The 113,910-nt window shown below is 69.2% G+C and carries 103 protein-coding genes (2 of these 103 only partly in view); 55 read left to right on the plus strand and 48 right to left on the minus strand.

Annotated elements, in window-relative coordinates; translation table 11 throughout:
* A protein-coding gene (locus IEY88_RS23010) for a PIG-L deacetylase family protein (RefSeq protein ID WP_189156876.1) crosses the window boundary here: on the plus strand, positions 1 to 615 show its 3' portion. The gene continues 114 nt to the left of window position 1, outside the view; 615 of the gene's 729 nt are visible here — the last part of the coding sequence; its start codon lies beyond the left edge, outside the window; the stop codon is at positions 613 to 615.
* Between the two features lie 54 nt (positions 616 to 669).
* Here the strand turns inward: IEY88_RS23010 and IEY88_RS23015 are convergent, their stop codons facing one another.
* Complete coding sequence (locus IEY88_RS23015; protein WP_189156877.1) at positions 670 to 1,962, minus strand: UDP-glucose dehydrogenase family protein; 1,293 nt, start codon at positions 1,960 to 1,962, stop codon at positions 670 to 672.
* Positions 1,962 to 3,293 (minus strand): glycosyltransferase family 4 protein, encoded by a 1,332-nt coding sequence (locus IEY88_RS23020; protein WP_189156878.1) that lies wholly within the window; start codon positions 3,291 to 3,293, stop codon positions 1,962 to 1,964. Before IEY88_RS23020 ends, IEY88_RS23015 begins: the two co-directional genes overlap by 1 nt.
* A gap of 111 nt (positions 3,294 to 3,404) precedes the next feature.
* Between IEY88_RS23020 and IEY88_RS23025 the strand changes: the two genes are divergently transcribed.
* Genes IEY88_RS23025 through IEY88_RS23035 form a run of 3 tightly spaced genes read left to right on the plus strand, consistent with a single transcriptional unit; the run spans position 3,405 to position 8,505 of the window.
* Positions 3,405 to 5,405: a glycosyltransferase gene (locus IEY88_RS23025; protein ID WP_189156879.1), complete on the plus strand. Its 2,001-nt coding sequence runs from the start codon at positions 3,405 to 3,407 to the stop codon at positions 5,403 to 5,405.
* 1 nt (position 5,406) lies between these two features.
* On the plus strand, positions 5,407 to 7,230 hold the full coding sequence (asnB, locus tag IEY88_RS23030) for an asparagine synthase (glutamine-hydrolyzing) (protein ID WP_189156880.1): 1,824 nt from the start codon (positions 5,407 to 5,409) through the stop codon (positions 7,228 to 7,230).
* A 48-nt stretch (positions 7,231 to 7,278) separates the two neighbouring features.
* The gene (locus tag IEY88_RS23035) at positions 7,279 to 8,505 is read left to right on the plus strand and encodes an MFS transporter (RefSeq protein ID WP_189156881.1); all 1,227 of its coding nucleotides are present in this window, start codon (positions 7,279 to 7,281) and stop codon (positions 8,503 to 8,505) included.
* Here IEY88_RS23035 and IEY88_RS23040 read toward each other — a convergent pair.
* Positions 8,477 to 9,322 (minus strand): glycosyltransferase, encoded by an 846-nt coding sequence (locus tag IEY88_RS23040; RefSeq protein ID WP_189156882.1) that lies wholly within the window; start codon positions 9,320 to 9,322, stop codon positions 8,477 to 8,479. The two genes, IEY88_RS23035 and IEY88_RS23040, sit on opposite strands and share 29 nt — an antisense overlap.
* A 108-nt stretch (positions 9,323 to 9,430) precedes the next feature.
* Here IEY88_RS23040 and IEY88_RS23045 point away from each other — a divergent pair, with 108 nt between their 5' ends.
* The 3 genes from IEY88_RS23045 to IEY88_RS23055 are packed head-to-tail and all read left to right on the plus strand — an operon-like array spanning position 9,431 to position 13,091.
* Positions 9,431 to 10,456 (plus strand): glycosyltransferase, encoded by a 1,026-nt coding sequence (locus IEY88_RS23045; protein ID WP_229693653.1) that lies wholly within the window; start codon positions 9,431 to 9,433, stop codon positions 10,454 to 10,456.
* Entirely contained in the window at positions 10,453 to 11,901 is a 1,449-nt protein-coding gene (locus IEY88_RS23050; RefSeq protein ID WP_189156884.1) for a lipopolysaccharide biosynthesis protein, read from the plus strand. The genes IEY88_RS23045 and IEY88_RS23050 overlap by 4 nt, the downstream gene beginning before the upstream one ends.
* Positions 11,898 to 13,091 carry a rhamnosyltransferase WsaF family glycosyltransferase gene (locus IEY88_RS23055; RefSeq protein WP_189156885.1) on the plus strand — a complete coding sequence of 398 codons (1,194 nt, stop codon included), beginning with the start codon at positions 11,898 to 11,900 and terminating at the stop codon, positions 13,089 to 13,091. Before IEY88_RS23050 ends, IEY88_RS23055 begins: the two co-directional genes overlap by 4 nt.
* Positions 13,092 to 13,107: 16 nt before the next feature.
* On the opposite strand, the gene IEY88_RS23060 is transcribed toward IEY88_RS23055, so the two are convergent.
* Positions 13,108 to 14,073 carry a TolB-like translocation protein gene (locus tag IEY88_RS23060; RefSeq protein ID WP_189156886.1) on the minus strand — a complete coding sequence of 322 codons (966 nt, stop codon included), beginning with the start codon at positions 14,071 to 14,073 and terminating at the stop codon, positions 13,108 to 13,110.
* 137 nt (positions 14,074 to 14,210) lie between these two features.
* Here IEY88_RS23060 and IEY88_RS23065 point away from each other — a divergent pair, with 137 nt between their 5' ends.
* Entirely contained in the window at positions 14,211 to 15,059 is an 849-nt protein-coding gene (locus IEY88_RS23065; protein WP_189156887.1) for a YveK family protein, read from the plus strand.
* Positions 15,038 to 16,366, plus strand: coding sequence for an O-antigen ligase family protein (locus IEY88_RS23070; RefSeq protein WP_189156888.1), 1,329 nt, complete (start codon positions 15,038 to 15,040; stop codon positions 16,364 to 16,366). The genes IEY88_RS23065 and IEY88_RS23070 overlap by 22 nt, the downstream gene beginning before the upstream one ends.
* Here IEY88_RS23070 and IEY88_RS23075 read toward each other — a convergent pair.
* Together IEY88_RS23075 and IEY88_RS23080 are read right to left on the minus strand one after the other, a co-directional pair.
* Positions 16,350 to 16,526: a DUF397 domain-containing protein gene (locus tag IEY88_RS23075; protein ID WP_189156889.1), complete on the minus strand. Its 177-nt coding sequence runs from the start codon at positions 16,524 to 16,526 to the stop codon at positions 16,350 to 16,352. The genes IEY88_RS23070 and IEY88_RS23075 overlap by 17 nt on opposite strands.
* Positions 16,501 to 17,352 (minus strand): helix-turn-helix domain-containing protein, encoded by an 852-nt coding sequence (locus IEY88_RS23080; protein WP_189156890.1) that lies wholly within the window; start codon positions 17,350 to 17,352, stop codon positions 16,501 to 16,503. Before IEY88_RS23080 ends, IEY88_RS23075 begins: the two co-directional genes overlap by 26 nt.
* Positions 17,353 to 17,530: 178 nt before the next feature.
* On the opposite strand from IEY88_RS23080, the gene IEY88_RS23085 reads away from it, so the two are divergent.
* Together IEY88_RS23085 and IEY88_RS23090 are read left to right on the plus strand one after the other, a co-directional pair.
* Positions 17,531 to 18,712 carry an HNH endonuclease signature motif containing protein gene (locus IEY88_RS23085; protein WP_189156891.1) on the plus strand — a complete coding sequence of 394 codons (1,182 nt, stop codon included), beginning with the start codon at positions 17,531 to 17,533 and terminating at the stop codon, positions 18,710 to 18,712.
* 77 nt (positions 18,713 to 18,789) lie between these two features.
* Entirely contained in the window at positions 18,790 to 19,536 is a 747-nt protein-coding gene (locus tag IEY88_RS23090; RefSeq protein ID WP_189156892.1) for a maleylpyruvate isomerase N-terminal domain-containing protein, read from the plus strand.
* Positions 19,537 to 19,617: 81 nt separating this feature from the next.
* Here IEY88_RS23090 and IEY88_RS23095 read toward each other — a convergent pair whose 3' ends face one another.
* From IEY88_RS23095 to IEY88_RS23140, 10 genes are all read right to left on the minus strand, one after another.
* Entirely contained in the window at positions 19,618 to 21,243 is a 1,626-nt protein-coding gene (locus IEY88_RS23095) for a hypothetical protein (protein ID WP_189156893.1), read from the minus strand.
* A 99-nt stretch (positions 21,244 to 21,342) separates the two neighbouring features.
* Positions 21,343 to 21,903, minus strand: a complete 561-nt coding sequence (locus tag IEY88_RS23100; protein WP_189156894.1) for an acyltransferase — start codon at positions 21,901 to 21,903, stop codon at positions 21,343 to 21,345.
* Positions 21,903 to 22,982 (minus strand): DegT/DnrJ/EryC1/StrS family aminotransferase, encoded by a 1,080-nt coding sequence (locus IEY88_RS23105; protein ID WP_189156895.1) that lies wholly within the window; start codon positions 22,980 to 22,982, stop codon positions 21,903 to 21,905. The genes IEY88_RS23100 and IEY88_RS23105 overlap by 1 nt, the downstream gene beginning before the upstream one ends.
* On the minus strand, positions 22,979 to 23,626 hold the full coding sequence (locus IEY88_RS23110; protein ID WP_189156896.1) for an acetyltransferase: 648 nt from the start codon (positions 23,624 to 23,626) through the stop codon (positions 22,979 to 22,981). The genes IEY88_RS23105 and IEY88_RS23110 overlap by 4 nt, the downstream gene beginning before the upstream one ends.
* A 7-nt stretch (positions 23,627 to 23,633) precedes the next feature.
* Complete coding sequence (locus IEY88_RS23115; RefSeq protein ID WP_189156897.1) at positions 23,634 to 28,409, minus strand: DUF4082 domain-containing protein; 4,776 nt, start codon at positions 28,407 to 28,409, stop codon at positions 23,634 to 23,636.
* A 148-nt stretch (positions 28,410 to 28,557) separates the two neighbouring features.
* Positions 28,558 to 29,697 carry a DegT/DnrJ/EryC1/StrS family aminotransferase gene (locus IEY88_RS23120; protein ID WP_229693654.1) on the minus strand — a complete coding sequence of 380 codons (1,140 nt, stop codon included), beginning with the start codon at positions 29,695 to 29,697 and terminating at the stop codon, positions 28,558 to 28,560.
* Positions 29,698 to 29,779: 82 nt separating this feature from the next.
* Complete coding sequence (locus IEY88_RS23125) at positions 29,780 to 30,793, minus strand: NAD-dependent epimerase/dehydratase family protein (RefSeq protein ID WP_189156898.1); 1,014 nt, start codon at positions 30,791 to 30,793, stop codon at positions 29,780 to 29,782.
* Complete coding sequence (locus tag IEY88_RS23130) at positions 30,790 to 31,815, minus strand: Gfo/Idh/MocA family protein (RefSeq protein ID WP_229693655.1); 1,026 nt, start codon at positions 31,813 to 31,815, stop codon at positions 30,790 to 30,792. The genes IEY88_RS23125 and IEY88_RS23130 overlap by 4 nt, the downstream gene beginning before the upstream one ends.
* A gap of 14 nt (positions 31,816 to 31,829) precedes the next feature.
* Entirely contained in the window at positions 31,830 to 33,323 is a 1,494-nt protein-coding gene (locus tag IEY88_RS23135; RefSeq protein ID WP_189156900.1) for a sugar transferase, read from the minus strand.
* Between the two features lie 375 nt (positions 33,324 to 33,698).
* On the minus strand, positions 33,699 to 33,914 hold the full coding sequence (locus tag IEY88_RS23140; protein ID WP_189156901.1) for an RNA-binding S4 domain-containing protein: 216 nt from the start codon (positions 33,912 to 33,914) through the stop codon (positions 33,699 to 33,701).
* A gap of 91 nt (positions 33,915 to 34,005) precedes the next feature.
* Here IEY88_RS23140 and IEY88_RS23145 point away from each other — a divergent pair, with 91 nt between their 5' ends.
* The gene (locus IEY88_RS23145) at positions 34,006 to 34,689 is read left to right on the plus strand and encodes a DUF2306 domain-containing protein (protein WP_189156902.1); all 684 of its coding nucleotides are present in this window, start codon (positions 34,006 to 34,008) and stop codon (positions 34,687 to 34,689) included.
* Positions 34,690 to 34,968: 279 nt separating this feature from the next.
* Here the strand turns inward: IEY88_RS23145 and IEY88_RS23150 are convergent, their stop codons facing one another.
* Genes IEY88_RS23150 through IEY88_RS23160 form a run of 3 tightly spaced genes read right to left on the minus strand, consistent with a single transcriptional unit; the run spans position 34,969 to position 37,334 of the window.
* Positions 34,969 to 35,385: an SLATT domain-containing protein gene (locus IEY88_RS23150; protein WP_189156903.1), complete on the minus strand. Its 417-nt coding sequence runs from the start codon at positions 35,383 to 35,385 to the stop codon at positions 34,969 to 34,971.
* Positions 35,382 to 36,584, minus strand: a complete 1,203-nt coding sequence (locus IEY88_RS23155; protein WP_189156904.1) for a DUF4231 domain-containing protein — start codon at positions 36,582 to 36,584, stop codon at positions 35,382 to 35,384. The genes IEY88_RS23150 and IEY88_RS23155 overlap by 4 nt, the downstream gene beginning before the upstream one ends.
* A gap of 54 nt (positions 36,585 to 36,638) precedes the next feature.
* A complete protein-coding gene (locus IEY88_RS23160; protein ID WP_189156905.1) occupies positions 36,639 to 37,334 on the minus strand; it encodes an HAD family hydrolase in 696 nt (231 codons plus the stop codon).
* 35 nt (positions 37,335 to 37,369) lie between these two features.
* On the opposite strand from IEY88_RS23160, the gene IEY88_RS23165 reads away from it, so the two are divergent.
* From IEY88_RS23165 to IEY88_RS23185, 5 genes are all read left to right on the plus strand, one after another.
* On the plus strand, positions 37,370 to 38,755 hold the full coding sequence (locus IEY88_RS23165) for an SDR family oxidoreductase (RefSeq protein WP_189156906.1): 1,386 nt from the start codon (positions 37,370 to 37,372) through the stop codon (positions 38,753 to 38,755).
* Positions 38,756 to 38,873: 118 nt separating this feature from the next.
* Positions 38,874 to 39,536 (plus strand): non-homologous end joining protein Ku, encoded by a 663-nt coding sequence (ku, locus tag IEY88_RS23170; protein WP_189156907.1) that lies wholly within the window; start codon positions 38,874 to 38,876, stop codon positions 39,534 to 39,536.
* Between the two features lie 151 nt (positions 39,537 to 39,687).
* Positions 39,688 to 40,116, plus strand: coding sequence for a hypothetical protein (locus IEY88_RS23175; RefSeq protein ID WP_189156908.1), 429 nt, complete (start codon positions 39,688 to 39,690; stop codon positions 40,114 to 40,116).
* A gap of 35 nt (positions 40,117 to 40,151) precedes the next feature.
* Positions 40,152 to 43,022, plus strand: coding sequence for a bifunctional RecB family nuclease/DEAD/DEAH box helicase (locus IEY88_RS23180; RefSeq protein ID WP_189156909.1), 2,871 nt, complete (start codon positions 40,152 to 40,154; stop codon positions 43,020 to 43,022).
* 133 nt (positions 43,023 to 43,155) lie between these two features.
* Entirely contained in the window at positions 43,156 to 43,782 is a 627-nt protein-coding gene (locus IEY88_RS23185) for an LPXTG cell wall anchor domain-containing protein (RefSeq protein ID WP_229693656.1), read from the plus strand.
* A 54-nt stretch (positions 43,783 to 43,836) separates the two neighbouring features.
* Here the strand turns inward: IEY88_RS23185 and IEY88_RS23190 are convergent, their stop codons facing one another.
* Positions 43,837 to 44,586 carry a PIG-L family deacetylase gene (locus IEY88_RS23190; RefSeq protein WP_189156911.1) on the minus strand — a complete coding sequence of 250 codons (750 nt, stop codon included), beginning with the start codon at positions 44,584 to 44,586 and terminating at the stop codon, positions 43,837 to 43,839.
* Between the two features lie 86 nt (positions 44,587 to 44,672).
* Complete coding sequence (locus IEY88_RS23195; protein ID WP_229693657.1) at positions 44,673 to 46,469, minus strand: S8 family peptidase; 1,797 nt, start codon at positions 46,467 to 46,469, stop codon at positions 44,673 to 44,675.
* Positions 46,470 to 46,651: 182 nt separating this feature from the next.
* Between IEY88_RS23195 and IEY88_RS23200 the strand changes: the two genes are divergently transcribed.
* Positions 46,652 to 47,578, plus strand: coding sequence for a LuxR C-terminal-related transcriptional regulator (locus IEY88_RS23200; RefSeq protein WP_189156912.1), 927 nt, complete (start codon positions 46,652 to 46,654; stop codon positions 47,576 to 47,578).
* Between the two features lie 73 nt (positions 47,579 to 47,651).
* Positions 47,652 to 48,236: a hypothetical protein gene (locus IEY88_RS23205; RefSeq protein WP_189156913.1), complete on the plus strand. Its 585-nt coding sequence runs from the start codon at positions 47,652 to 47,654 to the stop codon at positions 48,234 to 48,236.
* Positions 48,237 to 48,291: 55 nt separating this feature from the next.
* Here the strand turns inward: IEY88_RS23205 and IEY88_RS23210 are convergent, their stop codons facing one another.
* On the minus strand, positions 48,292 to 50,169 hold the full coding sequence (locus IEY88_RS23210) for a S41 family peptidase (protein WP_189156914.1): 1,878 nt from the start codon (positions 50,167 to 50,169) through the stop codon (positions 48,292 to 48,294).
* Positions 50,170 to 50,288: 119 nt separating this feature from the next.
* Between IEY88_RS23210 and IEY88_RS23215 the strand changes: the two genes are divergently transcribed.
* Positions 50,289 to 52,673, plus strand: coding sequence for a hypothetical protein (locus tag IEY88_RS23215; RefSeq protein WP_189156915.1), 2,385 nt, complete (start codon positions 50,289 to 50,291; stop codon positions 52,671 to 52,673).
* Between the two features lie 13 nt (positions 52,674 to 52,686).
* Complete coding sequence (locus IEY88_RS23220) at positions 52,687 to 53,247, plus strand: superoxide dismutase family protein (RefSeq protein WP_189156916.1); 561 nt, start codon at positions 52,687 to 52,689, stop codon at positions 53,245 to 53,247.
* Here the strand turns inward: IEY88_RS23220 and IEY88_RS44385 are convergent.
* Entirely contained in the window at positions 53,244 to 54,584 is a 1,341-nt protein-coding gene (locus IEY88_RS44385) for a helix-turn-helix domain-containing protein (RefSeq protein ID WP_229693658.1), read from the minus strand. The two genes, IEY88_RS23220 and IEY88_RS44385, sit on opposite strands and share 4 nt — an antisense overlap.
* A 142-nt stretch (positions 54,585 to 54,726) precedes the next feature.
* On the opposite strand from IEY88_RS44385, the gene IEY88_RS23230 reads away from it, so the two are divergent.
* The 3 genes from IEY88_RS23230 (at position 54,727) to IEY88_RS23240 (ending at position 60,467) form a co-directional block, all read left to right on the plus strand.
* Positions 54,727 to 57,336 (plus strand): type 2 lanthipeptide synthetase LanM family protein, encoded by a 2,610-nt coding sequence (locus tag IEY88_RS23230; protein ID WP_189156917.1) that lies wholly within the window; start codon positions 54,727 to 54,729, stop codon positions 57,334 to 57,336.
* Positions 57,333 to 57,521: a hypothetical protein gene (locus IEY88_RS23235; RefSeq protein ID WP_189156918.1), complete on the plus strand. Its 189-nt coding sequence runs from the start codon at positions 57,333 to 57,335 to the stop codon at positions 57,519 to 57,521. Before IEY88_RS23230 ends, IEY88_RS23235 begins: the two co-directional genes overlap by 4 nt.
* 69 nt (positions 57,522 to 57,590) lie before the next feature.
* Complete coding sequence (locus IEY88_RS23240) at positions 57,591 to 60,467, plus strand: ATP-binding protein (protein ID WP_189156919.1); 2,877 nt, start codon at positions 57,591 to 57,593, stop codon at positions 60,465 to 60,467.
* Positions 60,468 to 60,515: 48 nt separating this feature from the next.
* Here the strand turns inward: IEY88_RS23240 and IEY88_RS23245 are convergent, their stop codons facing one another.
* Complete coding sequence (locus tag IEY88_RS23245; protein ID WP_229693659.1) at positions 60,516 to 60,701, minus strand: CDGSH iron-sulfur domain-containing protein; 186 nt, start codon at positions 60,699 to 60,701, stop codon at positions 60,516 to 60,518.
* Positions 60,685 to 61,362, minus strand: coding sequence for a HemK2/MTQ2 family protein methyltransferase (locus IEY88_RS23250; RefSeq protein WP_189156921.1), 678 nt, complete (start codon positions 61,360 to 61,362; stop codon positions 60,685 to 60,687). The genes IEY88_RS23245 and IEY88_RS23250 overlap by 17 nt, the downstream gene beginning before the upstream one ends.
* Positions 61,363 to 61,434: 72 nt before the next feature.
* Here IEY88_RS23250 and IEY88_RS23255 point away from each other — a divergent pair, with 72 nt between their 5' ends.
* The gene (locus IEY88_RS23255; protein WP_189156922.1) at positions 61,435 to 62,022 is read left to right on the plus strand and encodes a catalase family protein; all 588 of its coding nucleotides are present in this window, start codon (positions 61,435 to 61,437) and stop codon (positions 62,020 to 62,022) included.
* On the opposite strand, the gene IEY88_RS23260 is transcribed toward IEY88_RS23255, so the two are convergent.
* Complete coding sequence (locus tag IEY88_RS23260) at positions 62,017 to 62,493, minus strand: DUF1360 domain-containing protein (RefSeq protein WP_229693660.1); 477 nt, start codon at positions 62,491 to 62,493, stop codon at positions 62,017 to 62,019. The genes IEY88_RS23255 and IEY88_RS23260 overlap by 6 nt on opposite strands.
* A 35-nt stretch (positions 62,494 to 62,528) precedes the next feature.
* Entirely contained in the window at positions 62,529 to 63,323 is a 795-nt protein-coding gene (locus IEY88_RS23265) for an SDR family NAD(P)-dependent oxidoreductase (protein WP_189156924.1), read from the minus strand.
* 139 nt (positions 63,324 to 63,462) lie between these two features.
* On the opposite strand from IEY88_RS23265, the gene IEY88_RS23270 reads away from it, so the two are divergent.
* The 3 genes from IEY88_RS23270 to IEY88_RS23280 are packed head-to-tail and all read left to right on the plus strand — an operon-like array spanning position 63,463 to position 66,493.
* A complete protein-coding gene (locus tag IEY88_RS23270; RefSeq protein ID WP_189156925.1) occupies positions 63,463 to 64,455 on the plus strand; it encodes an efflux RND transporter periplasmic adaptor subunit in 993 nt (330 codons plus the stop codon).
* Positions 64,455 to 65,165, plus strand: coding sequence for an ABC transporter ATP-binding protein (locus IEY88_RS23275; protein ID WP_189156926.1), 711 nt, complete (start codon positions 64,455 to 64,457; stop codon positions 65,163 to 65,165). The genes IEY88_RS23270 and IEY88_RS23275 overlap by 1 nt, the downstream gene beginning before the upstream one ends.
* Positions 65,165 to 66,493 (plus strand): ABC transporter permease, encoded by a 1,329-nt coding sequence (locus IEY88_RS23280; protein ID WP_189156927.1) that lies wholly within the window; start codon positions 65,165 to 65,167, stop codon positions 66,491 to 66,493. The genes IEY88_RS23275 and IEY88_RS23280 overlap by 1 nt, the downstream gene beginning before the upstream one ends.
* A 209-nt stretch (positions 66,494 to 66,702) precedes the next feature.
* Here the strand turns inward: IEY88_RS23280 and IEY88_RS23285 are convergent, their stop codons facing one another.
* Together IEY88_RS23285 and IEY88_RS23290 are read right to left on the minus strand one after the other, a co-directional pair.
* Positions 66,703 to 67,488, minus strand: coding sequence for an aldo/keto reductase (locus IEY88_RS23285; protein ID WP_189157211.1), 786 nt, complete (start codon positions 67,486 to 67,488; stop codon positions 66,703 to 66,705).
* A 51-nt stretch (positions 67,489 to 67,539) separates the two neighbouring features.
* The gene (locus IEY88_RS23290) at positions 67,540 to 68,304 is read right to left on the minus strand and encodes an SDR family NAD(P)-dependent oxidoreductase (RefSeq protein ID WP_189156928.1); all 765 of its coding nucleotides are present in this window, start codon (positions 68,302 to 68,304) and stop codon (positions 67,540 to 67,542) included.
* Between the two features lie 83 nt (positions 68,305 to 68,387).
* Here IEY88_RS23290 and IEY88_RS23295 point away from each other — a divergent pair, with 83 nt between their 5' ends.
* From IEY88_RS23295 to IEY88_RS23310, 4 genes are all read left to right on the plus strand, one after another.
* A complete protein-coding gene (locus tag IEY88_RS23295; RefSeq protein ID WP_189156929.1) occupies positions 68,388 to 68,825 on the plus strand; it encodes a MarR family winged helix-turn-helix transcriptional regulator in 438 nt (145 codons plus the stop codon).
* 22 nt (positions 68,826 to 68,847) lie between these two features.
* Complete coding sequence (locus IEY88_RS23300) at positions 68,848 to 69,939, plus strand: acyl-CoA dehydrogenase family protein (RefSeq protein WP_189156930.1); 1,092 nt, start codon at positions 68,848 to 68,850, stop codon at positions 69,937 to 69,939.
* Between the two features lie 63 nt (positions 69,940 to 70,002).
* The gene (locus IEY88_RS23305) at positions 70,003 to 70,800 is read left to right on the plus strand and encodes a thymidylate synthase (RefSeq protein WP_189156931.1); all 798 of its coding nucleotides are present in this window, start codon (positions 70,003 to 70,005) and stop codon (positions 70,798 to 70,800) included.
* On the plus strand, positions 70,797 to 71,252 hold the full coding sequence (locus tag IEY88_RS23310; protein ID WP_189156932.1) for a dihydrofolate reductase: 456 nt from the start codon (positions 70,797 to 70,799) through the stop codon (positions 71,250 to 71,252). Before IEY88_RS23305 ends, IEY88_RS23310 begins: the two co-directional genes overlap by 4 nt.
* On the opposite strand, the gene IEY88_RS23315 is transcribed toward IEY88_RS23310, so the two are convergent.
* Genes IEY88_RS23315 through IEY88_RS23325 form a run of 3 tightly spaced genes read right to left on the minus strand, consistent with a single transcriptional unit; the run spans position 71,249 to position 73,035 of the window.
* Positions 71,249 to 71,788 carry a YciI family protein gene (locus IEY88_RS23315; RefSeq protein ID WP_268241258.1) on the minus strand — a complete coding sequence of 180 codons (540 nt, stop codon included), beginning with the start codon at positions 71,786 to 71,788 and terminating at the stop codon, positions 71,249 to 71,251. The genes IEY88_RS23310 and IEY88_RS23315 overlap by 4 nt on opposite strands.
* Complete coding sequence (locus IEY88_RS23320) at positions 71,761 to 72,120, minus strand: MmcQ/YjbR family DNA-binding protein (protein WP_189156933.1); 360 nt, start codon at positions 72,118 to 72,120, stop codon at positions 71,761 to 71,763. The genes IEY88_RS23315 and IEY88_RS23320 overlap by 28 nt, the downstream gene beginning before the upstream one ends.
* Before the next feature lie 9 nt (positions 72,121 to 72,129).
* Positions 72,130 to 73,035, minus strand: coding sequence for a proteasome assembly chaperone family protein (locus tag IEY88_RS23325; protein ID WP_229693661.1), 906 nt, complete (start codon positions 73,033 to 73,035; stop codon positions 72,130 to 72,132).
* A 129-nt stretch (positions 73,036 to 73,164) separates the two neighbouring features.
* On the opposite strand from IEY88_RS23325, the gene IEY88_RS23330 reads away from it, so the two are divergent.
* The 3 genes from IEY88_RS23330 to IEY88_RS23340 all read left to right on the plus strand — a co-directional run bounded on the left by IEY88_RS23330 (position 73,165) and on the right by IEY88_RS23340 (position 76,008).
* Entirely contained in the window at positions 73,165 to 73,758 is a 594-nt protein-coding gene (locus IEY88_RS23330) for a DUF4230 domain-containing protein (RefSeq protein ID WP_189156934.1), read from the plus strand.
* A 70-nt stretch (positions 73,759 to 73,828) separates the two neighbouring features.
* Positions 73,829 to 75,433 (plus strand): serine/threonine-protein kinase, encoded by a 1,605-nt coding sequence (locus IEY88_RS23335; RefSeq protein ID WP_189156935.1) that lies wholly within the window; start codon positions 73,829 to 73,831, stop codon positions 75,431 to 75,433.
* Positions 75,434 to 75,552: 119 nt separating this feature from the next.
* Entirely contained in the window at positions 75,553 to 76,008 is a 456-nt protein-coding gene (locus tag IEY88_RS23340) for a hypothetical protein (protein ID WP_189156936.1), read from the plus strand.
* A 4-nt stretch (positions 76,009 to 76,012) separates the two neighbouring features.
* Here the strand turns inward: IEY88_RS23340 and IEY88_RS23345 are convergent, their stop codons facing one another.
* The 5 genes from IEY88_RS23345 to IEY88_RS23360 all read right to left on the minus strand — a co-directional run bounded on the left by IEY88_RS23345 (position 76,013) and on the right by IEY88_RS23360 (position 82,812).
* Positions 76,013 to 78,025 carry a transglutaminase TgpA family protein gene (locus IEY88_RS23345; protein ID WP_189156937.1) on the minus strand — a complete coding sequence of 671 codons (2,013 nt, stop codon included), beginning with the start codon at positions 78,023 to 78,025 and terminating at the stop codon, positions 76,013 to 76,015.
* The gene (locus tag IEY88_RS45135) at positions 78,022 to 78,153 is read right to left on the minus strand and encodes a hypothetical protein (RefSeq protein ID WP_268241259.1); all 132 of its coding nucleotides are present in this window, start codon (positions 78,151 to 78,153) and stop codon (positions 78,022 to 78,024) included. Before IEY88_RS45135 ends, IEY88_RS23345 begins: the two co-directional genes overlap by 4 nt.
* A 443-nt stretch (positions 78,154 to 78,596) precedes the next feature.
* Entirely contained in the window at positions 78,597 to 79,703 is a 1,107-nt protein-coding gene (locus IEY88_RS23350; protein ID WP_229693662.1) for a DUF58 domain-containing protein, read from the minus strand.
* The gene (locus IEY88_RS23355; RefSeq protein ID WP_189156938.1) at positions 79,700 to 80,665 is read right to left on the minus strand and encodes an AAA family ATPase; all 966 of its coding nucleotides are present in this window, start codon (positions 80,663 to 80,665) and stop codon (positions 79,700 to 79,702) included. Before IEY88_RS23355 ends, IEY88_RS23350 begins: the two co-directional genes overlap by 4 nt.
* Entirely contained in the window at positions 80,662 to 82,812 is a 2,151-nt protein-coding gene (locus IEY88_RS23360) for an NHL repeat-containing protein (protein WP_189156939.1), read from the minus strand. Before IEY88_RS23360 ends, IEY88_RS23355 begins: the two co-directional genes overlap by 4 nt.
* Positions 82,813 to 82,999: 187 nt before the next feature.
* On the opposite strand from IEY88_RS23360, the gene IEY88_RS23365 reads away from it, so the two are divergent.
* Positions 83,000 to 83,644, plus strand: a complete 645-nt coding sequence (locus tag IEY88_RS23365) for a hypothetical protein (protein ID WP_229693663.1) — start codon at positions 83,000 to 83,002, stop codon at positions 83,642 to 83,644.
* Positions 83,645 to 83,822: 178 nt separating this feature from the next.
* On the opposite strand, the gene IEY88_RS23370 is transcribed toward IEY88_RS23365, so the two are convergent.
* Positions 83,823 to 84,473, minus strand: coding sequence for a fibronectin type III domain-containing protein (locus IEY88_RS23370; RefSeq protein WP_229693664.1), 651 nt, complete (start codon positions 84,471 to 84,473; stop codon positions 83,823 to 83,825).
* 17 nt (positions 84,474 to 84,490) lie between these two features.
* Positions 84,491 to 85,093: a hypothetical protein gene (locus tag IEY88_RS23375; protein WP_189156940.1), complete on the minus strand. Its 603-nt coding sequence runs from the start codon at positions 85,091 to 85,093 to the stop codon at positions 84,491 to 84,493.
* Between the two features lie 80 nt (positions 85,094 to 85,173).
* On the opposite strand from IEY88_RS23375, the gene IEY88_RS23380 reads away from it, so the two are divergent.
* Positions 85,174 to 86,061, plus strand: a complete 888-nt coding sequence (locus tag IEY88_RS23380; protein ID WP_189156941.1) for a LysR family transcriptional regulator — start codon at positions 85,174 to 85,176, stop codon at positions 86,059 to 86,061.
* Here the strand turns inward: IEY88_RS23380 and IEY88_RS23385 are convergent.
* A complete protein-coding gene (locus IEY88_RS23385; RefSeq protein WP_189156942.1) occupies positions 85,964 to 86,827 on the minus strand; it encodes an EamA family transporter in 864 nt (287 codons plus the stop codon). The genes IEY88_RS23380 and IEY88_RS23385 overlap by 98 nt on opposite strands.
* 93 nt (positions 86,828 to 86,920) lie before the next feature.
* Between IEY88_RS23385 and IEY88_RS23390 the strand changes: the two genes are divergently transcribed.
* Positions 86,921 to 87,829 carry an RluA family pseudouridine synthase gene (locus IEY88_RS23390; protein ID WP_189156943.1) on the plus strand — a complete coding sequence of 303 codons (909 nt, stop codon included), beginning with the start codon at positions 86,921 to 86,923 and terminating at the stop codon, positions 87,827 to 87,829.
* On the opposite strand, the gene IEY88_RS23395 is transcribed toward IEY88_RS23390, so the two are convergent.
* Positions 87,824 to 88,717: a phosphotransferase gene (locus IEY88_RS23395; RefSeq protein WP_189156944.1), complete on the minus strand. Its 894-nt coding sequence runs from the start codon at positions 88,715 to 88,717 to the stop codon at positions 87,824 to 87,826. The two genes, IEY88_RS23390 and IEY88_RS23395, sit on opposite strands and share 6 nt — an antisense overlap.
* On the opposite strand from IEY88_RS23395, the gene IEY88_RS23400 reads away from it, so the two are divergent.
* Positions 88,656 to 89,852, plus strand: coding sequence for an acyltransferase family protein (locus tag IEY88_RS23400; protein WP_189156945.1), 1,197 nt, complete (start codon positions 88,656 to 88,658; stop codon positions 89,850 to 89,852). The genes IEY88_RS23395 and IEY88_RS23400 overlap by 62 nt on opposite strands.
* Here the strand turns inward: IEY88_RS23400 and IEY88_RS23405 are convergent.
* Positions 89,800 to 92,994 (minus strand): GH92 family glycosyl hydrolase, encoded by a 3,195-nt coding sequence (locus tag IEY88_RS23405; RefSeq protein ID WP_189156946.1) that lies wholly within the window; start codon positions 92,992 to 92,994, stop codon positions 89,800 to 89,802. The genes IEY88_RS23400 and IEY88_RS23405 overlap by 53 nt on opposite strands.
* 104 nt (positions 92,995 to 93,098) lie before the next feature.
* Between IEY88_RS23405 and IEY88_RS23410 the strand changes: the two genes are divergently transcribed.
* The 5 genes from IEY88_RS23410 to IEY88_RS23430 all read left to right on the plus strand — a co-directional run bounded on the left by IEY88_RS23410 (position 93,099) and on the right by IEY88_RS23430 (position 97,271).
* A complete protein-coding gene (locus tag IEY88_RS23410; RefSeq protein ID WP_189156947.1) occupies positions 93,099 to 94,310 on the plus strand; it encodes a BNR-4 repeat-containing protein in 1,212 nt (403 codons plus the stop codon).
* 40 nt (positions 94,311 to 94,350) lie between these two features.
* A complete protein-coding gene (locus IEY88_RS23415; protein WP_189156948.1) occupies positions 94,351 to 94,734 on the plus strand; it encodes a VOC family protein in 384 nt (127 codons plus the stop codon).
* 118 nt (positions 94,735 to 94,852) lie between these two features.
* Positions 94,853 to 95,542 carry a chitinase gene (locus IEY88_RS23420; RefSeq protein WP_189156949.1) on the plus strand — a complete coding sequence of 230 codons (690 nt, stop codon included), beginning with the start codon at positions 94,853 to 94,855 and terminating at the stop codon, positions 95,540 to 95,542.
* Positions 95,543 to 95,664: 122 nt separating this feature from the next.
* Positions 95,665 to 96,729, plus strand: coding sequence for a glycoside hydrolase family 19 protein (locus IEY88_RS23425; RefSeq protein ID WP_229693722.1), 1,065 nt, complete (start codon positions 95,665 to 95,667; stop codon positions 96,727 to 96,729).
* A 53-nt stretch (positions 96,730 to 96,782) separates the two neighbouring features.
* Positions 96,783 to 97,271, plus strand: a complete 489-nt coding sequence (locus tag IEY88_RS23430; protein ID WP_189156950.1) for a DinB family protein — start codon at positions 96,783 to 96,785, stop codon at positions 97,269 to 97,271.
* Positions 97,272 to 97,296: 25 nt separating this feature from the next.
* On the opposite strand, the gene IEY88_RS23435 is transcribed toward IEY88_RS23430, so the two are convergent.
* Positions 97,297 to 97,590, minus strand: a complete 294-nt coding sequence (locus tag IEY88_RS23435) for a mycoredoxin (RefSeq protein WP_308426009.1) — start codon at positions 97,588 to 97,590, stop codon at positions 97,297 to 97,299.
* 249 nt (positions 97,591 to 97,839) lie between these two features.
* Here IEY88_RS23435 and IEY88_RS23440 point away from each other — a divergent pair, with 249 nt between their 5' ends.
* Both IEY88_RS23440 and IEY88_RS23445 read left to right on the plus strand, forming a co-directional pair.
* A complete protein-coding gene (locus tag IEY88_RS23440; protein WP_189156951.1) occupies positions 97,840 to 98,463 on the plus strand; it encodes a DUF4360 domain-containing protein in 624 nt (207 codons plus the stop codon).
* 62 nt (positions 98,464 to 98,525) lie between these two features.
* The gene (locus tag IEY88_RS23445) at positions 98,526 to 99,170 is read left to right on the plus strand and encodes a DUF4360 domain-containing protein (RefSeq protein WP_189156952.1); all 645 of its coding nucleotides are present in this window, start codon (positions 98,526 to 98,528) and stop codon (positions 99,168 to 99,170) included.
* Between the two features lie 77 nt (positions 99,171 to 99,247).
* Here IEY88_RS23445 and ilvA read toward each other — a convergent pair whose 3' ends face one another.
* A complete protein-coding gene (gene ilvA / locus IEY88_RS23450; protein ID WP_189156953.1) occupies positions 99,248 to 100,483 on the minus strand; it encodes a threonine ammonia-lyase IlvA in 1,236 nt (411 codons plus the stop codon).
* Positions 100,484 to 100,584: 101 nt separating this feature from the next.
* Between ilvA and IEY88_RS23455 the strand changes: the two genes are divergently transcribed.
* On the plus strand, positions 100,585 to 101,412 hold the full coding sequence (locus IEY88_RS23455) for a lytic polysaccharide monooxygenase auxiliary activity family 9 protein (RefSeq protein ID WP_189156954.1): 828 nt from the start codon (positions 100,585 to 100,587) through the stop codon (positions 101,410 to 101,412).
* Between the two features lie 83 nt (positions 101,413 to 101,495).
* Positions 101,496 to 102,737 (plus strand): ThuA domain-containing protein, encoded by a 1,242-nt coding sequence (locus IEY88_RS23460; RefSeq protein WP_229693665.1) that lies wholly within the window; start codon positions 101,496 to 101,498, stop codon positions 102,735 to 102,737.
* Here IEY88_RS23460 and IEY88_RS23465 read toward each other — a convergent pair.
* A complete protein-coding gene (locus IEY88_RS23465) occupies positions 102,724 to 103,125 on the minus strand; it encodes a hypothetical protein (RefSeq protein WP_189156955.1) in 402 nt (133 codons plus the stop codon). The genes IEY88_RS23460 and IEY88_RS23465 overlap by 14 nt on opposite strands.
* A 142-nt stretch (positions 103,126 to 103,267) precedes the next feature.
* Here IEY88_RS23465 and IEY88_RS23470 point away from each other — a divergent pair, with 142 nt between their 5' ends.
* From IEY88_RS23470 to IEY88_RS23490, 5 genes are all read left to right on the plus strand, one after another.
* Positions 103,268 to 103,705 (plus strand): helix-turn-helix domain-containing protein, encoded by a 438-nt coding sequence (locus IEY88_RS23470; protein WP_189156956.1) that lies wholly within the window; start codon positions 103,268 to 103,270, stop codon positions 103,703 to 103,705.
* A gap of 3 nt (positions 103,706 to 103,708) precedes the next feature.
* Positions 103,709 to 104,218, plus strand: coding sequence for an ImmA/IrrE family metallo-endopeptidase (locus tag IEY88_RS23475; RefSeq protein ID WP_189156957.1), 510 nt, complete (start codon positions 103,709 to 103,711; stop codon positions 104,216 to 104,218).
* Positions 104,219 to 105,328: an MAB_1171c family putative transporter gene (locus tag IEY88_RS23480; protein WP_189156958.1), complete on the plus strand. Its 1,110-nt coding sequence runs from the start codon at positions 104,219 to 104,221 to the stop codon at positions 105,326 to 105,328. It abuts the gene before it with no gap.
* A gap of 82 nt (positions 105,329 to 105,410) precedes the next feature.
* Positions 105,411 to 106,475 (plus strand): ATP-dependent DNA ligase, encoded by a 1,065-nt coding sequence (locus IEY88_RS23485; protein ID WP_189156959.1) that lies wholly within the window; start codon positions 105,411 to 105,413, stop codon positions 106,473 to 106,475.
* Positions 106,472 to 107,071, plus strand: coding sequence for a YigZ family protein (locus IEY88_RS23490; RefSeq protein WP_189156960.1), 600 nt, complete (start codon positions 106,472 to 106,474; stop codon positions 107,069 to 107,071). Before IEY88_RS23485 ends, IEY88_RS23490 begins: the two co-directional genes overlap by 4 nt.
* Here IEY88_RS23490 and IEY88_RS23495 read toward each other — a convergent pair.
* Positions 107,068 to 107,847 carry an alpha/beta hydrolase gene (locus tag IEY88_RS23495; RefSeq protein ID WP_189156961.1) on the minus strand — a complete coding sequence of 260 codons (780 nt, stop codon included), beginning with the start codon at positions 107,845 to 107,847 and terminating at the stop codon, positions 107,068 to 107,070. The genes IEY88_RS23490 and IEY88_RS23495 overlap by 4 nt on opposite strands.
* Before the next feature lie 91 nt (positions 107,848 to 107,938).
* Here IEY88_RS23495 and IEY88_RS23500 point away from each other — a divergent pair, with 91 nt between their 5' ends.
* Positions 107,939 to 108,496, plus strand: coding sequence for a TetR/AcrR family transcriptional regulator (locus tag IEY88_RS23500; protein WP_229693666.1), 558 nt, complete (start codon positions 107,939 to 107,941; stop codon positions 108,494 to 108,496).
* 25 nt (positions 108,497 to 108,521) lie between these two features.
* Here IEY88_RS23500 and IEY88_RS23505 read toward each other — a convergent pair whose 3' ends face one another.
* Together IEY88_RS23505 and IEY88_RS23510 are read right to left on the minus strand one after the other, a co-directional pair.
* Positions 108,522 to 111,134: a glycoside hydrolase family 3 protein gene (locus IEY88_RS23505; RefSeq protein ID WP_189156963.1), complete on the minus strand. Its 2,613-nt coding sequence runs from the start codon at positions 111,132 to 111,134 to the stop codon at positions 108,522 to 108,524.
* A 379-nt stretch (positions 111,135 to 111,513) separates the two neighbouring features.
* The gene (locus IEY88_RS23510; RefSeq protein WP_189156964.1) at positions 111,514 to 113,160 is read right to left on the minus strand and encodes a glutamate--tRNA ligase; all 1,647 of its coding nucleotides are present in this window, start codon (positions 113,158 to 113,160) and stop codon (positions 111,514 to 111,516) included.
* Positions 113,161 to 113,424: 264 nt separating this feature from the next.
* Here IEY88_RS23510 and IEY88_RS23515 point away from each other — a divergent pair, with 264 nt between their 5' ends.
* Positions 113,425 to 113,910, plus strand: partial view of an L-threonylcarbamoyladenylate synthase gene (locus IEY88_RS23515; protein ID WP_189156965.1) — the 5' portion only. 135 nt of this gene lie beyond the right edge of the window; the window shows 486 of its 621 coding nt (coding positions 1-486); the start codon lies at positions 113,425 to 113,427; its stop codon lies off the right edge, out of view.

A 113,910-nucleotide genomic window follows, 5' to 3' on the forward strand; every position in this document is an offset into this window, starting at 1 on the left:
CTCGTCACGTGTACCGGTGGCGAGATGGGCGACATGCCCGGTGGCGTCAAGCCCGGCGAGCTCAACCACCACCCGCAGGCCGTGGCGGCGCGGCGCAGGGCGCAGCTCAACGCGGCGTGTGACGTGCTCGGGATCACGGACCTGGAACTGTTGGGATATCACGACTCCGGCGAGACCGGTGAGGTGCCGCCCGGCGCGTTCTGCTCCATCCCCGTCGAGACGGCGGCCGGTCGGCTGGCCGCCCTCATCGAGCACTTCCGGCCCCAGGTCGTCGTCACGCACGACCACCACAACCCGCACCAGCACCGCGATCACGTGCACGCGGCCCGCGTCGCCCACCACGCGGTCAAGGAGACCGGGATTCCGGCGAAGCTGTACCTGGAGGCGCACGACACGCTCGCCACGACGACGGTGGACACCTCGGCTGTCGCCGACGTGAAGCGCAAAGCGTTGTACTGCTACGAGAGTCAGTCGTTGATCGGGAAGCTGACGGCGCAGCAGCGGTTCGCGGCCGAGTCGTACATCCGCGCGTTCGACACCACCGACGCGCCGCTGCCCGAGACCGATCTGTTCGCCGGCATCACGCATCACGGGCCGGATCTGCCGCGCTGGTGAGCAAGGGGCGTTCGCCATGAACGGCGAACGCCCCCGAAGACAGTCTCAAAAGGACTATCGACCCAGCGACGTGCAAGTCAGGCCCGCACGGCGGATGACGTCCGGGTCCAGCAGGTTGCGCGTGTCGACGACGACGGGCTGCCGCACGGTCTCCGCCAGGCGTGCCCAGTCGAGCGAGCGGAACTCCGGCCACTCGGTCAGCACGACGAGGGCGTCGACGTCCTTCGCGGCCTGGTACGGATCGTCCACAACGGACACCGGACCGAGGTCGGTGCCGCCGGTCAGCGCCGGGTCGTACCCGACGAGCTCCGCGCCCGCCTGCTTGAGCAACGCCGCCACGGCCAGGGCCGGCGAGTCGCGCAGGTCGTCGGTGCCCGCCTTGAACGTCAGGCCCAGCAAGCCCAGGCGCACGTGCGACAGCGAGCCGCCACGCTTGCCGGTGACGGCCAGGCGGACCTTCTCGACCATCCGCTGGCGCTGGCGCTCGTTGGTGTCGATCGTGGCACGCAGCAGGCGAAACTCGAAGTCGGCGGCGTCGGCGACCTGGAGCATCGCGTGCGTGTCCTTGGGCAGGCACGAACCACCCCAGCCGGGGCCGGGGTTCAGGAACGCCTGGCCGATGCGCTTGTCGTAGCCCATGCCCTCGGTGACGTCGGTGATGTTCGCACCGAGGCGCTCGCACAACTCAGCCACGGCGTTCACATAAGACAGCTTCATCGCCAGGAAGCAGTTCGCCGCGTACTTGACCATCTCGGCGGAGGCCGCGTCGGTCAGCACCGTGGGCGCACCCAACCGAGCATAGAGCGCCGCGACGCGTTCGGCGGCGTCCTGCTGGTCACAGCCGACGACGATGCGGTCCGGGTTCAGGAAGTCGTGCACGGCCGAGCCCTCGCGCAGGAACTCGGGGTTCGAGACGACGGCGACGTCGTCGCGGCGCAGCAGTTCGGCGGTGCGGATCGAGGTCCCGACCGGCACGGTCGACTTGTTCACGATCACGGTGCCGGACGGCAGCAGGTCGCGCGTCTCGTCCACAACGGACTCGACGGCGGCGAGGTCCGCGATGCCGCCGACGCCCATCGGCGTGGGCACGCACAGGAACACGACCTCGGCGTCGGCCACCGCGGCCGACGCGCCCAGCACGAACGACAGGCGACCGGAGGCCAAACCCTCGGCGACCAGTTCGGCCAGGCGCGGTTCGAGGATGTCGACCTCACCGCGCGAAAGCCGCTCGATCTTCGAGGCGTCGACGTCCGCGCACACCACGCGGTGGCCCAGCGAGGCGAGGCAGGCACCGGTGGTCAGACCGACGTAGCCGGTGCCGACGACAGCGATCCTTCTGACGAACATCATTCTCCCGTTCGGGTCACGGCGAACGCGCGGAGCACGGCGTCGTCGCTCACGTCGATCATCTTGTTGCCCCACTGGTCGGTCCCGGCGCCGAGCTCTGGCCGGCCGTCGGGGAACGGGCCGCGCGAGGCGAAGCCGGTCAGCCCGTCGAACACCGCCACGTAGTTCTCGGCCTGCGGGCGCCAGTCGAGCACCGCCTCGCAGCGGCGGCGGCCCTCGAAGCCGAGGCGCGCACGGCGTTCCGCGTCGTCGAGCAGGTCGAGCAACGACGTGGCGAACGCCTCGACGTCACCCGGCTCGACGAGCACGGCGCACTCGCCGGCGGACACCACGGTCTCCTGCAACCGGTAGGTGACGACCGGCAGCGCGTAGGCCATGTACTCCATGGTCTTGTTCATAGTGGACACGTCGTTCAAAGGCGACAACGGATCCGGGCCCAGTCCGACCGACGAGGTCGACAGGTAACGGGTGATCTGTTCGGGCCCAACCCGTCCGGTGAACTCCACGTACGGATCGAGTCCCCAGGCCGTGGCCTGCTTCTTCAGGTCCTCGAGGCAGTCGCCGAACCCCAGCAGCGCGAACCGGACGTCGGTGCGGCCGCGGTCGAAAACAACTCTCCGAGCCACTTCGAGGACCCCGTCGACGCCGTCCTGCGGTCCCATGATTCCGAGATAGGCCACCAGGTGTTTGCCGCCGCGTCGGAGTTCGTCCACGCCCTCGACAGGCCGCATCACGGTGGTGTCCGGGCCGGAGCGCACGACGGTGGTGTGCTCGGGCGGCACGTTTCCGCGCGTCCACGCGATCTTCTGGTACGAGGTGTTGGTCGACGTCACCCGGTCGGCCGTGCGGAACGTCCTGCGCTCCAGCCACTTCAGGATCCGGTACTGCAGCTTGCCCGCGACGCCCTTCGGCTCGCCGAAACGGGACAGGAAGACCTCGGGGTTCAGGTCGTGGTGGTCGAAGACGAACTTCACGCCGCCCAGACGCCACAGCAGAGCCAACGCCCAGTACGTGTCCGGCGGGTTGCACGCCTGCATGACGTCGAACCGCCTGCGGGCCCGCACCTTCACGCTCAGCAACGCCGTGCGCACCCAGCAGTACAGGAACTCCCACGCGTAGCCCAGCGCGCCCTCGGCCTGGGGCGGCGGAGCGTACTTGTAGATATGCACTCCGTCGAGGAGCTGGTAGGCGGGATCACCCGGACCCTTGGGGCAGATCACCGAAACCTCGTACCCGGCGTTGGTCAGGGCGCGGCACTCAAGCCACACCCGGCGGTCCAGCGGCACGGGGAGGTTCTGCACGATGATCAACACGTGAGGCGATGACGTCACGCTCTGGTTCTCGTTTCAGAGGGCAAAACGGTTACACCTGAGCTCGATCTCGTAACGGAGGTTGCAAAGCGCTCGATGTAGGCGCAGAGGCCCGAAAAGCGAGGAGCGGTTGTGGAGCGGTCACCTGTCGCGGTGGTCATCGTCACTTACCAGAGCGAACAGGTCATCGCCGGATGCCTGGACTCGTTGCCGGACGACGTGAAAGTGGTCGTCGTCGACAACGCCTCGACGGACGGCACTGTGGCGGCCGCCACTCGACCCGGCGTGGAAATTCTGCGCAGCCCGGTCAACGGCGGATACGCCGCCGGTGTGAATTCGGGCATCAAAGCGGCGGAAGGACACGACGTCCTGATCCTGAACGCCGACATCCGGTTGCACCCAGGAGCCGTGGAATCACTCCGCGCCGCGAACAAGCCGATCGTCGTTCCCAAGCTCGTGGACGAATCCGGCGCGCTCTCCTTCTCGCTGCGCCGCACACCGACGGCGGTCAAAGCCCTTGCCGAAGCCCTCATCGGTGGCGGCCGCGCCGGGACCATCGGCCTCGGCGAGACCGTCACGGACGCGAAGGCCTACCAGGGAGCGCACGCCGCCGACTGGGCGACGGGCTGCGCGTGGCTGGTCCAGCGCGAGGTCATCGAGAAGCACGGCCTTTTGGACGAACGGTACTTCCTCTATTCGGAGGAGACCGAGTACATGCTCAAAGCAGGCGGCGTCTGGTTCGAGCCGCGCGCCGTCGTCACGCACATCGGCGGCGAGGTCTCCACGAACGCGCGCCTCTGGTCGATGCTCACCTCGAACAAGGTCCGCCTGCACCGCGAGCTGCACGGACGGTTCGCCGCCGTGCTCATGTGGCTCGCCATGGTCGTGAACGAAGGGCTTCGCGCGCGCTCGCCGAAGCACCGCACCGCGTTGAAGGGGCTTTTCCGCATGCGCCGCTGGCCGGAGGAAGTGGCGTCGGAGGGACCGAGCTACCTGTGCTTCTCCGCGCAGGACTGGTGGTACCACAACCGCGCCCACTCGGACTTCCAGCTGCTGCGCCGCGTCGCGAAGCACCGCAAGGTGTTGCTGGTCAACAGCATCGGTCTGCGAATGCCGTCGCCCGGCAAGAGCACGCAGTTCCTGCGCCGCATCTTCCGCAAGGCGATGAGCGTCGCGAAGCTGGTGCGCCAGCCGATCGAGGACACGCCGAACTTCTACGTGATGACGCCCGCTCCCCTGCCGTTCTACGGCAAGCCGTGGCTGCGCAAGCTGAACTCGGTCCTCGTCAGGACCCAGGTCCGCGCGGTCTGCTTCTTCCTGCGGATGGGCACGCCCGTCGTCGTCGCGACGATCCCCACCGCGTGGGACGTCGTGGAGCCCATGAAGACCAAGGGCCTGATCTTCAACCGCTCCGACCGGCACTCGGCGTTCCCCGAGGCCGACCAGGGCGTCATCGCGGGCCTGGAGAACCAGCTGCTGTCCAATTCGGACACCGTGCTCTACGTCTCCAGGGCTCTCCAGGAGGAGGAGTCCGCGCTCACCGGTGACCGGGCGCACTTCCTCGACCACGGCGTCGACGTCGACCACTTCACCCGCCGCACCGAACTGCCGGCGGACATCGCGAGCATCCCGGGCCCGCGCATCGGGTTCTTCGGCAGTCTCGACGACTACCTCGTGAACTTCGACCTGATCGAGAAGGTCGCGCAGGAGTTCCCCGAGGCGAGCGTCGTGCTGATCGGTGACGCCACCTGCTCGATGGAGCGCTACGACTCCTACCCCAACGTGCACTGGCTCGACTTCCGCTCCTACGACCAGATCCCCGGCTACGGCAGCGGCTTCGACGTCGCGCTGATGCCGTGGCTGGACAACGACTGGATCAAGCACGCGAACCCGATCAAGATGAAGGAGTACCTGGCCCTGGGTCTGGCCGTCGTCTCGACGGACTTCCCCGAGGTCGAGCGGTACGGCGACGTCATCCGGATCGCGAAGGGCGAGGCCGACTTCATCGACCAGATCCGGCTCACCCTCAAGGACGGCGGCCTGAAGACCCCGGCCGAACGCCGCAACGCCGTGCTGGCCTCCTCCTGGGACTCCCGCGCCCGTGAGCTCATGCAGATCGCGGAGGACCGCTGACATGTGCGGCATCGCAGGCATCAGGCGGTTCGACGGCGCCCCCGTCTCGCGCGAGCTGCTCGCCGAGATGGCGAAGCGGCTGCACCACCGCGGCCCCGACGACAGCGGGTTCTGGACCGGCGGCTCGATCGGCTTCGCGCACACCCGGCTGTCGATCATCGACCTCGCCGGGTCGCCGCAGCCGATGGCGGGCGCGTCCGGCACGACCACGATCGCGTTCAACGGCGAGATCCTGAACTACCGGCAGCTGCGCACCGACCTCGCGTACCCGTTCCGCACGAACGGCGACACCGAGGTCCTGCTGGCGCTCTACGAACAGCACGGGCCGAAGGCCGTCGAGAAGCTGCGCGGCCAGTTCGCGTACGCCCTCCACGACGAGCACACCGGCGAGACGCACCTGTTCCGCGACCGCCTGGGCATCCTGCCGCTCTACTACTACGTGGACGCCACCCAGTTCGCGTTCGCGTCCGAGATCAAGGCGTTGCTGCCGGCGATCGGCGCGGCCGAGGTCGACCAGGAGTCGCTGCACGACTACCTCGCGCACCGATCCGTTCCGGCGCCGTACACGCTGGTCAGAGGCGTCCGCAAGGTGCCGCAGGGCCACCACCTGGTCGTGACGGCCAAGGGTGAGGTGCGGACCGAGGCGTACTGGGAGCTGCCGCGCGAGTCGGAGATCCGCCAGGTCACGCCCGAGGAGGCGGTGCGGCTCGTGGACGAGGCCCTCACGGCCTCTGTGCGCGACGCTCTGGTCGCGGACGTGCCGGTCGGCGCCTACCTGTCCGGCGGCGTGGACTCGTCGCTGATCACGGCTCTGGTGGCGCGGGAACGCGGTGACGCCGAGCTGCACACGTTCTCCGCGGGCTTCGGCGACCCGCGCGTGGATGAGATCCACCACGCCGAGAAGGTCGCGAAGCTGGTCGGCAGCCGCCACCACAACGTGATCGTCACGGCCGACGACTTCCGCGACAGCTGGGCCAAGCTCTCCTGGCACCGCGACGCGCCGCTGTCCGAACCCGCCGACGTGGCCGTGTTCCGCCTCGCCGAACTGGCCCGCAGGGACGTGAAGGTCGTGCTGTCCGGCGAGGGCAGCGACGAGCTCTTCGGCGGCTACCCCAAGTACCGCTTCGCGCAGGCCACCCGCCTCGCCGGGTTCGCGCCCTCCGCCGCGCTGAAGCGGCTGGAGAAGGCGCTGCCGGCGTCCAAGGCACGCCTGGGTGTCGCTCTGCGCGCCATCTCCGAGCCCTCCTACGCCGAACGCATGCGCGGCTGGTTCGCGCCGTTCACGGTGTCCGAACGGGCAACGCTGCTCGGCGGCCCGGCGAGCAGGTCCGTCCTGGCCCCGTACGAGAACGGCCGCGGGGACGCGTTGAGGCGCATGCTCTACGCCGACTCGCACACCTGGCTCGCCGACAACCTCCTCGAACGCGGCGACCGCATGTCGATGGCCGCGTCGCTGGAGCTGCGGCCGCCGTTCCTCGACCACCGCGTGGCCGAGCTGGCGTTCTCGTTGCCCAGCAACGTGAAGGTGCGCGGCGGCACGACCAAGTGGGTCGTGAAGGAGGTCGCGCGCCAGCACCTGCCGGCCGACATCGTCGACCGGCCGAAGTCCGGCTTCAAGGTGCCGCTCGACGCCTGGTTCCGCGACGGCCTGCGGGACATGGCGTACGACCTGCTGACCGGGCCCACGTCGTTCGTGGGCAAGACCTTCGACCGGGCCGCGGTGCGCTCGTTGCTCGACGACCACGACTCCGGTGACCGCAACGAGCAGCCGCGCATCTGGACGCTGCTGTCCCTAGAGGTGTGGCACCAAACGCTCAGCTGGTAGGACGGTCCATGAACAGGGATTTCATCGCCGGGGCGGGTGGGTGAGCCGATGTACGTCGCCTCCTCCCGTCCGCCCAAGACCGACTTCCGCAAACGGTTGCCGGGCACCGTGTTCGCGCTCGGCACGGTCAGCCTGCTGACCGACGTCTCCGCCGAGATGATCACCGCGTTCCTCCCGGTGTACCTGCTGTTCACGCTGAACCTGGGCTACGCGCAGTTCGGCCTGCTCGACGGCATCTACACCGGTGCCACGGCGGTGCTGCGGCTGGTCGGTGGAGGTGTGTCGGACAAGTTCCGCAAGCCCAAGGCCGTCGCGGCCGCCGGCTACGGGCTCTCGGCCGCCACCAAGGTCTTCTTCCCGCTGGTCGGCGCGTCCCCGTTCGGCATCGGCGCGCTGATGGCGGCGGACCGTGCGGGCAAGGGCATCCGGACCGCTCCCCGTGACGCGATGATCTCCCTGGCCACGCCGGAGGACCGCCTCGGCGCGGCGTTCGGCGTGCACCGCAGCATGGACACGGTCGGCGCGCTGCTGGGCCCGCTCATCACGTTCCTGCTGCTCGTCCAGATCGGGACGGTGCCGGGGCCGATCTTCGCGGTGTCGGCGGCGTTCGCGGTCATCGGGTTGATCGTGCTCATCGGATTCGTGCGGGAGCCGAAGACCGACGAGAAGCCGAAGGGACCGCGGCCGTCGTTCCGGGCCGGGCTGAACCTGCTCACGGACAAGCACTTCCGCCGGACCACCCTCTCCGCGGGCATGCTGGGCCTCGCGACCGTGTCGGACGCGTTCGTCTACGTGCTGGTGCAGAAGGCCACGAACATCTCGCCCGGCTACCTGCCGCTGCTGCCGCTGGGCACGGCGATCGTGTTCCTCGCCGCCGCCGCGCCGCTCGGCAAGCTGTCGGACAAGGTCGGCCGCTGGCGGATGTTCCTCACCGGCCACGGGTTGTTGCTGGGCGTGTACGCGCTGCTGTTCATCCCCGAGGGCGGGATGGGCGTGGCGATCGCGGCGCTCCTGCTGCACGGCCTGTTCTACGCGGCCACGGACGGCGTGCTGTCGGCCAAGGTGAGCGAGACGGCGCCCGAGTCGTTGCGGGCCAGCGGCTTGTCGGTCGTGCAGACTGGTCAGGCGCTCGGGCGTCTCGTTTCGTCGGTCGCCTTTGGACTGTTGCTGCAGTTCTCGAGCTTCGGAACGAGCATCACGGTGGCGCTGGCAGCACTCACCGTGACCCTCATCATCGCTTACGGACTCAACCGCGAGCAGCCAGTTTCTGCTTGATCTTCTCGAAGCCGCCCTTGCCGAGGACCTTCATGGCCGCGTTCTTCGCGGCCACCCGGCCGGAGTCGCGCAGGAACCGGACCGGCTGGTCCACGAGCCGGTCCTGGGCCACTGCGAGGGACCTGGGCGCCGCCACGTCGTCCAGCGAGTCGCCGAACGCCGCCCGGTAGGCCTCGGGCGACACGAGACGGCCGCGTGTGCGGTTCGACACGTTGCCGCCGTGCACGACCTGCAGCCAGCCCGGCGCGCCGCCCAGTTCCACGACCGGGAAGTGCAGGTGCATGTGGTTGTGCCAGTGCGCCCAGCACGTCACCGGCTCGTCCCAGCTCTCGCGGACCGAGACGAACGCGTTGTGCCGGTCGACCCGGTGGTAGAGCCCGCCCGGCGACTTGATCAGGCCGTTGACCAGGTAGTACGCCGCCGTGGTGGTGGGGCGGGGAGCCGCGCAGAGGCGTTCTACGAAATCGACCGCGAGGCCGTCGTCGTTGTCGAGGTTCGTGGTGATGAGCTCGGAACCGGTCTCGGTGAAAAGCGACCGGATGTCCGATCTCAGTTCTTCGCGCGAGACTTCCGGACGGTAAACGGGCGTGTACGCGTCACCGTGTGAGGCGATTTTGTCCTTGAGCCATTGCGGTGATTCGGGGTCGAAATAGATGAGCCAACGCGTCCGTTTGTCCGTTTGGGCCACGACCGATGGCAGGCAGTAGCGTTCGAACAGCGCAACGCGTTCGGTCAGCCATCCTTCCTTTGCCCGGACGTAACTCTCCGCGCCCTTCGAAGGCAGGTTGAAGCGCGTCAGGATGACGTGGTCGGCCATGACTCCCCTTACTCCGGTCATCGCGTACATCGCCGGATGGGACCAAAACGTTGCGGCTAACGAATGCCTGCGGAGACCGATAGTGAGGTTGTGCCAACGCTTCCCACAGTGGACGTCGTGATCCCCTGTTACAACTACGCCCACTTCCTGCCGGCCTGCGTCCGCAGCGTCCTCGACCAGCCGGGCGTGGACGTGCGGGTGCTTGTGATCGACGACACGTCGTCGGACAACACGCCTGAGGTGATGGCCGAGCTGATGGCCGCCGACAAGCGCGTCGAGGGCTACCGGCACGAGGTGAACAAGGGGCACATCGCCACCTACAACGAGGGCCTGCTGGACTGGGCGACCGCCGACTACACGGTGTTGCTGTCCGCGGACGACCTGCTGGCGCCGGGAGCGTTGCGACGCGCGGCCGAGGTCTTCGAGCGGAACCCCGAAGTGGGCATGGTCTACGGACGTGTCGTGTACTACAGCGACCACAACGCGTTGCCGAAGGTCACCCAGCTGCCGACGAGCTCGAAGGTCTGGCGCGGCGAGGAGTGGATCGAGAACCGCTTCCGCAGCAGCCGCAACGTGATCTCCTCGCCGGAGGTCGTGGTGCGCACGAAGGTCCAGCAGAAGGTCGGCGGCTACCGCTCGGACCTCCCCCACGCGGGTGACCTGGAGATGTGGCTGCGCATCGCCGCGGTGTCGGACATCGGCTACGTCAGCGGCAAGCCCGGCGCGTACTACCGGGTGCACGAGAACTCGATGATGCGCACGACGTTCAAGTCGGTGTTCGCCGACCTGGAGCAGCGCCGGGACGTGTTCGACCTCGTGCTGGAGCAGAACCCAGGCCTGCCCGCGCGGCTGAAGACGCTGGCGCACAAGGCGATCGCGGCGGACGCGCTCTGGCGGGCCGTGCGGCTGCACGACCGGGACCAGCTCGACGGCACCGAGAAGGAGTTGCTCGACTTCGCCCGCGAGACCTATCCGAACGTCGAAGAGCTACCGGAGCATCGCGCTCTGTTGCGACGCCAGAAGTTCAGCCCGTCTTTCCTCAGCCGCACGCAACTTTTCCTTGCGCCGCACGCCTGCAAGAGGGCGAAGTTGTGGATCGGGACGCAGCGGTGGAAGTGGCGGGGCGAGTGGTGACGACGCAGGAGGACACGGGTCAGCTGGAGGGCAAGGTCTCCTCGGCGATCCGCTGGAGCGCGATCAACTCGCTGCTCCAACGACTCTCCGCGGTCGGCATCAGCATCCTGCTCGCCCGTCTGATCGCGCCCGAGCAGTTCGGTGTGTTCGCGGTCGCCCTGGTCGTGCTCAACATCGTGCTGAGCGTGTCCGAACTCGGCGTGAGCGCCGCCCTGGTCCGCCACAACGGCCCGATCGACGAGATGGCGCCGACCGTCACGACGCTGTCCCTCGCGTCCGGCAGTCTGCTGGCGTTGATCTGCGTGCTCGGCGCACCCTGGTTCTCCAACGCCATGGACGCCCCGGAAGCCGCCGGCATCATCCAGCTCATGTCGATCGCCCTCGTCATCGCGGGCGCGACAGCGGTGCCCGGCGCGCTGATGCAGCGCAACTTCCGGCAGGACCACAAGTTCTACGCCGACACCGCCGCGTTCGTCGCGGGCACGGCCGTCGCGGTCGTGCTGGCGCTCATGGGCTTCGGCGCGTGGAGTCTCGCGTGGCAGCGGATCGCGCAGAACCTCTCGGCCGCGGTCATCATGTTCTGGCTCACCAAGGAGAGGTTCCGTCCCGGCTGGAATCGGCTGCAGGCCAAGGAACTGCTCTCGTTCGGCCTGCCGCTGGCCGGGTCCAGTCTGCTGATCCTCGGCGTGATGAACGTCGACTACATCGTCGTCGGCGCGATGCTCGGCACCATCCCGCTGGGCTTCTACCTGCTGGCGTTCAACCTCGCGAGCTGGCCGGTGGGGGCGTTCAGCGCCCCGGTCCGCAGCGTGTCGCTGGCCGCGTTCTCGAAGGTCCGCGAGGATCCCGAGCTGTTCCAGAGGTCGTTCGGACGTGCACTGGGGCTCTTGGCGCTGGTCACCGTGCCCGCGTGCGTGCTGCTGGCCGCGCTGGCCGAGCCGTTGATCCGCGTCGTCTACGGCGAGCGCTGGGCCCCTGCGGCGGCCGCGTTGGCGTTGCTGGTGCTGCTCGGCGCGGTCAGGGTCGCGCTCGAACTGGGCTACGACTTCCTCGCCTCGGCCGGCCGGTCGCGGGCGATCCTCGTGATCCACGTGGTGTGGCTCGGCGCGCTGGTGCCGTTGCTGGCGCTCGGCGCGCACCTCGACGGCATCCGCGGCGTCGCGGCGGCCCACGTGATCGTCGCGGTGCTGGTCATCACGCCGGCGTACCTGGTCACGTTCAAGCCCTACGGCATCCGTGCGGGGGCACTCGGCGTGCGCCTGCTCCGGCCGTTCCTCGGCGGTGTGCTGATGATCGCGGTCGTGCTGGCGGTCCGGCAGACGATCGACAGCGAGCTGCTGCAGATCCTCGTCGGCGGCGCGCTGTCCTGTCTCGCCTACGCGCTCGTGGTGTTCCCGATGCGACACGAAATCATTGCGGTGCTGAAGAAGAGGGCCAACGCGTGAGACGACTGAGGCAGGTCACGAAGATCGTCCGCGAGCAGGGTGCCAAGAAGCTCGGCGTCCGGCTCCTGACGGCCGCGACCCGCAGGCTCGGCGCCGAGGGCGAGGACCTGCCGGTGCGCCTCGAGGACGTCCGCAAGGCCGACGTCGAGACGCGCAAGCCAGTGGTGATCCCGCCGATCCCCCACGACGGCAAGCTGACGATCAACTGGGTCACCACTCCCCCGTCCCAGGGGTCCGGCGGCCACACCACCATGTTCCGGCTCATCCGGCACCTGGAGTCGATCGGCCACGACTGCCGGCTCTACCTCTACGACACGTTCGGCAACACGGTCACCGACCTCGAACCCGGGATCAGGGAAGCGTTCCCGTTCTTCAAGGGCTCGATCCACGACGTGACCGACGGCATGGCGGACGCGCACGCGGTGTTCGCGACGGCGTGGATCACGGCGTACCCGGCGTTCAACGACCCGTGCGCGGGCAAGAGGTTCTACCTCGTGCAGGACTACGAACCGTGGTTCTACCCGTCCGGCGGCCTCTACGCGCTGGCGGAGAACACGTACCGGATGGGCATGCACGGCTTCACGGCCGGCAGGTTCCTCGCCGACAAGGTCCGCGACGAGCACGGCATGCCGGCCGACCACTTCGACTTCGGCTGCGACGCCGACCGGTACAGGCTCGGCGACCAGAAGCGCGACGGCATCGTCTTCTACGCCCGGCGCAAGGCACCGCGCAGGGCGTTCGAGCTCGGCGTGCTCGCGCTGGAGGTCTTCGCCGAGAAGCACCCCGACCTCAAGATCCACGTGTACGGCGAGAAGATCGGCGATCTCGGGCCGCAGTTCGTCGACCACGGCCTGGTCACGCCGGACGACCTGAACGCCATCTACAACCGCTGCTTCGCCGGGTTGTCGCTGTCGATGACCAACGTCTCCCTGGTGCCGCACGAGATGCTGGCGGCCGGATGTGTGCCCGTGGTGAACGACGCGCACTTCAACCGCGTAGTCCTGGACAACGACCACGTCCGGTACGCGACGCCCACCCCGCACTCACTGGCGCGTGCGTTGTCCGAAGTCGTCACATCGCCGGACTTCGACGCGGTCGCCCGTGCGGCCGCGTCCAGTGTGGAGGGACGTTCCTGGGATGCGGCAGGCCATGAGCTCGAGAAGGTGCTCCGCCGCGAACTCGCCACATGACTCGCGAGGGCGTTCTTCACATCACTGGAGACGGGGACGTGGCGTCCTGGATCAGCACGCGCGCATCGGCCGAGCCGTCGACGGGCACGACGTGAACCGCGGGCAGCTTGGCGTCCTTGGGCACCGCGGCGAACGCGAGCTCCTCGGGCGTGAGCCACGTGGCCTGGTCGTCGACACCGGCCGTACCGGGCAGCCGCTTCTCCGTGTCGGTCGCGAGGTCGAGCACCGCGAGGTCCCACGGACCGAGACGGCCGATGCGCTTCTTGTACGCGACCTTCGTGCCGTCCGGGGAGAGAGACGGACATTCCGCGTCACGTCGCAACGTCGTCACCGACTTGGCCACCAGGTCGCCCTTCACCAGCCAGGTGAAACCGCCGCTGGCGAGCGTCGCGTAGAACGTCCTGTCGTCGGAAGCCACAGTCAGGCCCCAGTAGTTGACGTCACTCGCCGTGTGCGGAACACCCTCCACAGTGGCGGCGAAGTGTTCGAGCGACTCAGCCGTCTCTCCGGTGCGCAGGTCGTGGAAACCGGTCCGGGTCGAGAAGCCGCCAGGCACCGAGTAGGAGTCGCCGGTGACGAAACTGGTCCACGACACCACGTTCCCGGACTGCGAGACCTTCGCGCGGCTCGGGATGCCCGGCAGCGGAATGGTCTTCACGGGCTTGCCGCCGCGGCTCACCTCGGCGGAGTACGTCGGGCCGGGACCGGAGAGCTTGAGGCAGACGCTCGTGCCGCCGGCGGCGTAAAACCGCTGGCAGACCAGCTCCAACGGGGTGCGGGAACCGGTGCCGGCCAGCTTCTCGACCCGGTTCTGGCCCCCCGCGAGGTCGACGAACAGCAGATCGCCGGTCTTCGCCTGGTTGACCTTCTCGACGCCGGCCGGGTTCTTCGCCTCGTCCGCCGCCGTGACGACGTAAGCCGTTGTCCCACCGATGACCACGAGAATGGCCGCGATGGTCACGGTCAGCCGTCCTGCGCGCATGCTGCCTCCTGGATTCCCTACCTTCATCGCTCGTCAGCTACGGCCTGTAACAGTTGGCAGCTCACCCCGATTTTCAAAGCAGGCGATACCCTACGAACATTGCGTTCGCAAGACCGAGCCGCGGATCGGGGATTTTGATGGACTTCTGGGGAACCGTACGAGTGCTGCGGCGGCGGTGGTACATCGCCCTGCCCGCAGTGCTGCTCACGGGCATCCTCGCGTTGTACGTCTACGCCACGGTGCCCACGCGGTACGAGTCGAGTGGCGTGCTCGTCCTCACCTCCCCCGCGGCCGGCGGCCGGTACACGGCGAACACCAAGCCCGAGGACGTCGTCCGGGTCAACCCGCTGCTGCAGTTCGACGGCAGCCTCACGACGACGGCGCAGATCCTCACGCAGATCCTCGGCGACCCCAAGACCGCCGAAGAGCTGGCGGGCAAGGGCTCGACGTCCGTCTACACCGCGAACACCGGCCCCGTCGGCGGCCCGCTGCTCTTCATCACGACGGAGTCGGACTCGGCCGAGTCCGCCGAGGGTCTCGTCGGCAAGGTGCTCGAGAAGACCGTCGCGGAGCTCGCGGCGCAGCAGAAGGCGTTGAGCGCGCCCGAACAGACGTTCATCACCGCGCAGGTCCTGGTGAAGCCGACGACGGCCTCGGCCAAGATCGGTGGCAAGGTCCGGTACGTCGGCGCGGCCACCGTCGTGCTGCTGCTGCTGACGCTCGCCTCGACGTTCGCCGCCGACTCGATCCTGCTGAAGGCCAAGCGCCGCAAGGATCCCAAGGACGGCAAGGACCCGAAGGACCCGGCACCGTCCGAGAAGGACACCACGCCGGGCCCGCTGCCCCCGGTCCGGCCGAACCCGCAGTCCAACGGCAACGGCGCTCCCCCGCGTCCGGTGCCCCAGGGCGTGCCGAACGCGCACCAGAAGACCGTCATCATCGCCGCTCCCAAACCTGACCCGGCATGGCCGACGAAAGACGACTGACCGCCCAGCGAGCCGACGGCGCCACCCTTCTCATCTTCTACATGGTGGCGCTGCTCGTCGTCCCGGCCCGGTTCACGATCGCGTTCGTCCCGATCACGCTGCCACCGGCGTTGTTCATGGCGATGTGCCTCATGATCGTGTGGTTCGCCGCGCACCTCGTCGACCACCTCGGCATCGCCAAGGGCCGCAACGCCGTCCGCACGATCCTCGCGATCTACGTGATCCTGCACCTGATGACGTACGCGCTGGCGACCCGGCGCTACCTGCCGATCGACGAGCTGTCGGTGTCGGACTCGGCGCTGATCAGGATCGTGTCGATGGCGGCCCTCGCGGTGTTCATCGCCGACGGCGTCCGCACCGGCGACAGGCTCAGCCGCGCGCTGCGGGTGATGGTGGCCTGCCTGACGGTCAGCGCGTTCGTCGGCCTGTTCCAGTTCGGCCTGGGCCTCGACCTCGCCTCGTACATCTCGCTGCCGGGCCTGCGCGTGCAGGACAACGGCTACTCGGCGCTCGAGTCCCGTTCGATCTTCTTCCGCCCGGCCGGCACCGTGAACCACCCGATCGAGTTCGGTCTGGTGTGCGTGCTGGGCGTGCCGTTCGCCGCGCACTTCGTGTTCCAGGCGAAGGACCGCGGCGAACCCGTCGGCCGCTGGTGGACCGCCCTGTCGCTGCTCGCGCTGATGGCGATCCTGTCGCTCTCGCGCACGGCGATCATCGGCCTCGTCGTGACGGGCATCGTGATGGCGATCCTGCTCCCCCGCGAACGGGGCCTGCCACTGCTCGGCGTCGGCGCGGTGTTCCTCGGCGGCGCCTCGATCGTCGTGCCGGGCCTGTTCGGCACGGTGACGTCGATGTTCTCGAACATCGAGGACGACCCGTCGTTCCAGGGCCGCACCAAGGACTACGACGGCGCGTGGCTGGAGATCGCCAAACATCCCTGGCTGGGCAGGGGCTTCGGCACGTTCCTGCCCTCGAAGTACACGATCCTCGACAACCAGTACCTGCTGACGATGATCGAGAACGGCTACCTGGGCCTGATCGCGTTCGCCCTGCTGTTCATCGGCGCCATCTTCGCGGCGCTGCGGGCCCGCGCGCTGTCCCGCGACGAGAACGTGCGCGGCATCGCGATGTGCCTGGTGGCCGCGATGCTGACGTCCGCACTGGGCGCCGCCACGTTCGACGAGCTCGCGTTCAGCGTCGCGACCGGCATGACGTTCATGCTGATCGGCGTGTCCGGGGCGTTGCTGCGCATAGCCAGACAGGAGGCTGACCTGCGGAAGGCGGCCGAGGTCAGCCCAGCCAGCTGAGCAGACTGCGCCAGGCAGGGGCGGAGAACGCGAGGACGTCACCACTCGCGTTCTTCGAGTCCCGCACCAACGCGTCGGACGACAGCGAGACCTCCACACAGTCGCTGTCGGTGGTGCCACCGCTGTAGGAGCTCTTACGCCAAGTCCGTTCGCCGGTCATGAGGGTCCTCTCGGAGTCCGCTGACGTACTCCGCCAGCTTGCTCCGAGATTGTTCCTCATCCAGCGCGACCGCATCCAACCGCTCGAAAAGCTTCCTGCCCCACGTGACCGCCAGGGCGTCCTGCGCGAACACCTTGGCCAGATCGGTCTCCGTGTAGGCCAAGGGCGATGCCTTGCCGAACTCGAACATCGTGCACTTCGAGTGGAACGCCACGCCCCTGATGTTCGCCGGCACGACACGGAGGATGTGCGCGTTGAAGAGCAAGCGCAGGTACTGGTCCTCCATGACTTTGGCGTCGCCGACGCACATCTGAAGCGCCAGTTCGTGCACGTAGAACACGCAGTCCGGCCGATAGGGCCGCTGCCAGATGCTCTGCCGCGCCATTCGACGCTCGACACCCTTGTCGATGGCTTCCTTCGACTCGCAGCCCGTCTCCTCGAACAACGCGCGTGCGTACGCCTCCGTCTGCAGTAGACCCGGGATCGACAAAATCTCGTAGGCGAAGATCTTCGTGGCCATCGCCTCGACCATGGCGAGCGTGCGCAGGTTGTCCGGTACCTGCGCGAAGTACAGGTCGAAGGCGTACCGGTACCGGTTGACGAAGTCCTGCAAGTACTCGAGGTCCTTGCCGCACGTCGCGAAGTACTGGGCGAGGTCGACCTCGGTCGCGCGGGCCTTGCCGGTCTCGATGTTCGACACCTTGCTCGGGTCCCACCCCAACTGGTGGGCCATCGCGCGGCCGCCGAAACTGGTGCAGTTCTCCCGCAGTCTGCGCAGCTCATCGCCTAGATCACGGCTGTACGCGGTGGATGTGATGACGGTCATGCTCTTGGACCGTATGCGTTGAAGTCGCTCCAATGAACGGCTCGTTCGGGTGAAAACGGAGCAGATGCGTCACGTATCCGGAGGGATACGGCACACAAATAGCACCATAGGTTCTGACCTGCCCTTTCACCTCATCGTGGAATGGAATTCGAACACATGTTCATGCCACGATGAACGCATGCAGCCACTCGCCCTCTCCTCCCCGCTCGAGCTCCTCGACGAGCTCAAGCGGAAGGTCCGTGCGCTGCACCGGCTCCAGTTCCAGGTGCTGGAGATCGTCGGCACGCTCGATCAGCAGGGCGCCGCCGCGACCTTGGGCTACAAGGACCTGGTCGAGGTCTTCAAACACGCGCTGCACTGGGATCCGAAAGTGTCGCGCCGCAAGCTCACCCAGGCGAAAGCCCTGTGCACCACGGTGACCCCGAGCGGCGCGACGGTGGAGCCGATGCTCCCGTTCGCAGCGGCGGCCATGGCGGCGGGAGAGCTGTCCGAGGATCACGTGGACGTACTGGCAGAGGCGATGGCGGGCCTGCCCGCGGCAGTCGAGGCCAACCTGGTCGACTACGCGCAGCAGCACGAACCTCGGTCGGCCAAGGCGTTCTGCAAGGAGCTTGCCTACCGCCTGGACCAGGACGGTCCGGAACCCCGGGACTTCGAACCCGCGGCGCCCCGCAACGTGGTGCGCCGCCAGTGGAAAGCCGGGCGCTACCACCTCTTCGCGGACGTCGACGCCGAGACCGGCGCGAAGCTCGACGCGCTGATCGACCCGCTGGCCAAGCCAGAGCCCGCCGACCTCCGCCACGCACCAGAGCGCGACGGCGACGCGTTCTGCGAGTTGATCGACCTGGCTCTGCGCGCCGACCAGCACCGCATCAGCGGCGGTGAACGCGTCCAGCTCACCGTCACGCTCGACTACGACAAGCTGCGCACGGCCATCGGCACCGCCCGCCTGGACAACGGCGAGCACATCCCGATGAACCAGGTCCGCAAGATCGCCTGCGACGCAGGCGTAGTCCCGATGCTGCTGGGCAGCCGCTCCCAGGTCCACGACGTGGGCCGCAAGACCCGCACGATCAACGTGGGCCTGCGCCGCGTCCTGGTGGCCAGGGACAGGGGCTGCACCTTCCCGGGGTGCACCCGCCCACCCAGCCACTGCGAGGCCCACCACCTCCGCCACTGGTCCAACGGCGGCAGTACCGACCTGGCCAACCTCGCTCTCCTCTGCCGCCGCCACCACGACCTCGTGCACCAGTCCGACTGGCAGATCCAGATGGACGGTGGCGTGCCCGTCTTCCGCCCGCCCGCGTTCATCGACCCGCACCGAAGACCGCGCCAGAACCAGATCCACGCCGTCGCCTGAGCCCCCGCGGCGGGTGCTCAGCACGCCAGCCACAAAATCACTGTGCTGCCACGGCAGCACAGTGATAGACAGCGGCCGTGCACAACACTTTGCCGTTTCCCGACCTGCTGCGACTGATCGAGGAACGGACCGCCGCCTTCTGCGCCGCCATCGGCTCAGCCCCAGATCTCGGCGCGCCGGTGCCGAGCTGCCCGGGCTGGACGCTCTACGACCTGGTCCAGCACCTGGGCGACGGCCGCCGCAAGTGGGCGGAGATCGTCGCGGCGGGCCCAGCCGACGCTCCCCCGGTCCGCACACCGGTCACAGCGCCACGCGAGGACCTGGTGGCATGGATGACGGAGTCGTCACGACTGCTGGTCGAGGCGCTGGAGGAGTCGGGCCCGGACCGCGGCTGCTGGGCGTGGTGGAGCGACTTCCAGTCGCCCAGGACCACCGGCACCGCCGCCCGCCACCAGCTACAAGAGATCGCCGTCCACACCTACGACGCGCAACTCACCATCGGCGCTCCGCAGCCGCTGCCGAGCGAGGTGGCGCTCGACGGCGTCCACGAGTTCCAGACGACCTGCGTCGCCACGACGTCCCCTTGGCCGCACAAGCCCGCGATCGTCGACTACCACACCACCGAGGGCCACTCCTGGCGCGTAGCGCTGGACGCCGAAGGCGCGCGGGTGATCGAGGACGGCGAAGGCGCGGCCGACGCGTCCCTCACCGGCACGGCGAGCGACCTGGTCCTGTCCTTCTACTGCCGCAAGCCGACGAGCGCACTGCAGCCGAAGGGCGACGAGCAGGTGTTCGCCGGGCTCATCGCCTGGGAGCCGGCCTAGTCACGCCAAGCGGGCCGACCGGTGAAGGCACGCCCCGCGCAGCTCGTCAGCGCGCTGCACGGGGCCTGCCGGTCCTTCTGATCAGCAGAAGCCGACCGTCGTCGGACGGTGGACGAGGCCCAGTCGCGCGGCCATGGCCGCGCTGTCGCGACCTACCATCCCGACCGTCTCCTTCGGGTCTGAGGCGCACAACATCGCGATGACGTCGTCCGCGACCGCCTCCGGATCGCGGCCGGCGGCGTTGATGCCGAGCCGGAACGTCACCGACGGTTCGTCCCACGACGCGTCTGCGGGGTGGGTGAAGTCCAGGACGGCGGCGTCGTGGACGTCTCGCGCGCTGTGGCAGTGGCCGGGGCCGCAGTCCCAGCGCCCCAGGACCGTCGGATCCGCTCGCAGCCGCCGCTCGACCAGCCGCGCCACCGTCCGCGCCGGCCATTCCCAGCCGCGGTCGAACTCCGCCCGCTCCACCTCGTGGTCGTACTCGGCGGCGTCGAAGCGGAACTCGCCCGGCAGCCGGTCAGGTCGCATGTCCCAGCGCCAGTCCTTCCACACGACTTCCGCGCCCTCACGCACGATCGTGACGTACAGGTTCGTACCGTCGTAGTCGTCGAGCAGGATCTCCCTCGGCTGGTTCTCGGCCCGGAGCCTGCCGCCGTCGACCACCCGTTCCGACGGCCCGGAGAACCCACCCTGGAACAGCGCCGCGTACAGCGGTGTGCCGTCGATGAAGACCCTGGCTTCTACGCCACCCGTGGGTTCCGGCGCGTGCGACACGATCCGCACCGCGAACCTGTTCAACGGCGTGCGCAGTCCGGCCAGTTCGCGAAGCACCCAGGCCGCGCGACCGTCGCGTGCCGCTTCACGTTCCAGCAGGTCCCTCCAGCCTTCGAGCACGTTCCCGATCTCGGCCACCAGGCCGTCACGCAGGCCGCGCACCGCGACGGCCGCGTGACCGGACACGAGTTCCTCCGCCAGAGAGCAGAGCTGCACGGCACGGTCCACTGTGGCCGGTCGTCGAGCGGCGAGCGACACCCAGCGCCGCAGGGCGGTCGTGTCGTGCGGGTAGTAGCCGAACTCGGAGGACAGGTAGTAGTGGCACATGCGGAACAGGCGTTGCCCGATGTGGTCCCACAGCGCGTCGTCCACGTGCGTTCGATCGAGCAACGCACGGAGTTCGTGCTTGCCCGCACGCTGACGCACGTGCGTCATGTAACCCGAGGAGTTCCTGCACGCCCAGCCGCGGACGTCCGGGTCCGGGTGCCCTCTCAAGGCGTCGCCCACCTCACCGCGGACACCGGGTGACCGGTCAGCGACCCACACGGCGTCGGTCTCGGCGCCGGGAATCGCCAGCAGCACGCGACAGGCCTGTGACGAGGCGAAGTTCAGCAGTCCGAGCGTCCTGACCATGGGCACGTCGTCCGGGCGGGCATGACCGGTCAGCAACCCGAGCCCGAGGAGAACCGCGCGCTGGTCCGTGCTGGTGATCAACTGTCTGGCCGTGGCCGTCAGCCGCGGCGACGGCAGGGGGCTGAGGTCACGCAGCACGGCTCTCACGTCGTAGTCGTAGAACGCGAGTCGCGTGCACCTGTCGTGCAGAGTTCCGGCTGACAGAGCCGGGTCGGTGAAGAAGTCCCGCAGCAATGCGGTCAGCGCCTGTCGACGTTCTTCGGACCCCACGTCGAGGAGGTCCGGCCACACGCCGCTCACCGGGCGGAGAAGAACTCGATTCGCTTGATCATGCTCCGACCATAGCCGACGCGACAGCCCGACGCCCCAGTTGAGGCATCGGGCCCGCCAGAAGGCCTGTCAGGCGGCTTTCAGGCCGTCCGGCGTCTCCTCGTGCCGAATCCCGCACTCGGGACACGAGAGATCATCTGAGAGCCGCGCACCGCAGGCGCAGACCCAGCCCTTCACGACCGCCGGGTTCCCAGCCACGAACGCATGCGCGGGCACCGAGCGAGTCACCACCGCACCGGCCGCCGCGAACGCGTGCTCGCCGATCACCGTGCCGCACACCACGACCGCACCAGCACCCAAAGTCGCCCCACGGCGCACCAAGGTGGTCTCCAGCGCGTCACCGACCTTCTTGACGTGCGCACGGGGCCGCAGGTCGTTGGTGAACAACACGTTCGGCCCGAGGAACACGTCGTCCTCGCACGTGACCCCGTCGAAGACGAGAGTCCCGTTCTTGACCGTCACGTTGTTGCCCAGCACCGCGCGCGACTCGACGAACGCGCCGTCGCAGATGTTGCAGTCACGGCCGATGCGCGCCCCTGGCAGCACGTGTGCGAACGCCCACACGCGCGTGCCGTCGCCGACGTCGTCTGACTCGCACAGGCCGTGCGGGTGCACGCGGACGCCGGTCATCAGAGCGCTGCCTTCAGCGCCTCGACGACGCGGGCCTGCTGCGCCTCGGTGATCTCCGGGAACAGCGGCAGCGACAGGATCTCCGCGGCCGAGGTCTCCGCCACCGGGAACGAGCCCGGCAAACCAGCGAACGCGCCGGTCTTGTGCAGCGGCGTCGGGTAGTGGATGCCCGCACCGATGCCGGACTCGTGCAACGCCTTCAGAACGCGGTCGCGCTCGGCCACGCGCACGACGTACAGGTGCCAGACGGGCAGGTTGCCGTCCAGGACCACTGGAGTGCGAACGCCTCCAACGTCCGCGAGCATCTCGGTGTAGCGAGAGGCGGCGGCGCGGCGGGCCTGGTTCCAGCCCTCCAGCCGGCGCAGCTTCGCGGACAGCACCACGGCCTGCAGCGTGTCGAGGCGGCTGTTGAAGCCGAGCACCGGGTGCTCGTACTTGCGCGGCGAACCGTGCTCGCGCAGCAACCGGACCGACTCCGCCACGGCGTCCGACGTCGTCAGCACCGCGCCGCCGTCGCCGTACGCGCCGAGGTTCTTGCCGGGGTAGAACGAGGTCGCGGCGGCGACACCGAGGCCGCCGATGGCGACGCCGTTGCGGCGCGCGCCCTGGGCCTGGGCGGCGTCCTCGACGACCGGCACGCCCAGCGGCAGCAGTTCGACGGGCGCGGCCTGGCCGTACAGGTGGACCGGCACGATGGCCTTGGTGCGCGAAGTGACCACAGAGGACACCTGCGAGGTGTCGATCAGGAGCGTGTCGTCCACGCAGTCCACGAGCACGGGGGTCGCGCCGGCGCGGGCGACGGCCTCGGCCGTGGCGATGAAGGTGTTGGCGGGCAGCACGACCTCGTCGCCGTGGCCGACGCCCAGCGCCCGCAACGCCAGTTCGATGGCGTCGGTGCCGTTGGCGACACCGATGGCGTGCGGAACTTCCTGGTAGGCAGCGAATTCCGACTCGAACCGGGCGACCTGGGGGCCGCCGATGAAAGCCGTCGTCTTGAGCACCTGGGCCCAGCCGTCGGCCACCTCGTCGGCCACCTGCTCGTGCTGGGCACGCAGGTCCACCAGCGGAATCTCGATCACGCGCTCTCCCCACGCAACGGGCGGGCCGGCACGCCGGCCCACGTCTCTCCTGCCGGAACGTCCTGCAGGACAACGGCTCCCATGCCGATCACGGCACCGGCGCCGATCTTCAACCCCTCGCGCACCATGGCTCCCTGCCCCAGGTACGCGGCCTCCCCGACGTGCACGGAACCCGCGAGCGAGGCGCGGCCGGCGAACGTGACGCCGTCCGACACCTCGTCGTCGTGGGTGATCAGCACGTGGGGCATGGCCACCACGTGCTTGCCGATCGACAGCGGGGTCGTGATGACGACACCCGCAAGCAGAACCGTTCCGGCGCCAAGGGAAGCGCCGGAGGTGACGGCCGCCGGGTGGACGATGGTCGCCCACCGCTCGTCCGGCAGGTCGAGCCTCCTGGCCACGCTCAGCCGGACCAGCGACCGCCGCGCGCTCGCGATGCAGAGCACGACGGCCGCGTCCGGGTGATCGGCCAGGGAGTCGAGCCCGCCCAGCACGGGCACCCCGTCGACCAGGGTGCCGTGCAGGGCGGTGGAGTCGTCGAGAGCCCCGATCGGGTCCCACGCCTCCGGGAGGAGGCGGACCGCCGCGAGGGTCTCGCGGGTCAGTCCGCCTGCCCCGATGAACAGCAGTGGCCGTGCGGTCACCCGTGCATCACCCGAACACCACGTCCACCCAGTAGTTGCCACCGTTGTAGGTCGAGGTCGGGAAGCCCGACCCGGCCGTGAACACACCGGCGGACGGCGAGGCGGTCAGCGGCGGTGAGGTCACCGTGCCGAAGTAGCCCGCGTTGACCGCGTAGTGGCCCGTGGTGGTCGTGTACGAGGCCGTGTACTCGGTGTTCGCCGTGATCGACACCGGCGAGCTGAACGTCAGCGTCTGCCAGCCCGACTCGGTCTCACCCGAGAACGTGCCGGTGGCGAGGCGCTGGCCGTCCGCGGACCAGAGCGATCCGGTGTGCGTACCCGTGTTGCCCGCTCCCTTGTAGAACTTCACGCCGGTGATCTGCCCGTTCGTGGCCGACGTGAACTTCACGCCGAGCTCGTACGCGCCGTTGTCGTCAGCAGACGTTACCGAGGGAACCGTCGCCGCGCTGAACAACGAGCACGGGCAGGTCTGCGTCGTCGCCGTCGTGAACGACCACTGGACCGGGTTGGCCATCATGTTGCCGAACGTGTCCGCGGCCTTGGCGCTCACCGAGTACACAGTGGACGCCGCGAACCTGGCTGCGGGCGTGAACGTGATCATCCTGCTGTCCGGCGAGAGCGACCTCGTGCCGGCGATCTTCGCGCCACCGGGGTCGGTGACGTCGAACTGCGCCGAGTTGAGGTCCACCGGCTCGTCGAACGACACGGTGACCGTGGAGTTCAGCGCGACGGCCTGCGCACCCGCCAGCGGGGTGTGCGACTGCGCCACCGGGGCGACGTTGTCCGCGTTGGGCTGGTACATCACGTCGACCCAGTAGTTGCCGGAGCCGTACGTCATGGTCGGGAACCCGTTGCCCGGCATGAAGACACCGTTGGTCTCCTGCGGTGCCGTCAGCGGACCGGAGGTGACCGGGCCCGTCCCGAAGTACCCGGCGTTCACCGCGTAGTGCCCGGTGGTCGTCGTGTACGAGGCGGTGTAGGTCTGGCCGGAGCTGACGATCACCGGCTGGGCGAACGTGAGCGTCTGCCAGCCCGTCGCGGTCTCACCCGTGAAGGTGCCCGTGGCGAGGCGCTGACCGCTCGCGTTCCAGAGGCTGCCGGTGTGCGTGCCGGTGTTGCCGGATCCCTTGTAGAAGCGGACACCGGTGATCTGGCCCGACTGGGTCGGGGTGATCCTCACACCGAGCTCGTACGCGCCCGAGTCGTCCGCGGACGTCTCGTCCGGCACCGTCGCCGTGCTGAACAGCGAGCACGGGCAGGTCGGCGTCGTGGTGGTCGTGAAGTTCCACTCCGCGGCCGCCGTCATCGCGATGCCGTTGACGTCCGCGATGCCCACGTGCGCCTGGTACTGCGTGCCGGACACGAGCTTGGCGGACGGCGTCCAGGTGACCGTCTTCTGGTCGCCGGACAGCGACACCGAGCCGGACAGCTTGCCGCCCTTCGGGTCCTTCAGCCAGATCTGCGCCGACGCGGGGTCGACCGGCTCGCTGAACGTCGCCGACAGCGCGCTCTGCAGGCCCACGTTCGTCGCGTTCACGGCCGGCGTGCGGTTCGTGATCGTCGGCGGCGTGGTGTCACCGTTGAGCCCGTTGCGGTAGATGACGTCGACCCAGTAGTTCGTGGCGTTGTAGGAGTTGTTCGGGAACCCGGCGCCGTACTTGTAGACGCCGTTGCCACCGTCCGCGCCGTTCTGCAGCGCGTGCAGCGACTGGTAGCTCGCCTCCTGGCCGTTGAAGTAGCCGGAGGTGACCGAGTAACGGCCGTTCGGCGCGGTGTAGGAAACGACGTACGTCGTGTTCGCCTGCACCTGCACCGGGGAGTTGAACATCAGCTTCTGCCAGCCGGACGTGGTCTCACCGGTGAACGTGCCGGTCGCGAGCAGCAGACCCGTGGAGGTCCACAGCGAGCCGGTGTGCGAGCCGGTGTTGCCGGTGCCCTTGTAGAAGCGGACGCCGAGCACCTCGCCCTTGCCGTCGAAGCGGACCTTCGTGCCGAGCTCGACCGCGCTGGTGTCACCGGAGTCGATCACGGCCGGTGCCGCGAAGTCGTCCCAGACGGTGCACGGGCAGGTCGCCGGGCGCGGCGAGCCTGTCGTGAACGTCCAGTTCGCCTGCGAGGACAGGTTTCCCGCCGCGTCCGCCGCCCTCATCGTGACGGTGTAGGCCGTGGCCGCCGCCAGTGGTGCCGAGGGCGTGAACGTGATCGTGCGGGCGTCGTTCGAGATCGACTTGGTGCCCGTGACGGCACCGCTCGGACCCGTCACCGTGACCTGGGCCGAGGCGAGCGTCACGTTCTCGTCGAACGTGCCGGACACCGTGGTGTTCAGCGCGACGGAACCGGCGTTGGCGACCGGGGACATCGTGCTCTGCAGCGGCGCGCGGGTGTCGGGACCGGGGTCCGTCGCCCACACCACGTCGACCCAGTAGTTGGTGTGGTCGAACGTCTGGTTCGGGAAGCCGGCGCCGAAGCGGAAGACACCGTTCGGTCCGTCCACACCGGACTGCAGGCCGGTGATCGGCTGCATGTACGCCTGCTGCTGGTAGAACCCGCCGGTGTCGTAGGCGAAGTGACCCGTCGGCGTGTAGTAGCTGACGACGTAGGTGGTGTTCGCGTTCACCGCGACCGGTTGCGGGAAGAGCAGCGTCTGCCACCCTGTCGGGCTCTCGTTGGTGAACGTGCCGGTGGCCAGCAGGTCACCGTTGCTCGACCACAGGCTGCCGGTGTGCGTACCGGTGTTGCCGGTGCCCTTGTAGAACTTCACGCCGCGGACGTAGCCGTTGCTCGCGGCGCGCCACTTCACGCCGAGCTCGAGCTGCGAGGCGTCGTTGGCGGCGGCGACCTTCGGGACCTCCGTGCCGGAGAACATGCCGCACGGGCAGGTCTTGGCGTTGACGTTCGGCGTCGCGGACACGGGCGTGGACAGGTTCAGCGAGTCGTCGACCGCGCGGACCCTGATCTGTGCCGTGCCGGACTGGTTCGGCGTGTAGGTGTAGCTCCACGACGTCTGGCCGGCTTGCCAATTGGCGTAGTGCCAGCGGCTTCCGCCGTCGGTCGAGACCTCGACGCCCGCGACCTTGCCGGCGGCGTCGATGACGGTGCCGCTGAAGGTGTAGGCCTGGCCGACCGTCGACTGCGCGGGCAGGGTCGTGATCTGCACGCCCGGTGCCGTGTTGTCGTTGATGGCGCCGGAGATCGTCAGCTGGTCCGCTCCCCACAGCTGGTAGGGCTGCACGCCCATGTCAGCGAGGAAGTTGACGGTCGCCTGCTTGATCCGCTTGTCCGACGTCGGGGTGTTGGTCGGGAACGCGTGCTCGTCGTCGACGCCCCACGCCCACTGGACCGTGCCCGCGCCGAACACCAGTGCGCCGGAGGGCGCGCGGTAGTACGTGATCGCGTGCGTCTCGGTGCTCGAGCCGTATTCGTCGCCGTAGTTCTTCAGCGCGTAGTAGCCGTCGAGGTTCACCGTCGTGCGGGACATCTGCGCGACGCCTGCGGGCTGGAAGCCGTTGTCGTAGACGGTGTTCCACTCGTAGCCCAGCGTGCCGGGCTCGAAGGTGTACGTGGTGCCCGCGGCCATGTTGGCCAGGTCGGTGTTGCGCCAGAGTCGCATCTTGCCGTACGCGGCCGGGACCTGCAGCGCGTCGTCACGCCGGCCGTTGACCGTGAACATGTTGCCGAGCAACGCGTTCTCGGGTCTGCCGCCGTCCTGCGGCGGGCTGTAGCGCGGGTCGCGCCACGTACCGGTCCAGGTGTTCTCGCCGTCGTTCTGCGCGCCCTTCGTCTCCTTGAAGCAGACGATGGTGCGCCAGTCCGTCTGGGAGGAGTCGATGCTCTTCTCCCACTTGGTCTTCCAGAAGATCTCGTTGCCGGTCAGGAACGCCATGTGCACGCCGGCGTCGCGGGCGGCCATCACGTTGTTCCACTGCTCGTTCGACCAGTACTCGTCGTGGCCGACCGCCATGAAGACCTTGTGGTTCTTGATCAGGTTGCCGCGGCGGGCGGAGTCGACGTCGGTCGTGTAGCTCATGTCGTACCCGTTGCGCTCCAGGAACCTGAGCATCGGGTACTCGGCGTTGAAGATGAAGTTCTCGTCGCCGTCGCCGCCGGTGTACGGGCGGTTGTAGCTGACCTTGTACGAGGAACCGCCCTGGCCGGGGCCGTCACCGAAGTAGAGGCTGTTGCCGCCGTAGCGGTTGTAGGCGACCCAGGTGGCGTCGGAGGTCTGGAAGAAGATCTTCGACTGCGAGCTGTCGTCGCGGACGACGAACGCCATCTCGTTCTCGGCACCGGTGTCGTTGCGCGTCATGCGCACGTAGTAGATGCCGGAGACCGCGGTGGACGGGATGTTCCAGGTGAGCGACACGGCCCAGTTGCCGCAGTCGACGAGCGCGGTCGGTCCGTCACGCAGACATGGTGGCTGGTTCTGCGGGGTGTTCCGGTTGACCGTGCCCATGTACCGGGCGCCCTTGCCGCCGTACCAGCCCATCCGGTAGATGTCGAGCTTGTACGAGGAGGCCGACGTCAGCATCTTGAAGCTGACGGTCTGGCCGATGTTGTAGCTGATGTCCGTCGTGTACCCGAGGATCGTGTCGTCCCGGTACTGGGCCTGCCAGTTGTCCGCTCCGGTCTGCGTGTTCTCACACGCGACCTTGTTGGTGACGGGGAAGTCACACGGGGCGGCGTTGGCCTTCGGAGGGTTGAAGACGCCGAGCACGAACATCGTCGATGCGATTAATGCCGTGATCACAAGCACCCGCACGAGACGCGACTTCTGAGCCACCATTGGGTTTCACCTCTCGGACGGAGTTACCGTGTGTGATCCGCGCACTACGCTGGACAGCACAGGGCTGCTACTCCGAACGTCGGCGATCTCGATAAAACTGTTACGTGTCAACACAAAAATGTTCCAGTGAAGGTTGAATCTTTACTTTTCAACCACGCACGGTCAGCCGGGATGCGTGGAGAGTTTCCGACAACGCTGACACGACGGTGTCCTGTTCGGACTCGGTCATGTCGTGGAACAGCGGCAGGATCAGCGTCCGGGCCGTGAAGGCCTCGGTCGCGGGTAGCTCGGTGCTCGGGTGACCGCAGTAGGCGGGTTCGAGGTGTGACGCCATGATTCCGCGCCGTGCGCTCACGCCGCGTTCGGCAAGGCCCGCAAGGACTTCCTGGCGGTCGGCGCCTTCCGGCAGCCAGACCCAGAACGACTGGTAGTTCGTCGTCCCGTACTCAGGGTCACGGACCGTCGTGATGTCCAGGTCCGCCAGCAACTCGTGGTAGCGCGCGGCCAACTCACGGCGACGGGCGATGATCGCGTCCAGTTTGGACAACTGCACCAGGCCGACGGCGGCCTGGATGTCGGTCATCCGGTAGTTGAACGCGGTCTCCAGGTACTGCTCGATGACGGCGCTGCCGCCGTGGTGGCGATCGGCCGCCGACACGCTCATGCCGTGCTCGCGCAGGCGCTTGAGCCGGACGGCCCACTCGGGGTCGTCGGTGGTGACCATGCCGCCCTCGCCGGTGGTGAGGAGCTTGCGGGGGTGGAACGACCAGGCGGCCAGCAGCGCGTTCGTGCCGACCGGCGCGCCCTTGTAGGTGGAACCCGCCGCGCAGGCCGCGTCCTCGATGACCGCGATGCCGCGCGGTTCGCACAACGCCTTGATCGCGTCGACGTCCGCGGGCACGCCGGCCTGGTGCACGACCATGACCGCGCGGGTGCGTTCGGTGAGCACCGGCTCCACTGTGGACGCGCTGAGGTTGCCCGTCTCCGCCTCGATGTCGGCGAAGACCGGGGTCGCGCCGGTGTAGCGCACGGAGTTCGCGGTGGCGATGAACGACAGCGACGGCACGACGACCTCGTCGCCGGGGCCGATGCCGAGCACGTGCACGGCGAGGTGCAGGCCGGTCGTGCACGACGACACGGCGACACCGTGGCCCGCGCCGACCGACGCGGCGAACGCCTCTTCGAACTCGCCGACCCGCGGGCCCTGCGCCACCCAGCCGGACCGGACGGCCTCGGCGGCGGCGAGCGCCTCTTCCTCACCGAGCAACGGCCGCATAACCGGAATCACTGGTACTGCCCTTCGCTGGCGGACGAACGTTCGTCGTGGAGATGGGGTGCGGCCACGGGCTTCAGAACCGCGGCCGGAACTGTCAGGCGTTCTCGGCCGCGGCCTTCTCTGCTGCGGCCTTCTCGGCACGCCACCACGCGACGAGGTCGCGCAGACCGCCGTCCATCCCGATCTCGGGCTTCCACCCGAGCTCGGTGGCCGCGAGGCTGATGTCGGCGAGCCGGCGCGTCACGCCGTTCACCTTGCGCTCGGGGCCGTGCTCCAGCGGCAGGTCGGAGTCCATCGCGGCAAGCAACGCGAGGGCGAGCTCCTTGAGCGAGGTCTCCTGGGAGGACGCGATGTTGTACACCGTGTCCGTGACCGGCGCCTTGGCCGCGAGGATGTTGGCACGGGCGATGTCGTGCACGTGCACGAAGTCCATCGTCTGGGCGCCGTCGCCGAAGATGAGCGGCGACTTGCCGTCGACGATGCGCTCCATCCAGCGGATGAGCACCTCGGTGTACAGGCCGTGGACGTCCATCCGCGGGCCGTACACGTTGAAGTAGCGCAGCGCCACGTAGTCGAGGTCGTACATGGCCTTGAAGCTGCGCAGCATGCCCTCGTTGAACGCCTTCGCGGCGCCGTAGAAGGTGTCGTTGTTGTACGGGTGGTGCCGTTCGTTGGTGGGGAAAGACTCCGCGAGGCCGTAGATCGAGGCCGACGACGACGCGATGACCTTCTTCACCCCGGCGGCCGCGGCGGCCTCCAGGATCGTGAACGTGCCGTCGACCAGGCACTCCAGCGCGAGCCGCGGTTCCTCGGCGCACTGGGTGATGCGGATGGCGGCGAGGTGGAAGACGAGGTCCATGCCCTCGGTCAGCTCACGCACCAGCGCCTTGTCGTTGATGTCGCCCTCGACGACCCGGACGACACCGGACTCCAGGGCGGACGCCAGGTTCTCGCGGCGGCCGCGCACGAAGTTGTCCAGCACGACGACCTCGGCCGCGCCGGCCTCGACGAGCTGGTCCACCACCGAGGAGCCGATCGTGCCCGCACCACCGGTGACGAGGGCACGCTGCCCGGTGATCGGCTGGCCCAATTCGTTCTGGGCGGTCATGAAGAAACCCTGCCTTCGACTTGTTGAACGGGAACGAAGACCCCGCCGGAGCGCAGCGACTCCGACGCCGCCTCCAGCACCGCCAGCACGCGCAGACCCGCGCGGCCGTCGGTCAGCGGTGCGCGCTTCTCGGTGATGGACGCGGCGAACTCCGCCATCATCGTGCGCAACGCCTCGCGTTCCACCAACGCCGGCGCGACCATGTCGCCGGTGCGGTAGGAGATCTTCTGCTGCTCCGGGGAGAGGTCGACACCCCGGTCGTAAATGGACAGTCGCTGGGCGGGATTGTTGTCGTCCCACACGACCGTGCGCTGCGAACCGCCGATGACCATCGTGCGAATCTTCGTCGGCGACAGCCAGTTCACGTGCACGTGCGTGATTGCCCCGTTGGACAGCCGCACCGTGAGGTGGCCGACGCACGCGACGCCCGCGCCGATCGGGTCGGAGCCGTGCGCCGAGACCTCGACCGGGGTGACGTCGTCGGGCAGGATCGCCTCGAAGATCGACAGGTCGTGCGGGGCGAGGTCCCACAGCACGTCGACGTCCGGCTGCACCAGACCGAGGTTGATGCGCACCGAGTCGATGTACTGGATGTCACCCAGTTCGCCACCGCGAATGATCTTGCGCAGGTGCTGCACCGACGACGTGTACGCGAAGGTGTGGTCCAGCATCAGCGTGAGGCCGCGCTGTTCGGCGGTCTCGACGAGCTTGAGGCCGTCCTCGAAGTTGGCCGCGAGGGGCTTCTCCACGAGGACGTGCTTGCCGGCCTCCAGCGCCGCCAGTGCGACGGGCAGGTGGGTGGCGGCGGGGGTGGCGATGGCGACCGCGTGAACGTCGGGGTCGGCGAGGACCTCGTCCAGCGACGCGGTGGCGCGGACCGTCGAGTACTGGCCCAGCACGCGCTGGGCCTTCTCGGCGTCGAGGTCGCAGAGGTAGCGCAGATGCAGCGCCGGGGTGGCCTGGGCGTTGCGAACGAGGTTCGGCCCCCAGTACCCGGCTCCGATGACGGCAAGGCCAATCACGTCTTGGTTCCCCATCAGTAAGCCCCCTGGCCGCCGAAGACGGCGCGGAAGGTCTTCCACATGATCACGAGGTCGAGTGCGAGCGACCAGTCCTCGACGTAGCGCAGGTCGAGGCGGATCGACTCCTCCCACGAGAGATCGCTCCGGCCGCTCACCTGCCACAGACCGGTCAGGCCGGGCTTCACCAGCAGGCGGCGCCGCACGTCCGAGGAGTACTTCGCGGTCTCCTCCGGCAGCGGCGGGCGCGGGCCGACGAGCGACATGCTGCCCGCGAGGACGTTGAACAGCTGTGGAAGCTCGTCGATCGAGTAGCGGCGCAGGAACGTGCCGACCTTGGTGATGCGCGGGTCCTTCTTCATCTTGAACAGCACGCCGTTGCCTTCGTCGACGCTGGCGAGCCTGGCGCGCAACGCGTCGGCGTTGGTCACCATGGTGCGGAACTTGATGATCGTGAACGGGACACCGGTCTTGCCGACCCGCTTCTGGCGGTAGAACACGGGTCCACGGCTGTCGATCATCACGAACGCCGCGACCGCGAACATGAGCGGTGCCAGCAGGACCAGGAGGACGAACGCTCCGACGCGATCGACGACTTCCTTGACCAGACGGCGGAATCCGCTCAGTGCCGGTTCACTCACGCGCAGCAGCGGCATGCCGAGCACGGCGCTCATGTGCAGTCGCGGGCCGGCGACCTCCATGAGTCCGGGCGACACGACCATTTCGGCACCAGAGCCCTCGAGTGCCCACGCGAGCTGCTGGAGACGGCGAGGTGTCCAATAGGCGTCGGGTGTGACGGCGACGATGCGGTACCCACCGCGGCGGACGTGCTCGGCGAGCTCGCGCAGCTGGCCGACGACGGGCACGCCGTCGACGTCCGTGCCGGAGCGGCCGCGGCCGTCGATCGTGCAGATCGCGTCCACGCGCCAGCCCAGGTGGGCGACGCGCTTGGTGCGGAGGATGAGGTCCTCGACGGTGTCCAGGTTGCCGGCGGCGAGGACCGAGAGCAGGAAACGTCCTTCACTGCGGCCGCGGTGCAGCGGGCGGCGCAGGAGGTAGCGCATGGGGAACGCGACCAGAGCGATCGCGGGGACCACGACGAAGATCCACAGGCGGGCGCCGGGGATGTCGACGGCGAGCGCTCCGAGGCCGAGCGCCACAACGGCACCGAACAAACCCCGGCCGAGTCTTCGGAACTCCTCGGCTCCCTGCCCCAGAACGGTAGGGGTCCACACGCGGTTGATCGCGAGCGAACCGACGACGAGGACTACTGTGAGTATGTCCAGCAATGCAAGGGAAAGCGGGCCGAAGGCCGTGTGACGCATGCTCATGACGGCACCGACGGCGATGACGACCAGGGCAACGGTCAGCACATCGGCGGTGATCACGGCATAGCGGTAGCGACTTTCCCAGCGCGCTACGGGCGGATGGGTCTGTCTGCGTTCCGACAGCGTGTTGAGCGTGGAGCGCAACCCGTCGACGTCACGGGCAGCGCGGACCTGCTCACTCATCGTTCTGATCTCCCCGGCTCAGCGGCGATTCCGGACGTGCACGTGCACAGGTCACCCCGAGGACCTTGATTCTGCGGACTCCGCGGTCTTCGACAACGCCGTGAAACTGGATCGGCGACCGAAGCTCGCTACCGGTGATTCGCACGTCGAGGGATCGGCGTTACAGACCGTGGAAAAAAGTTTCCCGAAGTCCGAATACCGGACGTGACGCGCGTCTCACCACCTGGAAACCGTGGCGACGTAACACGTTTCCAGATGTCCACAAGGGACATAAGGAGTACGTATGTCGCGAGGTAATCGTTCAGAAGAGGCCTTCAGGCCCTAGTCTGATCGACTGCGATTGTGCATGTACTTACCGCTGAACGGAGTAACAACCTACGGCCGAACGGAAATGCGCACTTCATCACCCTGGACAACCACCACGTCGCCGTGCCTCAGCTGCGCACCGCGCCGCACCTCCACAGCGCCGTTGACGTGGACTTCTCCGTCCTCGATGAGCACCTTGGCATGCCCGCCGTCCTCGACCAGCTGAGCCAGCTTGAGGAACTGTCCTAGCCTGATCGGCTCTTCGGAGATCTCGACCGTCCGCATGAGTCACATCATCCCAGTAGGGCGCACCCCACTGCTTGGTCGGGGGCACACACCAGCGCGTTCGAGTGAAACCGTTGACACCCTTACGAGCATGAAAACTTCGAGGGGGTATGCCGCCTGGTTGGCGGTGTCGGGATTCGTCTGCGTCGCGATAACGATCTTCGCGGCGAGCGCGTACGTCACCCTGGACGTGGAGCAGTCGCGGCCTCCGTTGCACGGGGCCGTTCATTACGGGCTCCTGGTCGCGCACATCTTCACCGGAACGGTCGCCGTCCTGGCGGGTGTCTCGCAGTTCTGGCCGGGCCTGAGAGCCCGCCATCCGCGCGTGCACCGGGTGATGGGCCGCGTCTACTTCGCGGCGGTGCTGCCGTCGTCCCTGCTCGGCGTGGTGTGCGCGCAGCTGTCACTGGCCGGCCTGGCGTCGTCCGCGCCCCTGACGGTGCTCTCGGTGCTTTGGTTCGTCAGCGCGGTCTACGGGCTTAAGACGGCACGGCGGCGCCAGTTCGGCGAACACCGCATCTGGATGATCCGCGGTTTCGCTCTCACCGGCGCCGCCGTGACGGGTCGCCTCTGGGGCCTTGCTCTCGGCGCACTGCTGCCCGACGGGGACGGGCTGCTGGTCTTCGCCACCGCGAACTGGCTGTCGTTCGTGGTGAACCTGCTGGTGGCCGAGTGGTGGATCCAGTCGCGGGGTTACACCCGGACCTTGCCCTCCGTGGCGCTCAAGCCAAGCATTTCCAGCAGGTCAGCGCAGTCGAGCGCGTCCGTGGCGTGACAGGCCACGGTGCGTGCCGCCTTGCTGTTCTGAATCGTGCTGTGCTCCTTTTCCAGAGCCTTGGCCTCGGCGAAGGTGCCGGTTTCGGGCTCGGCGATCGCGGGACGCGCCCAAGTCATGTCGTGCCTGCTTCCGCATCGGGGGATGTGGTCATCATGACAACTGCATGACGGAAACACCAGAACTTGTGCTTACCGTAATCGATCACCCACGCAGCGTGTAAACCGAGGAAGCGTTTTCCTGGAACACACTGCTGATCATTGTTGTCAGGATACTGCTTTACCGTCCGTACCTCAGCACCGACTCCACTTCGGTCACGAATGCGACCAGCCGCTCGTCGTCCACGTCGTCCGGCGTGGGACCGTCCACCGCGAGCCGTTGCAGCGCAACGGAAGTGGTGGCGCTCTCCCGCGCCAGGCGGCGGAACCCGAACGTCGCCTCGTACAGCGACATCGCGGTGCCCAGAGCGGCCAAAGTCGTTGCCACGAAAGACCACATGGCCCTGCGCGGCCCGTCCGCCATGCCGATCGCGGCGGCCGCGGCGGCGGCGATGAAGAAGGCCGCGGCGAGCGCGACCGTCCACGTGCGAGCGCGGGAGTAGCGCTTGCGGGCGCGTTCGAAGTGGTCGAGCCGGTCCTGGAAGCGGTGGCGCAGATAGGCTTCCACGAACTGGGCCTGGCGCTGCTCGTCGCTCATGTCCGGACCACCTCGTGCTTGCGGTTGCTGACCGCGGCTTCCAGATCGGCCACCTTGTCCTGACGTTCCTCTTCCGTGGCGGGTGCGACGGAGGCGAGGTGCGCGAAGTACAGCGCCCGCAGGCGTTCCGCGCGCGACCGGGCGGTGAGGTACTTGTCGAGCGACTCGCGCTTGCGCGCCACGATCGTGATGGCCGCGGCGAACGCGCCACCCGCCACGACGAGCACCCCTGGCCACGGGGTGTCCTTCAGCCACGTCTGCAGGCCGGCGAACACCGTGGTCGTCAGGCCGCCCACGATCGCGAGCACGGACATCAGCCGGTAGCGGTTCTGCTCGACGTCCGCCTCGGCGTCGAGTTCCTGGAACGCGGGCGCGACGACCTGGTTGGCGTCGTGGATGGCGTCCGCGAGCGCCGGGTACGCGACGACGAAGCCGGGGTCGACGAGCGGCCGCGCCTCCGGTGCCCGGTACCGGACCTTGGGCAGGATCCTCGGCGGCTTGACGGGCTTCTCCTTGCCCAGCAAGCGCTCCAGCGCGGTGACGGCCTTGCCGGCGCCCTCGTCGACGTGGACGATGAAGATCTTGCCGCTGCGCACGAGCACCGCCAGGTCGCCCTTGAGGTCCCCCGTCGCGATGCGGTCCGCGAGGCCGCCCGTGCCGGCGAGCACCAGCAACGGGTTGTCGCCGCCGAGGTGGTCGACGACCTCCTGCTCGCTCTCGCCTCCGACGACGAGGGCGACGACGGGCTTCTTGTGGCGCACGGCGTCGATAGTGCGGAACAGCACCGGCGTCGCGTCCGTCCACTCCGAACCGGGGACGATGACGGCGACGCTGTGGTTGGGTTCCAGCGCGACCTGACCGTTGGTGGAGGCCTCGGTGAGGTCGTGCACCTTGCTGCTCGGCGCGACGCCAATCACGACGGGCCAACGCTGCTCGCACGCCTGCAAAGCCATGCCCAGCAAGTGGACAACGCCTCGGTCGGTGCCTTCGGTGACGAACACGGCGCCGTTGCGCGCCGCGGTCACGACGACGGATCTGAGCACCGGCAACAACTTCGCGGCGAGATCCGTCTCGATGTCTTCTGTGGAGCCGAAGACCGAGATCACCGTGCGGCCTCGGGGCAGTCCGAGGGCCTTGGGTTTAATGTCGGCGTCCGGCTGGGACAGCCGTTTGACTGTCGGGCCGCCTGCTGTGGGCATGCCGCGCACCATAACGCCGTGATCGAGGTGTGGCCAGGGCCGTTCAGACCCGTGTCACGCCCCCCACACGCTGCTGGCCAGCAGTTCCAGGTCGCTCAGGTCGTCGATCACGATCTGGGCTCCAGCTTGATGGAGATCCTGTCTCGAACTGCGGCCGGTCGCCACGGCCACGAGCCGCACACCGGCCTTCGTCGCGGCGTACACGTCGTGCGGGGTGTCGCCGATGAGCACGACCTCGTCGTGGGCGAACGGCCGGATGTGCTGCGCGCGTTCACGGGCGAACGTGACCAGCTCGGCCCGGTCGGCGTGCTCGTCACCGAACGCGCTGACGTCCCAGTCCACGAGGTGCGCGAGCCCGAACTCCTCCAGCTTGATCAGCGCGACGCTGCGGAGGTTCGCGGTCAGCACGCCCTGGTGCACGCGCGGGTCGCCGGCGAAGTGTTGGAGGGCCTCCAAGGCCCCCGGCAGGACCTCGCCGTGGCCGGGCAGCTCGGCGCGGCGGGTCTCGAACGAGCTCGCCAGCGCGTCGCTGAGGAGCTGCGCGGCCTCCTCCGTGTGGTCGATGTCGTGCAGGCGCAGCGTCTCCTCGATGATGTCCACCTCGGTGCGGCCGCCGAGGTCCACGGGGCCTGTCAGCTCCCTGCCGAACGCCGTCCGGAACGCCTCGCGGTACATCAGCCCGCCGAACCCGCGTGCCGAGATCAGCGTGTTGTCGATGTCCCACAGCACCAGCAGCTCGGGCCCGGTCACCGGACCACCCCCCACTCCCCGTAAAATGCCTGCTCATGACCTCGATCGACCCCGCAGAGCTGGAAGTCTGCCTGCGCGTGCTTGCCCAGGTCGAGGACCTGCCGGCGGAACACGACGACGCCGTGCGCGTCCGCCGGGCCACCGCGAAGATCTTCAAGGCCGCGAAGAAGTTCCGCAAAACCGAGCGCAAGGCCGCCATCACGGCCAACGACCGCGCCGTGACGGCGTTGACGGCCACCGGGTCGCCGGACCGCATCGACGACGAGACGCAGGGCCTCCCCCTCGTGTCGAACGCGGCCGGTGCCACCGCCGGCACGTTGCTGCGCGCGCGGTCCTGCTACACGTGCCGCAAGAGGTTTGTCGAGGTAGACGCCTTCTACCACAACCTCTGCCCCGAGTGCGCCGCCTTCAACCACGGCAAGCGCGACGCCCGTACGGACCTGACGGGCCGCAACGCGCTGCTGACCGGCGGCCGCGCGAAGATCGGCATGTACATCGCGCTGCGGCTGCTGCGTGACGGCGCGCACACCACGATCACCACCCGGTTCCCCAAGGACGCGGCGCGGCGGTTCGCCACGATGCCCGACGCCGAGGACTGGATCGACCGGCTCAAGATCGTCGGCATCGACCTGCGCGACCCGGCGCAGGTGCTCGCCCTGGCCGACGAGGTGGCGTCCCGCGGCCCGCTGGACGTCCTGATCAACAACGCCGCGCAGACCGTGCGCCGCTCCGCCGGTGCCTACGCCCCGCTGGCCCACGCCGAGCACGAGGCCCTGACCGGCGACGCCGCCCGTCCGGAGCTGATCTCGTTCGGCGGCCACGGCCAGCTCGCGCTGCCCGGCACGGCCGTGCCCGAGGCGCACTCGGTGACGACGCTGGCGTTGATGGCGGGCTCCAAGGACATCGACGCGGGCGGCCTGGTGCCGGACACCGCGGCGACGAACTCGTGGATCCAGAACGTCGACGAGGTCGACCCGGTGGAGCTGCTGGAAGTGCAGCTGTGCAACTCGACGGCGCCGTTCCTGCTGATCTCCCGGCTGCGCGCGTCGATGGCGAAGTCGTCGTACCGCCGCAAGTACGTGGTGAACGTGTCGGCGATGGAGGGGCAGTTCTCCCGCGCCTACAAGGGTTCCGGGCACCCGCACACCAACATGGCCAAGGCCGCTTTGAACATGTTGACGCGGACCAGTGCCGAGGAGATGCTGCAGGCCGACGGCATCCTGATGACCGCCGTCGACACGGGCTGGATCACCGACGAGCGCCCGCACCCTCTCAAGCTGCGGCTCGCCGACGAGGGCTTCCACGCCCCGTTGGACCTGGTCGACGGCGCGGCCAGGGTGTACGACCCGATCGTGCGCGGCGAGGCCGGTGAGGACCTGTACGGGTGTTTCCTGAAGGACTACGCACCTTCTCCCTGGTGAGCCGTCAGGGTGACTTTCGTCGGAAACACGCGTCCGAGGTACCTGTCGGACGCGTCCGAACGAGGCCTTCCACCAGCCCTTATGCGTAGTTGAACACCTGTTCGAGTACTCATTTGTCATGAGAACTGTGTGGCGGGGAGCACTCCGGTTCGGGATGACGACCATGACGGTGCGGCTGGTGTCGGCGGCCACCGAACATCGCAGCAAGGTGCACCTCGTGCACCGCGAGGACAGCGGCCGCGTGCGACACCAGCAGGTGTGCGGCGAGTGCTCGTTGCGGCTCACGCCGGAGGACATCGGGCGCGGCTACGAGCTCGACGACGGCCGGATCGTGCAGATCGACCCAGGCGATCTGCCGGCACCCGAAGACGGTCTGATCGACGTGCAGCAGTTCGCGCCGCAGGTCGACGTGGACCCGGTCGCGTTGCACCGCAGCTACTACCTCGAACCGGACGACCTGGCCGTGCGCTCGTACGTGCTGCTGCGCGAGACGCTGGAGCGGACGAAGGCGGCGGCGATCGTGAAGTTCGCGTTGCGGGGCAAGGAGACCCTGGCCGCGATCAGGCCGCAGCAGGGGGTGCTGGTGCTGCACACGCTGTTGTGGCCCGACGAGGTGCGGGAGCCGCACTTCGCGTTCCTGCACCGGGACACCGAGGTGCGCACGGGCGAACTGGCGGCCGCGGCGGCGTTGGTGCGGGCGCAGACCCGTCCGTTCCGGCCGCACGACTACCCGAACACGCACCACGAGGCCCTGCTGCACCTGGTGGAGGCGAACGTCTGACCGCCTCCTGGTGGTGCGGGCGCGGGGGGNCGCGCCCGTTCTGCCAGGGCCGCGGTCCCCTGCCGGGCCCGGAGAGGCGGTGCTGATCTTGCAGCACAATCGTGGTGGCGGGGCACGTCCCGCCACCGCGACCCGTTCGAAGTGGAGAACCGTGAAGAACCCGCTCGCCACCGCGTTCCTCTGGCTGGCCCTGGCCGCCATGCTCGTGCAGACGGTGGCCTCGTGGGTGAGCGAGCCGGCCGCCGAGATGAACCAGGGCCACTTCGTGCTCCTGGCGCTGGCGGCGGTGGGGGCGCTCGTCGTCAACGCCGGTACCGCAGGTCTGCTGGTGGGGCAGCTCTCGACGAAGCGAGGCGCGAACCTCGTGACCGCGCTGGCCGTCCTGCCTTCCCTGCTGTGGCACGGCTTCGCGCTGCTCACGGTGACCGGTGTCGCCAGCCGGGAAAACCTGTTCTGGGTGAACGTCGTGCCGGAGACCAGGTTCAACGTCGGCTACCACGCGGTGCTGAGTGCCGTGTTCGCCGTCGTTCTCGTCGTGTCGATCCAGCCTCGGCGAGCCGGGGTACCGCAGCGGGCCTGAGGCCCTGTCGGACCGGCGCATTACCATCGGTCCCCATGCTCGCCAGCCCCGCCGATCTCGTCGACCTGCTCGAGTGCGAGCACCGCAGCTACCTCGCGCGGGACGAGCGGCGAGGCGACCCCGCCGAACCGGCACAGGCCGCCGAACGCACCGCCGCGGAGATGCGATCCGGTGCGGACCTGGTCGAGAACGCCGTGTTCTTCGACGGCACGTTCCACTGCACGGCCCAGACCCTCGTGCGCACGGCTGAGGGCTACGAGCCGTGCGGCGAGGTGTCCGAACCCACTCCCTTGGCGGTGTTGTCGCTGGTCGCGGCCGCGCAGGCGCTGGGTGCCGAGCGGGCGCACCTGATCGTGGACGGGCGGCGCACGTCGTTCCGGATCGCCGACTTCACTCCTCTGCTGGGGCGTTTGCAGGCACGGCTCGCGGCGCCCTCACCTGCGCCCGAGCGTTCCTGGGGTGATGTGCGGGCGGCGTGCGTGGGGTGCCGGTTCGCCCGCCACTGCGCTTCCGGCCGTGAGGAGGCACGGGACCTGTCGCTGGTGGCCGGGTTGCGGGCGGACCAGCGGAGGAAGTTGGTTTCGGTCGGCATTGACACGATCGACGCGCTTGCGGCCACCGAGGAACGGCCCGCCACCCTGTCGCCCGCCTCGTTCACGGCGCTGACTGCTCAAGCGCGGCTTCAGGTGGAGCAGGAACGCACGGGCGTCATCCGGTACGAGGTCGTCGCTCCGGAGGCGTTGGCGAACCTGCCGGAACCGGCCGAGGACGACGTGTTCCTGGAGGTCGACGGCGACACGTTCCGGACTCCGGGGTGGTCCGGCACCTTCGCGGAGTTCGTCTCCCGCACCCCGTCCGGCACGGTCTACCACTTCACGCCGCACGACCTGGCCGGACGAGCCGCGCGGACGGCCACCCTGGAGTCCGAAGTGGACGAACTGGTGCGGCGGTGCGTCGACCTGAACGCGCTGACGCGGCGGGTGTTGCGAGTGTCCACACGGGAGTACACGCTGCCTGCGTTGAAGCCGTTGCTGGAAGACGAGGTTCCCACTCGTGGTCTGCGGGATCTGTTGCACCGCATCAAGGTCGAGCGCGAGATCGAGACCGTGGCACCGCAGGAACGCGACGAGGCAGCGCTGGAGAAGGCCGCCGAACGGGCGCGGCGGATGGCTGCACTGACGGAGCCGCTGATGGCGGAGGGGCACGACCTGTTCGCGGCGACCGTCGGCTACCACCGGCGGGAGGCGAGCCCGGCGTGGGGCGACTTCTTCCGGCAGGCCCTCGCGCCCATCTCCGACCTGGAGACGGACTCCAACTGCGCGGTGCCGATCACGCTGCGCGCCGAGGACTGGGTGCCGCCCGCCGGCCGCGTTCGGACGCACAAGCGGCAGGTGCACGCGCGGATCGACCCGGAGCGCCCGCACCCGTTCGGCGCGAACGAGCAGGTCAGGCTGCTCTACCCCAGCAACGTGACGCGCAACGCCGTGGTGTCCGACGACAACCCGTACGAGCTGGTGCTGACCGAGAGCAACGCGGTCGAGCACGGCGAGATGCCGATCGCGGTGCTGCCGGGCAGTCCGGTGCCCGCCTCCCCCAAGGACGAGGCCGTCGCGGAACTGGCCGAGCAGGCCGTGGGACTGCTGCCGCTGCTCCCCCGCAACCCCGGCATCGACCTGTTGCTGCGCACGCCACCCGCACAACCGTTGCCGCAGCACGACGACGTGGTGCAGGCCGTGATCAAGGCCGTCGACCAGCTCGACGGCGGCACGCTGGCGGTGCAGGGCCCGCCCGGCGCCGGCAAGACGTACCTCGCGACCAAGCTCGTGCGGCACCTGATCGACCAGGGCAAGACCGTCGCCGTGACGTCCACGTCGCACAAGGCGGTCGAGAACGTGCTGTCGAGCGTGGACCCCGACATCCCGATGGCCAAGCGCCCCAAGGAGAAGAAGCCCGAGGAGGGCCTGCCGTGGGACCAGCCGAAGAACAACGCGGCGCTCGCGCAGTGGCGTGAGGAGCACTCGCGGGGTCATCTGGTCGGCGGTACGGCGTGGACCTTCTCCAACGCCATCATCAAGGCGCAGCCGTTCGACGTGATGATCATCGACGAGGCCGGCCAGTTCGCGCTGGCAGACGCGGTGGCGGTGGGGACCGCGGCCCGCAACCTCGTGCTGCTGGGCGATCCGCAGCAACTGCCGCAGGTCGTGCAGGGCGTGCACCCACCCGGTTCGGACGCTTCGGCGTTGGGCCATCTGCTCGGCGACGCGGACGTGATTCCTCCCCATCTGGGCTACTTCCTGGCCGAGACGCGGCGGATGCACCCGGCGGTGTGTGGTCCGGTGTCCGAGCTCTCCTATGCCGGACTGCTCCATTCGCACGAAACGGCCGCACACCGGTCCATCTCCGGCATCGAGCCGGGGATCTACCTGCGCGAGGTCGACCACCGGCACAACATCACGTCGTCCGTCGAGGAAGCCGAGGCCGTGGTGGACACGGTGCGCGCGATCGTCGGTCGTACGTGGACGGACAACGGCACAACGCGCGAACTGACCGATGCGGACGTTCTCGTGGTGGCGCCGTACAACCTGCAGGTCAGGGTGATCCGGAGGCGGTTGGCCGAGGCGGGGTTCACCGAGACGCGAGTGGGCACGGTGGACCGCTTCCAGGGCCAGGAGGCACCCGCCGTCATCATGTCCATGACGTCGTCGTCCACCGTGGACCTGCCCCGTGGCCTGGACTTTCTTTTGTCACGCAACAGATTGAACGTGGCCTTGTCCCGTGCCCAGACGCTCGCCGTGATGATCTGCTCGCCACGGCTGCTGGACGCCGACGTTCGCGGCGTCGACCAAATGAGACTGGTCGCGGGCGTCATCGGCCTAACAGAAAGCATGAGGATCTATCCGTGGTGACACCGTAGCGTTGTCATACGGTGACCTTTTGACCCCTCTGTGTTGCTAGCGTGGCGCGGTTCACCCGGTCGGGTGATTCAGATCATGAATGTGCACTCGATCCGCCACGCATCAATGCAGAGCAGGAGTCTCCATGGCAAGCAGAGTTCTCGGCGCGCTCGCGGTGACCGCCACCGCAGCCCTCGCTTCGCTGGCACTGGCTACCCCGGCCAGCGCGCACACCCCGGTGTCGTCAGCGGAGTGCGTCAAGGACAAGGCTGTGCTGAAGGTCAAGCTGACCCAGTACGCGGGCGGCAACAAGAACACCGTGCTGATCAAGGACGGCGAGAAGGTCCTGGTCGACGAGAAGTTCGGTCAGAACTGGGGCGAGCAGGTCGGCAACAAGCTGGAGCCGAAGAAGTTCGAGGCCGATGGCACCATCGAGCACACGTTCACCATCAAGGTGACCGCGTCCGACGGTGAGAAGTACAACTACAAGGAGACGCTCAAGACGCCGAAGTGCGTTCAGGTGCCGCCGACCACCACGACCACGACGACCAAGCCGGCGACGACGACCACGACGACGGTCGCCACGTCCCCGGAGGTGCCCTCGACCTCCGAGGCCCCGTCGACGACCCCGGTCGCCCCCGGCGGCAGCAACCCGGAACCGCCCCTCGCGGCCACCGGCGCGTCCCCGACGTGGCTGCTGCTCTCGGGTCTGGGTCTCGTGGGCGCCGGTGCCGGCACCCTGCTGTTCCTGCGTCGCCGCCGCAGCGCGTGAACTAGCTGAACGAACGAACGGGGGCGGTCCACTTCGGACCGCCCCCGTTCCGCGTCACAGGTCGAGCGACGTCGCGGGTCCGTGGCCCTCGCGGATGAACCACTCGGTGCCGAACGCGTGCGCGAACGTGGGTTCGTCGAGCGACAGGAAGAACGACTGCTCGGGGATCTGCGAGGCGTGCGCGCGCATCGCCTTCCGCTTCACGTCCAGGTACTTCGTGACGTCGACGCCGACGTTGATCTCCGACTCCGGCACCGCGCCCTCGCCCAGCGGCCCCGGGTCCTCGATGCCCGCGCGCCGGAAGGCCTCGCGGAACTCGGACTCGCGCACCATCGCCTGGTAGACGGCCGGGGTGCCGGCGATCTCGGCGGCGCGCATGCCCACCCGGTGCGTCTGGATGTGGTCCGGATGGCCGTAGCCGCCGAAGCTGTCGTAGGTCAGGAACACCTTCGCGTCCTCTTCGACGAGGATCGCCGCGAGCTTCTGGGCGGCCTCCTCGACGTCCGCGGTCCAGAACGAACCCGGCTGGTCGTTGAGCTCGTCGCCCATCATCCCGGAGTCGCGGTACCCCAGGAACTCCACGCGTGCGACGCCCAGCAGGTCGGCCGCGGCGTGCGTCTCGACGACCCGCCGCTGCCAGAGTTCCTCGCCTTCCTCCAGGAAGTCCGGGATCTCGCCGGCCTCTCCGCGGGTCGCCACGACGAGCACGACCCGGTGACCCTCTTCGAACGCCTTGCGCATCACGCCACCCGTCACGATGCACTCGTCGTCGGGATGGGCGTGGAACGTCACCAGTGTGGCCATGCCTCCGACGTTACCCGTGCATGTGAAAGGGCGGCGCACTCCCAGGATCAGGCTGGGAGGCGCCGCCCCTCGGCGAACTCGTGGAGCTATCGCAGGGTCAGGTTCCAGGAGTTGACGTACCCGGTGTCACCCGAGTACAGGTCCTGGACCCGCAGCTTCCACGTGCCCGCCGCGACCTCGGACGAGGCGTTGACCGTGTAGGTCGCCACCACGTTGTCGGCACTGTCCGAAGAGGACGAGTTCTTCAGCCGGTAGGCGGTGCCGTCCGGCGCGATCAGGTCGATCACCAGGTCACCGCGGTAGGTGTGGACGATGTCCACGCCGACCTTGGTGGCCGAGGAGGCGTTGCCCGTCACCGTGGAGGTGATGGACGACGTCACGGCGGTGCCGCGGTCCGGGATGGCGACGTCGGTCGTGTTCTCCAGGCCACCGGAGGGCGGCGGAGTCGTGTCGACGGCGGCCACGGTCTTGGCGGCGTCCGCGAGACCGGCGCCACAGCCACCCGTGCAGGTGCCGGGGAGCGTACGGGCGTTGGTCTTGATCAGGTCCTTGATCTGGGCCGGCGTGAGCGACGGCTTCTTGGCGACCAGCAGTGCCGCGAGGCCCGCGACGTGCGGGGCGGCCATCGAGGTGCCCTGGTACGGCTTGTAGTTCTCGGCACCGGGGGTGGTCGTGCCGGCGTTCAGCGTCGACCAGATGCCGTTCTGCGGCGTGGTGATGGTGCCGGGGGTGTCGGTGCCGCGGCGGGTCTCGCCACCGGGCGCCGCGATGTCGACGCGGGTGCCGTAGTTCGAGTAGTACGTGCGGTTGCCCTCGCGGGACGACGCGGCGACGGTGATCACGCCGGAGCAGTTGGCCGGGGTGTAGAGCGACGTGTTGTCGTTCGAGTTGCCGGCCGCGACGACGACCGTGGTGCCGCGGTTGATCGCACCGTTGATCGCGTTCTGGTACGTGGTGGAGCAGGACGACTTGCCGCCGAGCGACATGTTGATGACCTTGGCGACGTTCTGGTTCGCGGGCACGCCGCTCACCGTCCCGCCGGACGCCCAGGTGATCGCGTCGGCGATGTCCGAGGTGGCGCCACCGCACTTGGCGAGGACGCGCAACGGCTGGATCTTGGCGTCGTAGGCGATGCCCGCGATGCCCTTGCCGTTGTTGGTGGACGCGGAGATCGTGCCGGCCACGTGCGTGCCGTGCCAGGACGAGTTGCTGTCCTGCGCGGGCACCGGGTTGCCGTTGGCGTCGGTGCCGCACTCGCCACGGGCCGCCCAGTCGCCCTGGTCGGCCGGGTTCGAGTCACGGCCGTTGTTGTCGCGGGCACGGGCCGAGTCGGAGACGAAGTCGTACCCCGCGACGGCCCGGTCCGCCAGGTCGCTGTGGGCGACGTAGCCGGTGTCGATGACCGCGACGGTCACACCCGCGCCGGTGGTGCTGGACCACGCGCCGGGCACGTTCATGCCCGCGGTGGCCTCGAAGAGGTCCCACTGCCGGGAGTACTCGGTGTCGTTCGGCTCGGCGAACGGCTGCATCAGCAGGTCCGGCTCGACGTAGGCGACCTTGGGGTCGCTCTTGAACGCCTGGATCGTGTTGTCGGCGTTCGTGGTCTTCGACCCGAGGTCGACGACGACCGCACCGCTCGACATGCGGCGGTGCACGGACTTGCCCTTCTTGCGGGCGTCGTCCGAGGCAGCGGTGTCGGACGAGGCTTCGGCGGTGCCCGGCTTGTAGCCGACGATCAGCCGCTCGAAGGGACGGTTCACCTGGGTCGAGTCCGGTTGGGACTGGATCTGGGCGGGGGCAGCGGTCGCCGATGGGGCGACAACGCTGAGCACGGCGGCGGAAACTGCCGCGGCGCACACACTCGTGCGTCGCAATCCGTTCACGTGAGGTCCTTCCACGCAGGGCCTTCGCGTGCCGTTGAGGGCGTCAGTGTTCTGAACCGGCTGCGGAGGTGGAGGGACCGTAAGTCGCGTCACACCTGCGAAAACAGGTCTAGCGGAGTCCGAATAACGACACTGTCGTGTTCACGACAGGCTCGCTGGGCTGAATGGCGCACAATATGGCCGTGTTCGGACACTTGGGCGTTTCCCCGGAGCTCTCCGCCGTCTACGAGCTGCTCGTGACGGGCGGTAGCCGCACCACCGACGAGATCGGCGTCGCCGTTCCCGTGCTGGAGCAGATGCGGGAGCTCGGACTGGTCCGGCACCTGCGCGGCGACGTGTGGCAGGCCATCGCGCCCGACCTCGCCGTCGAGGCGCTGATCGCGGCCCGCGAGGAGGCGAACCGCCGGGCCCGCGCGGACGTCGGCCCGTTGATGGAGCTGTACCTGCGCAACCGCGACGAGGAACTGGCCGACAACGCGTTCGTCGAGGTGGTGTCCGGAGTGGACGCCGTCCGCGAGCTGTGGCACGCCCTGCTGCGCGGCGCCCGCGAGGAGGTCTGCGTGCTCGACCAGCCGCCGTACGTGACGCCGCTGGGCCAGCACGTCGCGCTGGAGGACGAAACACGCGAACGGGACGTGCAGTGGCGCGTCGTCTACGACCGTTCCGCCGTCGACATCCCGGGCCGCGTCACGGAGATCATCGACCTGGTCGCCGCCGGCGAACGCGCCCGCGTCACGCCGACGCTGCCGTTCAAGCTCGCCGTCATCGACCTGCACGCGGCGGTGCTCCCCGTCGTCAACGGCGACGTGGTCGACAAGGTGCTGCTGATCCGGCCGTCCGCGTTGCTGGACGTGCTGCGCTCGACGTTCGAGCTGTACTGGGACAAGGGGATCCCGTTCAGCCCCGGAGGCATCTACGCGGCGGCGGCGGACGTGGACCCGAACCTGCTCGGGCTGCTCGCGGCCGGGCTGACCGACGAGTCGATCGCGCGGCAGCTCGGGCTGGCGCCGCGGACGGTGCAGCGGCGGGTGCGGCAGCTGATGGACCGGTGCGGGGCGCAGACCCGGTTCCAGGCCGGAGTCCAGGCGATGCGGCGAGGGTGGCTTTAGAGCCGACGCAACCCCTGGCGATCTTGTGGCGTCTTCATCCCTGCAAGCAAGTTCTCACCAGGGGGATTCGAAAATGCGCATGCGCAAGGTGATGGCGGCTGCCCTGACGGGCCTGGCACTCATCGGTCTCGCGGGCACGGCATCGGCGTCGGCACAGGGTTCTGGGGACCTCGTGTGGCCGCCGAAGGACATCACGCCGGTCCACAAGACCAAGGCGGAGCTGCAGAAGCAGGCGGACGGGTTCTCCGCTCGCCAGCAGCAGACCTACCCGAAGGTCTTCCGCGGCGCGCAGGACGTCTCGACCGGCAACTGGGGCGGCGAGGCCGAGGGCGTGTTCGACGACATGCAGTACATGGGCAACACGGTGACGCTGACCTACAAGGGGCAGAGCGTCACGACGTTCACGCAGGTGAACGCGCCGGGCATGCACGAGTGGTCGCCGAAGGAGTACTGCGAGAAGTACGCCACGTGCACCGGCCAGGTCACCGACCACCGGGGTGGCGTGATCGTGTTCGCCGAGAACGAGCAGTTCGGCATCACGTCGGCCCGGAACTGGCGGCGCAACGGTGAGGTCGTCTGGGTCCAGACCTGGACGCCGGGGATCGAGGCGCAGCTGGCGGCTCTGGCCACCGACCGCGCCTTCACGTTCACGCGCTAGCGAACGGGAGAGCGGGCGCTTCTGGTCGTGGAAGAAACCGGAAGCGCCCGCTCGATCAGCTGGCGACCTTGCGCGCGGCCACCAGCCGTCCTTCCGCGAAACCCTCGACGCGCACCTCGCGCCCGGTCGCGGTCAACGTCGCGGTGTGCGCGCCGTCGGTCACGTCCAGCGAGGTCATCGGGCGGCCGTCGACGTAGACGTCCACCCGGTCGAGGTTCACGGTGTCCAGTGAGACGGTCGTGCCCGCGACCGCCACTCCGAGCCTGCGCACGGGCAGGGCGTCCAGGAGCTCTCCCGCCCTCGCGAGCAGGTCCACGTTGCCCTCCAGCAGGTCCGCGCGCGTGACCTTGTGCTGGTGCGTCGGGCGCACGCCCAGGTCCTCCACCGGCGTGCCGGCGAGCTTGCCGACGCGCAACGTGCGGCGGATCGACACGCGCATGTTCGCCTTGTTGGGCAACGACTTGTACGGCGACTCCGCGTCGAACGGCGCCGGGATCTTCAGCAGTGCCATCAGGAGTCCGTGCGTCCACACGTTCGCGCCGCCCGCGCCGGTGTTGTCGTCCACGCCGAGGATCGGGCCCAGGTCGTGGTCGGCCCAGCCCGCGGCGAAGATGTCGGTGGCCGAGTAGCAGCGCGCGTCGGTGACCAGCACGACCGGGCCGTGGTAGGTCTGGCCGACGGCGTTCGCGCCCTCGACCGGCGTGATGGTGTGCGAGCAGGAGAACGCCTGGCCCGTCTCCGTCGAGCTGTCGAGCGACGGGAACCACGGGCCGAGGTTGATCTGACCGGTCGGGTCCTCGGCGTGGCGGCGGCAGATCCGCAGGTTCAGCGGCGTGCTCAGGAACTGCACGGGTTCCGGCGCGATGGGCTTCGGCGTCATCGTCTGCAGCAGGAACTCCGAGGCGAAGATGTGGCCGCCGCCGTTGTCGCGCACGTCGACGATGAGTCCGTTCTGCGGCAACAGGTTCGCGAGCCGCACGAACTCGGCGAGGAACGCGTCCGGGTCGTCGACGCTGAACGTGAAGATCCGCAGGTGCCCGAACGTGCCGGACGGCGTGACCACCGGACGCGCGCGGAACACGCCGGGCATCGTCGTCGGCACGTCCGTCACGGACATCGCGACCGCACCACCGGCGGCCTCGGCCTGCACGACCTTGGGCGCGTGCAACAACTTCTTGGCGCGCGCCTTCTCGTCCGAGTCGAGGTCGACGCCCTGCGCGGCCGCGGCCGGGGACAGCGAGTCGACGTCCGTCATCGGCGGCAGGTTCTCCGTCACCTGCCAGTCGACGCGCAGCTCCTCGGCGGCACCGGTCTCGGTGCGGTAGCTGACGACCACCCAGTCCTCGTCGGGCGGGAGCTGGATCACCAAGGGGCGCAACGTGAGCGACTCGAGACCGCGGGCGAGGTTCGCGGCGGTGTTGCTGCCCGCGAAGACCGCGCCGTTCAACGCGACCGCCCTGGCGATCGGCGTGCCGTTCCAGTGCGTCACCTCGGCGCCGGGCGCGAGGGCGTCGAAACCGGCGACCGTGCGGGCGACGAGGTACTGCTCGGTGCCGTCGTCGGCGAAGCACCGCTCCAGCTGGAACGGCAGGAAGGCGATCTTGCCCGCGAACGGCGCCGGCAGGAGGTAGTTCGTGTGCAGGTCGCGCACCGAGTGGAATGTGCTCGACAGCTCGCGGTGGAACTGCCACTCGGGTTCGGCCGTGGCGTCGGTCTGCCGTTCGAGCCTCGCTCTGAGCACTCTGAGCCTCTGCACCGGGTTCACCGCGTGCATCGCGACTTTCAGGGGCAGGTGCGCGTAGTTCTGCTCCAGCAGGATCAGCGCCTGGTCGACGATGAGCTTGCGCTGCGCCAGCGTGAGCGTGCCCGCCGTGGCGAGGAACTCGGCCAGGCCGACGGAGTTTGCGACGTTCGGGTGAGCGGTTGTGGTCATGGTGGGGCCTCCTTGCTCAGTAGAGGCTTTCCGGGCCGCCTGGATACACCTTTTTCACCCGTTCGGCCGCTAACCGGAGCAGTTTTCCTGACGACAACTGGAGTAAAGGGGAGGCCGCGATGAGTCCAGCCGTCCTGGAACTGCGCATCCACGGGGTCAACAACACGCCCCCGGACGCGATGCTGGCCCTCCCGGACCACGCCGTCGAACAGTTCCGCGGCGACCGCTTCGGCAGCTTCTGGCGCTCGAGACCGGACAAAATCGCCGAGCTGCCACCGGATCACGCCGGCCAGGTGCCCGCACAGGTGCGGCGCGAGGCGTACTCGTGGGGCGGGATGGCGCGCAGCAGCCCCGGTGTGCCGGGCAGCGGGGTGCCGTCGGTGCTCGCGAACGCGCTGGGGCGCGTCGGCTGGGCGCTGCTGCTGCCGTTCGGGCTCGCGAACGTCGCGTACTGGGCCCGGAAGCTGCCCGACGACGCCGTTCCGACGACGCGGAGGATGGTGTGGTGGAACGCCGGGCGCGGGGCGGCGTCGACGCGACTGTTCGGGCTGGGCCTGACGGTGTTGCTGGTGCTCGCGGTGTGCGAGGTGGCGATCGACGTCTACGCGGTCCAGTGTTCGCTGCCGGGCACCACGTGCAGGCGGCTGCCGGACTTCCTGGACGTGCTGGGCGACCCGGCGCGGCACATCAGGGTGCTGGCCGCGTCCGCTGTGCCGGTGTTGCTGCTGCTCGGGTTGATGGCGCTGACCTCGTTGTCGCGCAGCAGGTACGAGATGACGTCCGTGCGCACGCCGGAGCGGCGCGTGGGAGTGATGCTGAGCCGGTCGTCGATGTGGGAGGGCAGCCCGCGGATCCGCCGGCTCACGCGGCTGCACATCTCGGCCGGGTGTTGCGTGGTGGTGCTGGTGACGAGCACGCAGCTGTGGCAGCACGTGTTCTTCCTGGTGCTGAGCGTGCTCGCCGGTGGAGTGCTGGCCGTGGTGATGGCGCGGGTGGTGGTGACGGCCACCGACTGCCCGGACGTGCCGTCGACCGAGCAGGGCGGGCTGTGGTCGTGGCTGCTGATGGTCTCGGCGGTCGTCGTGCTGGTGACGCACGGGTTCGGGCTGTACGCGATCGCGCCGGTGTTCGACGGGCCGTTGTGGCTGACGTCGTGGGGGCCGCCGTTGGTGACCGTGGCGTTGCTCGGGTCGGTGATGGCGGCGTGGTCGTGGCGGCGCAACGACGCCAAGGGGCCGTTGGTCCTGCTGGTGGTCTTCGTGGCGTTCATGGTTGCCACGTACTGGTTTCCGCTCGCCTGGATCGGGGCCTTCGCGGCCGGCGCCGTGCTGGCGTGGCGGGCCCGGCCGCGTTCCGGCGACGAGTGGCAGGCCTGGAGCGGTGCCGGACCCGGTGTGCTGCTGGGGTTGTCGCTCGTGTCGTCGGTGATGCTGTCGGCGGTGCTGGTGCTGACGTTCCGGGGCTGGGTCGGGACGGGACTGGTCGTGCCGTCGTTCTACTCGTGGTTCAGCGCGGCGTTCGCGTGTGCCTTGGTGCCGTTGGTGTTGCTGGTCCTCGCGCAGGCTTTCGTGCTGCTGTCCCGGCTGATCACTCCTGCCGTGCTGGACGGCGAGGGCGAGGCGCTCGTGGTGCGGGCGCGGCACGTGGTCGCGGTGACGCACCGGGCCGAGACGGTGGCCGGGGTGTTGTCGGTGCTGGGTGTTCTCGCCCTGCTGCTGACGAGTTACCTCACGTTCGCGGCGCCTTCGTGGCCTGGGTGGTCCGGCGTGCAGTGGGTGCTGGGCAAGGGCGACTGGGTGACCGGGCTCGCCGGGGTCGCGGTGGTCGGGTCGTTCGTCGGGGCGGGGATGCTGACCAACCGGCGGCCGCTAGGGCTGGTGTGGGACCTGATGTGCTTCCTGCCGCGCACCGCCCACCCGTTCGCGCCGCCGTGTTATGCCGAGCGGGCGGTGCCGGAGATCGCCGACCGGACGCGCGAGTTCCTGGACGGGTCGCCGGATCGCCGCGTGGTGCTGTCCGCGCACAGCCTGGGCGCCGTGCTGGCCGTGGCGGCGCTGTACGCGTTGCCCGCCGGATACCTGGGCCGCGTCCAGTTGCTGACGTACGGCGTGCAGTTGCGGCCCTACTTCGGGCGGATCTTCCCCGAGCTGCTGGGACCCGTCGTGCTGGGGACACCTCCGGTGCGCGCGGGCGCGTTGTTCTCGTGCGATCCGTGGGTGCGGGCGGGTGGCGTCCTGCCGGACCGCGGGCTGTCGACGTTGCTGGGTCCGAGCTGGATCAACCTGTGGCGCCGCACCGACTACCTCGGTTTCCCGGTGCACGGCTGGGAGTCCAACCCGCTCGACCGCCGCGCCGACGAGGGCACACCGGACAGGGTGCAGACCCACGGCGGCTACCACCTGTGCGCGGCCTACCGGCAGGCGTTCGCGGACCTCGTCTCGATCGACCTGAACCGGTCACCCGATAGTGGAAGTGGAGGGGGTGGGAGCCTGGGACGCAGCTGACCCAAGGAGAAACATGCGCACGACTGTGGCGACCCTCGCGGGCGCCGTACTGCTCATCGGCCTGGCCGCCTGCTCCGGCTCCCCCGCTGTGAAGCCTGTGGCGGAGACCGATGTGGCCGCGCCCGCGGCGTCCGGCGACCAGCCGGAGGGCATCACCTACGACACCGCGCGGATCCCGTTGGGCGCCACGCTCTCGACGGTGTCGTCCGTCGACAATGGACGGACGACGGTGGAGCTGAAGGTGTCCGGCCTGCTGCCGGACACGAAGTACGGCTCGCACGTGCACACCAAACCGTGCGGCGCCAAGCCGGCCGACTCCGGCCCGCACTACCAGAACAGGGCGGACCCGTTCACGCCGAGCGTCGACCCGGCGTTCGCCAACGCGGAGAACGAGATCTGGCTCGACTTCACCACCGACGCGCAGGGTGCCGCCGTGGGCAGGGCGACGGTGCAGTGGGAGTTCCGCAAGGGCGAGGCGAACTCGATCGTCGTGCACGCCACGCACACCAGCACCGAGCACGGCAAGGCGGGCACGGCCGGTGACCGCCTCGCGTGCTTGACCGCAGCCTTCTAGACCGGCCAGGTCAGGGCCACACCTCCAGCGAGGTGTGGCCCTGACACCGGTTCCAACACCGCCGCGCGCACGAGGTTCAGCACCTCGTATCGGGGTCCGGCGCGACGAACGAGCCCGCGCACGCACAGTTCCCTGACGGACCGGCTGTGCCCGGGGTCTTCTCCCTCGGCCATCCGCACCAGCAGCTCGCGGCCTTCATCGTCCACTGTGGACAGCGAGCGGCGCAGCGAGTCGCGCAGGTGGGCCGACGTCGGGTCGAGCGGGTTTCCGCGCAGCCGTTCGAGCAGGTGCTGCGGCGAGTAGACCATGAACCACCCGGCGGCGAACTCCAGCGCCGACGGCAGCCCGTCCAGCTCGTGGACGAGGCCCATGAGCGCGGCCTGGTTCGCGGGCTCCGGTTTGAACGCGGGCCGCACCCGGTGCACGTGCGTGAGCAGCAGGCGCACCGCGGCGTCGTCGCCCAGCGCGCCGAGCGGGAACACGTGCTCGCCGGGCAGGCCGGTCGGGGCGAGCGCGGTGACGACGATCCGCAGCAGGGGGTGCGCCTCGAGCAGGCGCGGGTCGGGGCGGTGGTCGGTGACGAGGACGGTGTCCTGGTCGTCGTCGATCGACGGGGTCGTCTGGGTCGGGTGCCACAGGACCGACCAGCCGTGCCGGAAGTGGAGCTCGCCCGCGACCTCGAGGGCGAGGCGGGTCTTGCCGACGCCGCTCACGCCGGTGATGGTGACGAGCCGCCGCGCCTCGCAGTACGGGACCGAGGGGGTGTGTGCGCGTCCCTCGATCGGTGCGCCGAACACGACGCCGCCGCCCTGGATCGGCCGCTGGCCGCCGGCCGGTGAGCTCGCACGCTCGACGTCCGCGCCAGACCCGCCAACTGCCGCACCCGCACGCCCAACGCCCAGCCCCTGCCCGCCAACCGCCGACCCAGCACGCTCCACACCCGTGCCAGGCCCGCCGACCGCCGAACCCGCGCGCGTTCCCGGAGCCGCGGCGTCCTGCCACCCCTCCGTCACCAACGCCGTCAGCAACGCCGTCAGCGCCGCCGCCTCCGCCTCCCGCCCCACGATCAACCCGGCGGGCCCGGCCGGCGCGGGTGGCGCCACTGCGGCGCGACCGGCGGAGCGGCCCCCGGCCTGCTGCAGGTCCGCGCGGCTCGCCTCGTCGAGCCGCAGCCCGTCCGCGAGCAGGCGCACCGTCTCGGCCCGCGGTGAGCGGGTGCGGCCGCATTCCAGGTCGCGGATGGCCCGCACGCTCACCATCGCGAAGTCAGCCAGCTGTTGCTGGGTGAGGCCCGCGCCGATGCGGTGCGTGCGCAGCAGTTCTCCGAACTCCCTCATGACCCGTTCCCTCCTCGGACTTCGAGTCTCGGGGCGATCGGGTCGCGAAACATGGGTGGCGGACCCCCATATTCACCTCCGCGCGCAAATCTGGGGGGTTGGTCCCCATGTGCCGCCCGCCCGCGCGTGCGAGGTTGGCCGGGTGACCTCAGCCGCCGAGACCAGCACCGGTGAGAGCTGGACAGCGGCTTTCGCCCACGCGCTGCGCCCGCTGATCGACGCGTCCCGCACGGAGGTCGCGCCGCCGTTCGACGCCGCGTTCGCCGAGCAGCTCGGGCGCCGGCTCGTGGCGATCGCCGCGCGCACGCTCGTGCTGGAGCTGCACAACGCGCGGGGCACGTTGACCAGTCCGACGAGCGCCGAGCGGTTCACCGAGTTCACGCGGACGCTGAACCTCTCCTCGATCTTCAACCGCTACCCGGTGCTCGCGCGGTTGCTCGCGCAGGCCTGTGAGCAGGCGGTTTCGACGCACCACGAGCTGTCGTCGCGGTTCACGCGCGACCGGGAGCGGATCGTCCGGACGATCTTCGACGGCGACGACCCCGGCGCGCTGATCTCCATCGAGACTGGGCAGGGGGACGCGCACCAGCAGGGGCGGACCGTCGCGATCCTGACGTTCGAGTCGGGCGGGAAGCTCGTCTACCGGCCACGGCCGGTCGGGTTGCACGTGCGGTTCACCGAGCAGCTCGAGTGGCTGGCCGGGCGCACCGGGCTCACGTTCCGGGCGCCGCGGCTGCTGCCCCGCGACGGCTACGGGTGGATCGAGCACATCGCGTACGAGCCGTGCGCGGACGTGGCCGGGGTCGCCGAGTTCTACCAGCGGCTCGGCGCGCTGCTCGCGTTGCTCTACGCGGTCGACGGCACGGACATGCACTACGAGAACCTCATCGCGTGCGGTGACCAGCCGGTGCTCGTGGACGTCGAGACGCTGTTCCACCCCACGCTCACGCCGGACACGGACCCCGCGGTGCTGGCACTGGTGCGGTCGGTGCACCGCACGGCGCTGCTGCCCCACGTGCTGCTCGGCGACAACGGGGTCGCGGACGTGTCCGGGGTCGGCGGTGACCACGGCGTGCTGTCGCCGTTGAACGCGGTCGACTGGGCCGACGCGGGCACTGACCGGATGCGGCTGGTCCGGCGTCCGAAGACGTCGTCGGGGGCGCTCAACCGGCCGTTGCTCGGGGACACCCCGGCCGAACCCGCGGACTACCAGGACTCGCTGCTCGCCGGGTTCCGCGCAGGCTACGACGCGATAGTCGCGCATAGGGACGAGCTGCTGCGGCTCGTGCGCCAGTGCGTCAACGAAGAAGTGCGGTTCGTCGCGCGCGCGACGCGGCAGTACGCGCGGTTGCTGGACGAGTCGACGCACCCGTCCGTGCTCGCCGACGCGCTGGACCGCGACCTGGCGTTCGGCGTGCTCGTCGTGGACGATCCGCTGCTCGACCGGCTGGTGCCGTTCGAGGTGTCCGACCTGTGGCGCGGGGACGTGCCGCTGTTCACGTGCCGGCCGGGGTCGACCGACCTGTGGACCGCGTCCGGGCTCCGGCTGCCGGGGATGCTGCCGGAGCCCGGACTGCACGCCGTGACGCGCAAGGTCCTCGCGATGAGCGAGGTCGACCGGCACGACCAGCAGTGGATGATCACGGCCCTGCTGGCGTCGCGGCCTCGGCCGGTGTCGCACCACAGCGGCGTCCCGCTCCCGGGTCACGTCGCGCCGGTCGACCCGGACCCGGCCCGGCTGCTGGTGGCCGCGTGCGGGATCGCCGACCAGATCCTCGCGCACGCCGTCACCGGCGAGGACCGCGTCAACTGGCTCGGGCTCGAACTGGTCGACGACCGGCACTGGACGGTGCAGCCGCTCGGCGCCGGCCTGTCCAACGGCTACACCGGTGTCGCGCTGTTCCTCGCCGAACTGGGTCAGCTCACCGGCGCCGCGCGGTACGTCGACTTCGCCCGTGACGCGCTCAGACCGTTGCCCGCGCTGCTGGAGATGTTCGCCCACGAGCCCGAACTGGTCACGGCCGCCGGTGGCGGAATCCACGGCCTGGGCGGCATTTGTCACGGCCTGGCGCGCCTCACGCCGTTGCTCGGCCTCGACCGCGCACTGCTCACCCAGGCCGTTCGGCTGATGCCGGAGGAAGATCCGTCGCTCACAGTCGTGGACGGTGTCGCGGGCTCGCTGGCCGCGATGCTCGCCGTCGGAACGCCCGAGGCTCTCGCGCTGGCCTACCACTACGCCGCTGCTCTGCGGGGCGCCATTTGCCCGGCGAATGGGTTCGCCCGCGGCCATTCCGGAATCGGATGGGCTCTGAGGCGTTACGCGGCAACGGTTCGCGACGAGGTATCTGACGTGGCCGCACGAACGTTCCTGGAGAGCGACGCCATCGACCCGACCGACACCGGCTGGTGCACGGGGCTGGCCGGTGTCGCGCTCGCGCGGGACGACAAGCGGCTGGCCGGGCTGCTGGCTTCCAGGGAACCTTTGCGGGACATGAGTCTCTGCCACGGCGAACTGGGTGTCGTCGAAGCACTGGCAGCCCACCACCCCAGCGCCGCGACCCGCCGCACGGCGCTGTTGCTGGGAGCACTGGAGGAACACGGCGCCCGGTGCGCGACGCCGGGTGGTGTTCCTTCTCCCGGCCTGCTCACGGGCCTGGCCGGCATCGGCCACGGCCTGTTGAGACAGGGGTTCGGCATCCCGTCAGTCCTGCTACTGCAAGCGTCACCCGACACAGAGGAGTCCACCCGATGAACGAGTCCCTGCACCGCACGGCCGACCAGCCCGAACCGGCCGAGCACGCGATCGGGGAGATGGAACTCGCGCCGAAGACCTTCGCCGGCGCACGGGCCCGTGCGCTGATGGGGCTGACGATGGCGATGAGCGCGTTCGTGGCGATCACACCCGCCATCTCGGACACCACGGTCAGCGACAAGTAAGAAACTTTCACCCCGAATACGTCTGGGCGGTCGATACGGAGACCCCTTCGAGACCGTTAGGGTCCAGACATGCAGACCCGAGCGCCCCACGTGGTCGGCCGTGATCGTGAGGTCACGGCCATCACGGGGGCACTCGCACACACGCGGGAGTCCCGTGGCGGCACCGTCTTCCTCACCGGGGAGGCGGGGATCGGCAAGTCGCGGCTCGCCCGGTACGCGGCGGGCCAGGCGTACGACGAGGGCATGCGGGTGCTCAAAGGACGCGGCACGACCATCGGCCCGATGGTGCCGTTTCGCCCGATCGCGGAGGCACTGCTGGGGTTGTTCCGCGGCGAACCGCCGGACGACTCCGCGCTCGGGCCGTACAAACCGGTGCTGGGCACGCTGATCCCGGAGTGGCACGACCACAGGTCCACGAAGGAATCGGTCGTCGTGCTGGCGGAGGCGGTGCTCAGGCTGCTCGCGTCCGTCGCGCGCAAGACGCCGTGCCTGCTGGTGCTCGAGGACCTGCACGAGGCGGACGCCGAGACGCTCGCGGTCGTGGAGTACCTGGCGGACAACCTGGAGGACCAGCCCGTCCTGCTGCTCGCCACGATCCGCACCGAACCCGGTCACGCGCTGGAGCTCGTGCACCGGATGGTGCAACGAGGTTCCGGCACGCTGGTCGAGCTGCACCGGTTGTCGCAGGACGAGGTCGGCCAGATGACGAGTGCCTGCCTGGAGAGCGCGCTCGTCCCGGCGGAGCTCATCGATCGCTTGTGGACGGACAGCGCCGGGAACCCCTTCGTCATCGAGGAACTGCTGCACGGCATGGTGAGTGGCGGCCTGCTCGTCGCCGGGGCGCACGGCTGGCAGGTGCTGGGTGAGCTGAAGCTGCCGGTGCCGGCGGCGTTCGTGCGCAGCGTCGCGCACCGCACGGACCGGCTGGGGCCGCAGGGCCGTGAGGTGCTGTCCATCGCGGCGGTGCTGGGCCACCGGTTCCCGCTCTCGGTGGTGCAGAAGGTGACCGAGATCGACGACCGCCGGCTGCTGAGCCACCTGCACGCCGGGGTGGCCGCGCAGCTCGTGACGCCGGACGAGCCCGCGCCCGACTGGTACGCGTTCCGGCACCCGCTCACGGCGGACGCGCTGCTGGCCCAGCTGACCCCGGCCGAACGCGCGGAGCTGTCGTCGCGCACGGCCGACGCGGTCGAGGACCTGCATCCCGGTCTGCCCGGTGACTGGTGCCCGCTCGTCGCGAAGCTGCGGTTCGACGCGGGATCCCCGACGCAGGCAGGGCTCCTGTTCGCCGAGGCGGGCAGGCGGGCGCTGGCGGGTGGTGCGGCGGAGTCGGCGGTGTCGTTGCTCGACCGCGCGCAGAGCCTGCTCATCGACGAGAGCGAGGTCCGTGCCGAGGTGCTCGACACGTTGCTGCCGGCGCTCGCGGAGACCGGTGACTTCGAACGGGCCTTCGCCCTGGAGGTGAACGACCTCCACGGCCTGGACGGCTCGCTGCGCGCGAAGCTCCACACGCGACTGTCCCGCGTCGCCTACCTCGCGGGCTGGTTCACCGAAGGCGTGGAACAGGTGCGCATCGCGCGGACGTTGCTCGGCCAGGACGCACCGGACGACCTGGCCGCGCAGCTGGACGTCAACTCCGCCTACCTCACGCTGAACATCCCGAGCACCGACCGGATCGCGTCCGCTGCGGGCCTCGCGCGGCAGGCGGCGCTGGCGGCGGACCGGGCGCAGCTGCCGATGGTGGCGTGCGAGGCGTGGCAGCTGCTCGGGATCATCGCCCGCGAGCACGACATCGACGAGGCGAACGCCTGCTTCGGCAAGGCCCTCGCGCTCGCGGACGAGCACCAGCTGCCGATCCAGCACGTCTACGCGCTGGTCCGGCTGGCGGGCAACGACTGGCTGGAGACCGGCAGCACCGCGTCCCTCGACCGCACGCACGCCGAGGCGTGGCGGACGGGCGCGATCACGGTGGCGCACAACGTGGACGCGATCCTGGCGCTGCAGTCCGTGCTGACCGGCGACTACGCCGCGGCGGCCGAGGAGGTCGAGCGGTGCCTGCGCACGACGAGGCGCCTGCGGTTCCACGCGCTGACGCGCTACCTGCTGATGACGAAGGCGGTGCTGGCCGGGCACCAGGGCAACCGCGCCGAGACCGAGGAGGCCGTCGGCGAGTTCGAGGCGGTCGCGAAGAGCGGGGCGCAAGAGTACCCGCTGTGCTTCGGGCTGGCGCGCGCGTTCTGCGCGTTGCTGGAGGAGAACCACGCGCTGGCGATGACGGAGCTCGACCGGGCGCTCGCGCTGGAGTCGCAGAACCCCACGACGTTCCACCTGTCCGGCACGCACGGCATGCGGGTGCTGCTCGGCGTGCTCGACGGCCGGTTCGGCTGGCCGGACTACCGCTCGCTGACGGCGGCGTCCGCCTGCGGGATGCGCTGGAACCGGCAGTTCACCGGGCTGGCGCACGCCGTGCTGCTCGGCCGCGACGGTCGCGCCGAAGAGGCCCGGCAGGCGTTCCAGCGCGCCCAGGACGCCGCGGAACTGTATCCGCTGGCCCGGCACCTCGGCCGGCGGCTCATCGCCGCGGAGGCGGCGCGGTGGGGCGACCCGGTGTCCTGGCTGCGGTCGGCCGAGGAGTACTTCCACCAGGCCACGATCCCGGCGGTGGCGTCGGCGTGCCGGGGTCTGTTGCGGCAGGCCGGAGCGCCGGTGCAGCAACGGCGCAGCGGCACGGACCAGGTACCGCGCCAGCTGCGCGGGCACGGCGTGACCGTGCGGGAGTTCGAGGTGTTCGTGCTGCTGGCTGATCGAATGGGCAACAAAGCGATCGGCACGAGGCTGCACATCTCCCCGCGCACGGTGGAAAAGCACGTCGCGTCGCTCATCGCGAAGACCGGGCAGCCGGATCGCGAGGCGCTTTCCACCTACGCCGCCGCGTTGAGCCGCTGACGCGCTGTCACTCGGGTGTTGTGTCGGTGGTAGGCCGCGGACGCGCCGTCACTCCGGCGACGTGTCGGTGCGGACGCGCTTGCGGTGGCTCGTATCGCAGAAGGGAAAGCGTTTGCTGCGGCGGCACGCGCACACGGCGACCACGAACCGGTCGCTCGTGTGCGTCACCCCGTCCTCGGTGACCAGTTCGACCGGCCCCTCGACGAGCACCGGCCCGTTAGGCACCACCGTCACCTTGCGGACGTTCTGGCCGGTCACCTCGGATCACCACCAGTTCCTCGTCCCGCTGGCCGGACTCGATCAGGCCGTGCTGCTCCAGGAAGCCGATCCGGCCGCGCATGACCGGTCCGAACGGCACCCGGCGGCGCTGCACGACGGACGCTTTCAAGCCGCAGTCCCGCAGCTGCCGCAGGGTGGTGTCCACACCGCACAGTGCGGAGTGGACCATCAGCAGCACACCGCCCGGCCTGAGCAGCTCGAACATCCTGGCGCACAGCGGATCGAGCAGCTGACGGCCGTCGAGCCCCGCGTCCCACGCCCTCGCGGGCCCGGTCGCGGTGCAGGGGTTCGAGGCGGGCACGTACGGCGGGTTGGACAGGACGAGGTCGAACCGCTCGTCCTCCACCACCTCCAGCGCGTTGCCGAGCCGGACCCGCAACGGCATCCGCCGCAGCGCGGCGTTGACGCGCGCGGTCCACACCGCACGCCGGGAAACGTCCACACCGGTCACCTCGGAGGCGCCGGCGCGGATCGCCGCGATGGCGAGCGCTCCGGTGCCGGTGCCGATGTCGAGCACGCGGGCTCCCGCGGGGATCGCAGCCGCGTGCATGGCCTCGACGAGGAGGGCCGTGTCGTCTTGGGGCGCGTACACCCCTGGTGCTCTGAGCAGCCTCACCCTCGTGGGCTCCCCCGGCAGAAGACCTTGAAACACCGTGTTTTCCCGGGTTTCACGTGGGTACACGAGGATGTGCTGACCACCGCGTTCCGCCTTCTGGCCCAGGCACGGCGTTCTCGCGCGTTGCACCCGGACGGGATCCAGCTGACGGGTGAGCTCCGCGGTACCGCCGCGCCCTTCCCCGAGCACGCCACCGTGACCGTCCGGCTGTCCAAAGGTGCCGGTACCGGGCCTGGCAGGCCAGACGTGCTCGGTCTCGCGCTGCGCGTGCCCACCGAGTCGGGTGACTGGGACCTGCTGCTGTCGAGCACCGGTACGGGCGTGCGGACGCGGATGCTGCCGAAGTTCGTGCGCCACTGGGCGGACGCCCGGCTCGGAACACTCGCGCCCTACCGGTACCGCGGCGAGCTCGTGTGGTTCATGGCCGTGCCGGGCGAGGGCGAGCCGCCGTCGGGGTTCACCCTGCACGCCTCGGGCAAGGACGCTGACTGGCGGCCGGTCGCGGAGCTGACGCTGCACCCCCACGACCGCACGACGAGCCCGGTGGCGTTCGACCCGGTGCTCACCCTGCCACCGGACCTGGAGCTGGCGCCGCGCTGGCTCGCCACGATGCGCCGGGAGGCGTACGAGGGGAGCCGGCGCGGCCGCCAGGGGTCATGACTTCAGCTTGTCGTATCCGATGTTCAACGTGTCGGACGCGGCCACGGCCGTGAGCGCGGTCGACACCAGCCGGGTCAGCCTCGGCGCGAACACCAGGCCGGCGGTGAGCGCGCTCGCGATCCACACGCCCGCGCAGAACGGGCACGTCAGCAGCTCGCCGATCGCGTGCCGTGCCGGGTGGTCCGAGCGCACGGTCTCCTTGAGCTCCGCGTGCCCCGCCGATTCCTCGTAACGGGTGAACGGGGCACGGATAGGGCTGGTCACCGCCTCCTTGGTGAGCAACCGGCTCGCCTTGTGCGTCGCCACCGCCACGAGCGCGGTGTCACCGAACGAGAACCGCTCGGGCAGCCGGACGCCCGTGAGGCGTCCGGCGACCGAGACCGCACCGGCGAGGACCGCGTAACTGCCGATGGCGAGCAGGTAGCCGGGAAGCGGCCTGTCCGCGCCATAGGCCTGCCAGATCCGCTTCACTCTGGGAAAACCTCCTTGTAGCAGCACACTTCTGGTCATTCTTCCGCTGATCCTGGCTCGGTCATCGTGCGCATCATCTTCGCCTTCACCGTGTCCGGCGCGACCCTGCCCGCGATGGCCTGGACCTTGTTCTTCAGCGAGCCCGCGACGACGTGGTCGTCGCCGTTCATCAACGCCTCGAAACCCTGCCGCGCCACCTGCGCGGGATCGTCCTTCTCCCCCGTGGCGACCTTGGTGTCCTGCATCCCCGCCCGGTCGAAGAACTCGGTGTCGGTCGGCCCCGGCATCAACGTGGTGACGCTGACGCCGGTGTCGCGCAGCTCCTCCCGCAGGCCCTGCCCGAACGAGGCGAGGAACGCCTTGGAGGCCGCGTAGACCGAGTGGAACGGGCCGGGCGCGGTGGCGGCGATCGAGGACGTGAACAGAACCCTGCCCTGCTTGCGTTCCACCATGTCGCCGATCAGGCGGTGCGAGAGGTGCACGGCCGAACGCACGTTGAGATCGACGATCTCCAGGTTGTCGTCGACCGACGTGTCCCGCACGAAGTCACCGCCGACCCCGACGCCCGCGTTCACGGCGAGCACGTCGACGGGGCGCCCCAGGGCGCGAACGCGTGCGACGACGGATTCCACTCCGTCGTACCCGCGCAGGTCGGCGCGCACCGGTTCGACCCGCACACCACCGCTGCGCAGCCTCAACTGTGCGGCCGCCTCGTCGATCCTTTCGTCCTCGGCCACGACAACGACGTCGAAGGCGTTGTCGGCGAGGACTTTCGCGAGTTCGTAACCTATTCCACTGGACGCACCGGTTACCACGGCAAGCGCATTCACAGGTCATCTCCTTCCGGTCAACGCCCGGATACCCATGACCACCAGGTCGATGCCACATCGGCCGAAAGACTGATGCAACCTCCACGGCTCATCGGGTGTCCTTATCGGTAGGTTGGTCGAAACGACATGGGGGACATTCGTGCGCAAAATCGTTCTCGCGCCGCTGTGCGCGCTGGTCACGGTGACCGTGGCTGCGTGCAGTCCGTCAGGTCCGGACCAGACCAACCCGGAGCTGGCGCCGCGCGGCACGCCGATGACCAAGGTCAAGCCCACCAGGCAGGACCTGACCACCAAGATCAGCATCGCGGGCAAGGTCGACCTCAACCCGACGTTCGGGCTCGTCGCGCCGGTCGACGGCGAGGTGCGGTACTTCGACGTCCCGACGCCGAACGGCACGCCGACGAAGCCCATCCGCGTCGCGACGGTGTGGAAGAACCAGACGCCGAACTACGTCGAGGCCCCGGCGGGGTCCACGTTCAGCGGCCGGCTCGTCGACGACAAGGCGACCGTGAAGGCGGGCATGCCGATCGCGTCGGCCAAGCACGCCGGGTACGCGATCGTCGGCGACATCGACGGCCAGCAGGCGTACAAGATCAGCGGCGCGCTCACCGACGTCGTGGTGCAGATCAAGAACGGGCCCGGCCCGTTCCCGTGCGCCGTGCTCGGCACGATCGCCGCGCTGCCACAGGGCACCGTCCCGGAGAAGCCGCCGGTCACACCGGACACCAAGGACGACAAGAAGGACCAGCCGCAGCAGCAGCCCCAGCAGCCGCAACAGCCCCAGCAGCAGCCGAGCGCGTCGACGGGCCTGCGGATCGTGTGCACCGCGCCCGCGGACGTGCAGATGATCAACGGTGCCACCGCGTCGATCGAGGTCACGACGGGCAAGTCGACGCAGGCGCTGGTCGTGCCGGTCGAGGCGGTGGCGGGTCAGCAGGGCAAGGGCAAGGTCGACGTCATCTCGCCGGACGGGTCGCGCCGCACCACCGACGTGGTGCTGGGCCTGACCGACGGCAAGGTCATCGAGGTCAAGTCCGGTCTCACCGGTGACGAGGAGCTCGCCGTGCCGGGCCCGAACCTGCCGGAAGGTCAGCAGCAGGGCGGCGACCAGAGCAAGCCGACGGGTCCGTGATGACGCAGTCCTTCGAACAACCCACGGTCCAGGTGCAGGCACCGCTGCTGCAGCTCAACGGCATCACGAAAGTCCTGAAGGGGCAAGGGGAACCGCGCACCATCCTGTCCGGTGTGGACTTCACCGTCCACCCTGGACAGAGCGTGGCGATCCTCGGCCGGTCCGGCTCCGGCAAGTCGACGCTGCTGTCGCTGATCGGTCTCTTCGACCGCGCCGACGAGGGCCAGTACTACCTGCACGGCAACGACATCACGAAGCTCCCCGAGCGCAGGGCGGCGGCGTTGCGCAGCGCGGAGTTCGGGTTCGTGTTCCAGCGCTTCTTCCTGCTCAAGCACCTCACCGCGGCGCAGAACGTGGCCATGGCGCTGGTGAACGGCCAGGGCTGGTCGTCGCCGCGCAAGCGCAAGCAGCAGGTGATGGAGGCGCTGGAGCAGGTCGGCATCGCGCACCTGTCGAAGTCCAAGCCCACCAGGCTTTCCGGTGGTGAGCAGCAGCGCGTGGCGATCGCCCGCGCTCTCGTGCGCAAGCCGCGCATCATCCTCGCCGACGAGCCCACGGGCGCGCTCGACACCGAGACCGGCAACCTCGTCGTCGAGGTGCTGCTCAACACGACCAGGCAGGGCTGCGGCCTCGTGCTGGTCACCCACGACCACGACCACGCACGCAAGATGGGCCGCGTGATGGAATTGCGCGACGGGCGGTTCAACTGATGCTTTCCGGCAAGTTCCGGTCCGCCCTGGTCATCGGCGGACAGGGCATCCGCGCCCGAAAACTGCGCACGTTCCTCTCGATGGTCTCGCTGTTCCTCGGCGTCCTCGCCGTCGTGGCCGTGCAGGCGGGGTCCGAGATCGCCGAACGCGCGATGCTCACCGACGTCGAGCTGCAGTCCGGCAAGGACGGCACGGTCCGGGGTTACGTGCCCGGCGAGAAGGGCGCGCCGGCGATCGTCGAGTCCACGTTGAAGGGCCGTTCCGACGCCGTGGCGATGATCAGCTCGAACGCGATCATCGGTGAGCCGGGCGTGCGGCCGATCAACGAGGGCGGCATGCCGTTCGAGTACGCGGGCCAGGGCCGCGGCTACTACGGCCCGAACATGATCTGCGACTCCAACGGCACCTGCCACGAGCAGAAGCAGCCGGAGAAGAAGCCGGACGGCCAGGCCATCGAGGTCAACATGGTCGCGCTGACCGGCGACATCCGCCCGTTCAAGCCGTTCCGCCCGGTCTCCGGCAGCTGGCTGGAGTTCGCCTCCGCGCCGTCGCTCGCCCCCAGGATCGTGCTGAACGAGGAGGCCGCCAAGGGCCTGCGGCAGTACCGCGTCCCCGGCGAGATGACGATCGAGGGCGCCACGCACCACGTGACGCCGCAGATCATCGGCGTGGTGCAGGACGGTGACATGCAGCCGCGCGTCTACATGCGACTCGACGAGCTGCGCACGTGGATGCCGTCGGCCACGGAGACCACCAACCCCAACCAGTTCCGCGGCGGCGGCACGAGCCTCGAGCTGTTCCTGCAGCCCGGCACGGACGACCTGCAACAGCTGCTCAAGGCGAAGCTCGTCGGCGCCGGCGTGCCGCAGGACCAGATGCAGTTCCAGACCGTGAAGTCCAAGGAGCGCATGGAGTCCGAGCTCCGGATCATGCGGCTGATCTTCCTCGGCATGGCGTTCCTGGTGCTGCTGATCGGCGTCGCGGGCATCCTGAACGTCGGCCTCGCCACGGTCGGCGAGCGCGTCGAGGAGTTCGCCCTGCGCCGCGCCGTGGGCATGTCACGAATGCTGCTCGCGGGCATCGTGCTCGCCGAGACGCTGCTGACCGGCCTGTTGACCGCCGCACTGGCGATCGGCGCGGGCGCGGCCGGGTTGCAGGTGGCGCTGATGATGTTCGGCAGCAGGTTCCCGTCGCTGGTGGGCACGGCGTTCCCGTGGGAGGCGGGGGTGGCCGGCGTGATCGCGGGCCTCGTCGCCGGTGTGCTCGGCGGGCTCATCCCGGCCATCCGCGCGGCGAAGATCCCCATCGCCACAGTCATGCGAGCCTGAGTGCCGTGGCCGCCGAACCCCTCACCGGTGTTCGGCGGCCACAGCGCTTTCCGGCTCGTCGCCGGCGAAGCCCCGGACCGCGATCAAGCGGGCCGGGGCTTCGTGCTGTCCGGGTACTAGGGCGTTCTGACAAGCTCAGGTTCGCTTGCGGCGCGCGATCTCGCCGGAGAACTGCCGCACGCGGGCCGGGGCTTCGTACGTTCCGGGAATCAGTTGAGCTCGTCCGGGTTCGGCCCGATGCGGCCGCCGCGGTCCAGCGCGGACAGCGCCTCCACCTCGGCGTCCGGCAGCTCGAAGTCGAACACGTCGATGTTCTCCTGGATCCGCGACGGCGTCACGGACTTCGGGATCACGACGTTGCCGATCTGCAGGTGCCAGCGCAGCACGACCTGCGCGGCGGACTTGCCGTGCGCCAGCGCGATCTTCTGCACGGCCGGGTCGGTGAGCAGGTCGCCACCCTGGCCGAGCGGCGACCAGGCCTCGGTCACGATGCCGTGCTTCGCGTTGAACGCGCGCACGTCGGCCTGCTGGAAGTACGGGTGCAGCTCGATCTGGTTGACGGCCGGCACGACGCCGGTCTCGTCGATCAGCCGCTGCAGGTGCGCGGGCTGGAAGTTGGAGACGCCGATCGCGCGGATCCTGCCCTCCTTCTGCAGCTCGACGAACGCCTTCCAGGTGTCGACGTAGTTGTCGCGGGCCGGGGTCGGCCAGTGGATGAGGTAGAGGTCGAGCACGTCGAGGCCGAGCTTGCCCATCGACGCGTCGAACGCGCGCTTCGTCTCGTCGTAGCCGTGGTCGTCGTTCCACAGCTTGGTGGTGACGAAGACGTCGTCACGGTCCACACCGGACTGGGCGATGGCCGCGCCGGTGCCGGCCTCGTTGCCGTAGGCGGCCGCGGTGTCGATGCTGCGGTAGCCCGCCTTCAGCGCCTCCGCGACGGCGGGGGTGGCCTCCGCGTCCGGCACCTGCCAGACGCCGAAACCGAGCTGGGGCATGACGACGCCGTTGTTGAGCTTCACGGTGTTCAAGAGAAATCCTTACTGTGCTTACGGAATGAGCGTCGGTGCGGTGCCGCCGTCGACGCGCAACGCGGCTCCGGTCGTCGCGGACGACAGGTCCGACGCGACGTAGGTGATGAGGTTCGCGACCTCGTGGGGACGGATCAGGCGGCCCAGCAGCAATGTGGGGCGTTCGGTGCGGACGAACTCGGCCTCGCCGCCCTCGCCGACGCGGTCGCGGATGAACTCCTCGACGCCGGGGGTGAGCGTCGGGCCGGGCAGCACCGAGTTCACGGTGACGCCGGTGCCCTTCACGGACTGGGCCATGCCGCGCGCGATGGCGAGCTGCGCGGTCTTCGTCATGCCGTAGTGGACCATCTCGGTCGGCGTGAAGACGGACGACTCGCTGCTCACGAAGATCACCCGGCCCCAGCCGCGCCCGACCATGCGGGGCGTGTAGTGGCGGGCGAGCCGGACGCCGGACATGACGTTGGTGTCGAAGTACCGCTGCCACTCGTCGTCGTCGATCTCGAAGACCGGCTTCGCGCCGTAGATGCCCAGGTTGTTGACCAGCACGTCCACGTCCGGCACCTGGCCGACCAGGTCGGCCGCGCCCTCGGCGGTCGCGAGGTCCGCCGCGACGCCGCGCACGTCACCGTTCGCGCTGAGCTTGCCGGTCGCCTCGGCCACGCGCTGCTCGTCGCGACCGGTGATGACGACCGCGGCACCCGCCTTGAGCAGGCCCTCCGCCGTGGCGTACCCGATGCCGGCGGTGGAGCCCGTCACAAGTGCCGTGCGTCCCGACAGATCCATGTCTCTCCCCGGTAGACTTGTTGAAGACGATTACAAGCGTACGCAATAGTTGCACACGCTGTCTATTCGAGAAGGGTTGACCTATGTCACTGGACGACGACGCCGTCCAGGCGCGCGCACAGGGCTGGCGCACGCTCGCGGCGTTGCACGCGCGCATCGAGGACCGCCTCGAGAGAGCCCTGCAGAAGGCGCACGCCCTTTCCGTCAGCGAGTACACCGTTCTCGACGTCCTCAACCGCCAGGACGGCTTCCACCTTCGGATGAACCAGCTCTCCAACGCCGTCGTGCTCAGCCAGTCGGCCACGACGCGCCTGGTCACGCGGCTCGAGGACCGCGGGTTGCTCGCGCGCTACCTCTGCCCCACCGACCGGCGCGGCATCTACACCGAGGTCACCGGGAAGGGCCACGAGCTGCTCGCGCTCGCCCGTCCCACGCACGACGAGGTGCTGTCCGAGTCGCTGTCGGAGGCCGGGGACGTCCCGGAGCTCAAGCCACTCGTTGAGGCGCTCGCCAAGCTGTAGCCGTTCGAGCAAGATCGCGCGCATGGACCTCCTCGCCCTGATCCGCGCCGAGGCACCCGCGGCCGAGCAGCAGCGCGCCCTGACCGAACCGGTGCTGACCGCGCTCGTCGACCACGGCGTGCACCGCCTGATCGCCCCGAAGCGCTACGGCGGCGCCGAACTGGGGCTGCCCGAGTGGAGCCGCGAGGTCCAGGAGCTCTCGCGGGCCGACGCCTCGACCGGCTGGACCGCGATGACGACCACGAGCTCGTCGTCACTGGCCTGGTACCTGCCCACCGACGCCGCCGACGAGATCTTCGGCGACCCGCGCGCGTTGATCGCGGGCACCGCCGCACCGCTGGGCAAGGCCGTGGAAGCCGACGGCGGCTACCGCGTGACCGGCCGTTGGGGCTGGGGCAGCGCCGTCGCGTACTCGTCGTGGGTCATCGGTGGCACCCTCACGCCTGTAGGCCCGCGTCTGGCCGTGTACCCGCGTGCGGACGTGATGATCCACGACACCTGGCACGCCGCCGGCCTGCGTGCCACCAGCTCGCACGAGTTCTCCGTCTCGGACGCGTTCCTGCCGTCCAGGCGCGCGGTGTGGCCGATCGGCATCACGCCCGGCATCGAGGGCCCGATCACCGTCTTCCCCTACTTCAGCTTCCTGGCCGTGGGCGTCGCGTCCGTGTGCCTGGGTGTGGCCCGCCGCGCGATCGACGAGATCTCCGCGCTGGCCACCGAGAAGACCCCTCAGTACGCGACGACCCGCCTCGCCGAGCAGACCGGTCTGCAGATCGAGCTCGCGTTGATGGAGGCGCGGCTGTCGTCCGCGACCGCGTTCCTGCGCGAGACGCTCGGCGCGGCCTGGGACCACGCGCTGAACGGCGACCCCGCCCCGGCCCCGGCCAAGGCACGGCTGCGACTCGCCTGCTCGTTCGCCGCGGGCGAGGCGACGGACGTGGCGCAGAAGGCGTTCGCGGCGGGTGGCGGCAGCTCGGTGTTCGAGTCGTCGGCCCTGCAACGCTGCCTGCGCGACGTGCACGTGGCGGCCCAGCACACGGTGGTGTCGCGCCGGATGCTGGAGACCTACTCGATGCTCGAACTGGGCCTCAGCCCGGACATGTCGAGGTTCTGACGGCTCCGGTGACCACGATGATCCGGGTGCACCACGCCGAGGCACTGGAGTTAAGGTGCGGGCATGCCCGACACGCAGTACGAAGACCTGCTCCGCCACGTCCTGGAAGAGGGCGTGCGCAAGCAGGACCGCACCGGCACCGGCACGCGGTCGATCTTCGGCCACCAGCTGCGCTACCCGCTCGCCGCGGGCTTCCCGCTGATCACGACCAAGCGGGTGCACTTCAAGTCGATCGCGTACGAGCTGCTGTGGTTCCTGCGCGGCGAGAGCAACGTGAAGTGGTTGCAGGAGCACGGTGTGTCCATCTGGGACGAGTGGGCCTCCCCCGAGGGTGAGCTCGGCCCCGTCTACGGGGTGCAGTGGCGGTCGTGGCCCACGCCGGACGGCGGGCACGTCGACCAGATCGCCGAGGTCCTGAAGACGCTGAGGACGAACCCGGACTCGCGCCGGATCATCGTCTCCGCCTGGAACGTCGGCGAGATCGCGCAGATGGCGCTGCCGCCGTGCCACGCGTTCTTCCAGTTCTACGTGGCGGACGGCAAGCTCTCCTGCCAGCTCTACCAGCGCAGCGCCGACCTGTTCCTCGGCGTGCCGTTCAACATCGCCTCCTACGCGCTGCTCACGCACATGATCGCCGCGCAGACGGGTCTCGGCGTCGGCGACTTCATCTGGACCGGCGGCGACTGCCACATCTACGACAACCACGTCGAGCAGGTCGAACTGCAGCTCAGCCGCGACGCGCGCGAGTTCCCGGCGCTGAAGATGGCCGACGTCGCGTCCCTGTTCGACTACGCCTACGAGGACTTCACGATCGAGGGCTACGACCCGCATCCCGGCATCAAGGCCCCGGTGGCGGTGTGATCGGGCTGATCTGGGCGCAGTCCGCGAACGGCGTGATCGGCCGCGACAACGCCATCCCGTGGCACGTCCCGGAGGACATGAAGCACTTCCGGGAACTGACCGCCGGTTCGGCCGTCCTGATGGGCCGCCGCACCTGGGAGTCGCTGCCGCCGCGCTTCCGCCCGCTGCCCGGCCGCCGCAACCTGGTGCTGTCGCGCACTCCCCAGGACGGTGCGGAGACGTTCGGCAGCCTGGAGGAGGCGCTGGCGGGCGTCACCGGTGACCTGTGGGTGATGGGCGGATCAGCGGTGTACGCGGCGGCGCTGCCGTTCGCCGACCGCGTCGAGGTGACGGAGATCCGCGAGTCGTTCGAGGGCGACACGTACGCACCCGCTGTGGACCGCGAGCCGGTCAGCGTCGGCGAGTGGCTGGAGTCGAGCAGCGGCCTGCACTACCGGTTCGTCAGCTACTAACGGCGTCCGCCGGGCTCCCACTCGTACACCTCGACGGCGTCGTAGCGGTCCGCCGTCAGCACCGCCGCCGGGTCGGCCGACCTGACCAGCGCCGCCGTCCCGAGCCAGGCAGCGCCGTCGTCGGACAGCAACGACCCGTACGCGACCAACTCCTCCGGTCGCGCCGGTACGAGGTCGGCCGGCTCGCCCGAGCCCAACCCGAGCACCAGGTGGCCGCCACCGCCGGGGAAGTCCCACATGGTGCGTCCGAGCACGTTGTGCCACCTGCGCACCAGCACGTCGCGATAGCCGCCGGCCTGGTAGACGGGTTCCTCGAAAGCGAACGCACGGGCCGCCGCCGCGTCCGGCGCCTCGACGACGTGCACGCTGCCGGTGAGCACGCCGCCGGAGAACACCGGGCCGCGGGCGATGAGCTCGAAGCCGTCCATGTAGGACCAGTGCGCTTCGAGCAGCTTCTCGCGCAACGGCATCGAGCCGGGCCGGTCCCGGTGGAAGCAGAAGAACTCCGTCACCGGCGACGCGCCCGTGCGTGCCACGCCTCGACGATCAGCTCTTCCAACTCCCCCACCTCGATGTGCTCCAGCCGCACCAGGATCGCCGGGTACCCGTGGAAGTGCGGCGTCGTGAAGTAGACCGACCGGTCCGAGGCCAGCAACGCCTCCTTGGCGCCCAGGTCCGGCACCCGTGCGGCGAGGATCGGCCCGGACGGCGCCGCCGCTCCCAGCGCGCTGAGGTCGGTCTTGCGCAGCGGCCGTTCCCAGACGAAGAGCTTGTCCTTGACCCGCCAGTCGACGACGCCCTCCCGCACCCGCTCGGTGACGTCGGGCATGGAGGTGGCGATCCTGTGCACGTCGTCCCAGGTGGCCATCACTTGCTCCTACAGGTGGTCCGGCGGACGCTGCTGCTCGGCCAGGAACCTCTCGAACTCGGCGCCCAGTTCGTCCGCGCTGGGGATGTCGGTGTCGCCGACAGTCTGGATGAACGCGTCGTACTGCCGCTCGAGCGCCTCCACCACCTGCGAGACCTCCTCCGACTCCGCGACCTGGCGGTGGATCTCGGCGTCCGCGGCCTGGGCGGCGTCGACCAGGCCGCCGATGGGCAGCGCGAGGCCGGTGGCGCGGGCCAGGGCGTCGAGCAGGGTCACGGCGGCGGTCGGGTACTGCGACTGCGCCAGGTAGTGCGGGACCTGGGCGGCGAAGCCCATCGCGTCGTGGCCCGCCTGGCCGAGGCGGAACTCCAGCAGCCCGGACACGTTGCCCGGCACCTGCACGCGGTTGAAGAAAGGCTGGTACTCACTCACGAGCTCGGGGCGCGTGGCGTGGCCGATGACGTTCAACGGCCGTGTGTGCGGCACGCCCATCGGGATGCCGTGGAAGCCCACGGTCAGACGCACGCCCCAGCGGTCGACCAGCGAACGCACGGCCTGGATGAACGCCTCCCAGCGGCGGTCCGGCTCGGGGCCGGTGAGCAGCAGGAACGGGTGGCCCGCGCTGTCCCAGAGCAGGTGCACGACCAGTTCGGGGGCGGCGTAGTCCTCCCAGTGGTCGGTCGCGTAGGTCATCAGCGGGCGGCGCGAGCGGTAGTCGATCAGGCCGTCGACGTCGAAACGCGCGACGATCCGGCTCTCCAGTGTCTCCAGCAGGTGTTCGGAGAGCAGGCGTCCCGCGGCGCCGGCGTCCATGAAGCCCTCGAAGTGGTGCAGCAGCACCGCACCCGTCAGGTCCGGCACCTCCGAGTCCACCTCGTACAGGTTCTCCGGGTCCACCGCACGCCTCCTGGTCAATCGCTCTCGTCTCGTCCAAAGCCAACCATGTGGACACGGAACTGATTCCGCACGGGTCGATTAGCCCATACGGACCGTGTGCGCGCATCACCTCACGGGTACTCCAACGCGGTGGACAGGCGCTGGGTGATGCGTGGAACTCTGGTCGCGGCCGTCGTCATTCTCCTCGGCGCGGCGGTGTTCGTCTTCGGCCAATTCAGGCCCTTCGGTGACGAATCCATCGACCGCAGCCAGCCCGCGATGCTCAAGTCGGTGCGGGACCTGAGCCAGTACCACGCCGCGGCGGGCGAGTTCCAGGTCGTGCTGGACATCGAGAACGACGTGAAGTGGGTGCCCGCGGCGCTGGCGGGCGACCGCACGCTGTTCGTCGCGGCCGGGTCGGTCAACGCGTTCGTGGACCTGGGGACGCTGAAGGACGACGGGCTGGTCGTGTCGGCGGACGGGAAGACCGTCGAACTGCGCGTGCCGAAGGCGCAGCTGGACAAACCGAACCTGCACCACGACCGTTCGTACGTGTTCAGCCAGGAACGCGGCCTCATCAACGACCTGCAGGCGCTGGCGGGCCCTCCCGACCAGCAGAAGTTCTACGTCGCCGCCGAGGCCAAGCTCTCCGAGGCGGCCAAGCAGTCGGAGCTGCTCAAGCGGGCGGAGGACAACACCCGCGTGATGCTCACCGGAATGCTGCAGTCACTGGGATTCCAGGTGAAAGTGACCACCGACTGATTCGAACCTCTCCGGCCGATCCTTCCGAACGTTCAGCGGTGACCCCAGCACTCCGGGATAGGATCCGCCGGTGGAAGACGATCTGATGGCCTGGGCGCCCGCGCAGGGCGCTGCGCAGGCGCCCGGCATCGTGTTGCCCGGCTTCAGCGCCTTCCGCGTGATCGCGCAGGGCGGCGAGGGCACGATCTACCGCGCCCGCCAGGACGGCCTGGGCCGCGACGTCGCGGTCAAGGTGCTGCAGGTGACGGACCCGGCGACGGTGGCCCGCTTCCGCCGCGAACTGGCGATCACCGTCGAGCTCGGCCGCCAGCACCCGCACATCGTCACGGTGCTCGACACGGGCACGTTGCCCGACGGCCGCCCGTGCATCGTCATGGAGTTCTACGAACGTGGTTCGCTGCACGACCGGTTGCGCGCCATGGGCCCGTTGCCTGTGCCCGACGTCATCGCGGCGGGCATCGCGGTGGCGGACGCGCTGGCGTTCGCGCACGGCCAGGGCATCCTGCACCGGGACGTGAAGCCTCAGAACGTCCTGGTGCTCCCGACCTCGTACGTGCTGGCCGATTTCGGCATCGCGCGCGGCGCCGACGCGGGGCATTCCGCGTCACTGCAGATGGTCAGCTACCGGCACGCCGCCCCGCAGATGCTGGAGGGCGCCACGCCGTCGTTCGCGGACGACGTCTGGTCGCTCGGCTCGACGCTGTTCACGTTGCTGGAGGGCAAGCCGCCGTTCGCGTCGGACAACCCGGACGAGGACACGCTGCTGTCCTACGTCGGGCGCGTGAGCAACGGCGAACCGCGTCCACTGACCCGGTTCGACGTGCCGGCGTGGCTGGTCGCGGTGATCGAGTGCTGCCTGCGCAAGGACCGGGCCGAGCGCTTCGGTTCGGCGCTGGAGCTGCGGGACGCGCTGATGTCGGCGAACTCCGGCACCGCGCTGTCCACTGTGGACCCGGACGCGACGGCGATGCTGGGCGAGCGCCCCGACTTCTACCCGGAGGGCCCGACCGAGGCACCCGGTTTCGGCCCGCGCGGGTTCCAGCCGGAACCGGAACCCGAACCGGAACCCGAGGCCGAGCGCGACGATTCGTGGCGCGGTCAGTTGGAAGACCTGACCTACCGGCAGCACGACTTCGTCCCGCCGCCGCCTCCGCGTCCTGTTCCGGTCGCGGTGCTACCCAGCGTGGACCTGCCGCCCGTCGAGCCGATGACGGCGCCGGTCCCCAAGAGCAAACGCGGTGGAGTGCTCGCGTTGCTGGCAGTGATCGCGGTGACGGGCGGGATCGCCGCGGGCGTGGTCCTCAACCGCGGTGGCGACGGTCAGCAGGCCCAACCACCAGTGACGACAACAACACCGCCCGTGCCGACGTCGGACTCGGCGGACGCGGGGCCGTCGCCGAACACCGACCCGAAGTTCGTCCCGGTGCTCAAGCGCGCGGAGTACAAGGGCAAGGCGATCGAGCTGGAATGGACCGATCCGAGCGACGGCCAGGCCCAGTTCGTGGTGGTCGACGTGACCGGTGCCAAGCCGACCGCGCTCACGACGGTGACCGGCGGCGGCACGACGTACGTCGTCGAGGACGGTGGCGGCGACCGGCGGTGTTTCCAGATCGCGGCGCTCGGGCTCAACGGCGAACGCGGCAGCTCCGCAAAGGTCTGTGCCAACAAGAACTGAACGATGCGTGCCCGATGTTGTTGCGGGTGCACGAACTGGCGTACGGTCCCCCGGTGCAAAGCGCTCGTTATGCCGGCCCACCGATGTTCGCTCGTGGACGAAAGCGCCGAACACTTGTGTTGTGGGCGGCCGTTCCGCTCGTCGTCGGCATCGGGATCGGTGTGCTGATCGGCGGCAGCCTCCAGTCCCGGTCCCATCAGAACACCGGCGCCTCACCCACGACGTCGCCTGTGCCCGATCAGCTCGAATACACGGACATGCCCTGCGACCCCGGTTCGTCCGTCCTCGTGCTGCACTCGCTGGAGGGCGCGATGCCCGAGGCGGACGTCAGGGTGCTGGTGGACTACGAGACGATGTGGGTCGAGCACCGTGAGAGCGCGAACCCCGCGCTGCGCGGCCAAAGCGCGTTCCTGAGCAGACGCGACGACGTCTGCCCGGTCATCGTCCCGGAGGACACGCGGTTCACGCAGTTCATCTGGATCGGCCCGTTCCCGTCGGAGACGGCGCCGGCGCTGTGCGAGGCGTTGCTCAAGGTCACCGGGAAGAACTGCATCCCCGCCCCGGTCGTGCGCTGACCGGTCAGCGCCGGAACAACGGCCGCGGGTCGACCGCCCACATCGCTCTGCGCCACCAGGAAGCCTTGCGCCGCACCGCTTTCCTGACCTGACGGGCGAGCCGCCAGCTGTTCTCGTGGTGCGCCGGCTGCGGTGCGAACGCGGCCTGGTCGACCATGACCGCGAGCCTCGCCCCCGCGTCACCCCACTCGCGTGCGACGTCCGGCACCGTCCGGCTCGGTTTCGGCCTGAGCCCCGCGAGTTGCAATGCGTCGAGCACCTCGTTCCACGCCCCGACCGGCCCCGCGGCCCGGAGCCGGAGACGACGGGACGTGCGTGCCGCGAACAGCACGACCAGCAGCAACACGGGTGTGAACACCCAGAACGGGAATGTCTTCGGTGTGGCGGGTGCGGCGGTGTCGGTGCCCTGCAACGCGGTCGGCTGCACCAGCGGGGGCACCGACGGCAACGAGGTCGGCGTCGGCTTCGCGGTGGTGGACGCAAGCCGGTTCAGCACCTCGCGCTTCGAGGCGGCACTCGGCCCGCTCCCGTTGCCGGACACGGGATCGAACGCCACCCAGCCCCACCCGCTGAAGTACACCTCCGGCCACGCGGTGGCGTCCGCGGCGCGCACGACCCGTTCGCCGTTCTGCTCGGGCACCGGCTGGAACCCGACCACCACCCGCGTGGGCAACCCGACGGCCCGCGCGAGCACCGCGTACGCCGACGCGAACTGTTCGGCTGTCCCCGCACCGGCCCCGGACTCCCCCGCCGCCCCGAACAGGAACGTCTCCAGCCGCGCGTAGGACGACCCGACCGGCGCCTCGGCGTCCGGCCTGCGGTTGAGCCGCACGACCTGTTCCAGCGCAACGGCCTTCTCGTACGGCGTGCGCGCGTTCTGCGTCGCCTGCCGCGCGTACTCGGCGAGCGTGAACGGCAGCCGCGGCAACGCCGTGTACTTCGTGGCGCTCGTCGGAACCTGCGCCTCGGCCAGATCCGCGTCGGCCGGCGTCTCGACGACACCGCGCACGGTGTAGCTCAGCCCGGTCGTGAGCCCTTCGGCCACCACGAGAGACCCGGTGTCCGGGTCCACCATGGCGTTGCTCAGCGACACCGCCTGCGGCTTCCCGACCCCCGGCAGCCACTCGCCCTGCAGCCCGGTGATCCGCAGGTCGACACTGGCGTCCTGGAACTTCCCGCCGGTGGGCAGGTCCGGCGCGTCGACCACACCGAGCGGCCCGTACGTCGAGGCCGCCTCCCACGACGCCCCGGAGTACCGGCTGAGCGTCACCAGCCGCACCGGCACCTCGGGCCCGCGCATCCGGAACAGCTCCGCCTCCCCCTGCGCCGCCCACGACGCGAGCTGCGGCAGCGGGTTGGAGATCGCGATGTCGGTGACCGGCGGCGTGACGAGCCTGCGCGGCTCGAACCCGTTGGTGGGCAACACGAAAGTCAGCAACGTGAGCGCGGCCAGCGCCGTGGCGAGCACCGCGGGCGGCACCACGGGCCCGCGCCGGTCGATGACCAGCCAGCCCAACGCCAGCAACGTCACCACCGTGAGCGCGACAAGCCCGTACCGATCCGCACGCCCCGTCGTGAGCAGCGCCGCCGACACGTACAGCGTGGCCGAACCGAGCGCCGGCACGAACAGGGCCGTGCCGCGCTTCGTCACCGACAGCACCATGCCGGTGGAGATGCCGATGATCAGCAACAACCCGGGCACGAGCAGTTCGGGCGTCGCGGGTGCGGGCCGAGCCGCGGTGAGCAGTCTGGGGACGGTGTCGAGCAGGACCCACGCCGGGTCGCGGTCCGGGGACGCGCCGCGGGCCAGGAAGAACCCGCCCGCCATCGCCGCCACCATGACGGCCAGGGCGGCGAGGCCCGCCGGGACGATCCGCTTCAGCAGCAGGGCCGCGAAACCTGCCGCGGCGGCGAGTCCGAAGTAGAGGGTCGCGCCGTCCCAGGCCTGGGAGAGTTGCAGGGCGCCTACGAGGAGGAGGGCGGAGACCCAGCCGAACTTCAGCAGGGAGTTGCTCACGGGGTCACCGCCGCGCGGGTCGTGTCAGCGGGGAGGAGGGTGGCGGCCGCGTAGGCCTTGCCGGCGGGGAGGAGGGCTGCAGGGAGGAGGGCGGCCACCCAGCCGAACTTCAGCAAGGAGTTGCTCACGGGGTCACCGCCACGGATCGTGTCGGCGGGAAGGAGGGCTGCAGGGAGGAAGGCTGCGGCCGAGGCGGGCTTCTGGCGGAGGCCGCTCCCTGAGGTAGCACCGCGTTCCACGCCACGGGCGGCACGCAGGCTGGCAACCTGGCTGCCGCAAGACACCATGCCCCGCACGCCCACGCCCGCCAAGCCACCGCGCAACACCACGCCCCGCAAGCCCACGCCTGCCCGGCCGCCGCGCGACACCACACCCCGCAAGCCCACGCCCGCCAAGCCACCGCGCGACACCACGCCCCGCAAGCCCACGCCTGCCCGTCTGCCGCGCAACACCACAGCCCGCAAGCCCATACCCGCCCAGCCACCGCGCGACACCACACCCCGCAAGCCCACACCCGTCCGGCCACCGCGCGACACCACACCCCGCGACCCCGCGGTCGCCCAGCCGCGCTTCATCGCGCCACCACCGCGTTCCACGAGTCCACCAGGTCCTCCGCCCGTGCCCCGCTGACCACGAGCACCGAACCCGCCGCCCCCACCGGCCGCTTCTCGTCCACGACCAGAACCACGCCGAACGCGGCCCTGCCCGCCTCCAGCACCAGGGCGGGGACCTGCTGGCCGCTCACCACGGCCACCACGTCGAGGTCGCGCACCGGCACGGTCGGGCGGCCGTCCACGTCCCGCAGGCCGAGGTCCGCCAGTGCGGACAGGATCGGCGCCGAGTCCTGCTGTTCCTCGATGTCGGTGCCGCCCGACGAGGTCAGCAGCCGCACCGGGTGTCCTTGCTCCAGGGCCGAGGTGATGAGGGACGCCGCCACCTCCACGGCCTCCTCGAAGCGTTGGGGGTCCGCGTACGACGACTCGCTGTCGTCCAGCAGCACGGCCAGGTGCGGGCGGGCCGGGTCGGCGTCCTCGCGGATCATGAGGGTGCCGGTGCGGGCCGAGGTGGCCCAGTGCAGGCGCCTCAGGTCGTCGCCCGGCACGTACTCGCGCAGGCCCACCAGGTCCGTGCCGCCGCGTTCGACGCGTTCGTCGGCTCCCACCTGGCCTCGGCGGGCGCCCGACGGCAGGCCTCGGACCGGTAGGACGCGCGGGATCACCCGTACCTGGACGACCTCGCCCAGCACGGTGCGGGCCTGCGCGAGGCCGGCCAGGCCCTTGCGGCGCAACGTCAGCGGGCCCACGTCGAAGACGCCGCGGCGTTCGGTCGGGATCGCGTAGTCGACGGCCTCGACCTCGCCCGGCTTCAGCAGCGGTACGTCCACGTCCATCGGGGCGCCGGCCACCACGTCGACGGCGTCCAGAGCCACCGGCCACCTGCCGGTGGACGAGAGTTCCAGGCGGCCGTTGCACCGCGCGAGCCTGGGGACGGTGCGCGGGCGGACCGTGCGGGAGACAGCGAGCGGTGAGGCGATGAGCACGGAGACGATCGAGGCGACGACCAGTGCGGTCAGGGCCAGGCCGAACGCCGCCATGCCCGCGTAGCGCCACCACAGACCGACGCCGAGCATCAGCAGGCCCAGCACCGCGGTGCCGGTGCCGCGCACGGTGAGTCTCATTGTGCCGCGGGCTTGGGCACGGCCACGCGCGAGAGCACGTCGGCCAGCACCTCCGACGTCGTCACGCCCGACAGGACGCTCTCCCGCGTCAGCACCAGGCGGTGCGCGAGCACCGGGTCCGCGATGTCCTGGACGTCCTGCGGCACGACGAAGTGCCGGCCCTTGGACGCCGCGTACACCTGGGCGCAACGCACGAGCGTGCGCAGGCCACGGGTCGAGGCGCCCAGGCGCAGCCGTTCGTCGGTGCGCGTACCCGTGCCCAGAGACGAGATGTACTGCAGGATCGGGTCGGCGACGTGCAGCAGCGACAGGCGGCCGCTGAACGAGCTGATCTCGCGCGGCGACGACACCGTGCGGACGTCGGCGATCCGGCCCGCGCCGCTGCCGGGGCGCAGCACGTCCAGCTCGTCCTCGACCGACGGGTAGCCGATCGAGGTGCGCAGCATGAAGCGGTCGAGCTGCGCCTCGGGCAGGCGGTAGGTGCCGTCGAGGTCGATCGGGTTCTGCGTCGCGACCACGAGGAACGGGTCGGGCACCGCGTGCCCGACGCCGTCGATCGTGACCGTGCGCTCCTCCATGACCTCCAGCAGCGCTGACTGCGTCTTGGCCGCCGCGCGGTTGATCTCGTCCGCCAGCACGATGTTCGCGAACACCGGACCCGGCCGGAACCGGATCTGACCCGTCTGCGGGTCGTAGACCGAGGTGCCCGTGACGTCGGACGGCAGCAGGTCCGGCGTGAACTGCACGCGCCGCGACACCCCGCCCAGCGCGCCCGCGACGGCGCGCGCCAGCGTCGTCTTGCCCGTGCCGGGCACGTCCTCGAGCAGCACGTGACCGCCCGCGAACATCGCCACCAGCACCAGGTCGACCACGTCCCGCTTGCCGCGCACGGCGCTCTCGACCGCGTCGCCCAGGCGGGTGTGCAGGTCGCGGAAGGCCGAGACCTCACCGGTGTCGATCACTTGTCCTCATCTCCACGACGAACACCGATGCGCAGCAGGAACGCGGCCGCCAGCAGCCCGAGGCCACCCGCACCCATGGGCGCGGTCTCGACCCCGGCCGGAACCATCCGCGGGATGCAGCCGGGCTTGCCTCCGCACTCGTCCAGGATCAGGCTCGCGTTCTTGCCCGCCGACTCGACCTGACCACCACCCGTCGCCGCATAGGCGCGAACGACGATGCGGTTCGGGCCTTCCTCCAACGAGATGCGGACGCTGGTGGCGTTGCACGGAATGCCGACCGCGTACTCCCACGTCGTGTTGACGACCTCGCACCGGCCGTTGTGGCTCGCCCAGTCAGCAGGCGGTGCCATGTTGACCGTGCGCGACGGGATCCGCGGCCCGCCGGTGATGCTCGTGATCACCACGGCACCCGCGGTCGGCAACGACGGTGGCGGAGGCGGTGGTGGCGGGGGCGGCGTCGTGGTCGTCACGGGCGGCGGAGGCGGAGGCGGAGGCGGCGGCGTGGTCGTGGTCGTCACCGGAGGGGGCGGCGGCGGATTGTTCGGCGGCGGCGTCACCGTGAACGCGGCCATGCCCGCGGCACCGGCGACCGAAGCCGTCGAGGCGCGCACCGTCACGTCCAACCGGCCGCTGGTGCAGAACGTGGAGCCCGCGCACGGCACCGACAGGTCGGCGGACGTCCCGGCGGACTGCGCCGACACCGAGCCACCGCTGAACGAACCGGAGCCCGACACCGTGTAGCCGACGATCGGATCGGCCGACGTGGCCGCGTTCCAGCTCACCGTCACGACGAGCGCGGAGGCGTTGCGCGACTTCTCCCGCACCGAGACACCCGCGGGCGCGGCAGGAGCCGTGCCGCCGGCGGAGGGCGGAGCGGCAGGCGTGGACGGGGCCGACACCTCCGTGACCGGCGGGGGGTTGTTGCCGTTGCCGGGGTTGCGCGGCGGCTTCTGCGGCTCGTTGGGGTTCGGCGGCGGGGGCGGCGGCACGGACGGCGGCGGCGAGCGGTCCGGGTCCTTCACCGGGAGCTCGGGGCTGCGGATCGTCAGCGAGCGCGTCGCGCCGTCCGGGTCGACCAGCACACCCGTCGAGGAGCCGGGGACGTTCACGAACAACCGGCCGTCGTCGAACACGAGCTCGGGGTCGGCGCCACCGGACGTGCGGACGTCGTCGCCACCGCGGCTGCCACCGCGGTCGAGAACGATGACCTTGCCGGAGCCCTTGCAGGGCACGTAGACCTTGTCGCGGAACACGGCGGGCCGGCCCGGCTTCGGGCAGCCCATCGCGCCGACGTCGACGCGGAGCACCTCACGGCCGACGACCAGCACGACGACCGAGGACGACGGCACCGACGCGGGCACCAGGCCGATCGGCGAGGACTGCGCGGCGATCACCTCGGCGTCCGAGCGGTCCGTGGACGAGTCCACGTCCTCACCCGTGCCGTCGCGCACGACGACACCGCCGTCGAGACCGATGAGCGTGACGCCCTGGTCGTGCGGCACGAGAACGGTGCGGGGCCCGGCGCCGGTGACCTGGCGGTGCGAGCGCTCCTGGAACCGCTCCTCGTCGTCCGACCAGTCGAGCGACCTCAGCGTGCCGCCGTGGTCGACGAGCCACAGCACGCCGCGCTCGTCCACGACGGCGTCGGCGAGCGGCTGACCTGCCTGCCAGCTCTGCCCGATGTCGGCCAGGGACAGCGGGTCGGCGGTGTGCACGGTGCCGGACGCGCGGTCGACGACGAACACCATCCCGTTCGCCACCAGCACCTTGCTCGTCGCACCGGGTGGCGCCTGCCGGCGGCCGGAGGCGAGCAGCGTCGCCAGGTCGATGACGGTGATCTCGCCGGTGCGCCGGTTCAGGACGATCAGCCGGCCGTCCTCCTGCGCGATCTCGAGCTGCGAGTCGGGGCCGCTGATCTGCAACCGCGTCTGCGGCTTGCCCGAACCGGGGTTGATCTGCACGACCTCACCGCGCTGGTCGTCGCCCAGCCAGGTGAGCCCGTCCGACACCGCGACCGACGTGCGGGAGATGCCCTGCCCGAGCGCGGCGCCCGCGAGCACCAGGACACCCAGCAGTGCCGCGACGAAACTCGCCGATTCCCGCCCTCCACCGGAGATAATGCGTCTGATCCGGTGCCACCAAGACATAACGCGCCCTCCCTCGCCCGCCGGGGATGCTAACCCCCGGCTCTGACAACTTCGGGCGGCGCATGGTTCCCGGTTCGCCCGGCCAGCCGGTTGGCAGACATCAGTGAATGTAATGACGGGGTCTGACAGTTTTGGAAACCGTATGGCGTTCCCCCGAACCGACCAACGCGTAAGGCAGAGTGGACGCATGGACATCCCCGGCATGGGACTTGCCAAGCAGGCGTTCGACACCGCACTCGGCACGACAGCGGCCGTCGCGGCGGTTCCGGCCCGTGTGCTGAGCCTCATCGGCGAAGTCGAACAGCTCGTGCGGAAGGTGAACGGCACCATGGACGCCGTCGATGGCATCGTCGCGAAAGCCGACGCGCTGGTCGACCGCACGGCCGACGTCGTCGCCGACGCGGAGAAGGCCGTCGTCGAGGTCCGCGCGATCACGGCGAGCGCGAGCGACGTCGCCGCACGGGCCGGGCTCGTCGTCACCGCGGCCGGCCAGACCGCGCACACGGCCAACGAGCTGATCGACCTGTACGAGCCGCTCGCCAAGCAGGCCCAGCCGCTCGCGAAGCGGTTCGTGGAGGAGCTCTCGCCGCACGAGGTCGAGGCCGCGATCAAGCTCATCGACGAGCTGCCGGTGCTGACAGAGCACCTGACCAGCGACATCCTGCCGATCCTCGCCACCCTGGACAAGGTCGGTCCCGAGGTCCACCAGCTGCTCGAGGTCACCAGCGACATGCGCCAGGCGATCCTCGGCATCCCCGGCTTCTCGTTCATGCGCCGGCGCGGTGAGAAGAAAGAGGAAGAAGAGGGTGTGAAAGAGGAGGACAACGGGTAGCCCACCCGTATGACCGCCGACGCGAACGAGGATCGACTGACCTGGTGGCTGCTCACCAGCGTGTTCGGACTGCTGTCCGCGATCAACGTCGCGCTGGCGGTCACGGAGCCCACGACCTGGCCCTACGCGCTCGCGGCGCTGCTTCTCGCCGCGAGCGCGTGGAGTGCCAGACAGGCGCTCAGGCCTTCCCCGTCGTCTGATGCGTCAGGTTCGACGGTGACCCGAACCGGAACGCCCGCACGCGATAGGTCGCGACCTTCTCGTCTGGGAGTGTGATCACCCCGTACGAGGTGGTGTCCGGGTCGAGCTGCACGGCGACGCGGAAGTCCGCCGCGCCCGCGGGCCTGACCTCGATCAGGTACCCGTCCTCGTCCGCCGCCCGGTCCTGCCAGGTGAACAGGATCCCGTTGGCGTTCTTCACCTCCGCCTCCAGCTCCGTCGCCGCGGACTCCGGCGACGGCACGGGGGTCCTGCCCCCGCCGGCCTTGACCGGCGCGGTCCAGTCCGGCCCGTCGATCTCCGGCACCTCGTCGCCCGGCGGCAACGAGACGTCCACAGTGGCCGAAGCCGCGCCCGTGAACGGCCGGACCCGGTAGTAGAACTGGGTTTCCGGGATCAGGTCGGGATGCCTGTAGGTGTCCTTCGCCGGTCCGGCGAACTCCAGGATCGTGTACTCGCCGCCGGCCGCGTTCGCGTACTCGACGACCTGCCCGGCCGACCCCGCCTCCGGACGCCAGTGCAGCGTCACGTCCACCGGCGAGGTCAGCTCGGACGTCAGTGCGGGGTCCTGCTGTTCCTGGCCGCAGGCAGCCAAGAACAGCAGGAACACCAGAGCAGAGCGTCGGATCACTTGCGCCAGAACCGCACGTTGCTCCAGGTGACCGTGGCCGGTCCCTGGCCGCTGGACGTCCGGTACGCGCCGAACTTGTCGTAGAAACTGGTACCGCTGCTCGCGTACGTGTGCGCACGGGAGCCGTTGATGTAGGTGCGGTGTTCCGTGGACGTGTTGTGCACGGTGTTCACGCGGACGGTCGTGCCCACGGTCGCGCCGGTGGCGATGGTGGCGCCCCCGTGCACTGCGTAGAGCCGGCCGCCGCGTTCCACGGCAAGCATCCAGAACGGTCCCGCGCTGGGGGCCTCCCGGAACGTCTGCTTGAGACTGATGCGGGTGCCGCCGAGACTCGTGATCCGGAAGCTGCCCTCGAACTGGCGCGTGCCGCCGGTGTAAGTGGCGTAACGCCGCTCGGCACGCTGGTCACCGCTCGCGGTGGAGCAGGTGAGTTGGAAAGTCAGGTTGCTGACGGTGCCGCAGCCGCGTTCCTGGACGGTGAACGACGGGGAGTAGCTGGTCCACGGACCGGTTTCAACCTGGGCCTGTGCCGGGGCGACCGACACGAGCAGACCGGTTGCCATCGCGATCCCCGCGACGTTGCGGAGTCGTTTGGACATCCCGATACCTCCTCAAAACGTGCTGAGGACAGCACGCATTTCCAGGGGGCGGTGACGCGACTGTATCGGATAATGATCGGATGTTCGACCTCCATCGTCTGCGACTGCTGCGCGAACTTTCCCAAAGGGGGACGCTCGCGGCCGTCGCCCAGGCGCTGAACTACAGCCCCTCGTCGGTCTCGCAACAGCTGTCGCTGCTGGAAACCGAGGTCGGCGTGCCCCTGCTGGAACCGGTCGGCCGGCGTGTCAAGCTCACGCCGCAGGCCGAAATTCTGGTGCGGCACACCGAGGAGGTGCTCGCCCGCCTGGACCAGGCCGAGTCCGAGGTGGCCGCGTCGCTGCACGAGATCACCGGCACGCTGCGGGTCGCGACGTTCCAGACCGCGGCGCTGGCGCTGATCCCGGCGACGCTCGCGCGGATGAGGGACGAGCACCCTTCGCTGCGGATCGAGTTCCAGGTGCTCGACCCCGCGGAAGCGCTTTCCGCGTTGAACGCCAGGGACTTCGACCTCGTCTTCGTGGAGGAGTGGCCGGACCAGCCGGAGGCCCGGTTCCCCGGCCTCGAGTACCGGGAACTGGTCCGGGATCCGATCCGGCTCGCCGTCCCGCGTGGACTCGCGACCGGTGAGATCGGCTCCTACCCGTGGATCATGGAGACCGAGGGCTTCCCGCAACGGATCTTCAACGTGAACTGGTGCCGCCACAACGGCTTCGAGCCGGACGTGCGCTTCTCCTCGACCGACGTGCTGGTGAAGCTGCGGTTCGTGGAACGGGGCCTCGCGGTCGCGCTGCTGCCGGACCTCGTCTGGTACGACCGCGAGATCACCGTCGACCTGCACGAGCTGCCGGAACCGAAGTCCCGGCTGCTGTTCACCGCGGCACGGGCAGGACGAGGTCAGCATCCCGCTGTGCGGGCGTTCCGCGAGGCGCTGGCGCTCTCCGTAGCGCCGCTCCGACCCCCGCCGTGATCACCAGTGCCATGCCGCACAACGAGATCACGCTCAGGTGCTGGCCGAGCAGCAACGCTCCTGCCAGCGCGGCCGCGGCGGGTTCGAGCGCGAGCACCACGCCGAACGTGCTGGCCTGCAACGTCTTCAGAGCACGGATCTCCAGCGTGTACGGGATCGCGGACGCGAGCAGCGCCACGAGCGTGCCGAGCAGGAGCATCTTCGGCTCGAACAACGCGGTCCCGGCCGTCGACAGCCCGTACGGCAACGTGAGCGCCGCCGCGATCAGGCTCGCCCCCGCGAGACCACCGGTGCCGAGCCCTGCCGTCGCGAGGGTGCGCCCGGCGAGGATGTAACCGGCCCAGAACGCGGCCGCGATCAACGCGAGCGCCACACCGATCAGGTCGAGCTTCGCGCCGGTGTACTCGTGCACGCCGAGGACCACGACACCCGCGAGCGCCAGGCCGACCCACACGAAGTCCCGCGCCCGCCTGCTCAGCACCGCCGCGAGCCCGAGCGGCCCGAGGAACTCGATCGTCACCGCCACGCCGAGCGGGATGCGGTCGAGCGCGAGGTAGAAGGTGCCGTTCATGCCCGCCATGGTCATCCCGAGCACGAGCGTCTCCTGCCGGAACTTCGGCCGCACCACCACGCACAGCAGCAGCGCCGCGATGCCGAGCCTCAGGGCCGTGGCGCCGGGTGCGCCGATCTGGCCGAAGAGCTGGTTCGCGAACGCCGCGCCGAACTGCAGGGAGATGACCGAGCCGAGGACCAGGAAGACCGCCATGCGATCAGCCTCACCGACCAGGTCTCTTCGGTACAGCGAATGTTTTCGAGCGATGTCGTTCGGTTTTCCCGAACATTTAGACTGACCGGTGCGATGAGACGCAAACCCTCCTCCCCCCTCCCCCAGCGCCACGGCCTGGACGCGGCCCGGTTGAAGCTGCCCCCCGAGGGCCACTGGTCGTCGTTGCGCGACCACCTCGTGGAACGGCTGCCGCGCGTGGCCGCCGAACGCGTCGACGAGATGCTGGCCGAGGAACGGATCTGGGGTGTCGCCGGACCACTGGGCGCCGACACGCCGTTCGTGCCCGACTCGTACATCTGGTTCCACCGCGACCTGCCCGTCGAGGTGCCGGTGCCGTTCGAGGTGGGCGTGGTCCACCAGGACGACGACATCGTGGTGACCGACAAGCCGCACTTCCTCGCGACGATCCCGCGCGGCGCCCACATCATGCAGACCGCGCTGGTGAAGCTCCGCGACTCGCTGGGCCTGCCGGACCTCTCCCCCGCGCACCGGCTGGACCGCGTCACGGCCGGCCTCGTGCTGTTCGTGGTGCGCCGCGAGCTGCGCGGCAAGTACCAGACGATGTTCCGCGACCGGGTGGTGCGCAAGGAGTACGAGGCGATCGCGCCGTACGACCCCGCGCTCGAACTGCCGCGCGTGGTGCGGTCGCGGATCGTCAAGGAACGCGGCATCATCACCGCGTTCGAGGTCGACGGCGAGCCGAACGCCGAGACCCACGTGTCCCTCGTGGAGCATCGGGGCGAGCTGGGCCGGTACCACCTGAAACCGTTGACCGGCCGCACCCACCAGCTGCGGCTGCACATGTCCGGGCTCGGCGTGCCGATCGTGAACGACGACTTCTACCCGGTGCTGCGGGACCGCCCGCTGGACGACTTCTCGGCACCGCTGCAGTTGCTGGCCCGCGACCTGTCCTTCGTGGACCCGGTGTCGGGCGTCGAGCGGTCGTTCACCTCGAAGCTGGAGCTGTCCGCCTGGTCATGAGACGTGGGTGCGGACGGTCCCGATCGGCTGCGGCTCCCAGACCCGGCCCATCCGCTCCAGCAGCCGCCGCGCCAGCGCACTCGTCTCCGGGTGGGTCTCGGTGAACGACGCCACCACGCGCGCCCGGTACATCAGCCGGCCGCGCGCGGTCGTGCTGTACCAGAACCAGTCCTCGTCGACGACCCTCGCGAGGTGGTCGGTGCCGTCCCGCTCGGCGCGCTGCACCAGAGCGTCGCCGTTCACGAACCACCGCACGCACGCGTCCTCCAGCGGTGCCGTGAAGCCGCGTTCCTCGAAGTAGGCCTGTTCGGCGGCTTCACGCAGTTCGCGGGGCGTCTCGGTGACGGTCGCGCAGGTCGGGAAGCCGATGCGGAGGTAGACGACCTCGGCCAACCCGTCCCCCAGCGCGGCGCCTTCGAGGTCGACGAACCGGGCGCCCTGGTCGGTGTACATGTCGTTGCCTGCGCACGGGTCCCCGTGCAGCAGGTCGTACCTGCCGGTGTCCTCGAACACGAGCTCGGCCTCGGCGCCGCCGATCTCGACCCCCATCGCCCGCACGAACCGCAGGAACGGTGCCGGGTCCGGGATCTCCTGACGGGGCAGCAGCCCGGCGTGCTCCGGCCCGGTGGCCATGTGCAGCCGGGCGAGGCCGCGGGCGTAGTCGACCACCCAGTCCTCACGCGGCGGGTCCGAGCGCAGTCGTTCGAGCACCACGGTCCGCTGCTCGTGGTCGACCTCGAGGACGCGCGGCACCACGCCGGTGTGCCCGGCGAGCCGGAGGGCCGTGATCTCCCGCTCGAACGCCGCCGGGTCTCCTACCACCTGCTTGACGATCCGGTCGCCGTCCGACCACACCCGCGACCGGACACCGCTCTCGAGACGTTCCATGAGCCCACTATTCCACAGTCATGAAGAATTCTGTAACAATGGCGTTCACGGGCGCGAGTCCACGATCGTGCAGAACCAGGAAACGAGGCTGGCGCGATTACCGTCGTTGACCGGCATGCGATTCGCCGCCGCGTTCATCGTGTTCGGATTCCACATCAACGCGGCCGGTCTCTGGCCGTATCTGGACGTGCCGTTCCGGCAGGGCGCCACCGGTGTCAGCTTCTTCTTCATCCTGTCCGGGTTCGTGCTCACCTGGTCCGCGAAAGCGGGCACCGAACCGGTCACCGTCTGGCGGCGGCGGGCGGCGAAGATCTTCCCCAACCACGTCGCGACCTGGTTCATCGTGCTGGTCGCGGCCGGCTCGGTGACCCCGGAGGCCGCCCTGGCGAACCTCTCGCTCACGCAGTCCTGGTTCCCGGGCGAAAGCGTCTACTTCGGCCTGAACACACCCGCGTGGTCATTGTCGTGCGAATTGGCGTTCTATCTGGCATTCCCACTTCTGATCAAATGGCGGATGCAGAAGCCGTGGCTCGTCACAAGCGCGGCGGTGATCGCGATCTTGACAGTTCCGGCGATCGCACTGTCAATGCCAGGGCATCTCGAATACTGGTTCGTGTTCGTCTTCCCGCCGGTGCGCGCGCTTGAGTTCATTCTGGGCATGGCAATGGCCCGAGTGGTCCAGCAAAAGAAGTGGATCGGACTAGGGCTCTGGCCCGCGAGCGCGCTTTTCGTGGCCGCGTACCTCGGCTCGTGGTACCTGCCGGCGTCGTTCCCGTACGTCGCCGGCACGGTGATCCCCCTGGCGCTGCTGATCCCGGCCGCGGCGGTCGCCGACCTCACCGGCAGGTGGTCGCCGTGGCGCTCGAAGCCGATGGTGTGGCTGGGCACCGTGTCGTTCGCGTTCTACATGGTCCACCAGATCGTCATCCGGGTGAGCGAGAAGTTCCTCGACGTGCACGCGTACCCGCTGGTCGCCGCACTGGGGATGTTCGTGGTGTCGATGATCGCGGCCTGGCTGCTGTACCGGCTGGTCGAGGTGCCCGCCGAGAAGTTCATCAAGGGGGCACCCCGACCAGCGCGGCTCACGCCAGCGTCAGTGCGTACAGCTCCACCCGCGGGTCGTCGGGCAGCGTGACCGAACGGACCGTCTTGGTCGCGTCCAGCCTCAGCGACTGACCGAACAACCGGACCGGCGGTCCGTCGACGCCCTGCTCCGCCTTGATGCGGTGCGGCATCTCCAGCACGGCCGGGCCGCCGCCCGCCCAGTCCGGCACGGACGCCGCGACCTCGGCCGAGGTGCCGTCGGTGTACCAGACGGTGAACGCGGCCGACACCGGTCCGTTGTGCGACGAGCCCACGACGTGCAGCCAGGAGTACTGGCCGGTGGGCAGCAGGAGCCCCTGCCCGTGCGCCTCGACGAAGTTCGGCTTCGTGCCGGTGGGGTCCGGCGCCTGGTAGGTGATGCCGCCCCAAGTGACGGGTCCGGCCGGCGGCAGCAGTGCCGCGTCGTAGCTCCAGCCGCCGCCGTCGAAGTTGCCCGCCGCGGAGTCGGCGACCGTCGCCGTGCCATCGTGGTTGAGCTCCGGTGTCACGTCCACCGAGCACGTCGAGAGCGCGCACAGCGCGGCCGGTTTGACCTCGACCACCGCCTTCAGCGACACCGACTCGACCTGCACGGCGACCTCGTACGACCCCGGCGCCACCCCTGCGGGCACCGTGAACGTCAGCGGCACCGTCTTCTGCGTCGGCAGGTGCCGCGACACGATCACGAACGGCCTGGCACCGCTCACCTTCCACCCGGCCGGCGCGGTCACCTGAGGCCGCACGGACATCGCGCCGGGCGACTGGGCCAGCACGTCGAGCTGCACCGTCAGCGACTGCGCGGACTCCGAGGTCGGCAGCACGATCTCGGTGCTGCGCAACGACGCCGACAGCGCGCGGCGCGAGTCCTCGTCACCGTTGTTCAGCGACGGCGGCTCGTCCCCACGTCCGGTGCCCCACGACGACGGCTTCGACGACACCTCGTGGGTCAGCTTCCCGCCGCGCTGCAACGACGACCACGACAGCCAGGTCTTGCGGACGTCACGGCCGCCGAAGGACACGTTCTTGATGTACCGGTTGGTGTCCGACACACCTCGTGCCGTCACGTTCAGCGTGCCGCCCTGTGAGCCGTACTGTCCGATTCGGACGGTCGCGGACTCGAACTGCGGTGAGGACAGGGCGAGGAAGTCCGCGCCGTTGAACGTCGGGTAGATGCCCAGCGACGAGAAGACGTACCACGCCGACATCGTGCCCAGGTCGTCGTTGCCGGTCATGCCGTCCGGACCGGTCGTGAACAACGTCATCGCCGCCCGCACGACCGTCGCGGTCTTCGACGGCGTGCCCGACCACAGGTACATGTACGGCGCGAGCAGGTCGGGTTCGTTGTTCGGGTTGTAGGTCGGCTTGCCGTAGTAGTCGTACGGCTCGGTGATCCAGTCCCGCCGGGCGGTGCCGGCCGGGTCGATCAGCAGCTTGTCGTAGGCGAAGAACGAGTCGAGCCGCTTCTCCGTCGCCTTGCGGCCACCCATCAGCGACACGAGTCCGGCGGGGTCCTGCGGCACGAGCCACTGGTACTGGTAGGCGCCGCCCTCGTGGAACTGGTGCGAGGCGTCCACCGGGTTGTACGGCGCCAGCCACGTGCCGGCGGCGGTGCGCGGCCGGAACTGACCGATCGACGCGTCCCACAGGTTGCGGTACCACTGGCCGCGATCGGCGAACATCCGCGCGTCGGCCTTCTTGCCGAGGCCCTTGGCCATCAACGCCAGTGACGCGTCGGCCGCCGAGTACTCCAGGGTCGCGGACGCCGGGTGCACGCAGTCGTTGTCGCCGCCCTTGTGCGCGCAGTCCTTGCCCAGCTCCAGGCCGGACGGGATGTAGCCGCGATCGTTGTAGAAGGTGACGCCGGAGCGTCCGTTGTAGGGCGACTCAGCAGGAGGCAACGACGTGGCGTTGGCGCGCAACAGGTTGTACGTCTCCTCCTCGTAGCCCTTCAGCAGTCCCTTGGACCAGGCCTCGACCAGGAACGGCGTCACCGGGTCACCGGTCATGATGTTGGTCTCGGACGACGCCAGGGCCCAGCGCGGCAACCATCCGCCGTCCCGCCCACTGGCCACGACGGACAGGGCGACGTCCCGGGCGACCTTGGGTTCGAGGATCTGCAGCAACTGGTTCTGCGGGCGATACGTGTCCCACAACGAGAAGTTCTGGTACGGCGTGTAGCCCGAGGCCGTGCGCACCTTCCCGTCGAAGCCCATGTACCTGCCGTCGACGTCGCCGGCGAGGTTCGGGTGCAGCACCGAGTGGTAGAGCGCGGTGTAGAACGCGACCTGCCGATCACGCGGCCCGCCCGACACCCTGACGGCGTCCAGCTGCTTCTTCCACGTGTCCTTGGCGGCCGCCACCGTGGCGTCGAAGTCGTGGGCCGGAGCCTCCGCCGCGAGGTTCTTCCGCGCGCCCTCGATGCCGGTGTACGACAGGCCGAGCTTCAGCACGACGTCACGGTCGGCAGTCGCGTCGAACGTGACCCAGGCGCCGTTCCCGCCCGTGCCGGCGGCGTCCCGGACACCCGGCGTGGGAACGCTCCCCCGCCACGCGCCGAAGGAGGCGAACGGGCGATCGAACGTCGCCGTGAAGTACACGGTGTGCTCGTCCTTGCCCGCGCAGAACCGGCCGTTGCGCACCCGGCCCTCGATGGTTCTGTCACCGACGACGTGGATCTCCGAGTCCAGCACCGTCTGGTTGGACCGTCCGGTGTTGAACAGGACGTTGGCGGCGTTCGAGGAGGGGAACGTGTAGCGCTGCCATCCGGTCCGCTGCGTGGCCGTGAGCTCGGCGTTCACGCCGTACCTCGGGAGCCCGACGCGGTAGTACCCGGGCTGAGCGGCTTCGTCCGAATGGCTGAAGTCCGACTTGTATCCGTTGATGTCAACGTTGTCAACGGACCCGACCGTCGGCATGACCGGCAGCTCGCCCATGACGCCGCAGCCCACACCGGACAGGTGCGTCTGCGAGAAGCCGTAGATGGAGGTGGCCTTGTAGTCGTACCCGCCCTGACCTCCCGTGTCAGGGCTGACCTGCACCATTCCGAACGGCACCGAGGCGCCGGGAAAGGTGTTGCCGAAGTTCTGCGTGCCCACGAAGGGGTTCACCAACGACGAAGGGTCCTCGTCGACCTGTGCCGCGTGCGCGGGGACCGCCAGACCCAGTAACAGCCCCGCTACAACCAGTGTCCGCATAGGAGGCAGTATTGTCCGATCGTCGCCGCCCCGACACCCATCGGAGGTCGGCGATGCGCGCTTTGGCCGCAGTGTTGCTGCTTCTTGTCGCGTTTTGTCAGCCGGTGCAGGCCGCACCCACCCTCGACACCGTCACCACAGCGAGCGTCTACGGGTGCCTGCGCACCAACGGCGCGGGCGTGTACGACGCGACGGTGAACAAGACGTTCGTGACGTACTCGGGGACCAGGCACGACATCTACGTCAAGGCGTTCGACCACGCCGCGAACACGTGGTCGGCGGCCGTCCGGGTCGCCACGCTGAACCTGACCCACGACAACGCCTACCACGACTACCCGGTGCTCACGCAGCTCGGCGACGGCAGGCTGGCGGTCTTCCGCGCCACGCACACGGTGTCGATGCAGCTCTACACCGCGCCCACGCCGCGGTCGATCACGGGCACGTGGACCGCGCGGACGATCAGCACGGACAAGAACACCTATCCCGAACCGGTCGTCACGGGCAACACGATCCACCTGTTCTACAGCCACAACACGGATCTGTCCCACCCGTACCGCATGTACAAGATGATCAAATCGACGGACGGCGGCAGGACGTGGTCCGCGCCTCGCACGATCATCGACTCCGGCCGCACGGCCGACAGGTACGCCGAGGTGTACGCGTTCGGCGTGGCGCAACGCAACGGCCGCGTCTACCTGACCTGGTCGCTGCACGGCGGCCCCCAGGGCCACAACGGCGGCGGCAAGAACATCTACGTCGCCTACTTCGACACGGCGTCCGGGAACCTGTTCACGGTCGGCGGCACGTCGCTCGGCACGGTGATCGACTCGGGTGACACCGACAAGGCCCGCGTCGTCACGACGAACCCGGCGGACCTGCCGGCGGACAAGACGTTGCCGGAGGAGAACCCGGTGACGGTGCCGTTGAACGACGGCTCGCTCGTGCTGGGCTACGGCGTGCACACCAGCAACAGCACGAGGATCGTGCTCGCCCGTTTCGCCGGTGGCACTTGGACTTCCACGACGGTCGACACGTCGACGTCGTTGTTCAAGGACCTCGTCGCGACCGGCAACGGCGTGGACTTCTCCTACGCCAGCAAGGATCGCAAGCGGCTGCTGGTGAAGTCGTGGACGCCGGGTGGTGCGGTGACGACGAAGCACGACCTGGCGGTGCCGTACTCGGCCGGCGCCGACACGACGTTCTACGCGAACTTCGTCGAGAACCGGCCGGGCGACCTGATCGCCAGCACGATCGACCACGAGACCCGCAAGACCAACCACACCGGTACGTGGCCGGTGTTCTCGATCAGGGCGTAAAACCGCTGCGCGGGCATGACATCTGGAGTAAGCAGGTGTCATGCCCGTACAGCTCAACCACACCATCGTCCACGTCAGCGACCAGAACCACTCCGCCCGCTTCCTCACCGAACTGCTCGGCCTGCCGGACCCGGTGCGCTACGGCCCGTTCCTCGTCGTCGAGGTCGCGAACGGCGTCTCCCTCGACTACATGACCGCGCGGGGTCCGATCACCGAGCAGCACTACGCGTTCCTGGTGACCGAGGAGGAGTTCGACGAGATCTTCGGCCGCATCCAGGAGCGCGGCCTCGACTACTGGGCCGACCCGTTCCACAGCGCGCCGGGGCAGATCAACACCAACGACGGTGGCCGCGGCGTCTACTGGAACGACCCGGACGGCCACGCATTGGAGATCATCACCCGCCCGTACGGTTCCGGCTCCTGACGAACTGGTTCACGTATCTAAAAGGTATAGACCACCTCTTGTGCTCGGAGTTCCCGCCTGCCACCGTGAGAGCGGTAACACACAGTGGGCGCGCAGATGCTCCGAGGAGTTGGTCCCCATGTTCCGGACACGCGCCGCCGCCCTGATCGTCGCGCTGATCGGCGTCTTCACGCTCGTTCAGCCGGCGACGGCAGCGCCGTTCATCGTCACCGAAGCGCAGTTCAACCGCATGTTCCCGTCCCGCAACAGCTTCTACACCTACACCGGCCTGAGGAACGCGATCAACTGGTCGGGTTCCTTCGCGAACCAGGGCAGCGAGACGGTGAAGAAGCAGGAGCTCGCGGCGTTCCTCGCCAACGTCTCGCACGAGACCGGCGGCCTGTACTACATCCGCGAGATCAACCAGAGCGGCGACTACTGCGACGAGAGCAAGCCCTACGGCTGCCCCGCCGGGACCAGGCAGTACTACGGCCGCGGCCCGATCCAGCTGTCGTGGAACTACAACTACAAGGCGGCCGGCGACTACCTCGGCATCAACCTGCTGAACAACCCGGACCAGGTGGCCACCAACGCCACCACGTCGTGGAAGACCGCGATCTGGTACTGGATGACGCAGAACGGCCCCGGCACCATGACCCCGCACAACGCGATGGTCAACTCGCGCGGCTTCGGCCAGACGATCCGCAGCATCAACGGATCACTGGAGTGCGACGGGCGCAACCCCGGCACGGTGGAGAGCCGCGTCTCGAAGTACCGCTCGTTCACCGGCATCATCGGCGTGGCAACGGGATCGAACCTCTACTGCTAGTCGTGAATACTCCAGCCGGAGAAATAGGTCTAGACCCTTGACTGGTCTGGACCAGTGGTGCCAACCTCAGCGTTGTTCACATACCTGATCCTCCGGGCGCAAGACTCCAGGAGTGAGTGACCTTGCTGAGAAAACGAATTCTGGCGTCTCTCGCGGCGGTGGCGATGGCGGCGACCGTGGCCGTCATCGCACCGACCGCGTCATCCCAGGCGGAAGTGTCCGCGCAGGCCTGCTCGTTCACCGACTGGGTTGCCGGCCGGCAGTACTACACGGGCAACATCGTGAAGTACAACGGTTCCTACTACATCGCCGAGCACGACAACCCCGGCTACGACCCGACGATCTCCACCTGGTTCTGGGAGCCGACGAGCTGTGACGGCGGTGGAGGTGGCGGCGGCGGTACCTGCACCAGCGCCACCGACTGGGTCGCGGGCCGGCAGTACTACACCGGCAACATCGTGAAGTACAACGGCTCCTACTACATCGCCGAGCACGACAACCCCGGCTACGACCCGACGATCTCGACGTGGTTCTGGGAGCCGCACAACTGCGGCGGTGGCGGAGAACCGGGCACCGGCTTCCCCATCAGCGAGTCCCAGTTCAACAGCTTGTTCTCCGGCCGCAACAGCTTCTACACCTACCAGGGCTTCGTCGACGCGGCACGCACCATCCCCGCGTTCGGCACGTCCGGCAGCGACACGGTGAAGAAGCAGGAAGTCGCGGCGTTCCTCGCGAACACCGCGCACGAGACCGGCAACTTCGTCTACATCGAAGAGATCAACAAGAACAACGACCTCTGCGACGAGAGCCAGCCCTACGGCTGCCCTGCCGGCACCTACGCCTACTACGGCCGCGGTCCGATCCAGCTGTCGTGGAACTTCAACTACAAGGCCGCCGGTGACTACCTGGGCCTGAACCTGCTGCAGAACCCGTACCAGGTGGCGCAGAACTCCACGACCGCGTGGCGGACGGCGATCTGGTACTGGATGACGCAGCGCGGCCCCGGCACCATGACCGCGCACGACGCGATGGTCAACGGCGCCGGGTTCGGCCAGACGATCCGCAGCATCAACGGATCGCTGGAGTGCGACGGGCGCAACCCGGCGCAGGTCCAGAGCCGCGTCAACAACTACAACCGGATCACCGGCACCATCGGTGTGGCCCCCGGCGGCAACCTCTACTGCTAGTGGTTGTCCTGACTAGGACTTGAGCGGTCCTAGTTCGGTCATAGCTTCACTGCATGACCATGGAGCTCACCGATCTGCTGCACGAACTGAACGACCAGCGCAGGACCTTCCGGGTCACCGTGCGGGGTCTCACCCCGGCCGACGCGGTGAAGCGGACGACGGTCAGCGGGCTCACGCTGGGTGGGTTGCTCAAGCACCTCACCTGGTGTGAGCGCGGCTGGACCCACATCCTGACCGAACAGCCCCTCCCCCCGCCCGGCATGCTGGACTTCGACCAGTACACCTGGACGGGCGACGACTTCGAGGAACTTCTCGCGTCGTACGACGAGGCGGCGCGCGCGACCGACGAGGCCGTGCGCACCGCCTCTCTCGACAAGCTCGTACCGCTGCCCTCGGCGCCGTGGGACGAGAACCCGCAGCCCATGTCGATCCGGCGGATCGTGCTGCACATCATCCGGGAGACCGCGCAGCACGCGGGCCACGCGGACATCATCCGGGAGACGCTCGACGGTCAGTCGACCACAGCGTTTCTGTACGAGTAGGCGCTGTCCTCGCAAGGGCAGGACCTCAGGCCGCGAGCTGCTCCTTCACCTGCGCCAGCGACGGGTTGGTGAGCGCCGCGCCGTTCGGGAAGTGGACGGTGGGCACCGTGCGGTTGCCGCCGTTCACCTCCATCACGAAGTCGGCCGCTCCCGGCGTCTCCTCGATGTTGATCTCGACGTACTCGATGCCTTCGCGGTCGAGCGAGCTCTTCAGGATGCGGCAGTAGCCGCACCACGAGGTCGAGTAGACGGTCAGCTGGTCGGGAGCCATCAGGGCGCACTCCTCGTCGGGGTCGGACGGTGTCACCAGAGTCAACACCCGGCGAGGGGCGCTTCTTCCCCGGGGTGCCGGCGGGATCGTCAGGCAATCGTCAGGTCAATTCCCGTAACCGTGGGTCAGCATAGTTCGCGCGCGTCCGAGAATTTCGGCCGTGCAATTCGTCGTGCATTCGCCCGAACACCACCTACGAATTCAGTCACCCAATCGGCGGCCCATCATGACGCAGGGTTTCCGATATCGTCTGAATTCCGCCGCCGCTCACCGCAGTCATGAACGGAAAGGCTGGCCATGCTGAAAACGGTGGCGGCTGCTGCCCTCGCGCTGTCCGCGGTCCTGACCGCGCCGGCCGCCCACGCAGCACCCGAAGTTCCCGATTTCGTGACGATCGACGTCGTCACCGTGAACGGTTCCGGCTGTCCCGCCGGCACCGCGGCCGTCGCGGCCGCGGACGACCGCACGGCGTTCACAGTCACATACAGCCAATACCTCGCGCAGGCCGGTCAGGGCTCCGGCCCCACCGACTTCCGCAAGAACTGCCAGCTCAACATCAGGGTGAGCTACCCGCAGGGCTTCACGTTCGGCATCGCCCAGGCCGACTACCGCGGGTTCGCCAACCTGCAGCAGGGCGCGACGGGCACGGAGAAGGGGAACTACTACTTCCAGGGCATGTCGCAGGGCTCGAGCCGCAGCCACACGTTCACCGGCCCGAAGAGCGACAACTGGCAGGCGACCGACCGCGCGACGGTCTCGGAAATCATCTACGCGCCCTGCGGAGAAGTCCGGCACCTGAACATCAACACCGAACTGCGCGTGAACGCGGGAACAGCGTCGAAGGCGAACAGCTTCATGACGATGGATTCCACGGACAGCAGCGTGAGCACGAAGTACCAGTTCTCCTGGAAGCGCTGCTGACCCAGGCACCGACAGCCGCCGCCCGTTCATTTCGTTGAACAACCCCGACGGAAAGGTGCCCCATGCTCAACACAGTGGCCGCGGCCGTGTTCGCGATGTCGACGATCATCGTCCCGCCCGGCGGCGCCCCCGGTGACGTCCCCCCGCCGGACCACATCACCATCGACGTCGTGACCATCAACGGCTCCGGCTGCCGGGCGGGAACGGCCGCCGTGGCCGTCAGCCCGGACAACAAGGCGTTCACCGTCACCTACAGCGAGTTCATGGCTCAGGTCGGCCCGCAGGCCCTGCCCACCGACTTCCGCAAGAACTGCCAGCTGAACCTGCGCGTCAACGTGCCGTCCGGCTTCACCTACGGCATCGCGTCGACCGACTACCGCGGCTTCGCGCACCTCGAACGCGGCGCCACGGCCCTGGAGAAGGCGAACTACTACTTCCAGGGCATGTCGCAGACGGAGTACAAGCAGCACAACTACAAGGGCCCGTTCAGCGACGACTGGCAGGCGACGGACACGACCGACGTGGCCGCCATCGTCTACCACCCGTGTGGCGAGAAGCGGAACTTCAACATCAACACGGAGCTGCGGGTCATGGCCGGCACCTCCGACAAGAAGCTCACCAGCTTCATCTCGATGGACTCGACGGACGGGGCCATCGAGACGACCTACCACTTCGCGTGGAAGGTCTGTCCCCCTCCGAGGCCGTAGTTCCCGCTAGGTGCCGGGCATTCCGCGAACCGGGGTGCCCGGCACGCCCCTGTCGGGAGGGGGCGTCGTGCCACCGCCTAGATCAGGAACCGGTACGCCGTCGACCCCGGCTCCACGTGCTGGATCTTGAGCGGGGACTCCTTCATCCGCCCCCACAGCAGCTCGTAGTCCTCACGCCGCCCCAGCTCGATGCACACCAGCGCGGCCCCGGTCTCCCGGTTGTCCCGCTTCATGTACTCGAACTGCACGATGTCGTCGTCCTTGCCCAGCACGTCGTCGAGGAATCGCCGCAGCGCCCCGGGCTCCTGCGGGAACTCCACCAGGAACCAGTGCTTCAGGCCGCGGTGGATCATCGACCGCTCGACGATCTCGGCGTAGCGCGACACGTCGTTGTTGCCGCCGGACAGCAGGCACACCACGGTCGAGTCGGGCGCGACGGAGATCTCCTCCAGCAGTGCGGCGGAGGCCAGGGCGCCGGCGGGTTCCGCGATGATGCCGTCGATCTGGTACAGCTCCAGCATCTCGGTGCAGACCGCGCCCTCGGACACCGTCAGGAGCTCGGCGCCGCTGTCGCGCACCATCGGGAACGTCACGTCGCCCGCGCGGCGGACCGCGGCGCCGTCGACGAACGAGTCGACCTCGGGCAGCGTCACCGGGTGGCCCGCCTGGACGGCGGCGATCATCGAGGCGGCGCCGGCCGGCTCGACGCCGATGATGCGGGTGCGCGGGAAGCGTTCCTTGAACCACGTGCCCACGCCGGAGAGCAGTCCGCCGCCGCCGATCGGCACGACGACCACGTCGGGGGCGCCGCCGAGCTGCTGGACGATCTCCAGGCCGACGGTGCCCTGGCCCGCGACCGTGCGCGGGTCGTCGAAGGCGGGGACCAGGGTCGCGCCGGTCGCGGCGGCGTACTCCTTGGCCAGCGCGGCCGCGTCGTCGTAGGTGTCGCCGTCGACGACCAGCTGGACCATGCCCTGGCCCAGGGCGTGGATGCGGTCGCGCTTCTGGCGCGGGGTGGTCCGCGGGACGTGCACGCGGCCCTCGATGCCCAGGCGGCGGCAGGCGTAGGCCATGCCCTGGCCGTGGTTGCCGGCCGACGCGCAGACCGCACCACCGAACGCGAACTCGGTCTGGCAGAGCAGGTTGAACGCTCCGCGCAGCTTGTAGGAGCGGCCGACCTGCAGGTCCTCGCGCTTGAACCACACGCGCGCCCCGGTCCGCTCCGACAACCGCTGGTTCACCTCGAGCGGCGTGGTGCGGGCGACTCCACCGAGCCGGGCTGCGGCCGCGGACACCTCATCAGCGAAGGACATGTCAATACATCTTCCGTGAACGACTTGGGTCTGGCACGCGTACCCCTAGAAGGAAGGGGGCGGTGCCTGTGTTTCGCCTTGTGGGCGTGCTATCGCTGCTCATGTTGCTCTCTGCTGTGCCCGCGCACGCCCATGGCGCGCCCACCGACCCCGCGAGCAGGGCTTTCCTGTGTTCACCCGGTCAGCCAACAGCATCATCCTCGCCTTGCCGCAGCGCCATCGCGGCGGGGTTGCCGTCCAAGGAGTGGGACAACATCCGGCTCCCGAACGTGCGCGGACAGGACGCCGCGAAGGTTCCGGACGGCAAGCTGTGCAGCGCGGGCCTGGCCAGGTATGCCGGGCTGGACGCGCCGAGCGCCGAGTGGCCGGCGACCAAGCTCAAGAGCACCGGCTTCACGTACAAGGCGACGATCCCGCACCAGGGTTCGTTCCGCTTCTACGTCACGCGCGCCGGCTACACGCCGAACCAGCCGCTGCGGTGGGCGGACCTCGACCAGTTCCTCACCGTGCCCTCGCCCCCGCTCGTGAACGGCTCCTACGAGTTCAAGGTGCAGCTGCCGAAGGACCGCACCGGCCGCCACCTGATCTACACGGTGTGGCAGAACACGGACACGCCCGACACCTACTACTCGTGCACGGACGTGGAGATCGCGGCAGCGGTGAAACCGGCACCGCCCGTGGCCCAGCAGGCACCCGCCGCACCACCCGTGAAGGCCGCGCCTCCCACCCAGAGGACGAGCCAGTCCGCCGCGCCGTCGACCAAGCCGTCCGCGCCGAGGTCGAGCATCCCGAAGCCGGTTCCCGTTGCGTCGAGTGCCGAACAGCCTCCTTCGGACGCGACGAGGTTCGGCATGGCGGCCGTGGTCGCGGCACTGGGCGGGCTCGCCGTGCTCGGCGGCTTCATGTTGTGGCGCAAAAGAATTCTGTGAACGTCCCGGTCCCCAACAGGTCTAGACCTTCCCTACGATGATCTTCGGGCGCGCAACCCCTGCTACACGAAGGTGTGTACCCGATGGCTCGAAAACTGTTGGCGCTACTGGCAATGCTCGCCGCCACACTCGTCCCGGTTTCTCTCTCGGCATCGAACACGGCACAAGCGGCACCGTTCAAGGTGCTGGCGTTCTACAACGGCACCTGGGACGCGGCGCACATCGCGTTCGTCAAAGAGGCGAACCCGTGGCTCACCCGCGCGGGCCAGGAGAACGGCTTCACCTACGAGTCGACCACCGACTGGAACCGGCTCAACACCCTCACACCGGCCCAGGCGCAGGTCGTGGTCTTCCTCGACGACGCGCCCACCGGGTCCGCGGCACGCGCCGGCTTCCAGCGCTACGTCGAGGCGGGCGGCGGGTTCTTCGGCTTCCACGTCAGCGCGTTCACCCAGAACGCGAACGAGTGGTCGTGGTACCACAACACGTTCCTGGCCAAGGGGAACTTCGTCAGCAACACGTGGGGCCCGACCACCGCGGTGCTGAAGGTGGAGACCCGCACCCACCCGTCGACGCTCAGGCTGCCCGAGCGGTTCGCCTCGGCCGTCAGCGAGTGGTACAGCTGGGACCGCGACCTGCGGCAGAACCCGAACGTCCAGGTCCTGGCGAGCGTCGACCCGTCGAGCTTCCCGCTCGGCACCGACCCGAACCAGCAGTGGCGCAGCGGCTACTACCCCATCATGTGGACGAACAAGAACTACAAGATGATCTACGCGAACTTCGGCCACAACGCCATGGACTACGCGGCGAACAAGCCGCTGTCGTCCACGTTCGCGAGCCAGACCCAGAACAACTTCCTCATCGACAGCCTGCTGTGGCTGGGCGGTGGCGGCACCCCGCCGCCACAGGGTGAGTGGAAGACGGTCGTCAACCGCGGCAACGGCAAGTGCGTCGACGCCGCCGCCGCGGGCGTGGACAACGGCACCGTCATCCAGCAGTACGCGTGCAATGGCACCACGGCGCAGAACTTCCGCGCGGTGGCGACGACCGACGGCTACTCCCGCGTCGAGTACCGCAACGACTCGGCCAAGGTGCTGGACGTGAGCAACGTGTCCACCGCCGACAACGCCGGCATCCACCTCTGGACCTACGGTGGCGGCACCAACCAGCAGTGGCGCGTGACGACGGGAGCGGACGGCTACTCGACGATCACGGCGAGGCACTCGAACAAGTGCCTGTCGGCGCCCGCCAGTGCGGCCGACGGGGTGCAGCTCGTCCAGGCGACCTGCAACGGCTCCGCCGCGCAGAGCTTCAAGATCGGTTAGGTGAGGACCGTGAGCGGTTCTGGTCGTCGAGGCGGCCGGAACCGCTCACGACCACCCGTTCCGCGGGAACCGGGTCACCCGCGTGCGGTGCCCCGAGGAACCCGTACATGTCGTTGAGCTGGTGCAGCGCCTGCACCGCGTCCCGCCACACCGGGCAGGGCCACGCGCGGTGCCGCCCGTACCAGGCACGACAGGACCGGCACCGATGCCGCTCGTTGGGCTCGTGCATCCGCAGCAGCCCCCGCCACCACGGCAGCGCGTCACGAAGCCGCTCGCGCAGCGCGAAGACCTCGTGGGGCGCGTCGGCCTGGGCGAGCTGGTCCATGGTCTTGTAGACGACGTCGATCACCGAGCGGTGGAACGACCCCTGTCGTTCAGCAAGCGCCATCTCCCAGATCCTCCGAAGTTGAGACAGGGACGGGCGGAGTCTATGTTGGCCGTTGGAGGGCTTTCAACTGGCGAAAATCCACTCACCCGGATAGCCCTTTCCGTGGGTGGAGACGCTACTGCGCGCGACTGGGGAGGCGGCGATGGCGGGGGAACGCTCCCTGGCCGACAGGCTCAACCACCTCTTCGCCCGCTACACCGCCCGTTCCGGCCAGGAGTACAGCAACGAGCAGGTGGCGGCCGCCATCGCGGACACCGGCGTGACCATCTCCCAGAGCTACATCTGGCAGCTGCGCAAGGCCAAGAAGGACAACCCGACGTTCAAGCACCTGCAGGCCCTGGCAGGCTTCTTCGGTGTGCCCGTGAGCTACTTCTTCGACGACGAGGTCACCGACCGCGTCGACGAGCAGCTGAAGTCGTTGCAGGACGAGCAGTCGCGCCTGCAGGAGATCGCCTCGGGCAGCGACGCGCAGCTCATGGCGATGCGCGCGGGGGAACTGTCGCCGGACCGCCGCCGCCTGGTCATGGAACTGCTCGACGTCGTCTACCGGCAGGAACAGGCCGAGCGCGGCGAGGGGTGACCCGTGGCCGAACGAGAACTGCGCAGGCGGTGCCGCCGCCTGCTGAACGAGCTGGACATCCAGCCACCGCTCGACGTCGCGGAGCTCTGCCGCCGCGTCGGTGACCAGCGCGGCAAGCCGATCCGGCTGATCGCGCACCCGATCCCGGTGCCCGGCCCGTACGGCGTGTGGATCGCGACCGCCCAGGCCGACTACATCCTGTACCAGCAGGAGACGTCGAAGGCGCACCAGAACCACATCATCCTGCACGAGCTCGGCCACCTGCTGGCCGGTCACACGAGCGACGAGCAGGACGACCTGGTCACGGGCCTCTACCCCGACCTCGAACCGGACGCGGTGCGGCGGGCGTTGCGGCGCACGTCCTACGACTCCGAGCACGAACGCGAGGCCGAGACGGTCGCGACGATCATCCTGGAGTGGGCGTCGGTGCTGGACGCGGTGGCACCACGCGCGTCGGAGGGTCCCGCGCGCCGCATGTCGTCCTCGCTCGCCGACCGCCTGGGGTGGTTGTAGGTGGAGTACCTGAAGGAGACGCAGGGCGTCGTCGCGATCTCCGCCCTGGCCGTGGTGCTGTACCTGCTGGCGCGCCGCCCTCGTGACCCCCGCCTGCGGTCGGTGACGGCGCTGGTGGCGGGCTGGGCGGTCGGCTACCCGTTCGGACGGGCGGCGGCCGGCGGGCGGTGGTTCCTCGGTCTCGACCCGATGGTGTGCCAGCTGGTCCAGCACTCGATGCTGCAGATCGGCGTGTACGGCCTGATCTGCTTCTTCATCTTCTCCGCGCTGGACGACGCTCGTGCGAAGCGGCAGGCGTTGCTCCAGCTCGCGCCCCTGGTGCTGTGCATCAGCGTCATGACGTGGGCCGTGCTCGCGATCCCGGAGGACCTGCGGGTGGCGGCGGCGCGCGTGCCGAACTCGCTGGGCGGCGGCCCGACTGGGGTCCTCGCGATCACGGTGTTCTACGCGCTGGGCAACGGTTATCTGCTCTACGGCTTCGCGACGATGTTCGTGTGGGCCCGGCGGTACGCCCGTGACGCCGAACCCCGGTTGCGGCGCGGCCTGCTGATCGCGTCGACCGGATTCGCGCTGCTCGTGCCGGCGGACGCGATCTTCGTGTCCTCCAACGTCTCCCGCTACTTCGGCGAGCCACTCCCCCGCTGGCTGCTGACCGCCGCCGTGTTCTTCCTGCTGCCGGGCGTGCTGCTCTGCGTCGTCGGCGTGATCTACCCGATCGCCGCGATGCGGTTCGCGGCCACCCGCCTGTGGCTGCGGCACCTGCGCGCGTACCACCGGCTTGCTCCACTGTGGACGTTGCTGCACGAGTCGTTCCCCGAGGACGCCCTGCACCGCGTGCCGTCGCGCCGGGACGCGTTCTCGCTCCGAGGTGTCCATCGGCGCTACTACCGGCGCGTGATCGAGTGCCGGGACGGGCTCGTGCGGATCAGCCCGTACGTCGCCGAGACCCCCGAGGAACTGCCGCTGGCCGCACGGCTGCGGATGGGACTGGAGACGCGCCGGTCGGGGACGGTCACCATGCGGCTGCCGATCGCGCTGGCCGTTCCCGAGGACGAAGGCATGGAGGCGGACGTGCGGGAGCTGGAAAGACTCGCGGTGTCGTTGCGCTGAGCTAGGCCGTGTCGGGTCAATCCGTCCGCTCAGACGTGACTCTCATCGAACGGATTGACCCGACACGGCCTATGGTCCATTCGTGGACCTGCCCGTGATGCCGCCGGTGAAGCCGATGCTCGCGAAGTCCGTCCCCTCGCTGCCACGCGGGGACGGCCTCGCGTACGAGCCCAAGTGGGACGGCTTCCGCTGCATCGTGTTCCGCGACGGCGACGAGGTCGAGCTGGGGTCGCGCAACGACAAGCCGCTGACCCGGTACTTCCCCGAGGTCGTCGAGCTGCTGAAACAGGCGCTGCCGCCGCGGTGCGTGGTGGACGGGGAGATCGTGCTGGTCACGCCGGACGGGCTGAGCTTCGACACGCTCCAGTTGCGACTGCACCCGGCGGCGTCTCGGGTGCGCAAGCTCTCGGTCGAGACGCCGGCGAGCTTCGTCGCGTTCGACCTGCTGGCCCTGGGCGACGAGGACGTGACCGGGCTGCCGCTGGCCGAGCGGCGGTCCCGGCTGGAGAAGGCCGTCACCGAGGTCCCCGGGATCTACCTGACACCGTCCACAGCGGACCCGGACGTGGCGCAGGACTGGTTCACCCGGTTCGAGGGCGCGGGGTTCGACGGGGTCGTGGTGAAAGCGGTGGACGGCGTCTACGAGCCGGACAAGCGCGTGATGTTCAAGGTGAAGCACGAGCGGACCGCCGACTGCGTGGTCGCGGGCTACCGGCTGCACAAGGACGGCGAGAGCGTCGGGTCGCTGGTGCTCGGTCTCTACCAGGACGGCGAGCTGCACAACGTCGGTGTCGCCAGCAGCTTCACGGCGGCGCGGCGGCGGGAGCTGGTCGAGGAGCTGGCGCCGTTGCTGAACCCGGCCGAGCACCCGTGGAGCGCGTGGGCGACGTACGAGGGCCCTGGCATGAACAGCCGGTGGAACCCCGAGAAGCAGCTTCAGGTCGTGTTGCTCGACCCTTCGCGGGTGGCCGAGGTGCGGTACGAACACGTGCAGGGCGGCCGGTTCCGGCACACGGCTCGCCTGGTGCGGTTCCGCGAGGACAAGACGCCGGCGGAGTGCACGTACGAGCAACTCGAGGAAGTGCCGCCCGCCGAGCTGGACGCGCTGTTCGGCGAGGCGGAGCGAAGGCGGACAATCGAGCCGTGAAGGTGATCAGGCGCGACGGCACGCACGAGATCGAGATCCAGCGATCGAGGTTCCTGTGCCACGTCGCCCGCGTCACCACCGACGCCGAGGCCTCGGAGTTCTTCGCCCGCGTCCGCAAGGAGCACTGGCAGGCCTCGCACAACTGCACGGCGTTCCGGACCGCGGACACCCAGCGCTCGTCGGACGACGGCGAACCGGCCGGCACCGCCGGGGTGCCGATGCTGGAGGTGCTGACGCGCCGGGACCTGGTCGACACCGCTGTCGTCGTCACCCGCTACTACGGCGGGATCAAACTGGGCGCCGGTGGCCTCGTGAGGGCCTACGGACGGGCCGTGGCGGAGGCGGTCGACGCGTTGGGCACGCTCACCCGCGAGCGCCACGAGACGAGACGTCTCGTCTCGGCTCACGACCAGGCGGGGAAGCTCGAGAACGCGTTGCGTGCGGCCGGGTACCACGTCGCGAACACCGAATACGGTCATGGCGTCACCTTCACCGTTCTCACGAAGGACCCGGACGACTTCGAGGTCTGGCTCGCCGCTGCGACGGGCGGTGCGGTGACCGCGATCAGGGGCGAGCCCGTGGACCTCGACAGTTAGAACTTGGCAGCCCAGTTCAGGGCGTAGTCGGCGACCTCTTCCCAGCCTTCCACGCCCAGGACGAAGTGCGGGCGGTTCGGGAACTCCTTGATCTTGGTGATCGCGGGACCCTTGTAGCGGCGGGCGTTCTCGCGGTTCATCGACGCGGGCACGACGTTGTCGCCCTCGCTCGCGATGAACAGCAGCGGTGCGCGGTCCGGGTTCTTCAGGTCGACCTTCGTCGCGTTGTGCGTGGTGAAGTTCGCGGTCGCGGCCTGGAACAGCGGGCGTCCGGGTGCGGTGATCGCGAACCGCTGCCGCAGCGCCTCGGCCTCGTCGGCCGGCAGGGTGTTCGTGAAGGCGTAGTGCCATTCCTTCGCGGTCAGCTCGACGTTGCGCTTGACGTTGGCCGGGTTCTTCAGCACCGGCGACGCGGCCTTGAGAGCCGAGAACGGCAGCCCGAGCGTGCCCTTGGCAGGCGCCGAGTGGATCGCGACGCCGGCCCGGCCGAGGCCCCTGTCCAGCAGCTTCTGCGTGATCAGGCCACCGAACGAGTGGCCCATGATGATCGCGTCCTCCGCGTTGTGCTCGCGGATGAACTTCTCGACGTGGTCGGTGATCTCGACGACGCCGAGGCCGTTCGCGATCTCCGGGTGGGCCCGCATCTGCGCGACCTCGCCGTAGCCGGGCCAGGTCGGGGTGAGCACCTCGTGGCCGGCGGCCTCGAAGCGCTCGGCGACGTTCTTCCAGCTCGCGGGGGTCAGCCACAGTCCGTGAACCAGCACGATCTTCGACATTTCCGTCTCCCTCGGTCGTGGAGAACGCTCGTTCTCCGGCATGAGTGCTAAGGTAGAGAACGAGCGTTCTCCAGCACAAGGGGTTAGTGAAGTGACGACGGACACAGAGGCTCGCGAGAGGGTCCTAGAGGCCGCTGACCGGCTGTTTTACGCGAAGAGCGCGCACGCGGTGGGCATGGACGAGCTGCGCACCGAGGCCGGCGTCTCGTTGAAGAAGCTCTACCAGCTCTTCGACGGCAAGGACGCGCTCGTCGAGGAGGTGCTGCGCAGGCGGGAGGAGGCCATTACCGCCGCAACCATGAAGTACGTGGTGCGCGCGGCTTCGCCGGAGGACCAGGTTCTCGCGGTCTTCGACTGGATGGCGGACTCGTCCGGCACGACGGACTTCCGCGGCTGCGCGTTCATCAACTCCTACGCGGAGCTGGGGCCGTCCTCGGAACGCGTGACGGCGGTGGTGCGCCACCAGAAGTCCGGCGTGCGCGGCGCGATCGCGGCGATGGTCGCGGCGACGGGACGGCCGGAGTGGGTGGCGGACTCGATCTTCCTGCTGTTCGAGGGGGCGATGACGAACACCGCGATCACGGTGTCGTCCGAACCCGCCCGGCAGGCGCGGAAAGCGGCGCGCTTCCTGCTGGAGAAAACAGCCTGAAGCGCGCCGCTGACCTGGCTACTGCTTACGTGCAGGGCAATGCGTCCGGGTCGGCGCCCGCCTTGGGCACCCACCGGATGTTCGCGAACGAGGCCTGGAACGCGCCGTCGGTGTAGACGAGGAACGGCGTGTTGACGGTCTCCAGGTCCAGTCCCTTGTTGGAGAAGCAGGAGACCGGGATCTTGACCGTCGACTTCTGTCCGACGGGGAGGTCGCGGAACGCCTGCGTGGCATCGATCTCCGCCATGCACGGGTACTGGCAGTGCGAGCTGATGACCGTGCGGTTGGCCGGGGCCTGGTGCACGATCACGTCGAACACGACGGCCGCGTTGGCGTTGCCGTAGCCGCGCAGGTCGCTGACCGCGGGGCTCTGCAGGTACACCTGGCCGGGGCCGGTGCCGGTCCACGTCGTCTTGAGCGCGTCCTGCTGGACGTTGACGTCGGACTGCACGACGTTGAGCTCGGCGTGCGAGGCCTGGCCGTCGGGCCCGACCACGGTGCCGCCCCAGTTCTCCGCCGAACCGATCATCGACTGGTACGGCGCGATGTCGGTGCGGTTGAAGATCTCCAGGTCCTCGGTCGCGGTGCCACCGCCACCACCGGAGCACAGGACGCCGGGGCTCGTCTCGTCGAGCTTGCCGACGTTGCCGGTCTGCCAGTCGCGCAGGCCGTAGCCGAGCTTGAACAGCGGCTTCTTGGCGGGCTCTCCCGGCAGTGCCGGGCAGGCCTCGCCGGGCCACGAGTAGGACAGCTTGCCGCTGAACCCGTTGTAACGGCCCTTGATCAGCAGGTCGGCGATGCCGCCGCCCTCGGAGCCCGGCAGCCAGGCGGCCACGAACGCGTCGGAGCGGTTGATCTCCTTGTTCATGTACAGCGCGCGGCCACCGACGTAGACGGTGACGACCGGCTTGCCCTTGCCCGAGACCTTGTCCAGCACGGCCAGGTCCTGCGGGTGCAGGCGGGCGGACTCGAACGACCGCTTGCCCAGGTCGCCCACGCCCTCCGCGTACGGGGTCTCACCGATCACGGCGATGACGGCGTCGAACTGCGACGCGTCCACACCGTCGGCGGTCTCGGCGAACGTGACGTTCGCGGCGCCCAGGGTGTCCTGGATGCCCTTGAGGATGCTGGTGGCGTTGGGGAAGTCGGCGTTGGTGTTGCCGGTGCCCTGCCAGGACAGCGTCCAGCCACCGGTCTGGTTGCCGATGTTGTCGGCGCTCTTGCCGACGACGAGGACCTTGCTGCGCTTGGAGAGCGGCAGCACGCGCTTGTCGTTCTTCAGCAGCACGGCGGACTCACGCACGGCCTCGCGGGCGAGTTCCTTGTGCTGCAACGCCTTCGCGTCACCAGCGTGCTCACGCAGCGAGGGCTTCTTCGCCTCGAACACACCGGCGCGCAGCTTGACGCGCAGGATGCGGGTCACGGCGTCGTCGATGCGGGCCATCGGGATCTCGCCGTTCTGGACGGACGCGATCGTGTTGGTGATGAACGCCTTCCAGTCGTTCGGCACCATGAAGATGTCGAGACCGGCGTTGACCGCCTGCGGGCAGCCGCCGTTCGTGCAGCCCGTGACCTGGCCGTGGCCGTTCCAGTCGCCGACGAGCAGGCCGTCGAAGCCCATCTTCTCCTTGAGGATGCCGGTCTGCACGTACTTGGAGCCGTGCACCTTGCCCTCGTTGATGACGTCGTTCGTCCAGCTGTTGAACGAGATCATCACCGTCTGGGCACCCGCGGCGAGAGCGCCGTAGTAGCCCTGACCGTGGATGTTGATCATGTCCTTCTCGGACGAGGCGTTGACGCCCTGGTCCTTGCCGCCGGTCGTGCCGCCGTCACCGAGGAAGTGCTTCGCGGTGGCGATCACACCGTCCTCGCTGATGCGCTTCTTCGCGTTGTCCTGCAAGCCCCTGACGGCCTCGTAGCCGTAGGCGCGCGTGATGCGCGGGTCCTCCGAGAAGCCCTCGTACGTGCGGCCCCACCGGTCGTCCTGCACGACGGCGAGCGTGGGCGCGAAGGCCCAGTCCTGGCCCGTGGCACGGATCTGCTCGGCCGTGGCCTCGTTGATGTCGCGGACGAGGCACGGGTCCTGCGCCGCACCGAGACCGATGTTGTGCGGGAAGACCGTGGCGCCGTAGACGTTGTTGTTGCCGTGCACGGCGTCGATGCCCCAGATGGCGGGGATCTTCGTGCGCGACTGCTTCGAGGCCTCGAAGTACGCGTCGGCGAGCGCCAGCCACTCCTGCGGCGTCGCGTTCTTCTTGGCGCCGGGCCAGCTGCCGCCACCGTTGAGGACGGAGCCGAACCCGTAGGTCGTGACGTCCGCGGGCGTGATCGCGGAGATCTCGGGCTGCGTCATCTGGCCGACCTTCTCGGCCAGCGTCATGTCCGCGAGGATCGCCTTGATGCGGGCCTCGTCCTTGCGGTCGCCGTCGAGCTGGCTGTCGACCTTCGGCCAGTCCTTGAGCGTGGGCAAGGACTTCTCGATGCGAGCACAGCCGTGCTCCGTCTTCGGCTGCCCGATGACCGTCTGCTTAGACGGCTTCGGCGGCCAGTGCTGCGCGTCCTGCGCCACGGCCGCCGAGGTCGTGCCGGCGGCGAGCGTCAGCCCCAGCACTGCGGCGAGAGTGCTTCTCCAATGCATGCCGCCGATCCTCAACGGCGTGTTACGTCCACGTCAATGGGAACGCTCTCACGACTTTTTTCCGGGAAACTTCCAGGACGAAGTTCCCATACCGGGCCTGTTCGTTCGTGTGGGGTTTTGAGCTGGTTCGTCGAGGCTGGCGAGGCCCGTTCCGGGCGGCTTCCAGGAGATCCCTCCGGCCGCACCGGGATCGGTGAGGACCAGCACCGATTCGTCGAGCCGATGGAAGTCCAGCGCGTCCTCCCCCGTCTCGTACGGCTTGCCCGCGACGAGCAGGAGCGGTTCTGGAGCTTCGTCTCGAAGTCCGCGCGGATCTCTTCCCGAACAAGCGAAAAACCCCCGGCTCCACCAGGAGCCGGGGGCCGTTCACACACGTGCGTCAGCCAGCGAGCGCGCGCACCCGGCGCAGCACCTCGTCGGCGCCCAGCGTGCGGGCCACCGCGTGCAGGTCCGGGCTCGCCTTGGAACCGGTGAGCGCCACGCGGATCAGCTGCGCGGCCTCACGGATCGAGCCGGGGTACGCGTCCGGGTTCTTCTTGAGCTCCTTGGGGTTCGGCGCGAACCCGTGCTTCGCGGCGAGCTCGCGGATCTGGCCGAACCACTCCTGGCCGTCCTCGAGGTCCGCGTAGCCGTCGGCGAAGTCCGCGGCGAACGCGGAGATCAGCTCCGGCGAAAGGCCGCCGAGGCGCTCGTCGGCGCGGTCGGAGACGAGCGGGAACAGCGACGGGAAGAAGAAGCCGTACGCGGTGCGGAAGTCCGACCACTTGCGGAGGTCCTTGCGCGGGTTCGCGACCTCCGGGCCGCGCTCGACCGTCAGCGCCGCCAGAGCCGCGTCACGCTCGGAAGCCAGCACCTCGACCAGCTCGGGGTCGTAGGTGGCAGCCCACTCCGACACCCGCGAGATGATCTCCTCGCCGGACAGGGTGGCCACGTAGTCGGCGCAGATGTCGTCGAGCTTCACCAGGTCGACCAGCGGCCCGGCGACGCCGCACTCGGCCAGCGAGATCGGGGCCTCCAGGGCCTCGGCCAGCGGCAGCTCCGCGAGGCGGGCGTTCACGAGGCCGCGCAGGTAGTACTGGACGGCCTGTGCAGGGAAGCCCGCCTCGATGAAGAACTCGACGGACGCCTCGGGGTCCTTGCGCTTCGAGAGCTTGCGCCGGGAGCCGCCCTGCTGCTTCATCAGCGGCGCGATGTGGGCGTACTCGACGCGCTCGAAGCCCAGGGCGTCGAACAGCTGCAGGTGCGTCGGCACCGAGGAGATCCACTCCTCGCCGCGGATCACCAGGTTCACGCGCATCAGGTGGTCGTCGACGGCGTGCGCGAAGTGGTACGTGGGCAGGCGCGGCGACTGGTCCGACGCCTTGAGGATCACCACGTCGTTGCGGTTGGCGTCGTGCTCGAGCTCGCCGCGGATGGCGTCGACGAACTTGGTCCGCTCCCCCGCCTTGCCCGGCGAGCGGAAGCGCACCACGTACGGACGGCCCTCGTCCAGAGCGGCCTGGACGTCCTCGGCGGTCTTGTCGCGCCAGATCGCCCACCGGCCGTAGTACCCGGTCGGCAGCTTGGTGGCCTGCTGGCGCGCGGTGATGTCCGCGAGCTCTTCCTTCGTCGCGAAGCACAGGTAGGCGGCGCCGGAGCGCACCAGCTCACGCACGTACGTCAGGTAGATCTGCTCGCGCTGCGACTGGTGGTACGGGCCGTAGGCGCCCGCCTCGTCGGCCTCGTCCGGCTGGATGCCGAAGTACTCGAACGCCTGGTTGAACTGCGCGACGGCGCCCTCGACCTCACGCGCCTGGTCGGTGTCCTCGACGCGCACGATGTACGAGCCACCGGAGTGGGTCGCGATGTCGCGGTCGATGGAGCCGACGTACAGGCCGCCGATGTGCAGGAACCCGGTCGGCGAGGGACCCAGGCGGGTGACCTTCGCGCCTTCGCCCAGCCCGCGGGGCGGGTACTGCTCCTCCCAGAAGGACGGCTCAGGCAGGTCCGAGGGGAACAGGGCGTCGACGACGGCACGGTCGAGCATCGCTAAGGGTCTCCAAACCAGGGAAGAAGTACGCCCAGGTTATCAACGTGCGCGAGCCGAAATGCCGCGCCCCAGATCATCCGCCCAGAGCCTGTCTCCTGGGTCTCGTCCCCGAGAGCTGCGCCTGAGGTGGCTCCTGGCGGTGCGGGCGGCAGATCCGCGTACCGGTGTTGTACGTGGGTCTGCCGCCCGTGCCCCCAGGAGCCACCTCAGGCCCGGGTCTCGCGGGCGAGACCCGGGAGACAGGCTCTAGGCTCACCGGCCATGGCCAAGTACCTCGACGTCCACCCGGTCAACCCGCAGAAGCGCGCCATCGACCAGGCAGTGCGGATCCTGCAGGAGGACGGCCTGATCGCGTACCCGACCGACTCCTGCTACGCGCTCGGCTGCCGGCTGGGCAACAAGGACGGCATCGACCGCATCCGGGAGATCCGCAAGCTCGACGACAAGCACCACTTCACGCTGATGTGCGAGAACTTCGCGCAGCTCGGCCAGTTCGTGGTGGTGGACAACGCGGTGTTCCGCGCGGTCAAGGCGTCCACGCCGGGCAACTACACGTTCATCCTGCCCGCGACGAAGGAGGTGCCGCGCCGCATGATGCACCCGAAGAAGAAGACGGTGGGCGCGCGCATCCCCGACCACGTCGTGACGCAGGCGCTGCTCGAGGCGATGGGCGAGCCGCTGCTCACGTCCACGCTGCTGCTGCCCGACGAGGCCGAGCCGCTGGTGCAGGGCTGGGAGATCAAGGAA

The sequence above is a fragment of the Lentzea pudingi genome (assembly GCF_014646255.1).
Lineage (GTDB): Bacteria > Actinomycetota > Actinomycetes > Mycobacteriales > Pseudonocardiaceae > Lentzea > Lentzea pudingi.

What these genes read in the sequence shown, in the direction of transcription:
- IEY88_RS23015 (WP_189156877.1), bottom strand. Translation starts at nt 1,962, where the DNA reads ATGTTCGTCAGAAGGATCGCTGTCGTCGGCACCGGCTACGTCGGTCTG.
- asnB (WP_189156880.1), top strand. Translation starts at nt 5,407, where the DNA reads ATGTGCGGCATCGCAGGCATCAGGCGGTTCGACGGCGCCCCCGTCTCG.
- IEY88_RS23035 (WP_189156881.1), top strand. Translation starts at nt 7,279, where the DNA reads ATGTACGTCGCCTCCTCCCGTCCGCCCAAGACCGACTTCCGCAAACGG.
- IEY88_RS23040 (WP_189156882.1), bottom strand. Translation starts at nt 9,322, where the DNA reads ATGGCCGACCACGTCATCCTGACGCGCTTCAACCTGCCTTCGAAGGGC.
- IEY88_RS23060 (WP_189156886.1), bottom strand. Translation starts at nt 14,073, where the DNA reads ATGCGCGCAGGACGGCTGACCGTGACCATCGCGGCCATTCTCGTGGTC.
- IEY88_RS23065 (WP_189156887.1), top strand. Translation starts at nt 14,211, where the DNA reads ATGGACTTCTGGGGAACCGTACGAGTGCTGCGGCGGCGGTGGTACATC.
- IEY88_RS23070 (WP_189156888.1), top strand. Translation starts at nt 15,038, where the DNA reads ATGGCCGACGAAAGACGACTGACCGCCCAGCGAGCCGACGGCGCCACC.
- IEY88_RS23075 (WP_189156889.1), bottom strand. Translation starts at nt 16,526, where the DNA reads ATGACCGGCGAACGGACTTGGCGTAAGAGCTCCTACAGCGGTGGCACC.
- IEY88_RS23080 (WP_189156890.1), bottom strand. Translation starts at nt 17,352, where the DNA reads ATGACCGTCATCACATCCACCGCGTACAGCCGTGATCTAGGCGATGAG.
- IEY88_RS23085 (WP_189156891.1), top strand. Translation starts at nt 17,531, where the DNA reads ATGCAGCCACTCGCCCTCTCCTCCCCGCTCGAGCTCCTCGACGAGCTC.
- IEY88_RS23100 (WP_189156894.1), bottom strand. Translation starts at nt 21,903, where the DNA reads ATGACCGGCGTCCGCGTGCACCCGCACGGCCTGTGCGAGTCAGACGAC.
- IEY88_RS23115 (WP_189156897.1), bottom strand. Translation starts at nt 28,409, where the DNA reads ATGGTGGCTCAGAAGTCGCGTCTCGTGCGGGTGCTTGTGATCACGGCA.
- IEY88_RS23125 (WP_189156898.1), bottom strand. Translation starts at nt 30,793, where the DNA reads ATGACCGCCCAGAACGAATTGGGCCAGCCGATCACCGGGCAGCGTGCC.
- IEY88_RS23135 (WP_189156900.1), bottom strand. Translation starts at nt 33,323, where the DNA reads ATGAGTGAGCAGGTCCGCGCTGCCCGTGACGTCGACGGGTTGCGCTCC.
- IEY88_RS23140 (WP_189156901.1), bottom strand. Translation starts at nt 33,914, where the DNA reads ATGCGGACGGTCGAGATCTCCGAAGAGCCGATCAGGCTAGGACAGTTC.
- IEY88_RS23145 (WP_189156902.1), top strand. Translation starts at nt 34,006, where the DNA reads ATGAAAACTTCGAGGGGGTATGCCGCCTGGTTGGCGGTGTCGGGATTC.
- IEY88_RS23150 (WP_189156903.1), bottom strand. Translation starts at nt 35,385, where the DNA reads ATGAGCGACGAGCAGCGCCAGGCCCAGTTCGTGGAAGCCTATCTGCGC.
- IEY88_RS23155 (WP_189156904.1), bottom strand. Translation starts at nt 36,584, where the DNA reads ATGCCCACAGCAGGCGGCCCGACAGTCAAACGGCTGTCCCAGCCGGAC.
- IEY88_RS23165 (WP_189156906.1), top strand. Translation starts at nt 37,370, where the DNA reads ATGACCTCGATCGACCCCGCAGAGCTGGAAGTCTGCCTGCGCGTGCTT.
- ku (WP_189156907.1), top strand. Translation starts at nt 38,874, where the DNA reads ATGAGAACTGTGTGGCGGGGAGCACTCCGGTTCGGGATGACGACCATG.
- IEY88_RS23180 (WP_189156909.1), top strand. Translation starts at nt 40,152, where the DNA reads ATGCTCGCCAGCCCCGCCGATCTCGTCGACCTGCTCGAGTGCGAGCAC.
- IEY88_RS23185 (WP_229693656.1), top strand. Translation starts at nt 43,156, where the DNA reads ATGGCAAGCAGAGTTCTCGGCGCGCTCGCGGTGACCGCCACCGCAGCC.
- IEY88_RS23190 (WP_189156911.1), bottom strand. Translation starts at nt 44,586, where the DNA reads ATGGCCACACTGGTGACGTTCCACGCCCATCCCGACGACGAGTGCATC.
- IEY88_RS23205 (WP_189156913.1), top strand. Translation starts at nt 47,652, where the DNA reads ATGCGCATGCGCAAGGTGATGGCGGCTGCCCTGACGGGCCTGGCACTC.
- IEY88_RS23210 (WP_189156914.1), bottom strand. Translation starts at nt 50,169, where the DNA reads ATGACCACAACCGCTCACCCGAACGTCGCAAACTCCGTCGGCCTGGCC.
- IEY88_RS23215 (WP_189156915.1), top strand. Translation starts at nt 50,289, where the DNA reads ATGAGTCCAGCCGTCCTGGAACTGCGCATCCACGGGGTCAACAACACG.
- IEY88_RS23220 (WP_189156916.1), top strand. Translation starts at nt 52,687, where the DNA reads ATGCGCACGACTGTGGCGACCCTCGCGGGCGCCGTACTGCTCATCGGC.
- IEY88_RS44385 (WP_229693658.1), bottom strand. Translation starts at nt 54,584, where the DNA reads ATGAGGGAGTTCGGAGAACTGCTGCGCACGCACCGCATCGGCGCGGGC.
- IEY88_RS23235 (WP_189156918.1), top strand. Translation starts at nt 57,333, where the DNA reads ATGAACGAGTCCCTGCACCGCACGGCCGACCAGCCCGAACCGGCCGAG.
- IEY88_RS23240 (WP_189156919.1), top strand. Translation starts at nt 57,591, where the DNA reads ATGCAGACCCGAGCGCCCCACGTGGTCGGCCGTGATCGTGAGGTCACG.
- IEY88_RS23275 (WP_189156926.1), top strand. Translation starts at nt 64,455, where the DNA reads ATGACGCAGTCCTTCGAACAACCCACGGTCCAGGTGCAGGCACCGCTG.
- IEY88_RS23280 (WP_189156927.1), top strand. Translation starts at nt 65,165, where the DNA reads ATGCTTTCCGGCAAGTTCCGGTCCGCCCTGGTCATCGGCGGACAGGGC.
- IEY88_RS23285 (WP_189157211.1), bottom strand. Translation starts at nt 67,488, where the DNA reads ATGCCCCAGCTCGGTTTCGGCGTCTGGCAGGTGCCGGACGCGGAGGCC.
- IEY88_RS23290 (WP_189156928.1), bottom strand. Translation starts at nt 68,304, where the DNA reads ATGGATCTGTCGGGACGCACGGCACTTGTGACGGGCTCCACCGCCGGC.
- IEY88_RS23295 (WP_189156929.1), top strand. Translation starts at nt 68,388, where the DNA reads ATGTCACTGGACGACGACGCCGTCCAGGCGCGCGCACAGGGCTGGCGC.
- IEY88_RS23300 (WP_189156930.1), top strand. Translation starts at nt 68,848, where the DNA reads ATGGACCTCCTCGCCCTGATCCGCGCCGAGGCACCCGCGGCCGAGCAG.
- IEY88_RS23305 (WP_189156931.1), top strand. Translation starts at nt 70,003, where the DNA reads ATGCCCGACACGCAGTACGAAGACCTGCTCCGCCACGTCCTGGAAGAG.
- IEY88_RS23320 (WP_189156933.1), bottom strand. Translation starts at nt 72,120, where the DNA reads ATGGCCACCTGGGACGACGTGCACAGGATCGCCACCTCCATGCCCGAC.
- IEY88_RS23330 (WP_189156934.1), top strand. Translation starts at nt 73,165, where the DNA reads ATGCGTGGAACTCTGGTCGCGGCCGTCGTCATTCTCCTCGGCGCGGCG.
- IEY88_RS23350 (WP_229693662.1), bottom strand. Translation starts at nt 79,703, where the DNA reads ATGAGACTCACCGTGCGCGGCACCGGCACCGCGGTGCTGGGCCTGCTG.
- IEY88_RS23360 (WP_189156939.1), bottom strand. Translation starts at nt 82,812, where the DNA reads ATGTCTTGGTGGCACCGGATCAGACGCATTATCTCCGGTGGAGGGCGG.
- IEY88_RS23365 (WP_229693663.1), top strand. Translation starts at nt 83,000, where the DNA reads ATGGACATCCCCGGCATGGGACTTGCCAAGCAGGCGTTCGACACCGCA.
- IEY88_RS23375 (WP_189156940.1), bottom strand. Translation starts at nt 85,093, where the DNA reads ATGTCCAAACGACTCCGCAACGTCGCGGGGATCGCGATGGCAACCGGT.
- IEY88_RS23380 (WP_189156941.1), top strand. Translation starts at nt 85,174, where the DNA reads ATGTTCGACCTCCATCGTCTGCGACTGCTGCGCGAACTTTCCCAAAGG.
- IEY88_RS23385 (WP_189156942.1), bottom strand. Translation starts at nt 86,827, where the DNA reads ATGGCGGTCTTCCTGGTCCTCGGCTCGGTCATCTCCCTGCAGTTCGGC.
- IEY88_RS23390 (WP_189156943.1), top strand. Translation starts at nt 86,921, where the DNA reads ATGAGACGCAAACCCTCCTCCCCCCTCCCCCAGCGCCACGGCCTGGAC.
- IEY88_RS23395 (WP_189156944.1), bottom strand. Translation starts at nt 88,717, where the DNA reads ATGGAACGTCTCGAGAGCGGTGTCCGGTCGCGGGTGTGGTCGGACGGC.
- IEY88_RS23405 (WP_189156946.1), bottom strand. Translation starts at nt 92,994, where the DNA reads ATGCGGACACTGGTTGTAGCGGGGCTGTTACTGGGTCTGGCGGTCCCC.
- IEY88_RS23415 (WP_189156948.1), top strand. Translation starts at nt 94,351, where the DNA reads ATGCCCGTACAGCTCAACCACACCATCGTCCACGTCAGCGACCAGAAC.
- IEY88_RS23420 (WP_189156949.1), top strand. Translation starts at nt 94,853, where the DNA reads ATGTTCCGGACACGCGCCGCCGCCCTGATCGTCGCGCTGATCGGCGTC.
- IEY88_RS23430 (WP_189156950.1), top strand. Translation starts at nt 96,783, where the DNA reads ATGACCATGGAGCTCACCGATCTGCTGCACGAACTGAACGACCAGCGC.
- IEY88_RS23440 (WP_189156951.1), top strand. Translation starts at nt 97,840, where the DNA reads ATGCTGAAAACGGTGGCGGCTGCTGCCCTCGCGCTGTCCGCGGTCCTG.
- IEY88_RS23445 (WP_189156952.1), top strand. Translation starts at nt 98,526, where the DNA reads ATGCTCAACACAGTGGCCGCGGCCGTGTTCGCGATGTCGACGATCATC.
- ilvA (WP_189156953.1), bottom strand. Translation starts at nt 100,483, where the DNA reads ATGTCCTTCGCTGATGAGGTGTCCGCGGCCGCAGCCCGGCTCGGTGGA.
- IEY88_RS23455 (WP_189156954.1), top strand. Translation starts at nt 100,585, where the DNA reads ATGTTGCTCTCTGCTGTGCCCGCGCACGCCCATGGCGCGCCCACCGAC.
- IEY88_RS23460 (WP_229693665.1), top strand. Translation starts at nt 101,496, where the DNA reads ATGGCTCGAAAACTGTTGGCGCTACTGGCAATGCTCGCCGCCACACTC.
- IEY88_RS23465 (WP_189156955.1), bottom strand. Translation starts at nt 103,125, where the DNA reads ATGGCGCTTGCTGAACGACAGGGGTCGTTCCACCGCTCGGTGATCGAC.
- IEY88_RS23470 (WP_189156956.1), top strand. Translation starts at nt 103,268, where the DNA reads ATGGCGGGGGAACGCTCCCTGGCCGACAGGCTCAACCACCTCTTCGCC.
- IEY88_RS23495 (WP_189156961.1), bottom strand. Translation starts at nt 107,847, where the DNA reads ATGTCGAAGATCGTGCTGGTTCACGGACTGTGGCTGACCCCCGCGAGC.
- IEY88_RS23505 (WP_189156963.1), bottom strand. Translation starts at nt 111,134, where the DNA reads ATGCATTGGAGAAGCACTCTCGCCGCAGTGCTGGGGCTGACGCTCGCC.
- IEY88_RS23510 (WP_189156964.1), bottom strand. Translation starts at nt 113,160, where the DNA reads ATGCTCGACCGTGCCGTCGTCGACGCCCTGTTCCCCTCGGACCTGCCT.